This is a genomic window from Caballeronia sp. KNU42, assembly GCF_053760385.1.
Genome location: NZ_CM132390.1, coordinates 1432407 through 1545689, shown reverse-complemented (window position 1 = coordinate 1545689; position 113283 = coordinate 1432407). Strand labels below are relative to the sequence as shown.

At 60.9% G+C, this 113283-nt stretch carries 104 protein-coding genes and 1 pseudogene (2 of these 105 running past the window's edge); 46 read left to right on the top strand and 59 right to left on the bottom strand.

The features are described from left to right. The 8 genes from ahpF to ACSOSP_RS38170 form a co-directional block, all read left to right on the top strand. A protein-coding gene (gene ahpF / locus ACSOSP_RS38205; RefSeq protein ID WP_455314196.1) for an alkyl hydroperoxide reductase subunit F crosses the window boundary here: on the top strand, positions 1-831 show its 3' portion. It extends 759 nt beyond the left edge of the window; only the last 831 of its 1590 coding nucleotides appear in the window; its start codon lies beyond the left edge, outside the window; it ends in the stop codon at positions 829-831. A 292-nt stretch (positions 832-1123) separates the two neighbouring features. Beyond that, positions 1124-1600, top strand: a complete 477-nt coding sequence (locus tag ACSOSP_RS38200) for a hypothetical protein (protein ID WP_455314195.1) — start codon at positions 1124-1126, stop codon at positions 1598-1600. A 292-nt stretch (positions 1601-1892) separates the two neighbouring features. After that, positions 1893-2969: an LLM class flavin-dependent oxidoreductase gene (locus ACSOSP_RS38195; RefSeq protein ID WP_455314194.1), complete on the top strand. Its 1077-nt coding sequence runs from the start codon at positions 1893-1895 to the stop codon at positions 2967-2969. 15 nt (positions 2970-2984) lie between these two features. Continuing rightward, positions 2985-3578, top strand: a complete 594-nt coding sequence (locus ACSOSP_RS38190; protein ID WP_455314193.1) for a cysteine dioxygenase — start codon at positions 2985-2987, stop codon at positions 3576-3578. Beyond that, the gene (locus tag ACSOSP_RS38185) at positions 3575-5164 is read left to right on the top strand and encodes a rhodanese homology domain-containing protein (RefSeq protein ID WP_455314192.1); all 1590 of its coding nucleotides are present in this window, start codon (positions 3575-3577) and stop codon (positions 5162-5164) included. Before ACSOSP_RS38190 ends, ACSOSP_RS38185 begins: the two co-directional genes overlap by 4 nt. Positions 5165-5290: 126 nt before the next feature. After that, complete coding sequence (locus ACSOSP_RS38180; RefSeq protein WP_455314191.1) at positions 5291-6226, top strand: ABC transporter substrate-binding protein; 936 nt, start codon at positions 5291-5293, stop codon at positions 6224-6226. 24 nt (positions 6227-6250) lie between these two features. Then, positions 6251-7483 (top strand): acyl-CoA dehydrogenase family protein, encoded by a 1233-nt coding sequence (locus ACSOSP_RS38175; protein WP_455314190.1) that lies wholly within the window; start codon positions 6251-6253, stop codon positions 7481-7483. Then, complete coding sequence (locus ACSOSP_RS38170; RefSeq protein ID WP_455314189.1) at positions 7480-8598, top strand: LLM class flavin-dependent oxidoreductase; 1119 nt, start codon at positions 7480-7482, stop codon at positions 8596-8598. Before ACSOSP_RS38175 ends, ACSOSP_RS38170 begins: the two co-directional genes overlap by 4 nt. A gap of 6 nt (positions 8599-8604) precedes the next feature. Here ACSOSP_RS38170 and ACSOSP_RS38165 read toward each other — a convergent pair whose 3' ends face one another. Together ACSOSP_RS38165 and ACSOSP_RS38160 are read right to left on the bottom strand one after the other, a co-directional pair. Then, complete coding sequence (locus tag ACSOSP_RS38165; RefSeq protein WP_455315368.1) at positions 8605-9615, bottom strand: CobW family GTP-binding protein; 1011 nt, start codon at positions 9613-9615, stop codon at positions 8605-8607. Positions 9616-9617: 2 nt separating this feature from the next. Then, the gene (locus ACSOSP_RS38160) at positions 9618-11225 is read right to left on the bottom strand and encodes an amidohydrolase family protein (RefSeq protein ID WP_455314188.1); all 1608 of its coding nucleotides are present in this window, start codon (positions 11223-11225) and stop codon (positions 9618-9620) included. A gap of 335 nt (positions 11226-11560) precedes the next feature. Here ACSOSP_RS38160 and ACSOSP_RS38155 point away from each other — a divergent pair, with 335 nt between their 5' ends. The 3 genes from ACSOSP_RS38155 to ACSOSP_RS38145 all read left to right on the top strand — a co-directional run bounded on the left by ACSOSP_RS38155 (position 11561) and on the right by ACSOSP_RS38145 (position 15995). Further along, positions 11561-12877 (top strand): MFS transporter, encoded by a 1317-nt coding sequence (locus ACSOSP_RS38155; RefSeq protein WP_455314187.1) that lies wholly within the window; start codon positions 11561-11563, stop codon positions 12875-12877. A 27-nt stretch (positions 12878-12904) separates the two neighbouring features. Beyond that, positions 12905-14473, top strand: a complete 1569-nt coding sequence (locus tag ACSOSP_RS38150; RefSeq protein ID WP_455314186.1) for a PucR family transcriptional regulator — start codon at positions 12905-12907, stop codon at positions 14471-14473. A 127-nt stretch (positions 14474-14600) separates the two neighbouring features. Then, complete coding sequence (locus tag ACSOSP_RS38145) at positions 14601-15995, top strand: aminotransferase class III-fold pyridoxal phosphate-dependent enzyme (RefSeq protein ID WP_455314185.1); 1395 nt, start codon at positions 14601-14603, stop codon at positions 15993-15995. A gap of 39 nt (positions 15996-16034) precedes the next feature. Here ACSOSP_RS38145 and ACSOSP_RS38140 read toward each other — a convergent pair whose 3' ends face one another. From ACSOSP_RS38140 to ACSOSP_RS38130, 3 genes are all read right to left on the bottom strand, one after another. Further along, positions 16035-16529 carry an Lrp/AsnC family transcriptional regulator gene (locus tag ACSOSP_RS38140; protein WP_455314184.1) on the bottom strand — a complete coding sequence of 165 codons (495 nt, stop codon included), beginning with the start codon at positions 16527-16529 and terminating at the stop codon, positions 16035-16037. 44 nt (positions 16530-16573) lie between these two features. Next, complete coding sequence (locus ACSOSP_RS38135; protein ID WP_455314183.1) at positions 16574-17299, bottom strand: haloacid dehalogenase type II; 726 nt, start codon at positions 17297-17299, stop codon at positions 16574-16576. Positions 17300-17403: 104 nt separating this feature from the next. Next, positions 17404-18129: a haloacid dehalogenase type II gene (locus ACSOSP_RS38130; protein WP_455314182.1), complete on the bottom strand. Its 726-nt coding sequence runs from the start codon at positions 18127-18129 to the stop codon at positions 17404-17406. A gap of 289 nt (positions 18130-18418) precedes the next feature. Here ACSOSP_RS38130 and ACSOSP_RS38125 point away from each other — a divergent pair, with 289 nt between their 5' ends. Both ACSOSP_RS38125 and ACSOSP_RS38120 read left to right on the top strand, forming a co-directional pair. Next, positions 18419-19303: a DMT family transporter gene (locus ACSOSP_RS38125; protein WP_455314181.1), complete on the top strand. Its 885-nt coding sequence runs from the start codon at positions 18419-18421 to the stop codon at positions 19301-19303. A gap of 104 nt (positions 19304-19407) precedes the next feature. Next, positions 19408-20040, top strand: coding sequence for a VC0807 family protein (locus ACSOSP_RS38120; protein WP_455314180.1), 633 nt, complete (start codon positions 19408-19410; stop codon positions 20038-20040). A gap of 124 nt (positions 20041-20164) precedes the next feature. On the opposite strand, the gene ACSOSP_RS38115 is transcribed toward ACSOSP_RS38120, so the two are convergent. Continuing rightward, positions 20165-21898 carry a methyl-accepting chemotaxis protein gene (locus ACSOSP_RS38115; protein WP_455314179.1) on the bottom strand — a complete coding sequence of 578 codons (1734 nt, stop codon included), beginning with the start codon at positions 21896-21898 and terminating at the stop codon, positions 20165-20167. A 205-nt stretch (positions 21899-22103) separates the two neighbouring features. Here ACSOSP_RS38115 and ACSOSP_RS38110 point away from each other — a divergent pair, with 205 nt between their 5' ends. The 4 genes from ACSOSP_RS38110 (at position 22104) to ACSOSP_RS38095 (ending at position 24995) form a co-directional block, all read left to right on the top strand. Next, positions 22104-22427, top strand: a complete 324-nt coding sequence (locus tag ACSOSP_RS38110; protein WP_455314178.1) for an ArsR/SmtB family transcription factor — start codon at positions 22104-22106, stop codon at positions 22425-22427. A 51-nt stretch (positions 22428-22478) separates the two neighbouring features. Next, complete coding sequence (gene arsC / locus ACSOSP_RS38105) at positions 22479-22901, top strand: arsenate reductase (glutaredoxin) (RefSeq protein ID WP_455314177.1); 423 nt, start codon at positions 22479-22481, stop codon at positions 22899-22901. Further along, positions 22901-23653, top strand: a complete 753-nt coding sequence (gene arsH / locus ACSOSP_RS38100; protein WP_455314176.1) for an arsenical resistance protein ArsH — start codon at positions 22901-22903, stop codon at positions 23651-23653. The genes arsC and arsH overlap by 1 nt, the downstream gene beginning before the upstream one ends. A gap of 172 nt (positions 23654-23825) precedes the next feature. Then, positions 23826-24995 (top strand): ABC transporter substrate-binding protein, encoded by a 1170-nt coding sequence (locus ACSOSP_RS38095; protein WP_455315367.1) that lies wholly within the window; start codon positions 23826-23828, stop codon positions 24993-24995. Between the two features lie 38 nt (positions 24996-25033). Here ACSOSP_RS38095 and ACSOSP_RS38090 read toward each other — a convergent pair whose 3' ends face one another. The 3 genes from ACSOSP_RS38090 to speB all read right to left on the bottom strand — a co-directional run bounded on the left by ACSOSP_RS38090 (position 25034) and on the right by speB (position 27795). After that, positions 25034-25957, bottom strand: coding sequence for a 2-hydroxyacid dehydrogenase (locus ACSOSP_RS38090; RefSeq protein ID WP_455314175.1), 924 nt, complete (start codon positions 25955-25957; stop codon positions 25034-25036). A gap of 67 nt (positions 25958-26024) precedes the next feature. After that, positions 26025-26795 carry a class II aldolase/adducin family protein gene (locus ACSOSP_RS38085; RefSeq protein ID WP_455314174.1) on the bottom strand — a complete coding sequence of 257 codons (771 nt, stop codon included), beginning with the start codon at positions 26793-26795 and terminating at the stop codon, positions 26025-26027. Between the two features lie 49 nt (positions 26796-26844). Next, positions 26845-27795: an agmatinase gene (gene speB / locus ACSOSP_RS38080; protein WP_031363762.1), complete on the bottom strand. Its 951-nt coding sequence runs from the start codon at positions 27793-27795 to the stop codon at positions 26845-26847. Positions 27796-28006: 211 nt separating this feature from the next. Between speB and ACSOSP_RS38075 the strand changes: the two genes are divergently transcribed. After that, positions 28007-28897 (top strand): LysR family transcriptional regulator, encoded by an 891-nt coding sequence (locus ACSOSP_RS38075; protein WP_455314173.1) that lies wholly within the window; start codon positions 28007-28009, stop codon positions 28895-28897. Positions 28898-28911: 14 nt separating this feature from the next. Here the strand turns inward: ACSOSP_RS38075 and ACSOSP_RS38070 are convergent, their stop codons facing one another. The 4 genes from ACSOSP_RS38070 to ACSOSP_RS38055 form a co-directional block, all read right to left on the bottom strand. After that, complete coding sequence (locus tag ACSOSP_RS38070) at positions 28912-30486, bottom strand: amino acid ABC transporter permease/ATP-binding protein (protein ID WP_455314172.1); 1575 nt, start codon at positions 30484-30486, stop codon at positions 28912-28914. Between the two features lie 62 nt (positions 30487-30548). Further along, a complete protein-coding gene (locus ACSOSP_RS38065; RefSeq protein WP_455314171.1) occupies positions 30549-31397 on the bottom strand; it encodes an ABC transporter substrate-binding protein in 849 nt (282 codons plus the stop codon). 63 nt (positions 31398-31460) lie between these two features. After that, on the bottom strand, positions 31461-32522 hold the full coding sequence (locus tag ACSOSP_RS38060) for an isopenicillin N synthase family dioxygenase (protein ID WP_455314170.1): 1062 nt from the start codon (positions 32520-32522) through the stop codon (positions 31461-31463). 19 nt (positions 32523-32541) lie between these two features. Continuing rightward, the gene (locus tag ACSOSP_RS38055; RefSeq protein ID WP_455314169.1) at positions 32542-33417 is read right to left on the bottom strand and encodes a sugar phosphate isomerase/epimerase family protein; all 876 of its coding nucleotides are present in this window, start codon (positions 33415-33417) and stop codon (positions 32542-32544) included. Between the two features lie 418 nt (positions 33418-33835). Between ACSOSP_RS38055 and ACSOSP_RS38050 the strand changes: the two genes are divergently transcribed. The 4 genes from ACSOSP_RS38050 to ACSOSP_RS38035 all read left to right on the top strand — a co-directional run bounded on the left by ACSOSP_RS38050 (position 33836) and on the right by ACSOSP_RS38035 (position 36655). Further along, complete coding sequence (locus ACSOSP_RS38050) at positions 33836-33973, top strand: hypothetical protein (protein WP_455314168.1); 138 nt, start codon at positions 33836-33838, stop codon at positions 33971-33973. Positions 33974-34083: 110 nt separating this feature from the next. Then, positions 34084-35631 carry an FAD-binding oxidoreductase gene (locus tag ACSOSP_RS38045; RefSeq protein ID WP_455315366.1) on the top strand — a complete coding sequence of 516 codons (1548 nt, stop codon included), beginning with the start codon at positions 34084-34086 and terminating at the stop codon, positions 35629-35631. Continuing rightward, positions 35631-36053 (top strand): hypothetical protein, encoded by a 423-nt coding sequence (locus ACSOSP_RS38040; protein ID WP_455314167.1) that lies wholly within the window; start codon positions 35631-35633, stop codon positions 36051-36053. Before ACSOSP_RS38045 ends, ACSOSP_RS38040 begins: the two co-directional genes overlap by 1 nt. Before the next feature lie 314 nt (positions 36054-36367). Beyond that, on the top strand, positions 36368-36655 hold the full coding sequence (locus ACSOSP_RS38035) for a hypothetical protein (RefSeq protein ID WP_455314166.1): 288 nt from the start codon (positions 36368-36370) through the stop codon (positions 36653-36655). A 158-nt stretch (positions 36656-36813) separates the two neighbouring features. Here the strand turns inward: ACSOSP_RS38035 and ACSOSP_RS38030 are convergent, their stop codons facing one another. From ACSOSP_RS38030 to ACSOSP_RS38000, 7 genes are all read right to left on the bottom strand, one after another. Then, positions 36814-37611, bottom strand: a complete 798-nt coding sequence (locus ACSOSP_RS38030) for a TenA family transcriptional regulator (protein ID WP_455314165.1) — start codon at positions 37609-37611, stop codon at positions 36814-36816. 391 nt (positions 37612-38002) lie between these two features. Continuing rightward, on the bottom strand, positions 38003-38275 hold the full coding sequence (locus ACSOSP_RS38025; RefSeq protein WP_455314164.1) for a hypothetical protein: 273 nt from the start codon (positions 38273-38275) through the stop codon (positions 38003-38005). A 122-nt stretch (positions 38276-38397) separates the two neighbouring features. Continuing rightward, positions 38398-39042: a response regulator gene (locus ACSOSP_RS38020; RefSeq protein WP_455314163.1), complete on the bottom strand. Its 645-nt coding sequence runs from the start codon at positions 39040-39042 to the stop codon at positions 38398-38400. Continuing rightward, positions 39039-41072, bottom strand: coding sequence for a response regulator (locus tag ACSOSP_RS38015; protein ID WP_455314162.1), 2034 nt, complete (start codon positions 41070-41072; stop codon positions 39039-39041). Before ACSOSP_RS38015 ends, ACSOSP_RS38020 begins: the two co-directional genes overlap by 4 nt. After that, positions 41069-43222, bottom strand: coding sequence for an ATP-binding protein (locus tag ACSOSP_RS38010; RefSeq protein ID WP_455314161.1), 2154 nt, complete (start codon positions 43220-43222; stop codon positions 41069-41071). Before ACSOSP_RS38010 ends, ACSOSP_RS38015 begins: the two co-directional genes overlap by 4 nt. A 220-nt stretch (positions 43223-43442) precedes the next feature. After that, positions 43443-43751 (bottom strand): hypothetical protein, encoded by a 309-nt coding sequence (locus ACSOSP_RS38005; protein ID WP_455314160.1) that lies wholly within the window; start codon positions 43749-43751, stop codon positions 43443-43445. Positions 43752-44020: 269 nt separating this feature from the next. Beyond that, complete coding sequence (locus tag ACSOSP_RS38000; RefSeq protein WP_455314159.1) at positions 44021-45358, bottom strand: MFS transporter; 1338 nt, start codon at positions 45356-45358, stop codon at positions 44021-44023. Positions 45359-45762: 404 nt separating this feature from the next. Here ACSOSP_RS38000 and ACSOSP_RS37995 point away from each other — a divergent pair, with 404 nt between their 5' ends. Next, entirely contained in the window at positions 45763-46725 is a 963-nt protein-coding gene (locus ACSOSP_RS37995; RefSeq protein ID WP_455314158.1) for a hypothetical protein, read from the top strand. Between the two features lie 11 nt (positions 46726-46736). On the opposite strand, the gene ACSOSP_RS37990 is transcribed toward ACSOSP_RS37995, so the two are convergent. Further along, a complete protein-coding gene (locus tag ACSOSP_RS37990; RefSeq protein WP_455315365.1) occupies positions 46737-47471 on the bottom strand; it encodes an OmpW/AlkL family protein in 735 nt (244 codons plus the stop codon). Between the two features lie 509 nt (positions 47472-47980). Here ACSOSP_RS37990 and ACSOSP_RS37985 point away from each other — a divergent pair. Next, positions 47981-48835 (top strand): helix-turn-helix domain-containing protein, encoded by an 855-nt coding sequence (locus ACSOSP_RS37985; RefSeq protein WP_031363745.1) that lies wholly within the window; start codon positions 47981-47983, stop codon positions 48833-48835. Positions 48836-48871: 36 nt separating this feature from the next. Here ACSOSP_RS37985 and ACSOSP_RS37980 read toward each other — a convergent pair whose 3' ends face one another. From ACSOSP_RS37980 to ACSOSP_RS37965, 4 genes are all read right to left on the bottom strand, one after another. Further along, complete coding sequence (locus tag ACSOSP_RS37980; protein ID WP_455315364.1) at positions 48872-50677, bottom strand: ATP-binding response regulator; 1806 nt, start codon at positions 50675-50677, stop codon at positions 48872-48874. After that, positions 50677-51186 carry a molybdopterin-dependent oxidoreductase gene (locus ACSOSP_RS37975; protein ID WP_455314157.1) on the bottom strand — a complete coding sequence of 170 codons (510 nt, stop codon included), beginning with the start codon at positions 51184-51186 and terminating at the stop codon, positions 50677-50679. The genes ACSOSP_RS37980 and ACSOSP_RS37975 overlap by 1 nt, the downstream gene beginning before the upstream one ends. Before the next feature lie 8 nt (positions 51187-51194). Continuing rightward, positions 51195-52832, bottom strand: a complete 1638-nt coding sequence (locus tag ACSOSP_RS37970) for an ATP-binding domain-containing protein (RefSeq protein WP_455314156.1) — start codon at positions 52830-52832, stop codon at positions 51195-51197. A 117-nt stretch (positions 52833-52949) separates the two neighbouring features. Continuing rightward, the gene (locus ACSOSP_RS37965) at positions 52950-53621 is read right to left on the bottom strand and encodes a glutathione S-transferase family protein (protein WP_455314155.1); all 672 of its coding nucleotides are present in this window, start codon (positions 53619-53621) and stop codon (positions 52950-52952) included. A gap of 241 nt (positions 53622-53862) precedes the next feature. Between ACSOSP_RS37965 and ACSOSP_RS37960 the strand changes: the two genes are divergently transcribed. After that, positions 53863-54033, top strand: coding sequence for a hypothetical protein (locus ACSOSP_RS37960; RefSeq protein WP_455314154.1), 171 nt, complete (start codon positions 53863-53865; stop codon positions 54031-54033). Between the two features lie 67 nt (positions 54034-54100). Here ACSOSP_RS37960 and ACSOSP_RS37955 read toward each other — a convergent pair whose 3' ends face one another. The 3 genes from ACSOSP_RS37955 to ACSOSP_RS37945 all read right to left on the bottom strand — a co-directional run bounded on the left by ACSOSP_RS37955 (position 54101) and on the right by ACSOSP_RS37945 (position 56946). Then, positions 54101-54514 carry a response regulator gene (locus ACSOSP_RS37955; protein ID WP_455314153.1) on the bottom strand — a complete coding sequence of 138 codons (414 nt, stop codon included), beginning with the start codon at positions 54512-54514 and terminating at the stop codon, positions 54101-54103. A gap of 395 nt (positions 54515-54909) precedes the next feature. Then, the gene (locus tag ACSOSP_RS37950) at positions 54910-55665 is read right to left on the bottom strand and encodes a helix-turn-helix domain-containing protein (RefSeq protein ID WP_455315363.1); all 756 of its coding nucleotides are present in this window, start codon (positions 55663-55665) and stop codon (positions 54910-54912) included. A 327-nt stretch (positions 55666-55992) separates the two neighbouring features. Then, positions 55993-56946 carry a 4-hydroxyproline epimerase gene (locus ACSOSP_RS37945; RefSeq protein ID WP_455314152.1) on the bottom strand — a complete coding sequence of 318 codons (954 nt, stop codon included), beginning with the start codon at positions 56944-56946 and terminating at the stop codon, positions 55993-55995. Positions 56947-57210: 264 nt separating this feature from the next. Between ACSOSP_RS37945 and ACSOSP_RS37940 the strand changes: the two genes are divergently transcribed. The 3 genes from ACSOSP_RS37940 to ACSOSP_RS37930 all read left to right on the top strand — a co-directional run bounded on the left by ACSOSP_RS37940 (position 57211) and on the right by ACSOSP_RS37930 (position 60538). Continuing rightward, a complete protein-coding gene (locus tag ACSOSP_RS37940; protein ID WP_455314151.1) occupies positions 57211-58116 on the top strand; it encodes a dihydrodipicolinate synthase family protein in 906 nt (301 codons plus the stop codon). 353 nt (positions 58117-58469) lie between these two features. Then, positions 58470-58973, top strand: a complete 504-nt coding sequence (locus ACSOSP_RS37935) for a hypothetical protein (protein ID WP_455314150.1) — start codon at positions 58470-58472, stop codon at positions 58971-58973. 185 nt (positions 58974-59158) lie between these two features. Further along, a complete protein-coding gene (locus ACSOSP_RS37930) occupies positions 59159-60538 on the top strand; it encodes a DUF2325 domain-containing protein (protein ID WP_455314149.1) in 1380 nt (459 codons plus the stop codon). A gap of 28 nt (positions 60539-60566) precedes the next feature. Here ACSOSP_RS37930 and ACSOSP_RS37925 read toward each other — a convergent pair whose 3' ends face one another. The 3 genes from ACSOSP_RS37925 to ACSOSP_RS37915 all read right to left on the bottom strand — a co-directional run bounded on the left by ACSOSP_RS37925 (position 60567) and on the right by ACSOSP_RS37915 (position 62224). Next, positions 60567-60890: a winged helix-turn-helix domain-containing protein gene (locus tag ACSOSP_RS37925; RefSeq protein ID WP_455314148.1), complete on the bottom strand. Its 324-nt coding sequence runs from the start codon at positions 60888-60890 to the stop codon at positions 60567-60569. A 138-nt stretch (positions 60891-61028) separates the two neighbouring features. After that, positions 61029-61592, bottom strand: a complete 564-nt coding sequence (locus tag ACSOSP_RS37920) for a nitrogen fixation protein NifQ (RefSeq protein ID WP_455314147.1) — start codon at positions 61590-61592, stop codon at positions 61029-61031. A gap of 140 nt (positions 61593-61732) precedes the next feature. Then, positions 61733-62224, bottom strand: coding sequence for a molybdopterin-dependent oxidoreductase (locus ACSOSP_RS37915; protein ID WP_455314146.1), 492 nt, complete (start codon positions 62222-62224; stop codon positions 61733-61735). A gap of 225 nt (positions 62225-62449) precedes the next feature. Between ACSOSP_RS37915 and ACSOSP_RS37910 the strand changes: the two genes are divergently transcribed. Beyond that, entirely contained in the window at positions 62450-63376 is a 927-nt protein-coding gene (locus tag ACSOSP_RS37910; RefSeq protein ID WP_455314145.1) for a hypothetical protein, read from the top strand. A gap of 37 nt (positions 63377-63413) precedes the next feature. Here ACSOSP_RS37910 and ACSOSP_RS37905 read toward each other — a convergent pair whose 3' ends face one another. Next, on the bottom strand, positions 63414-63842 hold the full coding sequence (locus tag ACSOSP_RS37905) for a TOBE domain-containing protein (protein ID WP_455314144.1): 429 nt from the start codon (positions 63840-63842) through the stop codon (positions 63414-63416). 247 nt (positions 63843-64089) lie between these two features. Here ACSOSP_RS37905 and ACSOSP_RS37900 point away from each other — a divergent pair, with 247 nt between their 5' ends. Next, positions 64090-64965 (top strand): extracellular solute-binding protein, encoded by an 876-nt coding sequence (locus ACSOSP_RS37900; protein ID WP_455314143.1) that lies wholly within the window; start codon positions 64090-64092, stop codon positions 64963-64965. Positions 64966-64973: 8 nt separating this feature from the next. Continuing rightward, on the top strand, positions 64974-66803 hold the full coding sequence (locus tag ACSOSP_RS37895) for an ABC transporter ATP-binding protein/permease (RefSeq protein ID WP_455314142.1): 1830 nt from the start codon (positions 64974-64976) through the stop codon (positions 66801-66803). 72 nt (positions 66804-66875) lie between these two features. On the opposite strand, the gene ACSOSP_RS37890 is transcribed toward ACSOSP_RS37895, so the two are convergent. Beyond that, a complete protein-coding gene (locus tag ACSOSP_RS37890) occupies positions 66876-67604 on the bottom strand; it encodes a response regulator transcription factor (RefSeq protein ID WP_455314141.1) in 729 nt (242 codons plus the stop codon). Positions 67605-67985: 381 nt separating this feature from the next. On the opposite strand from ACSOSP_RS37890, the gene ACSOSP_RS37885 reads away from it, so the two are divergent. Together ACSOSP_RS37885 and ACSOSP_RS37880 are read left to right on the top strand one after the other, a co-directional pair. Then, complete coding sequence (locus ACSOSP_RS37885; RefSeq protein ID WP_455314140.1) at positions 67986-69452, top strand: MFS transporter; 1467 nt, start codon at positions 67986-67988, stop codon at positions 69450-69452. Between the two features lie 108 nt (positions 69453-69560). Next, positions 69561-69731 (top strand): hypothetical protein, encoded by a 171-nt coding sequence (locus ACSOSP_RS37880; protein ID WP_455314139.1) that lies wholly within the window; start codon positions 69561-69563, stop codon positions 69729-69731. A gap of 114 nt (positions 69732-69845) precedes the next feature. On the opposite strand, the gene ACSOSP_RS37875 is transcribed toward ACSOSP_RS37880, so the two are convergent. Next, positions 69846-70118 (bottom strand): hypothetical protein, encoded by a 273-nt coding sequence (locus tag ACSOSP_RS37875; protein ID WP_455314138.1) that lies wholly within the window; start codon positions 70116-70118, stop codon positions 69846-69848. 338 nt (positions 70119-70456) lie between these two features. Here ACSOSP_RS37875 and motA point away from each other — a divergent pair, with 338 nt between their 5' ends. Both motA and motB read left to right on the top strand, forming a co-directional pair. Next, on the top strand, positions 70457-71326 hold the full coding sequence (motA, locus tag ACSOSP_RS37870; RefSeq protein ID WP_455314137.1) for a flagellar motor stator protein MotA: 870 nt from the start codon (positions 70457-70459) through the stop codon (positions 71324-71326). Positions 71327-71386: 60 nt separating this feature from the next. Beyond that, a pseudogene (gene motB / locus ACSOSP_RS37865) lies at positions 71387-72340 on the top strand (flagellar motor protein MotB); the annotation flags it as partial. Between the two features lie 207 nt (positions 72341-72547). On the opposite strand, the gene ACSOSP_RS37860 reads toward motB, so the two are convergent. Continuing rightward, entirely contained in the window at positions 72548-72916 is a 369-nt protein-coding gene (locus ACSOSP_RS37860; protein ID WP_455314136.1) for a nuclear transport factor 2 family protein, read from the bottom strand. A 367-nt stretch (positions 72917-73283) separates the two neighbouring features. On the opposite strand from ACSOSP_RS37860, the gene ACSOSP_RS37855 reads away from it, so the two are divergent. Beyond that, positions 73284-74459, top strand: coding sequence for a porin (locus tag ACSOSP_RS37855; RefSeq protein ID WP_455314135.1), 1176 nt, complete (start codon positions 73284-73286; stop codon positions 74457-74459). 97 nt (positions 74460-74556) lie between these two features. Here the strand turns inward: ACSOSP_RS37855 and ACSOSP_RS37850 are convergent, their stop codons facing one another. After that, on the bottom strand, positions 74557-76212 hold the full coding sequence (locus tag ACSOSP_RS37850) for a bifunctional aspartate transaminase/aspartate 4-decarboxylase (protein ID WP_455314134.1): 1656 nt from the start codon (positions 76210-76212) through the stop codon (positions 74557-74559). A 190-nt stretch (positions 76213-76402) separates the two neighbouring features. Continuing rightward, positions 76403-76582, bottom strand: coding sequence for a hypothetical protein (locus tag ACSOSP_RS37845; protein ID WP_455314133.1), 180 nt, complete (start codon positions 76580-76582; stop codon positions 76403-76405). Between the two features lie 375 nt (positions 76583-76957). On the opposite strand from ACSOSP_RS37845, the gene ACSOSP_RS37840 reads away from it, so the two are divergent. Next, complete coding sequence (locus ACSOSP_RS37840) at positions 76958-79642, top strand: excinuclease ABC subunit A (protein WP_455314132.1); 2685 nt, start codon at positions 76958-76960, stop codon at positions 79640-79642. 85 nt (positions 79643-79727) lie between these two features. On the opposite strand, the gene ACSOSP_RS37835 is transcribed toward ACSOSP_RS37840, so the two are convergent. The 5 genes from ACSOSP_RS37835 to ACSOSP_RS37815 form a co-directional block, all read right to left on the bottom strand. Continuing rightward, positions 79728-80789: an alkene reductase gene (locus tag ACSOSP_RS37835; RefSeq protein ID WP_455314131.1), complete on the bottom strand. Its 1062-nt coding sequence runs from the start codon at positions 80787-80789 to the stop codon at positions 79728-79730. An 88-nt stretch (positions 80790-80877) separates the two neighbouring features. Beyond that, positions 80878-81174 (bottom strand): ArsR/SmtB family transcription factor, encoded by a 297-nt coding sequence (locus ACSOSP_RS37830; RefSeq protein ID WP_455314130.1) that lies wholly within the window; start codon positions 81172-81174, stop codon positions 80878-80880. Positions 81175-81294: 120 nt separating this feature from the next. Beyond that, complete coding sequence (locus tag ACSOSP_RS37825) at positions 81295-81978, bottom strand: dihydrofolate reductase family protein (protein WP_455315362.1); 684 nt, start codon at positions 81976-81978, stop codon at positions 81295-81297. A gap of 188 nt (positions 81979-82166) precedes the next feature. Continuing rightward, a complete protein-coding gene (locus ACSOSP_RS37820) occupies positions 82167-82559 on the bottom strand; it encodes a VOC family protein (protein WP_455314129.1) in 393 nt (130 codons plus the stop codon). A 35-nt stretch (positions 82560-82594) separates the two neighbouring features. After that, on the bottom strand, positions 82595-82969 hold the full coding sequence (locus ACSOSP_RS37815) for a YciI family protein (protein ID WP_455314128.1): 375 nt from the start codon (positions 82967-82969) through the stop codon (positions 82595-82597). 221 nt (positions 82970-83190) lie between these two features. Here ACSOSP_RS37815 and ACSOSP_RS37810 point away from each other — a divergent pair, with 221 nt between their 5' ends. Together ACSOSP_RS37810 and ACSOSP_RS37805 are read left to right on the top strand one after the other, a co-directional pair. Beyond that, the gene (locus tag ACSOSP_RS37810; protein WP_455314127.1) at positions 83191-83607 is read left to right on the top strand and encodes a DUF6232 family protein; all 417 of its coding nucleotides are present in this window, start codon (positions 83191-83193) and stop codon (positions 83605-83607) included. A 106-nt stretch (positions 83608-83713) separates the two neighbouring features. Beyond that, positions 83714-84043 (top strand): hypothetical protein, encoded by a 330-nt coding sequence (locus ACSOSP_RS37805; RefSeq protein WP_455314126.1) that lies wholly within the window; start codon positions 83714-83716, stop codon positions 84041-84043. Positions 84044-84124: 81 nt separating this feature from the next. On the opposite strand, the gene ACSOSP_RS37800 is transcribed toward ACSOSP_RS37805, so the two are convergent. The 8 genes from ACSOSP_RS37800 to phnS all read right to left on the bottom strand — a co-directional run bounded on the left by ACSOSP_RS37800 (position 84125) and on the right by phnS (position 94244). Beyond that, a complete protein-coding gene (locus ACSOSP_RS37800) occupies positions 84125-86575 on the bottom strand; it encodes a glycogen/starch/alpha-glucan phosphorylase (RefSeq protein ID WP_455314125.1) in 2451 nt (816 codons plus the stop codon). A 262-nt stretch (positions 86576-86837) separates the two neighbouring features. Continuing rightward, a complete protein-coding gene (locus ACSOSP_RS37795; protein WP_455314123.1) occupies positions 86838-87401 on the bottom strand; it encodes a phosphonate degradation HD-domain oxygenase in 564 nt (187 codons plus the stop codon). A gap of 3 nt (positions 87402-87404) precedes the next feature. Continuing rightward, positions 87405-88859 (bottom strand): phosphonoacetaldehyde dehydrogenase, encoded by a 1455-nt coding sequence (phnY, locus tag ACSOSP_RS37790; RefSeq protein WP_455314122.1) that lies wholly within the window; start codon positions 88857-88859, stop codon positions 87405-87407. Further along, positions 88856-90124, bottom strand: a complete 1269-nt coding sequence (phnA, locus tag ACSOSP_RS37785) for a phosphonoacetate hydrolase (protein ID WP_455314121.1) — start codon at positions 90122-90124, stop codon at positions 88856-88858. The genes phnY and phnA overlap by 4 nt, the downstream gene beginning before the upstream one ends. A 161-nt stretch (positions 90125-90285) precedes the next feature. Next, entirely contained in the window at positions 90286-91050 is a 765-nt protein-coding gene (gene phnV / locus ACSOSP_RS37780) for a 2-aminoethylphosphonate ABC transport system, membrane component PhnV (protein ID WP_455315361.1), read from the bottom strand. A 64-nt stretch (positions 91051-91114) separates the two neighbouring features. Further along, positions 91115-92026 (bottom strand): 2-aminoethylphosphonate ABC transporter permease subunit, encoded by a 912-nt coding sequence (locus tag ACSOSP_RS37775; protein WP_455314120.1) that lies wholly within the window; start codon positions 92024-92026, stop codon positions 91115-91117. Then, positions 92004-93092, bottom strand: coding sequence for a 2-aminoethylphosphonate ABC transport system ATP-binding subunit PhnT (gene phnT / locus ACSOSP_RS37770; RefSeq protein ID WP_455314119.1), 1089 nt, complete (start codon positions 93090-93092; stop codon positions 92004-92006). Before phnT ends, ACSOSP_RS37775 begins: the two co-directional genes overlap by 23 nt. Positions 93093-93155: 63 nt before the next feature. After that, positions 93156-94244 carry a 2-aminoethylphosphonate ABC transporter substrate-binding protein gene (phnS, locus tag ACSOSP_RS37765; protein ID WP_455314118.1) on the bottom strand — a complete coding sequence of 363 codons (1089 nt, stop codon included), beginning with the start codon at positions 94242-94244 and terminating at the stop codon, positions 93156-93158. Between the two features lie 306 nt (positions 94245-94550). Between phnS and ACSOSP_RS37760 the strand changes: the two genes are divergently transcribed. Next, positions 94551-95678: a 2-aminoethylphosphonate--pyruvate transaminase gene (locus ACSOSP_RS37760; RefSeq protein ID WP_455314117.1), complete on the top strand. Its 1128-nt coding sequence runs from the start codon at positions 94551-94553 to the stop codon at positions 95676-95678. A gap of 21 nt (positions 95679-95699) precedes the next feature. Here the strand turns inward: ACSOSP_RS37760 and ACSOSP_RS37755 are convergent, their stop codons facing one another. Beyond that, positions 95700-96455 carry a DeoR/GlpR family DNA-binding transcription regulator gene (locus ACSOSP_RS37755; protein ID WP_455314116.1) on the bottom strand — a complete coding sequence of 252 codons (756 nt, stop codon included), beginning with the start codon at positions 96453-96455 and terminating at the stop codon, positions 95700-95702. Positions 96456-96578: 123 nt separating this feature from the next. Here ACSOSP_RS37755 and ACSOSP_RS37750 point away from each other — a divergent pair, with 123 nt between their 5' ends. Beyond that, positions 96579-97760 carry a TIGR03364 family FAD-dependent oxidoreductase gene (locus ACSOSP_RS37750; protein WP_455314115.1) on the top strand — a complete coding sequence of 394 codons (1182 nt, stop codon included), beginning with the start codon at positions 96579-96581 and terminating at the stop codon, positions 97758-97760. 179 nt (positions 97761-97939) lie between these two features. Continuing rightward, the gene (locus ACSOSP_RS37745) at positions 97940-98128 is read left to right on the top strand and encodes a hypothetical protein (protein ID WP_455314114.1); all 189 of its coding nucleotides are present in this window, start codon (positions 97940-97942) and stop codon (positions 98126-98128) included. 51 nt (positions 98129-98179) lie between these two features. Here ACSOSP_RS37745 and ACSOSP_RS37740 read toward each other — a convergent pair whose 3' ends face one another. Together ACSOSP_RS37740 and ACSOSP_RS37735 are read right to left on the bottom strand one after the other, a co-directional pair. After that, a complete protein-coding gene (locus tag ACSOSP_RS37740) occupies positions 98180-98695 on the bottom strand; it encodes a hypothetical protein (protein ID WP_455314113.1) in 516 nt (171 codons plus the stop codon). 165 nt (positions 98696-98860) lie between these two features. Beyond that, positions 98861-102454, bottom strand: coding sequence for an ATP-binding protein (locus tag ACSOSP_RS37735; RefSeq protein WP_455314112.1), 3594 nt, complete (start codon positions 102452-102454; stop codon positions 98861-98863). Between the two features lie 397 nt (positions 102455-102851). On the opposite strand from ACSOSP_RS37735, the gene ACSOSP_RS37730 reads away from it, so the two are divergent. Both ACSOSP_RS37730 and ACSOSP_RS37725 read left to right on the top strand, forming a co-directional pair. After that, complete coding sequence (locus tag ACSOSP_RS37730) at positions 102852-103172, top strand: DUF4148 domain-containing protein (RefSeq protein ID WP_455314111.1); 321 nt, start codon at positions 102852-102854, stop codon at positions 103170-103172. Positions 103173-103782: 610 nt separating this feature from the next. Continuing rightward, complete coding sequence (locus ACSOSP_RS37725) at positions 103783-104220, top strand: PRC-barrel domain-containing protein (protein ID WP_455314110.1); 438 nt, start codon at positions 103783-103785, stop codon at positions 104218-104220. 91 nt (positions 104221-104311) lie between these two features. Here the strand turns inward: ACSOSP_RS37725 and ACSOSP_RS37720 are convergent, their stop codons facing one another. The 6 genes from ACSOSP_RS37720 to ACSOSP_RS37695 all read right to left on the bottom strand — a co-directional run bounded on the left by ACSOSP_RS37720 (position 104312) and on the right by ACSOSP_RS37695 (position 111487). Beyond that, entirely contained in the window at positions 104312-104614 is a 303-nt protein-coding gene (locus ACSOSP_RS37720; protein WP_455314109.1) for a putative quinol monooxygenase, read from the bottom strand. A gap of 35 nt (positions 104615-104649) precedes the next feature. Next, positions 104650-106800, bottom strand: coding sequence for a catalase HPII (katE, locus tag ACSOSP_RS37715; protein ID WP_455314108.1), 2151 nt, complete (start codon positions 106798-106800; stop codon positions 104650-104652). Between the two features lie 97 nt (positions 106801-106897). Next, positions 106898-108544: a S10 family peptidase gene (locus ACSOSP_RS37710; protein ID WP_455314107.1), complete on the bottom strand. Its 1647-nt coding sequence runs from the start codon at positions 108542-108544 to the stop codon at positions 106898-106900. Between the two features lie 128 nt (positions 108545-108672). Further along, complete coding sequence (locus ACSOSP_RS37705) at positions 108673-110238, bottom strand: S53 family peptidase (protein ID WP_455314106.1); 1566 nt, start codon at positions 110236-110238, stop codon at positions 108673-108675. Between the two features lie 220 nt (positions 110239-110458). Then, positions 110459-111019, bottom strand: coding sequence for a DUF488 domain-containing protein (locus tag ACSOSP_RS37700; protein ID WP_455314105.1), 561 nt, complete (start codon positions 111017-111019; stop codon positions 110459-110461). Between the two features lie 48 nt (positions 111020-111067). Then, the gene (locus ACSOSP_RS37695) at positions 111068-111487 is read right to left on the bottom strand and encodes a GFA family protein (RefSeq protein WP_455314104.1); all 420 of its coding nucleotides are present in this window, start codon (positions 111485-111487) and stop codon (positions 111068-111070) included. A gap of 202 nt (positions 111488-111689) precedes the next feature. On the opposite strand from ACSOSP_RS37695, the gene ACSOSP_RS37690 reads away from it, so the two are divergent. Beyond that, complete coding sequence (locus tag ACSOSP_RS37690; protein WP_455314103.1) at positions 111690-113012, top strand: GNAT family N-acetyltransferase; 1323 nt, start codon at positions 111690-111692, stop codon at positions 113010-113012. Beyond that, positions 113002-113283, top strand: the 5' portion of a protein-coding gene (locus tag ACSOSP_RS37685) for an isochorismatase family protein (RefSeq protein ID WP_455314102.1). Its footprint extends 243 nt past the window's final position; the window shows 282 of its 525 coding nt (coding positions 1-282); its start codon is at positions 113002-113004; the stop codon falls past the right edge of the window. The genes ACSOSP_RS37690 and ACSOSP_RS37685 overlap by 11 nt, the downstream gene beginning before the upstream one ends.

The following is a 113283-nucleotide window of genomic DNA, read 5'->3' as shown; positions in this document are numbered from 1 at the left end:
GCCATCGAAAACTTCGTCTCGGTGAAAGAGACTGAAGGACCGCAGTTCGCCACAGCGCTCGAGCAGCACGTGAAGAGCTATGACGTCGACATCATGGACGTACAGCGTGCCGAAGCGCTCGTGCCGGGCAAGATTCATGAAGTGCGTCTCGCCAACGGCGCGGTGCTGAAAGCGAAGACGATCGTGCTTGCCACGGGTGCTCGCTGGCGCGAAATCAACGTGCCTGGTGAGAAGCAATATCGCAATCACGGCGTGGCGTATTGCCCGCATTGCGATGGCCCGCTGTTCAAGGGCAAGCGTGTTGCGGTGATTGGCGGCGGCAATTCCGGCGTTGAAGCGGCAATCGATCTGGCCGGACTGGTCAGCGCGGTGACGTTGCTGGAATTCGGTTCGGAGTTGCGTGCCGATGCCGTGCTGCAACGCAAGCTGCGCAGCCTCAGGAACGTGACCATCATCACGCAGGCGCAGACCACGGAAGTCACCGGCGACGGCAAGAAGGTCAACGGTCTTGACTACAAGGACCTGAGTTCGGGCGAAGCGAAGCACATCGAGCTGGAAGGCGTGTTCGTGCAGATCGGGCTCGTGCCGAATACCGAATGGCTCAAGGGCACGGTCGAGCTGTCGCGTCACGGCGAGATCGTGGTCGATGCACGCGGCGCGACGTCGGTGCCGGGTGTGTTCGCGGCAGGAGACGTCACCACCGTGCCGTTCAAGCAGATCGTGATCGCCGTTGGCGAGGGCGCCAAAGCGTCGCTCAGCGCGTTCGATTACCTGATCCGGAATTCGGAGACGGACACGGTTGAGGCCGAAGCGGAGGAAGCGGTGGCCTGATAAGGCCGCACAAAGCATTTCACCTTACGGATAGCTGCTTAAGCCTGTTCCGGTTGCTGCAGTCAAACGCCCGATAATCACCTACCATGTTGATTATCGGGCGTTTTTTCATTTTCGCCCGAGCTTTCATCGTGTAAAAAATGCCGCAAATCGGATGATTTATAAATTGTCTAAAGAATTGCCTTGAGCTGCCGTAGATACCGGGGTGAGACTCTGTTCTCGCATCGGGTTCACACCTGCGGCCATCGGACAGCACTTGCCGATGCACACATCATTTCGAGGTCATAGCGGTATGGGAATTCTCGCAAACACCTTCAGCACGCTCTTCCGCAGCCACGGGCGATCGCACCCCGGCTTGGCGCAGAAGCTTGAACGCGCGCTTCGGCGCGAAGGCGACTTGAAACGCGAGCTGACGCAATTGCAGCTCAGGATGTCATCGGTTGAGCCGGGCATCGACGTCAAGATGGACCTGATGAAATTCGACGTCGCGCAGGAAAAAGCCGCGGTTGCGAGTTTGACAGCGGCGTTGCTCAGCGCGCAGGAAGACCTGGAACTCGAGAAGGCAAACCGGTCGGCCGCGGTTCATTTGCTGAAGAAACATGGCGTGATCGATGGTGTTGCTTACGCGAGTTTTACGCGCGAGCAACGGGTCGAGCTGATCGCCGTGGCAATGGACGAGGTTGCGGGGAAAGAGACGACTAGCCGGTGGCGGGCAAGGTCGCCGGCGAGTGCGAAGTCGGGGTCGTCGGGGAAGAGCAAGGGGTCGTAAGAACTGCGTGGCGCTCGGCTAGAAGATGGCAGCGGTCGAACAAGCGCGCGCGGCGCCTGCACTCAATCTCATGTTGTCTCAGCGCTCGGCTCGACCGGGCGCGCTGCTTGATGAAGAAGTCCGCGCATGGGCCTCCACACATGACGGCAAGCACCCCGCCCCATATCCTTAGCTCGTTTTGATATTTAAGATCTGCGTCAGCCGATGTTAGCCTTTAAAGCTATCGGCAGCGCCCTGAAGCGTCTCTTCACGCACTGCCCAACAGTGCGCAATCAAACGAGGAGCGTCTTCCGTGAGCGTCGAATTCATTGGCATGATCCAGCAGCAAAAAGTGTCGGAGACGCATCTGGCGCGTGGTCCGGCAATCGATATCGACTACCTCCGCGACTTCGCCCAGGCGCACGAGAAAGCCTGCTTCGACCGCGTTCTCGTGCCCTATCAGTCGACCAGCCCCGACGCCATGCTGACCGTCGCTTACGCGGCCGGCGTCACGCAGCGCATCCACTTCATGCTCGCGCACCGCCCCGGCTTCGTCGCGCCAACGCTGGCCGCACGCCAGCTCGCGACGCTCGATCAGCTGAGCGGCGGCCGCCTCGCGGTCCACTTCATCTCGGGCGGCAGCGATGTCGAGCAACGCCGCGACGGCGACTTTCTCTCGCACGATGAACGCTACGCCCGCACCGACGAATATCTGCAGATCCTGCGGCGCGTGTGGACCGAATCCGAACCCTTCGATCACGAAGGCCGCTATTACCGCTTCGAAAAAGCTTTCTCCGAAGTAAAGCCCAAGCAAGCCCCGTATGTGCCGATCTATTTCGGCGGCGCATCGGCACCGGCTATCGAAGTCGCGGGCAAGCATGCTGACGTCTACGCGCTGTGGGGCGAATCGAAGGAACAGGTGCGCGAACAGGTCACCCGCGTTCGCGCCGAAGCGGCAAAACATGGGCGCAACGTGCGCTTCTCCGTATCGTTCCGCCCAATTCTTGCAGCAACCGAAAAAGCCGCTTGGGAACGCGCTGAACATATCCTTGCTGAAACGCGTAGGCTGCGTGCCGAGCAGGGTCTCGGTGAAGCGACGCCCCAGCAAAGCGAAGGCGCGCGTCGGCTCCTGGCCGCAGCGGGTGACGGCATACGTGCAGACGATCGACTGTGGACGGGCGTGGCGAAGGAGATTGGCGGTCGCTCGAATTCGACAGCGCTCGTCGGCACGCCGTCGCAAGTGGCTGAGACATTGGCCGAATATCACGCGCTCGGCGTGACCACCTTCCTGATTCGCGGCTTCGATCCGCTGGAAGACGCGCTCGATTACGGCCGCGAGTTGATCCCGGCCACGCGTGAACTGACCTCGCAAATAGCGCACGCGGCGTGACGCTGGAATCAAGCGATGAGCCATGAAAAACTGCGCGGATTCATCAGCGAGATTGCGCAACTCGTCGATCAAAATTTTCCCGAAACTCACCTGCTCGAACAAGGTGCGGTTGCGCTAGGCAAGCTGATAGCCGAAGACGACTGGCTGCCCGATGCCTACGCGCAACCGTCGCCTGATCGCTACCAACAATTCCTGCTTTACGCCGATGCACGTCAACGCTTTTCAGTCGTCAGCTTCGTGTGGGGACCGGGTCAGCAAACGCCCGTTCACGATCACACGGTGTGGGGTCTCGTCGGCGTATTGCGCGGCGCGGAAATCGCGCGCTCGTATGGTCGCGACGACGGAGCGCTCGTTACATCGGGCGAAGACCAGTTGCTCGAACGGGGCGCGGTGGCGGCGGTGTCGCCGACCATTGGCGATATCCATCGCGTGAGCAACGCATTCGACGACCGCGTCTCCATCAGCATTCACGTGTACGGCGCGAACATCGGCGGCGTCTCGCGGCACGTGTATCCCCTCGACGGTCCGCCGAAGCCATTCGTCTCCGGCTATACGAACGACACGCTCCCCAACCTCTGGAACCTCTCGAAGGAACGACTCGACTCATGAGCGCCATCTCCCAGCGCAGCTTCAACGAAGTGCGCGACGCCCTGCTTTCAAAGCGCGAAATTGCATTCCTCGATGTCCGCGAAGAAGATCCGCACGCGCAACGTCACCCCTTGTTTGCAGCGAACCTGCCGTTATCGAAGATCGAACTCGACGCCTTGACGAAGCTGCCGCGCAAGAGCGTGCCGATCGTTTTGCTCGATGACGGCGAAGGTTTAGCGCAACGCGCTGCACGACGTTTCGCAGAACTCGGCTATACCGATGTTGCGTTGTTCGAAGGCGGCCTGAAAGACTGGGAACGTGCAGGCGGCGAAGTGTTCCGCGATGTGAACGTGCCCAGCAAGGCGTTCGGCGAGTTCGTGGAAGCGAAGCGGCATACGCCGGCGTTATCGGCTGAAGCAGTCGATGCGTTGCTGAAGAGCGGCGAGGACGTGGTCGTGCTGGACGCGCGCCGCTACGACGAATATCAGACGATGAACATCCCCGGCAGCATCAGCGTGCCGGGCGCTGAACTCGTGCTGCGTGCCCGTGCACTCGCGCCCGATCCCAAGACCCGCGTGATCGTGAATTGCGCGGGGCGCACGCGCAGCATCATCGGCACGCAGTCGCTGGTGAATGCCGGCATTCCGAACCCGGTGGCGGCGTTGCGTAACGGCACGATCGGCTGGCTGCTCGCGGGCCAATCGCTTGCTCATGGCAGCGCGCGGCAGTTCGCCAGCGACGACGGCCGCGCCGACGCCGCTTCGCGTGAATCAGCCCGGGCCGTCGCCGATCGCGCGGGCGTGAAACGCACGACGCTAGCGGACGCGCAACGCTGGGCGGACGACGCGGACCGCACGACGTATCGCTTCGATGTCCGCACGCCGGCCGAATACGAACACGCGCATGCAGCAGGTTTTCAAGGCGCGCCGGGCGGTCAGCTCGTACAGGAAACGGAGATGTTCGCGCCGGTCCGAAGCGCTCGCGTGGTCCTCTTCGATGACGACGGCGTACGCGCCAACATGACGGCGTCATGGCTCGCGCAGATGAACATCGACGTATATGTAATCGATGATGCGACGAGCGCAGACCTCACCGAACGAGGCCCGTGGCGCGCCGCAAAACCGCTGCCCGCAGCCACCCCCAAGATCACCGCGAACGACCTCGCCGCCCTGCTCGATGATCCCGCGAACCAGACCATCGTGCTCGACTTCACGGCAAGCGCCAACCATGTGAAGGGCCACATTCCCGGCGCATGGTGGACCGTGCGCTCGCGGCTTGCGCTCGACCTGCCTGCGCTGCCGGACGCGAAGCAATACGTGGTCACGTGCGGATCAAGCGCGCTTGCCGCGTTCGCCGGACCAGAAGTGGCGGCGCTCACATCGAAGCCTGTCCTGTTGCTGGAAGGCGGCACCGCTGCGTGGGCCGCGGCAGGCTTGCCGCTTGCCAAGGGCGAGACGCACCTGGCTTCGCCGAGGATCGATCGGTATCGGCGTCCGTATGAAGGCACCGACGCGCCGCACGAAGCAATGAACGCATACCTCGAGTGGGAGTACGGCCTCGTCGCGCAACTCGAACGTGACGGCACGCATGGTTTCTTCGTGATCTGAAGCCAAAGCTTTGACGCGGACCCCTCCGCGTCATTCCAACTCCGGCGATTAGCAAAGCAGAACAACGCGTTTGTCTAATGCCGCGGCGAATCGTATCGTGAATGTCTTTTCCTGCATGGATGATTCATGAAACGACGCAGCCTCCTGTTGATCGCCGCGCTGACTGCATTCACCGCGCTGCGTCCTCTTGCTTCGGTCGCCGAAACCGTTCTGAAAGTCGGCGACCAGCAGTTGCAGACACGCGGCATTCTCGAAGCATCCGGTCAGTTGAAAGACGTGCCGTACCAGATCGAGTGGTTCAACTTCCCCGCTGCGCAACCGCTCGGCGAGGCCTTGAATGCAGGCGCAATCGATATAGGCGGTCTCGGCGACGCCCCGCTGATCTTTGCTTACGCCGCCGGAGCGCGCGTGCGTGCAGTGGCGGCAACGCGCTCGCAACCGGTCGATCTCGCGATCCTCGTGCCGGCCGGATCTCCCATCAAAAGCGCAGCCGACCTGAAAGGCAAACGCATAGCGACTACGCGCGGTTCCATCGGCCATTTTCTGGCCATCGCGACGCTGGAGCGTGCCGGCATCAAGCTCTCCGATGTGACGCTCGAGTTCATGCAACCCGCCGATGCCAAGTCAGCGCTCGAGTCGGGCAACGTCGATGCATGGTCTACATGGGACCCGTATGTCGCGCTCGGTGAATTGCGCGATAACAATCGCAGCGTGGCGAATGGTGTGGGACTTTCATCGGGGCTCAGCTTCCAGGCCGCGACCGATGAGTCGCTCAAGGCGAAGCGCGCGCAAATCGATGACTTCGTGCGTCGCGTAGCGGCCGGTCAACAGTGGGCGCTGTCGCATCCCGACGAGGTCGCGGCGATCCAGTCACGCGTCACGCACCTGCCCGCCGATGTGCTGAAGGTCGTCTATCAGCGGGCGCAGTTGAAGCCCATCACGATCGACAGCAAGGTGATCGCCGAGCAGCAACGCACCGCCGACCTCTACGTTCGCGCGGGCGTGATCAAGACGACGCTCGACGTGACACCGAGTTTCGACGCCCAGTTCACCGCGCATTAACACTCGTAGATAACGGACCTTCCGATGACCGTACGGCATCCGCCCACTGCCTTGCAGGACCCGATTGCGCTCGCTGCCCTCGCCGATCTCGACAGCGCTGCCGCCGGTCAATGGCTCGCCGCGCTCACCCAGGATTTCTCGGCGAGCGCCGCAGCGCTGGATCGTGATGCGATCTTTCCCCACGATAACCTCGCGCGCTTGAGAAGCGCCGGCTTGCTCGCGTTGACGGTACCGCAAGCGCTCGGCGGCCGGCAAGCGACCCTCCCTCAAGTGCTCAACGTAGTGCGCGCGGTTGCACGCGGCGAACCGTCGACGGCACTGATCCTCGTGATGCAATGTCTTTATCATCTGCGCCTGCAGGCCAATCCAAACTGGCCTCAAGCGTTGAAGGAACACGTAGCGCGCGATGCCGTGGAAAATGGCGCGCTCATCAACTCGCTGCGTGTTGAGCCGGAGCTGGGTTCGCCCTCGCGTGGCGGTTTGCCCGGCACGATCGGGCGTCTGACCGATAGCGGCGACGCGTGGATTCTCAATGGCAGCAAGATCTATTCGAGCGGCAGTCCTGGCCTGACATGGTTCGCTGTCTGGGGCCGCACGGACGAGATTTCGCCGCGGGTCGGGACGTTCCTCGTGCACCGCGACACACCCGGCATCCGGTTCGGCGAGCCGTGGAACCACCTCGGCATGCGTGCAACCGGCAGTCACGAAGTGATCTTCGAGAACGTACGTGTTCCTGCCGCTCATGCCGTCGACTTGAATCCGCCCGAGATCGCTGCGAGCGGCATGGACCCGCTCACTACGCTCTGGATGAACGTGCTGCTTTCGTCGATCTACGACGCCGTCGCCCGGTCTGCGCGCGACTGGTTTGCAGCATGGGCCACGGATCGCAAACCCGCCAACCTGGGTGCGCCGCTCTCCAGCCTGGGCAGTTTCCAGCAGACGCTTGGCCGTATCGATGCATTGCTGCTCAACAACCGTGTGCTGCTGGACGACGGCTCGCACGGCAACATTGCGCTGCATGAAGCACCGGCCATCAAATACCTCGTGACGCAGAACGCGATCACCGCCGTTGAACTCGCGGTCGAGGCAAGCGGCAATCCGGGGCTGAGCCGAAACAACGCACTCGAACGGCATCACCGCGACGTGCTGTGCTCGCGCATTCATACGCCGCAAAACGATGCGCTGCTCAGCGCGTTCGGACGCGCAGGATTCGCCTCGCACCAAGCCAAATCTTCTCTTAACGGAGCATCACTATGAGCGTTGAATTCATCGGCTATGTGAGCCATCAGGAATCAAGCGAAATCCACTTGCCGCAAGGACCCGCGGTCAATCCACCGTATATTGCCGCGGTCGCGCAAGCGCATGAATACGGTGGTTTCGATCGCGTGCTGATCGCGCATTCAAGCGCGTCACCGGACGGCTTCCAGATCGCGTCGTTCGTCGCGCAACAGACGAAGCGTCTGGGCATCCTGCTCGCGCATCGCCCGGGCTTTGTCGCGCCCACGCTCGCCGCCCGTCAACTCGCCACGCTCGATCACTTCAGCGCGGGCCGCACCGCCGTGCACATCATTTCCGGCGGCGACGATACCGAGCAACAACGTGACGGCGACTTCCTCGAGCACGACGACCGCTACAAGCGCACCGATGAATATCTCGATGTCGTGAAGCGCTCGTGGACAAGCGAAACACCGTTCGATCATGAAGGCGCGTTTTATCGGGTGAAGGGTCACCGGTCCCTGGTTCGTCCGGTACAGAAGCCGCATCTGCCGGTGTATTTCGGCGGTTCGTCGGAAGCGGCAATCCAGGTCGCCGGCAAGCATGCGGACGTTTTTGCGCTCTGGGGCGAGTCGCTTGAGCAGGTCGCCGAGACCATCGCACGGGTGCGCGCCGCCGCCAAACCGTATGGCCGTGAGAACGCAATCCGCTTCAGCCTGTCGCTGCGGCCCATCATCGCTTCAACGGAAGATGCAGCATGGGCACGCGCAGAATCGATTCTCGCGCGTGCGACAGAGGTAGTGAAAAGCAATCCTAACTTTACCCGTCGACCGACCGAACCCAAGAACGTGGGTGCGCAGCGTCTGCTTGCCGAAGCGGCAAAGGGTACCGTGGTGGACAAGCGCCTGTGGACGGGCATCACCGCGCTGACCAAAGCGGCGGGCAACTCCACGTCGCTGGTCGGCACGCCCGGACAAGTGACGGAAGCTTTGATCGAGTATTACCGTCTGGGCATCTCGACGTTCCTGATCCGAGGTTTCGATCCGCTGGAAGACGCATTGGGTTATGGCCGCGATCTGTTGCCGCTAGTGCACGCGGCAGTGGCGCTTGAAGACAGCAAAGCGAACTCGAAGGAACTCGAAGGGGTCCACGCCTGAAGAAAATCAGGCGACGTGAATGGCGCTGACATCGGGCAACTCCCGTTGCAGCGCCGTCCACATTACGCCCAAAGCGCCTTCGACCTGCTGCAATTCCACCATCGCGCAATCGCGAACAATAAAGACCGCGGCAAGCTCGCCAGACGACGTCGTCGCGAGACGTCTGGGAGCGGCAAAGGTTGTTCCTACGCTCTGAAGCAAAACGCGCCCGGAGCCATGAGGGCCGGCGACAATCGCCTTCATGCGCAGCAGCCGATCACCGGTCATGCCGGCAATATTTTCAAGCCACTCAAGAACGTCTTCCCAGTTTGGTTCCTGCGCAAACCGGGCGCGGAACACGCGAACCCGAGGATGGAGCAAGGTCTCCCCGACGCGCGTTGGTTCGCTGCCCACTGACTGCTGCGCCATCGAAGTGTCCACCTCCGCAAAGGCCTCACGCGCGCGGATCGATGAAGAAAACTCATCGACAATACGCGCCATCGGGTTGACGCCCGCAACCATACTGCGTGCCTGCGCGCGCCGCTCAGCACTGACAAGATCGATCTTGGTCAGCACCACCGTATGCGCGGCGGTAAGCTGCGCGCAGGCATCTTCGAAATCGCTGTCGAGCGGCGGGCGGCTACAGTCGTAAGTGGCCACGATATGCAGCCGAAAGCGTAATCTTGCGAGTTGTTCCAGCGACCGCATGACGGCCCCAGGCCGCGACAACCCGCTACATTCCAGAACCATGCGCTCAAAGGGCTCTTTGCCCGCCTCCGAGCGCAAGGCAACCAGCTCTTCAACTGTCGTCACCAGATCATCAGTCAGCGAACAACATACGCAACCGTTGCTGAGGGTCGCCATCGTCATGCCACGGGCAGACTCCGAAAGCACGGCCCCATCGATGTTGATCGCACCCACCTCGTTCACGATGACGGCTGTCGATGCACCACCGCCCGAATCCAGCAATGCTTCGAGCAACGATGTCTTGCCACTCCCCAGAACACCGGCGAGGATGACAAATTGCGTGCAGGCCATATTCATGCCTTTCGTCCGAACGGTGTCTCATCATCAGGCCACGTGGCCGATACCATCGCGCGTACATCTGCCAATAGCGCCTCGGCCGCAAACACCACACCGCCCTTGACGGTCAGTTCGATCGAGCGCTTTTGTTCCAGGGAGCGCGACTCGTCGTTCAGCCGCAAGGCGCCGGTTCCGTAAAGCAGCTTGAAATCGGTCAAAGGGTTCTGGCCATGCACGAGAATGTCCGCACAGCGACCGACTTCGAGCGCACCGGTCTCGTCTTCTATGCCCAGCAGTTCGGCAGATTGCGACGTAGCCGCGCGCAAGACTTCCAGCGGCGAGAATCCTGCCTCCTGAAACAGTTCGAGTTCCCGGACATAACCGAACCCGTAGATCTGGAACATGAATCCTGAGTCGCTGCCCGGACATACGCGGCCGCCCCTGTTCTTGTACTCGTTGAGGAACTGCATCAGGAGGCGAAAGCTCTCGCGCCACTCGACTTCGTTCGTGACCGACCATCGATAGAAATAAGCGCCATGACCGCCGCGCTGCGGCTGAAAATATTTCCACGTGGTGTTATCGGTGTACGCGTCATGCCATTCAGCCCTGCGCGCACGCATGAGATCCCGGTTGCCGTCATACACGTTCATCGTGGGGACGAAGGTATGGCCGGCGGCCAGAAATGCATCCAGCACGTCATTCCACTTCTGACTGCCCGGCTTCGCCGCCTGGAGGAACGTCTGGCCGGCCGTCGAGAATCTCAGGTACTCGTCGTTATAGTTGTAGTCATCTCCAATCGTTTGCAGCGTCCTGCCTTCGAACAGCGCCTCCGGTAAGCCATACGCGTGCTCGGTGCTTGTCAGCCCCCATTGCGCGGTCTTGAGCGCGTTCATACGGCCTACCGAGAGCTGCGCATGATGGCAGCACGTACGCAGCCCGAGCAGCTTGCACTCGTCGAGCGCCGCTTGCATGATTGCCGGCGGCGCGCCGAAAAACTTCACGCCCTTTGCCCCTCGCTCACTGACTCTTCTCAGCCATTGCCGCCCTTCTTCGGGACTGTAGATTGTCTTGAGGTAGTCGTTGACCGCCGGAAAATAGACGTACGGGTACAGGTGCGGCGCCGCAATGCGGTTCGCGTCGGCCGCAGCCTGCTGCTCACGGGTCCATGCGAGGCCGTTCATGCAGCCCGCCTCGCGCACCGACGTCACACCATGGGCAAGCCAAAGCTTGTACACGTAATCCGCCGGCATCATCTCGCCGTTTTCCGCATGAAACGGGGTGCCGATATGTGCGTGACAGTCAATGAATCCAGGCGTCACGAACTTGCCCGTGCAGTCGATCTCATGGTCGCCCACGGCAGGCCGGCGTTGGCCGTTAATGGGAAGTCCGGGCACGCCTACGGCTGCAATTTCCGTAATCCGGTCGCCTTCAACGACGATATCGGCGGGTCCCCAAGGGGGCGCGCCGGTGCCGTCAATAACCGTTGCGCCGCGCAAGACCAGCCTGCGAAACGGGCCGTCGCCTCGGTCTCGCGACGAGGACGGACGAACCTGGCCGAGCCCCTTCCTTGCGAAGCCCGCGACCATTTCTTCGCCGACTTCAACGGTGATGCCTGGCGTCGTCATTGTTCCTCCCGGTTATGGCCACCCACGCAAGCAGTCAGACCCTGATCGCGGCGAGCGGCTGATTTTCGAATGCTATGTCAGAAGACTTTCTGCCCGCACATAGGGTAGGAATTCAAAAAGACAGGCGATACCTATCAAACATACGAAACACACAAGAAAGTTTCCTTTTTCCAGGCGCTTATTCTATGTTTGATACAAATCCGACCGGGTTCATTGCGTTGTTTTGAGGGTAGTTGTGCGAATTGTGGCTGAGTCCAATGAGTAGCAGGGAGCGCACGGACATTCCGCGCGTTCGACCTCATGGACGAATTCACACGCATGCATCAGGAGTGGAGATGAACACGGCAGATCTGACGGCAACCTACGACGAGGCCCGGGCAATCCGGCGACGCGCCATTGTTGCGACCGTACTGGGCAATGGCTTCGAATGGTTCGACTTCATGGTGTACGGCTTTTTTGCCATTACTATCGCCAAGCTTTTTTTCCCTACCGGGAACGACCTGAGCTCGTTGATGCTGTCGGTTGCGACCTTCGGCGTCGGCTTTCTGGTCCGCCCTTTCGGCGGCATTCTGATCGGCATTTACGCGGATCGGGCCGGCCGCAAGGCAGCCCTCTCATTGACTATTCTATTGATGTGCGCGGGCACCGCGCTGATCGGCCTTGCCCCGACCTATTCGCAGATTGGCGTCGCCGCGCCTTGCCTGATTGTGATTGCGCGGCTGCTTCAGGGGTTTTCCGCCGGCGGGGAAATGGGCACGGCGACCGCGTTCCTGACCGAACACGCTCCGAAGGGAAAGAAAGCCTATTACTCCAGCTGGATCCAGACGAGCATCGGCTTCGCCGTGCTGCTCGGGGCATGTTTCGGCACCGGTATCACGCTCGGACTGTCGGCGCAGGATGTCGAAAGCTGGGGATGGAGAATTCCGTTTCTCTCCGGTTTGCTGATTGGACCGATAGGGTTTTTCATCCGTCGCAATCTTGAGGAAACACCGGTCTTTCTCAACGCCACCGATAAATCCAAGACGCCGCTTGCCGACGTGCTGCGCGACTATCCGCGACAGACGTTCGCGAGCTTCGCAATGGTCGTGCTGTGGACCGTGTGCATCTATGTGATCCTCTTCTACATGCCGACGTTCTCGGTCAAGGTGCTCAAGCTGCAGCAGTCGGCCTCGTTCATTGCAGCCATGGTAGGTGGCGTGGTGATTACGGTTTGCTCGCCAATCACGGGCTGGTGGTCCGACAAGATCGGCCGCAAATGGCTCCTGGCGTGTTCAGCGGCAGCCATGCTCCTGCTCGTATGGCCGATGTTCGCCATGATCGTGTCGTCTCCGTCGCTTGCCACGCTATGCATCTTTCAGGCCGTATTTGGCGTCCTGATTGCGATCTACACGGGTCCGATTCTCGCCGCGCTCTCCGAAACGTTTCCGACGAAAGTATTGTCGACGGGCTTGTCGGTGGCATACAACCTCGCGGTCATGACGTTCGGCGGCTTCGCCTCGCTGATTCTGACCTGGCTGATCGCCAGGACCGGCACGGCAATGGCGCCGGCGTTCTATGTGATGTTCGCGGCCGCTTTCAGCCTGCTCGGCGTATTGTTGGGCTACCGGCAACCGGTCGCCAGCAGATCATCCGACATCGCGGTGCCCTGCTAGCGCATCACGCTGCATTTACGGAAAAAAATGAAACTCGATACCGCGATCAGGGAGACGATATTACGCGACGCCGAAGTGGTGGCGGGTTCGCAAATGCTGGACCGGGAGATCACGTGGGTTCACATGGTCGACCATCCCGACATAGCCCAATGGGTGAAGCCCGGCGAACTGTTGCTGACGACCGGGTACAACTGGCCAAGCGAAGAGCTTGCCTCGAGAGAGCTGGTCAGGAACCTCAGCAAGGTAGGGCTTGCGGGCGTCGTCCTCGCCGTGCCCCACTTCCGCGAGCACTTCCCGCCAGAAGCGCTTGAGGAGGCCAACCGGGTCGGCCTGCCGCTTCTCGAACTGCCCTGGGATGTTCCCTTCAGCGAGGTCACTCACGAGATACTCGCGAAGATCATCAACTTCCAGGGCGACATAATCCAGCGGTCCGAAAAGCTGCACCGGGCGCTCACCAATGCGGCTGTCTCCGCGACAAACCTGTCCGATATCGCGGCCGCGCTGACCAGCCTGCTCGGGCGCTTCGTGACCTTCACCGATCCGGCCGGGGGCATCCTGGGTGGATCGGATACCGTTGAAGCGCTCGCACTGCTCGAACCTCAATTCGTCAGCGCGGTGCATGGTGGCTCGCTACCCGTCGATCTCGCGGGGATGCAACGGCCGCTCGTGGTGGCGTTCGCGACAGGGGCAGCGGCGCTGCATCGCATCGTCTTCCCCGTCCGTCTGCACGATAGCGTCGTCGCACTCATCTGGCTGGATCTTGCAGGCAACGAAACCGAGGAGCTCGATGCACGTGCGATCGAACATGCGAGCGTCGTGGCAGCGCTGCACATGATGCACCAGCGGCAACTTGCTCAACAGGAAGACCGCCTTGGGTATGCGCTCGTTGCCGGCCTTCTCGACGGCGAATTTTCAGCAACGGCCGGCGCCCTCGAACGCGCCCGGGTATGCGGCTGGAGCGATTCAAAAGCGTATCGCGTGTGCCTGGTTCTCCTCGATGAACCGATTCCGCTGACGCCGGAAGGGCTCGAACGACGCGAGCGCTGGATCGCTTCACTGAAGCGCCAGTTGCGTGCAAGAAAGCTCCCCGAACTCATCGCGATATGGCTGAACCAGATCAAGTTTATCGTCCCGGAAGACGCATCGGCGTCGTCATTGTGGGAAGCGCTGTCAGATAAACCCGCCGCCATGGCGATCAGCCGGATTCACACCGGCGTGAAAGGGATGGCCGTGGGAGCGCAGGACGTGGACGCGCTTGTAGCCACATTGCGCCCTGGACGCCTGCATGAATTCGACGAAATTCTTTTCCCTCGAGCGTTGATGGGTGATCCGAATGCTCGCGATCTCCTTGTCGAGCGACTGATCGGACCTCTCTCGGAGAAACGGCGCGGGGAATCGCTGCTGGAAACTTTGTGCACGCTGGCGGATGAGGGGTTCCAGCTCGCCAACACGGCGAAGGCGCTGGGCATTCATATCAGCACGCTGCGTTATCGCGTCGAGCGCATCGAAAGCATACTGAAGCTGTCACTCGAAGATCCAAAGATGCGATTTCAGTTGCAAGTTGCGGTGGCGCTGTCTCGTCTTCGAGAAGACTAACCCGTTTTTTTCATACGCTTCGTAGGATGACCGCCGTCACGTTTCACGCTTTAATCCGGGAAACCGGTTCAGCTATTTGCGTAGCATCGGCTCATCAATCAAGCACTTTCGAAACGAGGTCACCTCCATGTCGATCCAGTCGCTCACCGAAGCCGACCGCAAGCATCTGATTCACCCGGTCGTCAGTTATCGCGCACATGAAGCACGCGGCGTCACCATTCTCGAATCCGGCCGGGGCGCTTACCTGCGCGACGCCCACGGCAACGAACTGCTGGATGCCTTCGCCGGGTTGTGGTGCGTCAATGTGGGATACGGTCAGGACAGTATCGTCAAAGCCGCATCCGAACAGATGGCCCGCCTGCCCTACGCCACCGGCTATTTTCATTTCGGCTCGGAGCCGGCGATCGAACTTGCCGAGCAACTCGTCAGCAAGGCGCCCAGGTCCTTGCAACACGTCTATTTCACACTCGGCGGCTCCGATGCGGTGGACTCGGCAATCCGGTTCATCACGCACTACTACAACGCGACGAACCGTCCGTCGAAAAAGCACATCATCGCGCTGGAACGGGGGTATCACGGGTCATCGGCTATCGGCGCCGGCTTGACTGCTATCGGGAGCTTTCATCGCAACTTCGACGTACCGTTGCCTACCCAGCATCATATTCCATCACCCTACCCCTATCGAAGCGCGACGCCCGATGATCCGCAAGCGATCATCGCGGCTTCAGTCGCCGCACTCGAAGCGAAGGTTGCAGAACTTGGCGCCGAGAACGTCGCGGCATTCTTCTGCGAGCCGGTGCAAGGTTCGGGTGGCGTCATCGTGCCGCCTGCAGGATGGCTCAAGGCGATGAGCCTGGCCTGCCGCAAGCTGGACATCCTGTTCGTGGCCGACGAAGTGATCACCGCGTTCGGCCGCACAGGACCGCTCTTCGCGTGCGATACGGAAAGCGTTGAACCGGACCTGATGACCGTCGCCAAAGGCCTGACCGCCGGCTACGCGCCGATGGGCGCCGTGCTGATGTCCGACGCGGTTTATCAAGGCATAGCGGATGGCGCGGACAAGTCAGTGGCGATCGGCCACGGCCAGACGTATTCCGCGCACCCGGTCAGCGCCGCGATCGGACTCGAAGTCATGCGGCTCTATCACGAGGGCGGTTTGCTGGCGAACGGCATCGCACACGCGCCGCACTTCGCAAACGGGCTCGACGCGTTGCTGACCCATCCGCTCGTGGGCGACTCGCGTCATATCGGCTTGCTCGGCGCGCTCGAACTGGTGTCGGACAAAGATACCAAGAAGGGATTCGATGCGTCGCTCAAGCTGTCTGAACGTATCTTCGAAATCGCCTACAAGAACAAGATCATATTCCGCGCGTTCGGCGACAATATCCTCGGTTTTGCGCCCGCCCTCTGCTATACGCAGGACGATTTCGCGCTGATGTTCGAGCGTGTCACGAAGACGCTCGACGACCTGCTCGAACACGCCGATGTGCGAGCGGCATTGCGCAGCAAAGCCACCGCTTGAGAGCAGGAGCGCCGTGATTGATTGTCGACGTGACGGACTTCATTGTTCGTCCGTCAGCAGTCTGTCCAACGGCGCGGCGTGCTTCACGAATGGCGACCTGATGACGATGTAGCTGAAGTACTTCTCAATGCCGAGATTGAGATCCAGCAGCCTTTCCACCACCTCCTGATAGTGGCCGATATTGCCGACCAGAAACTTCAGCAGATAGTCGTAACCACCGCTGACCAGATGACATTCAATGATCTCGTCGATCTCGCGGACATTCGCTTCGAACCGGATGAAATCCTCACGTCGATGGTCTTGCAGCATCACCTCGGTAAACACTGTTACGGTAGTCGTCAGCTTGGCAAGATTAAGATGCACGCCGTACCCGGATATGACGCCCGACGATTCGAGCCGTTTGACGCGCTGAAGGCACGGACTCGGCGATAGCCCGACGGCATTGGCCAGGTTTGCATTCGTTATATTGCCGTTCTTCTGCAGTTCCGCCAGGATCTTGATGTCGATTCGATCCAGTTTCTGTCGAGTGGTCATATCGTGCTCTCGCGTCCGGTGATTTTTCAGGCGGGTCTATCAGGTCACCCTCTGCTTAGCTCTTCGTGGTGCGCCTTCACCAGTTGCGCCATGCTCGTGAACTTGAACTCGACCGACGGCTCACTGACCGTGCGCATGGTGGCGCCGAAGCCCCGTTGCTCGAACCGGCGGTAGATCCAGCAGGATTTTATGCCGAGCCTGGCCGCTGGTTCGTGATCGTGGAATATGCTGTCTGCAATGTGCAGCGTCTCTTCCTTGCGTACACCAAGCGAAGGAAGGATATCAAGCATGTAATCGAAGTTTCTATGAGACGGCTTATAGGAGCCGACATCTTCCGCCGTGATGACCGCGTCGAAGTCTACTTGTAGCATCGCGTTGCTGCCGGCGAAACTCTCGTTGTCAACGTTGGACAGGATGATCAGCTTGAAGTACTTCTTGAGATATTGAAGCGTACTCGCGGAGTCGGGGAACGCGGGCCACTGTCCCACTGAGCGTCCGTATGCAGAAGACTCTTCGATCGTATAGGGGACGCCCCATTCCTCTGCGAGCCGCTTGAAGACGACTGCGAGCAACTCCCTGTAGGGCATCTCCGGCGTGTAGCGCTGCTGAGATGACTCGTGACGCGCATGCGCCTCGAGCACCTCGTCACGCGTCAACGGCTTCTCAACGCGTTGGATCAGAGGCATGAGACCCGCCGTTATGCCGCGTTCCCAGTCGATCAGCGTGCCGTAACAATCGAAGGTGAGCGCCTTGAAATCAGTGAGTCGCACTTGAACCTCCTGGAAAATAAATCGCATTTGAATGCGCGGCCCGCGACCTGCCGCGCAACATCCTGCGAGTTCGAATCGCCCGGGCGGCAGGCACCATAAAGCCGTTACTTTTGCAGCAAGGCTTCCTGATGCGCTTTCACGAGGCCCGCCATGTTGTTGAAGCGGAAGTCCACCTTAGGCTGCCGACCCGGATTCATTGTCGCACCGAAGCCTTCTTGCTCGTGACGGCGATAAATCCAGCACGATGCCAGGCCACATTCGTTTGCCGGCTTGTGATCGTGAAACAGGCTCTCGGCGGTATGAAGGATTTTGTCCTTCCTGATCCCACGCTCACCAAGCTTGTCCAGCATGTATTCGAAATTGCGCGGTGATGGCTTGTACGAACCAACGTCTTCAGCCGTGATGATCGCGTCGAACTCGACCTGCAGTTTTGCATTGCTGTAGGTGAAGCTTTCGTTGTCGATGTTCGACAGGATAACGAGCTTGTAATGCTGCTTGAGGTAATGCAGGGCGTCTGCCGAATCTTCGAAAGCCGGCCAGTTCTGCACTGACTTTCCGTACGCCACGCAGTCGGCCAGCGTGAACGGCACCTGCCATTCTTCGGCCAGCCGTTTATAGACGATAGGCAGCAGGTCCTGGTACCGCTTGGCAGGTGTGTATTTCTGCTGCGAGGATTCGTGGCGTGCATGAGCCTCAAGGACCTGATCGCGTGTCAGCGGCTGCTTGACGCGCTCAAGAAGGGGATGCAGACCTTCGAAGATCCCCGTCTCCCAATCGATCAAGGTCCCATAGCAGTCAAACGTCAGCGTATCGAAGTCAGTGAGTTTCATAACAATTTGCCCTCAGTTGTTCACAGGATGAGACCACAGTGTATTGACTCGTGGCAGCAGCCGTTACTGATGTCGGGATCAGCATCAGCACGCGGTTTCGTGCGATAGCGGCCCGGCAGCAGATTCTGCCGCCGCCTTTGCTCCGGTCGATCGACGTGCCCGCCGCGCAGCGCTTATGTCCCTCTCTCCTACTTTACCGCCAAGATACCGCGTGCCCTCCCCTGCGCCACGCAGGATGACTCGAAGGAAGATGTACCGCAGAGTCAGACGCTTTTGGGGGATTCTGTCGATGGCGTTATTTGGAGTCGCGCTCACGGTGCTGATGTGGAGCACGCTTGCATCATGCGTTGTTGTAGTCGGTCATTTGCCGCCCCTATTCGTCAACGGCATCGCCCTGACGGTGGGCGGTTTGCTGGGACTGCCCTGGGCGCGCGACTGGCGGATGCCTCCGCTACTCGCTGTCGCCGGGTCTGCGGGCATGTTTGCATACCATGTCGTCTATTTTTACGCGCTCCAGCTTGGTGACCCGGTCGGGGTCAGCCTGATCCATTATCTGTGGCCGATACTGATCGTTATTCTTTCGCCAGTCTTCACACGCGACGTCCGCATCGGCCGTCGCCATCTCGTGCCCGCCGCCTTGGGATTCGCCGGCGCAATCCTCGCCTGCTTCGCGTCATGGAGCACTGCCTCCGCAAGCGCCGCAGGTCCGGCGGCGTCGGGGATAGGCCATGCCGGAATCGCGATGACGTGCGTCGCGTATGCGCTAGCCCTGTTATCTGCTTTCGCCTGGGCGGCTTACTCGCTGTTGGGCACGCGATATCGGCAAGTCCCCAGTCACTGCGTTGGGCTTTTCTGTTTGAGCGCCGGCCTCGGGTGCCTTGCCCTCTATTTTTTAAGGTCTTCGTGGCCGCACGTGACGATGACCGATGCCGGGGTTCTTATATACATGGGCTTGGGCCCTATGGGTGGAGCGTTTTACCTCTGGGATTTTGCAATGAAGCGAGGCGATCCACGCAAGACGGCCGTCCTGAGCTATGCGATCCCGGTCGTGTCGACGCTCTTCCTGTCGGCTTACCTGCGTGTCCCAATGACCGCAACGCTTTGGGCCGGCGCCCTTATGGTGACAGTGTCCGTGGCGATGGCATCGCGCAGCCACGGACTGCCTGGCGACTGACCACTTCGTCAAACGCCTGGGACACCTGAAACGTGCCGTGGTATTTTTGTTTGTCCCGCGCCGGCCATCCGGCAGCTTTGAACTTCGGCACTCAGGCGATTCGTATGAACATCCGGGCCCGATATTTATCCGCGATCTGCATCAACGTGCTCTTCCCGTGGCTCGCCTATCACCTTGCGTATCCGCGGTGGAGTCACCTCGGCGCACTGGGGGCCTCCACACTGCCCCTGATAGCCTGGATGAGCTGGGACCTTTTGCGCTTGCGCCACTTCGATGCGCTGAGCGCGAACGTACTCGTTGGCACGTTATTCTCACTGGCGGTTTCATCTGTTATTGACAACCCCCATACGCAGCTTTTCGAAGAGCCCGTCATCTCCGGATTGATCGGTATTGCATTTTTGATTTCACTCGCTTTTCCACGGCCGCTCGTGTTTTATCTCGGACGATCCACCGTCGCCCGCGAGCAGGACGGGGGAACGGCTCAGTTCGAGCAATGGTGGCGCGACGATCCTGAGCTCGTAGCGAGCATTCGAAAGATGACACTCGTGTGGGGACTGGGACTGACGGCGGAGAATGCGGTGCGGCTGTTGCTTGATATCGAGTGGGCAGACGCAACCTGGATCGCCGGCGTGTCCACATTTCTGCGGTACGCGACATACGGCGGATTGACGTTGTGGACCTTCCTGGAGAGAAGGCGCAGGAAACGGATGAGTCCGTCGGCATTGCCCGCGAAGTGAGCACTGACGATGCGAAGATCGCGGTCTTCTGCGCCAGGCGTTTTAGTACCGGAGAAGCCAATGCAACAGGGAGGCGCTGACTTTCAGCGCCTCCCTGTGACCGATAGCTTCAATACACCGCTCGTTAAAACGCTTCCCAATCAGCAGCGCCGGCCAATGCAACGGGCTTCGACTTCTCTTTGATCAGCGCCGGTGTCTTGAGCACTGCAGCCACGGCAACCGGGCTCAGCTTCGAACTCACAGCAATCGCGCGTTTCTTCGGCGCCGCCAACGCGCGATGCGCCGGTTTCGCGCTGAGCGCCGCCTTGCCAATTTCCAAACCGCCGTCATTCAACTGGAACACCGACACGGCCGCCTTCAACGCGCCCGCCTGATCCTCCAGCGATTGCGCCGCGGCCGCGGCTTCCTCCACCAGCGCCGCATTTTGCTGGGTGACTTCATCCATTTGCGTGACCGCGCGCGCCACCTGTTCAATCCCGCTGCTCTGCTCTTCGGAGGCCGCCGCGATCTCGCCCATGATGTCCGTCACCCGCTGCACCGCGCCGATGATTTCCGACATCGTGCGGCCGGCATCGCCCACCAGCGACGTGCCCGTCTGGACGCGCGAGACCGACGTGTTGATCAGTTCCTTGATCTCCTTGGCTGCCGCCGACGAGCGTTGCGCGAGACTGCGAACCTCTGCCGCCACGACCGCGAAACCTCGTCCTTGCTCGCCGGCACGCGCTGCTTCCACCGCTGCATTCAGCGCGAGGATGTTGGTCTGGAACGCGATGCCTTCGATGATCGTGATGATGTCGGCGATCTTCGTCGAACTCTGGTTGATGTCGCCCATGGTGGTGACCACTTGCGAGACGACCGTGCTGCCCTTGTTGGCGATCTCCGACGCATTGGCCGCGAGCGAACTTGCCTGCCGGGCGTTATCGGCATTCTGCTTCACGGTGCCGGTCAGCTCGTCCATGCTCGATGCCGTTTCCTGCAACGCCGACGCCTGCTCTTCCGTACGCGATGACAAATCGATATTGCCCGCCGCAATCTGCTTGGTCGCCGATGCAATGGACTCACTGCCCGAGCGCACCGTGCGTACCGTGCTGACGAGGCTGGCCTGCATCTTCGCAAGACCCGACAGCAGTTGCCCCATCTCGTCGCGCGAGGTGACGATCAGCTCGCGGCGAAGATCGCCCGCGGCGATTGCATCGAATTGCGCAAGCGCTTCGTCGAGCGGACGCCCGATCGCGCGGCGCAGCGACAGCCACGAGAACATGGCCGCTGCGAGGCCAATCAGAATGGACGCGATGCTGACCACGCGGAAGTCGCCGAATGCATCCTGCGAGGCGTCGTAGTCGCTTTTTGCAGAGTCGAACTGGTACTTGCGCAGCGCTTCGCCAAACGTGGCCAACTGGTTGAACGCAACCTGCATGGCTTCGGCGGAAGCGACAATCTTGTCTGCGTCGTTCGCCCTGATGTTGGCGTAGCCGTCGTCCATCAGCTTCTGGAGTTCAAGGCGCTTGGCCTGGAAGTCATCGGCCAGTTTGCGCTCGCCCGGACCCTGGGGCAGCGCGGCGTAGGTCGCCCACTCCTTGTCGGCACGCGTGCGCATCAATGCCCCGCGTCCAATGGCGGTTTCCGCGCTGGGCTTGCCGACCAGCAAGGCCGCGCGATCGAAGCTGAGCCGCTCACGGGCGGTGAACATTTCCGCGTTGCCGGCCGCGACAGCGCTAGGCATCTCGTTCATGAAGAGGTCGCGAGTCGTGTCGTTACCGCGGCTCATTCCCCACAGCCCCAGTCCGCCGACCACGATCAGCAACAGACCCAGAAACGCCATGGCAATGCCCAGGCGGCCTTTAATCGTCGAAAACATTTTGGTCTCGCTTTTTAATTCTCACATCGATATCCAAGCGGTGGCGCACGTCGATGCCTGCGAACGCGACCGAGGCCGACAGCGTCATCCGGCCCATACCCTTTAACGGCAAACACCGGCGTCACTTGAGCAACTGCTTAAGTCGCTCAAGCTTACATTTCAATAATTATTGAAATGTAAAAGCGTTTGTTGTACGCTTTGGCGCATGAAATCGAATACCGTTGTTCGCGCGCTAGGCGCGCTCGCGCACGAGTCGCGGCTGGCAATCTTTCGGGCATTGGTCGTGGCGGGTCCTGAGGGTCTGGCGGCCGGTGACATTGCTCAGCAACTCGGGGTCTCACCATCGGGTCTTTCGTTTCATCTGAAAGACCTTTCACACGCCGGACTGGTCGACGCGCGCCAGGGCGGCCGCTTCATCTTCTACTCAGCGAACTTCAACGCCATGAGCGGACTCATTGGCTTCCTCACCGAAAATTGCTGCGAAGGCCGCACGTGTTCGGCGAACGCGGCGTCGAAACGCTCCCGCTAAGCGGCGTTGGTGAAGTACACCCCTCTTTAACGATTCATGGAGACGCAAGGCATGACCATCACCATTTACCATAACCCCGCTTGCGGCACGTCGCGCAATACCCTGGCGCTGATCCGCAATGCGGGCGTTGAACCGGAAGTGGTCGAGTACCTCAAGACGCCGCCCAGCCGCGCCACGCTGGCCAAAATGATCGAGGACGCGGGCTTAAGCGTCCGGCAAGCGATCAGGGAGAAAGAGAAGCTATTCGCGGAACTCGGTCTCGCCGATGCAACGCTCACGGACGAACAATTGCTGGACGCCATGCTGGCGCACCCCGTCCTCATCAATCGCCCGTTCGTGGTCACGCCCGCAGGCACGCGTTTGTGCAGGCCCTCCGAACTGCTTCTGGAGATTCTCACCGAGGCGCAGAAAGGACCGTTCAGCAAGGAAGACGGTGAGGTCGTGATCGACGGCAAAGGAAATCGGGTTCGTTAATGTCATCAGGAATGCCTAATATCAGCCACGCGCACATCGACATTCCGAGTCTCGACAAGCTGGCGCCCAAGTCCGTTGCAACCCATCCGCCGCGGATCCTGCTGCTGTATGGTTCACTGCGCCCCACGTCATACAGCCGCCTCCTGACGCTCGAGGCCGAACGCATCCTTAACCATTTCGGCGCCGAGACAAAGGTCTTCGATCCGCACGGCCTGCCGATCACCGACAGCGTTCCAGCCGATCATCCGAAGGTAGCGGAGCTGCGCGCGTTGTCCGCGTGGTCGGAAGGACAAGTCTGGTGCAGCCCGGAACGGCATGGAACGCTAACCTCGGTATTCAAGAACCAGATCGACTGGATTCCGCTGGAAATCGGCGCAGTGAGGCCCACGCAAGGCCGCACGCTCGCGGTCATGCAGGTCAGCGGCGGATCGCAGTCGTTCAATGCCGTGAACGCGTTGCGCGTCCTCGGCCGATGGATGCGGATGGTGACTATTCCGAACCAGTCATCGGTAGCCATGGCGTACAAGGAGTTCGATGCCAGCGGGCGGATGAAACCGTCCGCGTACTATGACCGGGTAGTGGATGTCATGGAGGAGCTCGTCAAGTTCACCCTGCTTGTACGCGATCGTTCGTCCTACCTGACTGATCGCTATAGCGAGCGCAGGCAAGCGTCGCCGGTCGAGGCTACAGCGCTCGCAAACGCCGCAATGACCCATGAGACCGTTGCACCGGATGATGACGACGTCGAGTAGCGTCGCAACATCATTGCTGTAAGCCTTGACTTCATTCGTCCCAAGCGGATATTTTCGACCCTGATGGACTGCTCGCACGAGCCGCCCGTCAGGCATATCGAGCATATACAGCGAACCAATGGAGACACGAATGAACAACACACTCGCCCGACGCTCTACGTGCGGCCTCGTTATGGCAGCCATCCTGAGCTTCACCGCGAGCGCGGCGCATGCAGCGGCCGACTCAGTCAAGCTCGGCTTCATTACAGACCTTTCAGGGCTCTACTCCGACTCCGATGGCCAGGGAGGCCTCGAAGCCATCCGCATGGCGATCGACGACTTCGGCGGCAAGGTGAACGGCAAGCCCATCGAACTGCTGTATGGCGATCACCAGAACAAGGCGGACATTGCGGCATCGAAAGCGCGCGAGTGGATCGACCGCGACGGTGTCAACGGGATCATCGGCGGCACGAATTCGGCGACCGCGCTCGCGACCAACCAGATTGCCGCTGAAAAGAAGATTCCGTACATCAACGTAGGGGCCGGTGTCGATGCATTGACCAATGAGCAATGCACGCCCTACACGGTCCATTACGCCTACGATACCGTCGCGCTTGCCAACGGCACCGGCCAGGCCGTGACGAAGCAAGGCGGCAAGACCTGGTACTTCCTGACAGCCGACTATGCGTTTGGCAAGGCACTTGAAAAGAACACGTCGGAGGTCGTGAAGGCGAATGGCGGGCAGGTACTCGGCGCGGTGCGGCATCCGTTATCGGCAGCGGATTTCTCATCGTTCCTGTTGCAAGCGCAGGCATCGAAAGCACAGGTCCTGGGTCTGGCAAACGCGGGCGGCGACACGATCAACTCGATCAAGGCCGCGAAGGAATTCGGCCTGACCAAGTCGATGAAAATTGCCGCCCTGCTGATCTTTCTCACCGACATCCACAGCCTCGGGCTGGAGACCGCCCAAGGTCTTCTCGCGACCGATAGCTGGTACTGGAACAAGGACGCCGATACCCGCAAATGGGCGCAGCGCTACTTCGCCAAGATGAAGAAGATGCCCACCAGCTTGCAAGCCGCGGACTATTCGGCTGCGACCACTTACCTGAAGGCGGTGCAGGCGGCAGGAACGACCGACAGCACGAAGGTGATGGAGCAACTGCACAAGATGAAGATCGACGACATGTACGCCAAGGGTTATATCCGGCCCGACGGCACCATGATTCACGACATGTACCTGATGCAAGTGAAGAAACCCTCGGAGTCCAGGGAGCCATGGGATTTCTACACGATCACCGCGACCATACCCGGCGAGCAGGCGTTCGGGACCAAGGCCATATCGCGTTGCGCGTTGTGGAAGTGAACGACAGCGCACGACAGCACTGGGCGTGACGGCGTTCGCTAACGCTGACCGACGTCGACCTGATTGTTAAGCGGCTCGCCACGCACCAGACGCCGCACGTTCTGGGCGATCTGAAAGCCAATGGTTTCGAGGCTTGCGATTGCCGCCATATGCGGCGTGACGATGAGCTTCGGATGGCGCCAAAGCGGGTCATCGGGCGGCAGCGGTTCGTTGGGAAAAACATCGACGATCGCGCCGCCCATGTGTCCGCCGGACAATGCCGCAAGCAATGCGTCCATCACCAGATGTTCACCCCGGCCGACATGAATCAGTTTCGCACCCGGGTTCAATTGCCCCAGCACATCGGCGTTCAATAGACCGCGTGTCTCGCTGGTCAGCGGCAATAGACACACGAGGATATCGACGCCCGACAGGAACGCAGGCAACGCGTCCCGGCCGCTGAAAGACTGGATACCCGGCAGCGTCCTGCCACTGCGCGCCCAGCCCTTCACCGTAAAACCTGCATGCAGCAAGTCAGTGGCGACCCGCGCTCCAATTTCACCGAGCCCCATCACGCCGATGGTGCAATCGCTTGCGAGTTTTTGCGGGGGCACCTGCCATAGTCCGGCTCGCTGATTGGCAAGCACCTGGTCGAAGTGTCGATGAAAATGCAGCGCACCCCACATGACAAATTCGCTCATGGCGCGTGCCTGATAAGGATCGACCACGCGGCATACTGGCACTGCAGGCAGATGGGGATCGCACAAGATGTTGTCGACGCCGGCGGCAATGCCATGCACGAGTCGAAGCTCAGGCAGCGAGCGCAACGCGCCCGCCGGTGGATTCCAGCACACGGCGACTTGAGCATCGCCGGTGTCGGGAGCGCCGAACAACCGGACCTGCAGTTCGGGGGCCGCTGCTTCGATCACGGGCGCCAGCGCCGACATGTCATGATCTCGGCTGATGAGTACGAGCTTGGTCATATGCGGCTCGGGAAACGATCAAGGGACACCGGCGCACGACGTGACGATCATGCAGCCGGATGGCGGATCAGGACCGGTAGTCGGGAAGGTTGTCGGCTATCAGGCGCAACGCCGCTTGCCATGCCAGTTCGATGATCGGGTCCGCACCTTCAGCGTCGAACTGCCGCGCGGTGAGTTCACGGACATGAACCGGCGGTATCCGCAGTTGCGCCCCTCCGGCCAGCGCCTGCACCTGCGCCTGGCATGCGCGCTCGAGAAAGTAGATCTCGTGAAACGCATGCGCAGCGGTCGCACCGCCGGCGAGCAAGCCGTGGTTGCGCAGGATCATCGCCTTGTGTGGGCCGAGATCGGCAACCAGGCGCTCACGCTCGCCCAGGTCAAGCGCAATGCCTTCATAGTCGTGGTAACCCAGCTTGCCGTAGAACTTCAGCGCGTGCTGGCTGATAGGCAACAGCCCCTGCTCTTGCGCCGACACAGCGGTGCCCGCCGCCGTATGCGTATGCACGACGAAAGCGATGTCCTCGCGCGCCATGTGAATCGCCGAGTGGATCGTGAAACCGGCCTCGTTGACGATAAAGAGTTCGGGCGTATCGCGTGCACGCTCGTCGATCACCTTGCCCTCGTAGTCGATCTTGACCAGGTCCGAAGCACGCATTTCGTGGAACAACACGCCGTACCGGTTGATCAGGAACGCGGGTGTCGAACCCGGCAAGCGCGCGGTGATATGCGTGTCGATCATGTCCGTCATGCGGAAATGCGCCATCAGCCGATACAGCGCAGCCAAATCCTCGCGAACCTTTTGTTCGGCCGCCACAATCGGCGTAGTAGTCGTTTCCATGTCTTGATCCTTCCTCCTGATGTCACCGCTTGAGGCTTGAAGATAAAGCTTAGCGACGCTTCACGCCCGGTAGCACGCACAGCATTTCATAAAGCAGGTTCGCTCCCAGCAGCGACGTGTTCCCGCTCGTATCGTACGGTGGCGACACTTCGACCAGATCGCATCCGATCAGATCCAGCCCATGACAACCACGGATGATCTCGATGCCTTGAATCGTCGTCAGCCCGCCGATCTCTGGCGTGCCCGTGCCCGGCGCCCACGCCGGATCGATACCGTCGATGTCGAAGCTCAGGTATACCGGACCGCCCGCCACCTTGGCGCGGACTTCGGCCATCAGCGGGTCGAGCGACTTGTGCCAGCACTCTTCCGCCTGCACCACGCGAAAGCCTTGGCGGCGGCTCCAGTTGAAGTCGTCGGCGGTATAACCCTGCGCACGCAAGCCGATTTGCACCACGCGCTCGCAATCGAGCAGGCCCTCCTCCACCGCGCGCCGGAAGGTCGTGCCGTGGGCGATCTTCTCGCCGAACATGTGGTCGTTGACATCGGCGTGAGCATCGACATGCACAAGGCCGATCTTGCCATGCTTGCGATGCAGCGCGCGCAAGATGGGCAGCGTAATGGTGTGATCGCCGCCAAGCGTCAGCGGCACCACATTCTGCTCGACGATGCGCTCATACGACTCTTCGATGATCCGCACAGCGTCCAGCAGGTTAAAGGTATTGATGGCCACGTCGCCAATGTCGGCCACCGAAAGCGAGTCGAACGGGGCGGCGCCGGTCGCCATGTTGTAAGGCCGGATCATGACGGACTCGGCGCGAATGCCGCGCGGGCCGAAGCGTGTACCGGCGCGCAGCGATGCACCGATGTCCAGCGGCACGCCGATAAACGCAGCGTCCAGGCCGGCGGCCGAGGCGAGATGCGGCAAGCGCATCATCGTGGCGATGCCGCCAAAGCGCGGCATTTCATTACCGCCGAGCGGTTGATGAAAGATCTTTTCCATGGCACTTCCTCACGTTCATTCGTCCAGCTGTCTGGATTGAATTCTGGCTCTGATTCTGGCTCTTGCCGGCGCACCAACAAAGTGCTGGTGTGAAATATTTAGTTCAGTTATTTCTAAAGTATCGGCACGTCCGGGCCGGCGGCATTGCTTGAGCCTCGCCGGCGACGGGCAGTTCGCTTGCCGGCATTTACCCTATTCGATGGAGTTTGATGTGGCCACTGTATTGCCTGAAGCACGCCTGTTGCGCATTTTTACTTGCGTGATCCGACACCAGGGTTTTGCCGCGGCACAGCAGGAACTCAACCTGTCCACGTCGGCCATCAGCACCTACATGAGCCAGTTGGAGTCGCTGGTGGGCGTGGTGTTGTGTCATCGCGGGCGCGGTGGTTTCAGTCTGACACCGAAGGGCGAGGAGTTCCATCAGGAAGCGTTGCGGCTGCTTGGCGAGGTGGACGGTTTCGAGCGTTACGCCGCCGGACTGCGCGGAGAATTGCGCGGCAGTATCAAGCTTGGCGTACTGGATTCCACGGTCAGCGACAAGGCGTTGCCGCTCTCCGAGATCATTGGTGCATTTACGCGCGCGCATCCGGCGCTGCATTTGCATTTGCATGTGCAAAGTCCTTATGAATTGCAGCTTAGCGTGCTGGGCAATCGGCTTGATCTCGCGATCGGCGCGTTTCAGTTGCGCATGAACGGGCTGATCTACCATTCGCTTTATCGCGAGCAGCACTGGTTGTATTGCAGCGACAGCCATCCGCTTTTCAATGAACATCAAATCCCGCAGGAAACGATCAGTCAGCAGCGGATGGTCGGGCGCGCCTACTGGAGTCAGACGGAGCTGGCGCGGCATGGGTTCAAGCGTAGCGAGGCGACGGTGGACAGTATGGAAGGGCAACTGATCCTGATCTTGTCCGGCGCGTTTATTGGCTTCCTGCCGGAGCATTACGCTCAAGGATGGGTCGACACGGGGCGTTTGCGTGCTCTCGCACCGGCCGCGTTCGGCTATCAGGCGCCGTTTGCATTGATTGTCCGGCGGGGGCGTTCGAAGGAGCCACTGATCCAGAAATTCCGCGATACGTTGAAGGAGCATCTTGGGCGGTAGCGGATTGAGTTTCCTCAAGACCCCAGCGCAACCGAAAGCACCTGGTCCGCGTGCGCCCCTTCCCCTTCGTTTGTGACGCCAATAAACCGCCGCACCCGTTCAGCGCCATCCTGATGCCTGATCGCGTCGGGCGCCGCATCGAGCTCGATTACACCATTCTCCATAAACACGATCCGGTCGGAAATCGACATCGCAAAGTCCATTTCATGAGTGACGATAATCATCGTCATCCCTTCCTTGGCAAGCTCGCCGATCACATTAAGCACGTCGCCGACAAGCTCAGGATCAAGCGCCGACGTAGGCTCGTCAAACAGCATGACGGCCGGCTCCATCGCAAGCGCCCGCGCAATCGCCACGCGCTGCTGCTGCCCTCCCGAAAGCTGATGCGGATACTTGTACGCGTGCGCAAGCAGACCCACCTTGTCCAGCAGCGCCAGTGAGCGCGCGGTCACATCCGCCCGCTTGCCGCATCCGTGATAATGCGGCGCGAGCGTCACGTTCTCCAGGATGGTCCGGTGCGGAAATAAATTGAAGCTCTGGAACACCATGCCAATGTGCCGCACACCATCGCGTACACGCCGGATATTGGCTTTGTCAGCGGCGGAGATGAAGGTCTTGCCAAACAGGACGATCTCGCCCTGATCAATCGGCTCAAGCGCATTGATCGTGCGGATCAACGAAGTCTTCCCCGAACCTGACGGTCCGATGACCGCAATCACTTCCCCTGCCTTGACTTCCAGATCGATGCCCTTGAGCACTTCATGTTCGCCGTAACGCTTATGCAGGTTCTTGAGCAACAACGCATGCGGCGCGCCCTTGCCGTCCGGTCCGGCATTACCCGCGGCAACCGTTGCAACCGGTACAAGCCGCTTGCGCAGCGCCGCTATTTGCTCGGCCACAAGCGTTTCAGGTTTGCGCTTTGAAAGGTCAAGACGACGCTCGACATACTGCAACAACCAGCCGAAGACGGTGACGATCAGCACGTAATAGATCGCGATGGCCGACAAGGTTTCCATCACCAGGAAGTTCTGCGAATACAGCCGCTGCCCGACCAGCAGTAACTCGCTCAGCGATATCACCGAGATCAGCGACGTCAGTTTCACACAGGTGATGTACTCGTTGATCAGCGTCGGCAATGCAATGCGCAGCGCCTGCGGAATCACGATCAACCGCTGCAGGCCAATAGGGCTGATGCCTAGCGCCGCGCCCGCCTCATGCTGTCCTTTAGCCACGGATAGCAATCCGCCCCGATGAATCTCCGCCATGTATGCGGTTTCCGTGAGCGCCAGAGCGACGAAACCGGAGAAGAACGGATGCGACAACGCCACGCCGCTCGCGGGGAAAAGCTGCGGCAGGTTGTAGACGAACACGACCAGGACCAGCAGCGGAACACTGCGGAAAAACCAGATGTACACAGCGGCCGGTAACGATAGCCAGCGCGAGCGGGACAGCTTGGCTGAGGCCAGCAAGAAGCCCAGCACGAGGCCTGTCAGCCATGAAAGCGCGCTGAGCTCTACCACGGTCGCGCAGGCCTGCCAGAAGGCCGGCAACGCGAATAGCGACAGCAGGTAGGGGAAATCGTAGTGCATGAGTGCCTCTCGCCAGACGCGGTGCTCGGTGATCGGATCAGGTACGCCCTATCGTCCTGAATTCAGGACGACTTGGCGGGCGGCAGGGACAGGTTGTATTTCTTGAGCAAGGTTTCGTACTCGCCGTTTTTCTTCAACGCGTCGAATGCCTTGGTGAGGGTGTCGTAGAGCGCCGTATCATCCTTTCTCACATAGATGCCCAGCGTCTGCGGATAGATCAGTTGAGGCGACTGCACCACCACCACTCGGCCCGACGATTTGGCGGCCAGCGCATGAGCCGCCCCGGCAATTTCCATCTGCGCCTGCACGTTATTCGAAAGCAGCGCCTGCAACACTTCCGGGGCCGACGGATACTCGTTGACCGTGATCTCGCCCTTGCCGTTCGCCTTGCAATAGTCCTTCGACAACGCCTGCAATTGGGCGACCCACGTTGTCCCCTGCTCGAGGCCCACATGCAGTCCGCACAGTTCTTCGGGTGTCTTGGGTTTGATCGTGCTGCTGGCGGCCACCATGATCGCCGCCGAGGTCTGCGCGTAAGGAATCGCCTGGGCCTGTGCAACCCGCTCGGGCGTGACATACATGCCGGAAATGACCGCGTCGTAATGACGTGCGTTCAGGCCGAGGATAAGGCCGGAGAAACGCGTGTCGACGAAGCTCGCGCTAGCGCCGAATTGCTTGGCGAGCGCCCGTGAAAAGTCGGGATCGGAACCGATCACCTTGTCGCCATCGTAAGACTCGAACGGCGGATAGGTGATCTCCATGCCGACCTTGAACTGGCCGGGCGCGAGCGTAACGGCATTGGCCGGCGTCTGCGCAAACGCACCGGTCATGACAAATGCGCCGGCAAAGGCGGCAATCGCGGCAGTCGCGGCGGCGATCAGGAAATGCTTGGTGTCCGGCTTGAAAATCATCGTGTGACTCCGCTCGAAGAAAGGTGGTGTGTTGATGAACTTGCTCAGTCGCCCGGCCCGCGATCAGCCCGGCTGCCCGGCCTTTTTCAAATGCCCGAAACTGGACGGTTTGCGTGCCCGCGAGGGCAGCGTCGCGCGGCCTTCCGCCACGCGCTGGCGCAGGTATGTATAGGTTTGCAGCGCCTGCCCATACATGTGTTCGCCAATCGCGATTTCCTCGTACTCGTCGCCCTCCTTCGCAAAGGCCGGCAGCGGTTTGATCAGCGTGTGGTAGTCGCATGCATAGAACAGCGGGAACGAGTAGCGCTCCTCACGCACGGTGCGCACGCGGTGGGCCGTGGCAACAAATGCGCCGGAGGTCATCACTTCCAGCATGTCGCCAATGTTCACAACGAACGTCCCGGGCAGCGGCGGCGTATCGATCCATTCGCCAAGGCCGTTCATCACCTCGAGACCGGGTGCGTCGGCTTGCAGGATCGTGAAGCACTCGTAGTCGGTATGCGCGCCGATGCCGGGCGCATCCTGCGCCGCACCGTCGAACGGATAATGAATCAGGCGCAGCTTCGAGGGCGGCCGCGTGACCAGATCATCGAAGTGGTCCTCAGGCAGGCCCAACGCCAGCGCGAAGCCATGGAACAGCACGCGTCCGAGCGCAAACACCTGCTGGTAGTAGCGTTGCACGGCGGGCTTGAAACCGTCGAGCGCAGGCCAGTGGTTCGGTCCGAGCAGCGGAGTTCCGGCGAGCACCAGGGGATCGTCGGCGGGAACTTCGAAGCCAACGTCGAACGCCTCCTTATGATCGGGCTTGCCCTTCGCGTAGACCTCTTCACCCTCGGGCACGAATCCCTTGTGGGTATCGGACGCACCTATGTAATGCTCCATCTTCTTTTCGATCGGCTGCCTGAAATAGTCCTTGGCCGCCTGTCTCAGAGCGTCAATCACCGCGGGTTCTATCCCGTGACCGGAGATATAAAGGAACCCGACGTTGCGAGCGGCTCGTCCAAGCTCGCCGGCGACCGCCTGGCGATCCGCCAGCTTGTCGCTGAACAGGCCGGAGATGTCGATCACCGGAATCGATGTGAAATTTTTTTCCGGCGCAGCTTCGCCGGCGTGATTCGCTTGCATCGCGTATTGCTCCTGGGGGTCAGTGCGGGTCCGTGATCTTGCTGAAATCAATCTGGCTGAAATCGATCTGGCTAAAATGCGTGCGCTCCGCGTCCACCATCCACTCGTTGAGCTGGGACAGGTCGGCGACTGGCACATCGGTGAACGGCAGATGGTGCAGGTAGCCGTCTCGTCCGAACTCGGGGGTGAGGGTCGTGCTCTGATAGCCGCGCGCTGCTTGCGAGCGCCAGACAGAAGCCCAGTGGTCCTGATGAAAAGCGAGCGGCAATGCATACTCGGCGGCGGCGGGATGCGGCACCTGCGGGCCCTGGTCATAGCCTACCCGCGCCTGGATGTGATGCACGCGTTCAACGAACGGCGTGAGGTCGTCCTCGGCGTCATCGAGCAAGCGTTCACATACAACGACCCAATGGCTGATGTCGCTGGTGAAACGCAAGGCAGGCACCTGCCGTATCACGTCCAGCGTGACCCACGGGCTATACAGGGATCGCGCTCTATGCGTTTCGAAACTGCAAAACTGGTCGTGTTTTCGTGCAAGCTCCAGCGCCTTGCCGAAGAACTCCACTTGCTGCGCAAGCGGCCATCGGTCATTGCCGGCCAGCACGTTGATAAAACGCGGCGACAAATCAGCGGCCGACCCGAGCTTGCGATCCAGGTCCTCCAGATGTTGCGCCGGCGTGGCGCGCTGGTCGGGCAATACCGCGTTATCGGTGAAGACAATCGCGATGTAGTCGAGTTCGTGCTCCTTCAGGTCCCGCAACAGCGCAGTACGTTCGTCCGCCGTCAGCGGCAGGCGGGCTTCTATACCCGCCAGGCCCGCGTCGCGGACGTCACCGAAAATACTGCGCCGGTCGCCGAGATGGCCCCAGAGCGAGCGAAAGATGTCCAGTTGCATGGGCAGAGTCTTGTACGTGGAGCGCGATCGCGCCGTTCTTGTGAAAGCAATGTCGCATACAGCGTGGGCCGTGAAAAATCATGGAAACAAAACAATTAGTTTTGAAGTTTCTAAACTAAGTTCTGCCGCCGCGCGGCTTTCAACAAAGCCGGCCTGTCACCACCGTAGCTCGCTGGATCAACCCCGGCGTGGTTGCAACCCCACTCCGTCACCCTGTTTCCCCATATGATTGAGTGCTCTCGAACATCGCGCGACGCGTGCAACCGCCACCGTCGACCGTCCCGACGGGTGCGCTGCCTTCGCTTCACCGATGTCAAAAAATAAGGGAATAATTTGCCGCGCCGGTTCGTTTAACTCATGAGTGCCGCACATCGCGCGGGCGGTTAGCGGGCTCGTCCAAATTCCATGGGGAAAACAAATGAAGCTCAAACGCATTGCATCGACGTTGCTGGCTATCCTGACCGTCTCACTCGCCGTCTCCCTTGCCGGATGCCAAACCGACAGCCCAGCCTCAGGGTCGAGTTCGGGCGGAAGCTCCAGCAGCGGCGGATACTAAGCCAACCCCAGCTCACCCGGTTGAAAGCGATTGAAGCCGATTGAAAGCATCGCGTCGATGAACGTGTTTCGAATGCAGGGAACGTGAGCGATCTGCCGCGTCCTCCCGGAATGCAGGAGCCTGATTTCCAGCAGGCACTGGCAGCATTCAGGGCGATCGTGGGTCAACACGCCGTACTCGTTGGAGACGGTGCGGCGCAGCCGTATCTGGATCCGTTCGCGCCTGGTGACGCACACGCTCATGAAGCCTCGGCCATCGTGCTGGTGTCGAATGCCGGGCAGCTTCGCGCCGTGCTCGGCGTGGCGAACCGGTACGGCGTACCTTTGTGGAGCGTATCGACCGGACGCAACTTTGCTTACGGTGGCGCCGCTCCGCGACTTAAAGGCTGTGTCGTGCTGGACTTGCAGCACATGAACCGCATCGTCGAGATCAATGAGACGCTCGGTTATGCGCTGGTCGAACCGGGTGTCAGCTACTACGATCTTTATCAGGCACTTCAGGCGCGAGGCGCCGCGTTGTGGCTCGACCCACCGGCTGCCGGCTGGGGCAGCGTGATCGGCAATACTCTCGAGCGTGGCTTCGGCACGACCCCTTACGGCGATCACGCGGCCATGCAGTGCGGAATGGAAGTGATGCTGGCGAACGGTGAGACCGTACGCACCGGCATGGGCGCAATGAACGGCAATCACGACTGGCAGGTATTCAAGGCAGGTTTCGGTCCTTCCTACGACGCCATGTTCACGCAGTCGAATTTTGGCATTGTCACCAAGCTCGGCATCTGGTTGATGCCGAAGCCCGAAGGCTACATGCTATGCACTTATAAGTTCCGGCACGACACCGATCTTGAGAGCATTGTCGAGACGCTGCGTCCCTTGAAACTCGATGACACCATGCAAAGCAATGCGGTCATCGAAAGCGCGGTGCGATGGGCTGCCGGCGTATCCACACGCAAGCAATGGTACGACGGCCCGGGTGCGATACCTGATGCGGCAATCGAGACCATGACGCGCAAGCTCGGCATAGGCCGCTGGAATCTTCGCTTCTGCCTCTATGGTCCCGAAGCGCTGGTGATGGCGCGTCGCGATGTGATACACCGGCGCTTCTCGTCCATCACCGATGCGGAGCTGATCGAGTCACCCTATACGCTTGCCAACGTCGAACCTAAAGGCGGCGGCGATCGCAGCCATGTCGGCATTCCCAATCTCGACGCATTCAACTTGCTGAACTGGCGCGGCGGCGCCGGCGCGCACATTGATTTCTCGCCCGTCTGCGCGCCGCTCGGCCGCGACGCTGTCCGGCAATACCGGATGATCAGGGACCGCGCAGCGCATTATGGCTTCGACTATTACGGCGGTTTTACAGCCGGGCCGCGCAGCATGCATCACATCTTTGCGGCAATCTTCAATCGTGACGATCCGGCGCAGGCGCGCGACGCGGGTGAGCTGCTCAAGACGTTGATCACCGACTTCGGCGCCGCGGGCTATGGTCAATACAGAACCCACCTCGCCTTCATGGATCTTGCCGCATCCCAGTATGATTTCAACAATCATGCGTTGATGCGCATGAGCGAGAGCATCAAGGAGGCGCTCGATCCGAACGGCATTTTGTCGCCGGGAAAACAAGGTATCTGGCCTAAGAAGATCAAGGAGCGCGACTGATGAAAACCGGCCGGCGTGGGTTCCTTGCGAGCGCTTCGCTGGCGGCCGCAAGCATGCGCGTGTCATGGCCCGCGCAGACCATGCTGCGCTCCGCGCGGCTATCAAGCGGGCAAGTGGCGCCCGGCCACACGCTCACCATCGTCTTCGATGCACACCTCGCGGACAGCCGCGCTTTTGCGCTCAGGTCACGCACGATGGGCGCACGCATCGTGCCGCTCGGAAACGATATCGGCATGCTGTGGTTTGAGCACTTGATGCCTCTAGCCATCTCGCCCGGAAACACGATCGCGGGACTGACGACACACGCGAACGCGTTCTTGCTGACCCGCCTGGCCCAAGGCATCGGAATGCGGGTCGAGCAACGTACGGCCGAGGCGCATGCGGGGTCCGATACGCTGGTGATGTGGCAAATGGTTGCCTGAGTGCGGCCATCATTCTGCGCCCTATTCGCCGAGCTGACGCGATGAGCCGAATCCAATCCGGCACAAGCGCGCAATCGGCAAGAAAGAGCGTAAGCACCCGGTAGAGGAAGCAAGACTCACTGCCCTATGTTAAAGAAGTATGACCAAAACGGCATTTCCGGCGACATTGTGGCGCCGTTTCATGTGTGCTGACGCACCCCGTTTCAGCAGCATGCTTATGGTTGTGATGTAGCGCACACATCCAAAGGTTTTCTCGTTGGTCCCCGTATTCGTCGCCGATACACTCTGGCTAAATCGTAAAACCGGGGAAGGCGATGCAACCCATGACGGGCTTCGTGACATACGGCATCTGCGCGGCAATAGTCGCCGCGATTGCCGGCAAGAGAGGTCTCAGCTGGAGCGCGTATCTTCTTGTGATGCTGCCCTTGGGGCCGGCAATCGCGATCATCGTGCCGCTCTTCACGCAAGGCGCGCCGAATAGCCTCATGACAACAGCACTCGTTTTCTGCGTACCGCTTGCGGCGCTGCTGGTAGCGCTATTCAGCAAGGGATCGACGCCATTAACGTCAGGCGCCGCATCACGCGAACGCAAAGGCGCTTGAGCACCAGAGGCGCCCACCTCCAGAACAACGCACGTCCACACGCCGGCGACATCCGGTTGCTCGCACGGCAATCGCAACGGATTTCAGCCTGAATAAAAAATATCGGCGCCTGTTATCGAATAACAGGCGCCTTTGTCCGGCATTTCAAACCCGCTTGCTCAAGCCGCCACCGGCTCTTCCTCCACTTCACGTACCGTCACCGTCAACGGATCGAGACGCGTACCGTACGCGTAATCGAGCGTCATGCGCAGATAGTCGTAGCTCTTGCGAATGGCGGCGCGGATCTTGTTGACCGACTCCACCGGCGGATTCGTACCCAGCAACGTGGCCACGATATCCAGCGCCATCCACGGGTGTTCGTCGTCGTAATGGGCGTGCACCTTGAGCCAGCGCATGGCCGACTTGCGTATCGGTTCCGGAAAGGTCAGCGCATAGGTGTCGTCAGAGCAGACGAAGCACGAGAACTCACCCGTCGCACCTTCCACCGCATAGTTCGTTGCCGCCACCGCTACCGCCAGCTCGTCAGTGAGGCTGACATGCCCGCACCAGTGCGCGAGCGCATGCATTTCGCTTGGCACCTCTTGCGACAACAGCGCGTCGAGGTCGAGGCCGCTCGCCCCTGCCCATTGCAGCCAGTGCTTGGCATGCATGTTCTCAACCCGGATATTCTGGATGAGGTAGGAGCGCGCCATCCCTTCGCCATGCGAGTGGCCGAAGCGTGCTTTCATCAGGTTCGACGCCATGAACTGCGGAAACTGCTCGATGACAGGGAAAAAACCAATCAGGAAGCGATGCGTACTTTCAATGTCGAGCGTTGCTTCCTTCATGGCCACGCACAGCGGATGATAAACAATCCGGGTCTTCGCTTCTTCGCAATCCTTGACTACGTCTTGGAGCCATTTCGGATAGCTGGCGATGTTCTTGAGTTCGCCGGTACGGATGAAGTCTGTTGTCATCGGATGATGTCTCACAGGAATGGGTTTCAGGTGTTGGGCGCGGCATCCTCATGAGGGCAAGCCGGTTCTCGACTCGCCGTCGTGGTGCACCCAGAGCTTCGGGGAAGCCAAGGATTTCCTATATGCAGATGCGCACATTTCGCGGAACATTTAATCCAATCCAGTGATTCAGACAGCACCGCACCGAAGGTCCCTTTTGTGACGCGCAGCGATATCCGGTCCCGGGACCCGGGACCGGTAAAACAGTTGAGAGATCAAGGACCTGCGGAGAATTGATGCAGCCCGTTCGAGGTGTTCTGCGGCGCGGCGAATTGAAGTGCGCCCGTGCGGATCACTCGCCGGGGCGTGCGTCGTGGCTGGATTTTGGCGGAGAGGGACTATTGGATGCCGTTCAGGCGGCCAGCCGGACGAGACCCATGGCAGGGCGAACCGCCTCTGCCGGATAGACATGCCAGGCGCCGTCGTTGTGACGGAAAAAGAAGAGGGTGAAAGCGCTGGATGCCGAGCAGGATGCCGAGCCGGATGCCCGTTCCACTTCAATGCAGACGCAGCGGTGGCGCCCTGCACGGATACGATGAATGGAGTGCACGTGCAGATGCCCGGCAACGACCGCGCCCAGCCACTTTTCAACCAGCACGCGCAAAGACTGCTCCGACGCAACCATAAGATTCTCCGTGGTTTGCTTTTTCACCCCATGAGACCATGGTATGAGCGTCGTCAGCGCTTGTCCGTCGGGAGAGGTCGATTATGGCCTCAGGCGTGGCTGGTTTTATTGTCGGAATATCCTTACGAGCGATCGCGCTCGGAAGTCAAACCGTGTTTGATTGCGTAGCGGATCAGTTCGGCGTTGTTTTCAATCCCGAGCTTTTGCATGAGCCGCATCTTGTGCGTGCTGATGGTCTTGGCGCTCAGCACAAGCACTTCGGCTATGGCATTGATGCTCTTGCCCGCCGCCAGCAGGTGCAGCACCTGGAACTCGCGATCCGAGAGGATCTCGTGCGGTGCGGCGTCGCTTGAATGGGTATCGAAGACCATGACATCGACCAGCTTCGGATCAATGAACCGCCCGCCGCCGGCAAGCTTGCGAATGGCCGCGAGCAGGATGTCAGGATCGCTGTCCTTCGTGACATAGCCGGTTGCGCCGGCACGCACCGCGCGCGCAACGACCTGCGCTTCATTGTGGATGCTGAGCACGAGGACCGGCAGCACCGGGTATTCAGCGCGTACACGCCGGATCAGGTCGACGCCGCTGATGCCGGGCATCGTCATGTCCAGGAGCAGGAGGTCCACGCGCCAGGTGCGCAGTTTCTCGATCACCTCGGCGCCCTGCGCAGCTTCGCCTGCAACTTCAATGTCCGCTGTCGTCGCGATGATCTGCTTCAATCCGCTACGCACGATGGCGTGATCGTCGGCTATCAGGATACTGATCATGGCCGTTCGCCTCCGCCCAATGGGACGTGAATGGACACCACGGTGCCCGTTTCAGGCGAGCTGTCAATTCGCAACGATCCGCCGATCAGCCGGGCGCGCTCGCTCATGCCAAGCAGCCCGTATGAATATCCCTTGCGGGCCGCCGCCGGATCGAAACCGCAGCCGTCGTCGCTGACGTAGAGATCGAGCGTCGTCTCGGTGTTGGTCAGGGTGACGTCTACACGAGACGCGCCCGCATGGAGCGCCACGTTGGTCAGCGACGCCTGCACGATACGAAACACCGCAGTGGCATGGGCATCGTCAAGCACCGGCTCGGGGCCATTGATCCAGAGCTGGCAGGAAAGGCCTTTGCGGCGGCCGAAGTCCTCCACCAGCCACTCCAGCGCCGACACTATGCCGAAATTGAGCGCGGCCGGCCTCAGGTGACTCGCAACGTTGCGCACCATCCAGATCGTCTTTTCAACCAGCTCGCGCATGTCGTCGACTTTCCTTGCCGCATCCGCGTCCTGAGCCAGGCGCATCTTGAGCAATGAAACGTCCATCTTCAATGCAGTCAACAGCTGCCCGAGTTCGTCGTGAATTTCCATCGCGATACGTTTCCTCTCTTCTTCGCGAATCGCTTCCATGTAGGCAGACAACTCCCGCAATTGCTCGCGCGACTCCAGGAGTGCGTGCTCGATGCTCTTGCGCTCGGTAATGTCCTGGATCGTACCGACCAGCTTTAACGGCTGCTCAGCGCCGGCGCCGGCATGCATGGCCTCGGCCTGGAACTGGACGATCCGCACCACACCGTCGGCTCCCGTTACGCGGCAATCAAGACCGTATGGGCGCCGCTCGTCCAGCAGCACGCGTACGGCGTGACGGACCAGCGGCCGGTCCTCGCGATGCACCGCTGCAAGAAAAGTGCGATAGCCTGGCCGCGAAAGCCGCGGCGCCAACCCGAGGATCCGATACATCTCGTCCGACCAATGGATCACGTCGGCCGTCGTGTCCCACTCCCAGTCACCGAGCCGCGCAAGCCGTTGCGCGTTCGCGAGGCTCGCTTCGCTCGCCCGCAATTTTCCCTCGGCCAACTTGCGCGCCGTTACATCGTTCAGGCCTACGTAGATGGCCGGCGCATCGTCGAAGCTCGCGACCCGGGCGGTCAGCATTGCCCAGAACGTGCTGCCGTCCGGCCGTTTGAAATTGACTTCAGTGTTGCGAAAGCCGCCGGACATGCGAAGCTGGCGCACCAGCGTGTCCCGCGTCCCGGGGTCCACATAGAAGTCGATGACACTAATGACCGTGTCGGTCGGCGCGCCGAGGCCGAACAGCTTGCGAAACGGCTCGTTCATGTAGAGCAGCGCCCCTTGCGGCATCGACGTGATGCAAAACGGTAGCGGACTGGTCTCCACGATGTTGCGGAACCGCGCCTCGCTCGACAGCAGCTTCGTTTCGGCCCTCCTGCGCTCCTCTATCTCCTGCCGCAGGCTTGCATTCGCCTGTGCGAGTTCCACGGTGCGTTGCGCGACTCGCACCTCGAGTTCGTCGCGCGCACGCGCCAGCGCCGCTTCCGCTTGCTGGCGCTCGTTCACTTCGTTCGACAACTGCCGGTTCTGTGCGACCAGTTGCTTGTGCATGGCGCGTAGCGCCAGATGCGTGCTGATGCGCGCCATCATTTCGTCGATCCGGACAGGCTTCGTCACATAGTCCGCGCCGCCGGCGCCAAAGCCTTCGACCAGATCCCCGATGCCGGTTAGCGACGACATGAAGATCACCGGGATATCCCGTGTGTGCTCGTTCACCTTGAGCCGGCGGCAAGTTTCAAAGCCGTCGATGCCAGGCATCTTCACGTCGAGCAGGATCAGGTCCGGCCGCGAAAACTGCGCGCGTTCGAGCGCCTCCTCGCCGTCGAGCGCCACCAGGACGCGAAAGCCCTGGTCGGAGAGACTGTCGACCACGAGCCCGAGATTGGCCGGCGTGTCATCGACAATCAGGATTGCCGGCGGCTCGCTGCCACTGCCGCTCAGGTTGGCGCTTATCTCGCTCATGGCGCCGGCCTCGCTTCAAGATGGTGTTCCACGAGCAGGAGGATCGCCTTCGACTGATAGCCTTTCGCCAGCCCACGCAGATGCGCAGCAAATGGTTCGTACTGCGGATCGATCGATGACACCCGGTCCGCCCATGCAATGATGTCTCGCATGTTGCCAATTCGCGCAAGCCGATGCAGTTCATCCAATTCCGCCGGTGGCACGGCGGCCAGCACATCGGGCAATGCGGAATGCGGGGAAGGCGCTCTCACGGCATAGGTCCACTGAAGGTTCAGCAACGCACCTATCTCAGCCAGCAAGCGGCCGAAATCGACCGGCTTGGCGAGGAATGCATTCACACCGGCCGCAAGACTTCTTTCCTGGTCGCGCCCGGAAGGGCTGGCGGTCACCACGATGATCGGCACGTCAGTCAGTCCCGGTGTCTGACGCAACCGGCGCGTGAGCTCGAGGCCGTCCATGCCGGGCATCACGATGTCCGTGACGATCAGCGCCGGCCACGTGCTTTGCGCCCTGTCCAGGCCCTCGGCGCCGCTCGCCGCCTCGATGATTTCAAAACCGAGCCGGCTCAGCAATTCCGTGATGACGGTGCGATTGACCGCCACGTCGTCGATGATCAGCACCTTCTTGCGCGGCCCCTCGTAGCCGGTCGCAACGCATGCATCCGGTTCCCCGGATGTGCCTGGGCGCACTGTGGTGGCAGGGGCCAGTTCGAACCAGAAGGAACTGCCTTGTCCGAGCCCGCTCTCGACGTGGATCTCGCTGTCCATCGCCAGCACGAACTCCCGGCTGATGGCGAGCCCCAGCCCGGTGCCCTCGGAACGCCGCTCGGGATTACCGACCTGTTCGAATGGTTCGAAAACCGTTCTCAACTGGTCCGGGGGAATGCCGATCCCGGTGTCGCGTACCTCGAACCGTACCGCCCCTGAAGCGGTCTGCGTAACAAGCAGGCTCACCCTGCCCCGATCCGTGAATTTGACGGCGTTCGCGAGCAGGTTGAGCAGCACCTGGCGCAAGCGCCGCGCGTCGGCGCGCACGCCGCCGGGCACGTCGGGCGCAATGACGCAGGCATACTCGAGCTGCTTCTCCTCCGCCTTCACTCCGATGATCTCTCGAATCGCATCCACGAGACCGGACAAGGCTACATCGACGATCTCAAGCCGCAGCTTGCCCGCCTCTATCCTCGCGAAGTCGAGCGTATCGTCGATCAGCGTCAGCAGGTGTTCGCCGCTGCGCTGGATGACGGCCACGCCGGTACGTTGCCGCTCGCTCAGCCCGCTGTCGCGCTGCAGGATCTGCGCGTAACCCAGGATGCCGTTAAGCGGCGTGCGTAGTTCATGGCTCATGTTGGCCAGGAATTCGCCCTTGGCCCGGTTCGCCGCTTCTGCCGAACGAAGCGCTTCACGTTGCTTGGCGGCGTTACGTTCGTCGAGGTAGGCGACATGCAGGCGTACGCTCATCGCATGAAATGCAGCGACCACGCGATCGAGTTCGTCGGGCCGTCGGGGCTGGCGGCGCTGCAAGCTGAAGGGTTGCGGCGCCTCGCGAAAGTCGTAGCGGCCGACAAGCCGCGCGATTGTCGCGAGGTGCCGCGTGACGAGCCGCCAGAAGATATAGATGATGAAAAGCGCAACCAGGAACGTGTTGGCTGCCTGGCTCACCAGGATCAGGAGCGCGGTTTGCGCCAGTTCGCGATAGAGACCGGAGAGCGTCGCCTCGACGTACAAGGTGCCGAGCACGCGTTCCGTTCCGCGGACGCGGTAAGAGATGGAAAATTTGCGCCAGATGACCGCGTCGTTCGTGCGCTGGCCGGCACGCACCACCAGGGGCGCGGCGACCGGGCCAGCCTCGCGAACCTCGGCGGCACGAATGTCGGCAAGACGCAGCATGCCGTCCAGCTCGAGTTGAAGCTGCTGCCGGTCGAGCCGCCATAAACCCTCGCCGAGGCTGTCGCGATAACTCCGGTCGATATCCGACAGCCGGTTTTCGATGAGCGCGATGCCGCGCTCATAGTCGCCGTAGAGTTGAAGCGCGGTCAGCAGCAGCGTAACCACGCAGCTGAACAGGAGGACGGTCGCGATAAGCCGCATGACCACGCTGTGGCGAAAGCGGCTCAGCGAACTCCACAGCGCGCTGAACATGTTGAGAACCATATCCCCCCGCGAGTGCCCTGAGCCTCGTTTTCGTTAATCTGCACTCGTTGCCGAATGACGGTTATCGTGAGTTCATTGGGCGGACGGCACGCGGTGGCGCCTGCCGTCGGTACTGAAATGGTTTAGGTGAGCAGACTGGCGTTGCGCCTCGCATGCGCCCTCTGCGCTTCATCCAGCTTTCAAATTCATTTGCATTCGCCTGAAAGAAACTGACGCGACCCTAGCCGTTTGCGGCCATATTGAACGGGCCGTACGAGTTCCCCAAAATCTCGTCGATGCAATCGGCCAGGTCGCACAGCACACCCGATTCATCGACATCGAGCGTTTCCGCATGGAATTTGCGCAGCTCCCACATGGTGTCCGCAAGGCGCCTGATCGGTATGGGTCCGCTATTGATCAACGGCCAGCAATGCATCAGGTACGCGAGCGGAATCACGTTCCTGTTCTCGCACCATGCATCGAACAAGCGCAGGCAGATAGTGTGGATATGCTCCACCGCATTTTCACGCTCGGACAGATACGGAATCATGGCGGATGACCGGTTAAACCCATTTTGATGCTTCAAAGTCTAGGCAGTTGATGGGTTTCACACAGTCAGGAAACGCGGAAAATGGGCAGAGGCGTATGCTGATTTTCCCGTCAGGAAATCCTTACGTGGACAAAAATGTGATGCGGGAACAGGCAATGACCGAGGCGACTGCCAGCAAGGCAGTGCCCCGGGTGGATGCGAAAGGAGCCCATCTTTACGGTCCCCTTTCGCGGCGCAAGCCAAGCCTGGGTCAGAGCCCTCGGACGAGCTTACGCGTGCCTCGAGCCTTCTTCCGCAAGAGGCTCGGGTGCGTTTTCCAAGGCGCTATCGTGACGAAGCAGCAGCACCGCTGCCACGCCGATCAGACCGGCCCCGGAAAGACAGAGCAGGCCGGCAGCAAAACTGCCGGTACTGTCCTTGATCCACCCCATCGCATAGGGTCCAAAGAACCCGGCCAGGTTGCCGAGCGAGTTCACTGCGGCAATACCGCCCGCTGCGGCCGCCCCCGAGAGAAAAGCGGCCGGCAACGTCCAGATCACCGGCAGGCAGCCGAAGATGCCGAAGCCGGCAATGGAGAGCGCGATCATTTTCAGCACAGGATCATCCAGCGCCGTCGACGCCGCAATGCCACCCGCGGCCACCAGCAGCGGGATGGCCACATGCCACTTGCGCTCGAGCATGCGGTCGGAGCGGCGTCCCCACAGGATCATGCTGAACGCCCCGACAACGTACGGCAGCGACGTCACGAGCCCTGTCTGAACGTTGCCAAGGCCAAATCCCTTGACGATCTGCGGCAGGAAAAAACTCAGGCCGTAGTTGGTCGCGTTGGCGCCGAAGTAGATGAGCGCGACGGCAAGAACCCGCGGATTGAACAAGGCTTCGCGCACGCTGAATGAACGCACGGCCTCACGCTGCGCGCGTTCCTGGGCTTGCCGGGCCACGAGCCAGTCTCGCTCCTCGGGCGCAAGCCAGGTGGCGTCCGCCGGTTTGTCGGTGAGATAAAGCAGGACCCCGAACGATAGGAACAGGGCTGGCAACGCTTCAATCAGATAGACCCATTGCCAGCCTGCGAGGCCGGCGAGTTTATCGAGGTTGAGCAGCGCACCGGAGATAGGAGCGCCTATTACAGTCGACAGCGGAATGGCCACCATGAAGGAGCCAACCACGCGAGCCCGGTACGTCGCCGGAAACCACAGCGTCAGGAAAAAGATGATGCCCGGGAAGAATCCCGCTTCGGCAATCCCGAGCAACACACGCAACGTGTAGAACACGTGTGCGGCCGAGAGTCCCGTCATCCGCGAGATCTGCGGGATGAACGCCATGGCGCCGGCGAGGATGCCCCAGGTGAACATGATCCGGGCGATCCATCGGCGCGCACCGAACTTCTCCAGCAGGAGGTTGGACGGGACTTCGAAAAAGAAATAAGCGATGAAGAAAATCCCCGCGCCGAAGCCGAAGGCGCTTGAGGAAAACCCGAGGTCTTTGTTCATCTGCAACGCGGCGAAACCTACATTGACGCGGTCCAGGTACGCTATGAAATAACAGAGAATCAGGAACGGGACGAGTCGCTTCGTCACGCGTCCCAAAGTGCGGGTTTCGAGTTCCACTAGCCTTCCCCCAAGTTAGAGTTTTAAACGTCCATCGTCATCGCGTGCGCAATGTTCATATCTCCTTGCCGTTGAAAGCATAGTGCTCCCAGGACGAAGCGGGAAGTAGTATGTGCCCGTGAGACCCAGGTTCATGATGAAATAATGCGAAGCCGGCTATCGGCAGAATTGGCCGAATCAGACGCGGTGTGCTCTGAACTCGGAAGAATTGTCTGCGGGTAATAACGTATGAGCGCCTGCGACGAGGTCTCCGCGGTATCGGCCCTCGGCCCTCGCTCCAGCGCCATCCGTCTTTTGACCCCGCCCGGTGCGATGTCCTCTTGCGCAAGCCATCTCGATCGCGGCCCCTTGCACAGAAGCATGCAGCGCTTCAACCCGATTGGAGGCTCCCCATGAGAAGAGACATGCGAAGCGATTGGACAGCAGGCATTCGCGTCCTGGCCTGCGCCGTCTTGATGACGGGCGTGGCCAGCCTCGTGGCCGGCCTGTCAATGACCGGCATTACCCGCGCCCAGACCGCCAATCCGGCGCTTGCCGCGCCGGCTGCGCCCATGCATATCCGCATCCTTCGCGTGCCGGAGGAAGTCGTTCGGGAAAGACGTTGGGATTTCCTGATCGCGGCGCTCGACCATACGACGTCCACGTACGGACCCTACGTGATCGATGCATACGCCTTGCCGATGTCAACACAGCGCGAGGTCGAGGAGGCCATATCCGGTCGCCTGGTCAATGTGATTGCGAGCGATCCCGGTCACCCCGACCTGAACGCGCAGACCATTCCGATCGCCATTCCTATCGACAAAGGCCTCCTCGGTTATCGGGTCGCGCTGATCCGGCGCGATCAGCAAACGCGTATCGATGAAGTCAACGACATCCAGGGCCTGCGTCTGCTCAACGTAGGCCAGGGTCAGGACTGGGGCGACGTGCCCGTGTACCGGTACAACCGGATCCCCCTCGTCACGGCGAGCCACTACGATCAACTGTTCCCGATGCTGGTTCATCGCCGTTTCGACCTGTTCCCGCGCGGCGTGCTCGAGATCACGCCTGAGCTCATTTCATTTCGGACCCTGTACCCCGAGATGGCGATAGACACTCATCTGCTGATCCGCTATCCCTATGCGCAGTTCTTCTACGTCAACAAGTCGGAGCCGCTGATCGCGCAACGAATCAAGGATGGCCTGGAGGCCATGCGAAAGGATGGGAGTTTTGACGCGCTCTTCCAGAAGAATTTTGGCCAGGCCGTTGCCGCCCTGCATCTGGAACGGCGGGTCGTGATCGAGCTGGCCAATCCATTTCTTCCGTCATGGGTGCCGGTCGAGCGCAAGGGACTCTGGCTCGATCCGGTCACGGGCGGCAGCTCCGGTTGAGGCGGAGAAGATCAGAACCGATACCCGACTGACACAAACGAGATGATCGGATTGAGTTTGATCTTGGTGCTGCTGGTCACGGTGCCCAGTTTCGACTGGGTTGTCAGCGTGGCGCGCGTTGACAGCCACATATAAGAGAGCGAGGCATCGACCGACCAATGCTTGTCGATGTTATAAGAAAGCCCCGCGTTGATGACCGGTGCAAACGAGCTGCTCAGCTTGGCTGTCGTCGACCCTTCCAGTGCCGTCCCATAGCTTGAGGAATACAGGAAACTGCCGCTGGACATGGCAGAACTCAACTTCACCCCGCTATACCAGACATACGAGCCCCCGGCGCCAAGATAAGGCCGAAGCCGGCTCTGCGCGTCATTGAAGTAATACTTCAGCAACAGGGTCGGGCTCCATTCATAAGCCGTTCCCATCTGCCCGAGCGACGAGAGCGTTCCGCTGCCGGACAGCGTGAACTTGGGCGGCACACCAAGCACGGCAGTAGCCGCGATGTGATCGGTAATGAAATACGTCGCCGTCAGGCCGAACGTGTCCGCGCCGTCGACCGATGCTCCCGTACCGGTTTCGGTCGTGCTCGTGCCAAGGGCGCTCACCGTCAACGGCTTGCTCGAATCCTGCGGCGCCAGATGAAACCAGCCGAGGTTCGCCACGATGTCACCGGCGCTCTGCGCATGCGCGGCCGTACTGACCAACAACGCGGCCATCACGTTCATCACGCCCAACGCTCGTATCTGCATGCTCATGTCTCCTCCGTTTTATCCGATCCTGTCAGTGGATCTGGAGAAGATTCTATGCGAACGATCGTACGAATAATTCGCTCTGCGCTGGAGAAATACTTCTGGAATCTGGTAAGAATTCGAAACTCGATTTGCTGCGTGCTCGCCTGCCGAACTCATCGCGGCAGCCACCTTCGATCAAAAGCGCGGGACGGCTGTAGTCCAAAGAACGCATGTCATCGAATGATGATTTGTGCGATCGGTCAAACGACCCGAATACCCGTTCGATCGTTTAATATTGCTTCAGGCGGTTTCATGTCGTTATCTGATGGCAAGTAACGTTTGCCAGGCACGAACCTGCCAGCGGCTCAAATGCATTTCGTGGATTCACAACCGGTAACAAGGTCCTGTCCCCGTCAAGACAGGCGTTTATCTTCGCAAGAGTTTTTCGAACTCACCCGCTCTTACGCCTACAATACCCCCCGATCCATCCCGAACCCGCCACGCGCTTCAACTGGTCCACAGGCAGCATGGTCACTGAAACCTCATCCACCGATTCCCTCGCAGTCGCCCAGCGCGTTCGCGACCTGATGAATCGCCACGGCATTGGCAAGCGGCAGCAGACAGCCGAGCTTTGCCGCATCCTCGACCTCAGCTTCTCGCAGGGACATCGAAAACTCCGTGGCAACAGCCCCTGGACGCTCGCTCAGATCCGCCGCGTGGCCGACGCGTTCGACGAGCCTGCCTTGCAGCTCTTCGACGCGAAGAACGCCGACGTGGACGACACCGAAGGCGCCGCCCAGGATGCCGTGCTGATGCTTGGCGCTATCGAAGTTCCCTGCGTTGCATGGATTGGCGAAGCGCTCGAACCGGGCAGCCGCCCGGATTTCATTGCGCAAAACATGAACGGCCGGTGGCTTGTGACAACGCACGAAGGCGTGCTGCTGCACGCCGCTCACGATGTCCACAAGATCGAGATCCAGCCGCGCCGCACCGACATGGACAAACCGCTGATCGCGGTCGTGGACGACGATCAGACCTCGGCCGACAACCTGCACGATTATCTGGAGCGCAGCGGTTTCACCGCGGTCGCTCTGTATGGTCTGGAAGGCTTCTCGCAAGCGCTGCAGACGCAGGTGTTCGATGCGGTGGTGATCGACTGGCTGTTCGGGGCACATACGTCCGCCGACGCTATCCGCGCCGTGCGCAACTCCGACAACCCGGATGCGCCCATCTTCGTATTGACGGGCGAACTGACGACCGGCAAGGCAAGCGAGTCGGAAATCAGCGACATCATCCAGCGCTACAACGTCACGTGCTTCGAGAAACCGGCGCGCATGGCGATCCTTGTGGCCGACCTGTCGAAGCGTTTGCAGCGGACCTGATTCCCGGCGCCACGCAACACCCGCCACGCTCACCGCTCAATGTATTCGCCGTGTCGCCGATAACGCCCGCGCCAAGGCGCTTTTCAGCACCTCGTAGCGCACGGGCTTGAGCAGGTAATCGAAGAACAGGATGGCGGCGCTGGGGTCGACCAGGTCCGGTGCGTAGGCACTCACCGCGATCACCGGCAAACTCGCGCCCGCCGCCCGCCTTGCCCGGTATTCATTCACGAACGAATACCCGTCCTTGCCGGGCATGTGCAGGTCCGCGAGGATCACATCAGCCTGATTGTCCTCGAGCCACTCGAGCGCGCTGTCCACGTCGGGCATGGCCACGCTCGCATACCCCAGGTGCGCCAGCATTTCAGTGAGCGACTCGCGGATGGAATCGTGGTCGTCGATCACCAGTACGCGTGCTTTCTTCAACGGCGGCAAGTCCGCGGGCGCACGCTCGCGCTCGGGCATTCGCGCCACCGGCGCGGCGGGCAAACTCACGCGGAACGCCGCACCCTGACCGACGTCACTCGACACGTTGACCACGCCCCCCAGCAATTCGACCAGTCCGCGCACGACCGCGAGGCCCATGCCGGCGCCATCGAAACGCCGGGTGGTCGATGAATCGAGTTGCGTGAATTCCTTGAAGATCAGCGGCAACTGCTCGCGCGCAATCCCGGGACCGGTGTCGACCACGGAGATATCGAGCCGTTCGAGCGAGCGTTCGAAACGTACATCGACCGAACCGGCGTCGGTGTACTTGATCGCGTTGGTCACCAGGTTGGTCACGATCTGACGCAGCCGGTGCTGGTCCGATTCCACCAGGCCCGCCTCGCCCGCGAATTGCCCGCGCAATGCCAGACCCTTCGCCACGGCCGCGGGCGTATTTGCGTCCACGATGGAGTCGAGCAGTTCCATGGGATCGAAAACTGTCAGCCGCAATTCAAGCTTGCCGGCGCCGAGCCGCGCGAAGTCCGTCAGGTCGCGCATCTGGGCCTCAAGATGACGGGCGCCGGTCTCGAGCCGCTGGATGATCTTGCGATCGCTTTCGCTATGCAGGTTCAGTTCGAGCAGTTCCACCGACGACACAATGGCATGCAACGGCGTGCGCAGCTCGTGGCTGATCATGCCGAGGAACGCGTCCTTCGCCTGCGACGCTTCGCGCGCCGCGCGGGTTGCCTGATGCTGTGCTTCAAGCGCCGCGCGTTGCTGGTGAATGAGCTTCGAACGGCGGTAGCCGTTGAGCAGCAGCATGGCGGTGGCGACCATGGAGAGCAGCGCGAGCAGCATGCCCGCTGCGAACAGGTAGCGCCGCTTCGACATGAAATCACGCGCAATGTAGTCACGCTCCAGCACGTCGACCACGCGGCGTCCGTTCGCCAGCTCGTTCACTGCATCCTGGTTCTGCCGCAACACGCCAATGATCTTCAGCGTGCGCGTGCGGTCCCTTTTCAACGCATCAATATCGGGTTCGACAGACTCGAGCGCCGCGTCCAGCTGCCGCAGGATTTCCTGTTGGCGGTTTCGCAGGGAGCCGCGATCGGAGAGCATCGCGGTGGAAGCTGTGACAACGGCGAGCTTCGATTCAAGCACTTCGAAGCGGAGCTGGATCTCGTCGGTATCGGCGTCGATTCCGCTGCGATACAACAGGATCTGGTTCGCAAAGCGGCCGTACGCAATCTGGAACTGCGCACCGTCCCAGTAGAAGCCGTCGTACGGCAGGGTAAGCTGCTGCGTGCTCTGGTTCGCCAGCAGGACGGAATACAGCACATAGCCCACGCCGCCAAGCGGCGGCGCGATAGCTGCCGCAACCAGCATCGCAACCTTGAACCGGCCAAGCGCCGCACGCATCATTTCACGACCATCCCTTTGATCTGCCACACGAACTTCGCCTCCGCGGCTGAACCCGTCAGCTCGGACGGATACGCGTCGCGCGGGTAGATCAGGAACAACGGACCGAAGTTGCTGACGGTGAGGCGCACACCGTTCATGCTGTACGCGAGAATCGCACCGTAACGCTCGGCTTCCCTCGCGCTCACCGTGTAGGAATAGTCGTCGATCGTGCGCATTTCGATGTCGTCGGCGCGCGCGTCCACGAGCTTCAGCACGTCACCCAGCAGCGGGCCCGTGAAGGTGGATTTCGGCGTCCAGGTGGTCGAGGTCGTAATCGTATGCACGGGCAGCTTCAGCAGTTCGGCTTCGCTGACGTGATAGACGCTATGGTCCACGTCGTTGGTACGCCCGATCATTCCCTGCACGTCCAGCGTCAACGGAGCAGCGCTCGCCGCAAGGGATGACAGAGCGAGCAGCAGAGCAGGCAGCGAAGCCCCCAGCGTTCTCAAGACGCGCGGCTGTGTCATGGCGGCGCTCAATGCTGTTCGTCGAACGCGAGCGCCGCACGTTCGGACGCCACCACGATCAGTTTCATGGTGGCGCGCGTCGCGCCGACAAAGAACTTGCGCGCGACCTGTTCGTCGAACGTATCGAAGTCGACTTCGGTCAGGATCACGCAGGGCGCCGATTGCCCCTTGAACCGGTAGATCGATTCGAGCAGTACGTCACCCTCCCGATATTCCGGATTCCCGAACAAATCGTAACTACCCGTGAAACTGCGCAAGCGATGCGGCCCGAGCTGGTCGACCGATGTCAGCACCGAGCCTTCGCGTCCGCGAAAGGACAACACCGCGATGTCCTGCTTCCGGTAGCCGAGCGCCAGCGCCTGGGTGATCGCTCGCTTGGTCGCCTCGATCACTTCGTCGGGATGGCCGTTTTCATAGGTGGAGAGACTGACCTCCGATCCATCGAACGGACTGCCCGCATCGAGCCGCACGTCGCGCCCAACGATCCGTCGGATGTACGCCAGCAAGTCGCGCGGACTGCGATAGTTCGTGGTCTCGCGCAACGTGGTCCAGCCGGGCAGCGGCACGGGGTCGCGGAAATACAGGTTCTGCATCGGGTCTTCGAGCCACCACCATGCGCCATCGGGCTTGAGCAAGCGCGCGAGCGCATCGACCCAGGCCGCCTGGAAGTCCTGGCCTTCATCGACAATCAATACGTCGAACTTCCAGTGCTGCGCAATCTCGACGTTGGCGAAACGCTCCTCCAGTGTGGCGAATACGTTCGGCTGGCTGAAGTCCGGCGGGATGCCGGCATCGCGCGTGACGCTTGCGCTGAGCTGGTGATAATTGGCAATGCGTGCTTCGGGCGGCGCGACCAGGCGGATGTGATCCGCGAGCGGCCGGTTGAAGCACACGTACAGCACGCTATGGCCCTTCGCCACCGCATCACGCATCACCTGCACCGCCAGTTGCGTCTTGCCCGAGCCCGCGGTGCCGATCACGCGCAGCCTGAACGGCTGGAATTCGAGCCGCCGTGCCCAGGTGGCGAGGCCTCCCGAGAGCCGGGTGACGAGCATGTCGGCCTGACCGACCAGCGCGTTGGTATCGGGCGTGAGGGCGAGCTCGTCGGAGAGAAAGTGGTGGATCCGCGCGGACGCCTCGAAACGCGGCTCGTTGGGCGGCAAAATATCCAGCACGATCGATGGCAGCTTCGACTTGCGGCTGGCATCGACAATGCGCGCTTCGGGCACGCCTGCAATGGACGCGTCCTTCACCGTGTAATCGGGGCAATACAGCAGCTCTTCAATCCGGTAGGTGCCCGCGCCAAAGGCGGCGGTGAAACGCCGGTGCAGGTTCTCGAGCGTGCGTGCAAGCTGGATGGCGACGTTACGCTCTTTCTGCATGTAGACCTTCATCAGGCCCGCGGGGGTCTCGCGCAGGAACCCCGCCTTCTGTTCGATGATCAGCACCCGGCCCGACGGCGCGACCACCACGAAGTCCGCTTCGCCGAACACCGAAAAACCTTCGTTGATGCGGGTCCAGTGAACACCGTGATACACGGTGTAGTCGTCGGGGAGTTTTGCAAGCAGCGCCAGCGTGTCGAGTTCACGCACGGCAGCGCCGGTCGCTGCCATATTCTTCCAGTCGTCGGGGACGATTCGAGCCATGCTTCGCCTTCGTGCCTAAGTGCGTATGAGTGCCGGAAAGTGCATGAATAACGCCTGATTCATGCCGGATCCGGGAAACCAGCGGCCATTGTACGCAAGCCGCGCGGCCGTCCCGGGTCAATCCGCAAAATCGTATTTTCCGCCACGCTGCAACGCTCTCTGATAGGCCGGCCGCTCGTGAATCCGCTTGATGAAAGCCGCCACGTGAGGAAGCTTCTTCGCGCCCGCACGCTGGGTTCCGGCTTCGAGCGGGAAGCTCATTTGCACGTCGGCGGCGCTGAAGGAGTCGCCCGCGAACCAAACGGACTTCGACAGCTCGCTCTCGATGAAGCCGAAGTGCAGTTTCAATTGCGGGTCGATGAAACTGTCCTGCATGGTCTGCGCGATCCGGCGCGCGATAGGCTTGACGAAAAACGGCATGGGCGCGCTGCCGATCCGCAGCGCCACCAGCTTGAGCAACAGCGGCGGCATGGCGGAGCCCTCGGCGTAGTGCATCCAGTAGTTGTAGCGAATGCGTTCAGGCGTGGTCCCGTGTGGGGGAGCGAAGCGTCCTTGCCCATAACGCTCGTTCAGGTACTCGATGATTGCGCCCGACTCGGCGATTGTCTGGCCGTCGTCGGTTATGACCGGCGACTTGCCGAGCGGATGCACGGCGCGCAACTCGGGCGGCGCAAGCATGGTGTTGGGGTCTCGCTGATAACGCTTGATTTCATAGTCGACGCCCAATTCTTCCAGCATCCAGAGCACACGTTGTGAACGGGAATTGTTGAGGTGATGAACAATGAGCATGGAGGATTGCCGTAGGGGTTTAAATCGAGGATTGAAGTCCGGGCACAAACGCGCCAAGAATACAACATGGCTGCGTACGGGCGTTCGCGGGAAGGCCACATCCGCACCGAGCATTTCCTCGGTTTAGTGTCGAATTCATGAGGCGAGGCCCGCTTTGTGCGACGGGCATGATCGGACGAGGGCTGCCGTTGCCTGCTTTTCCCTCTTTTTCCAGATCAAGACAACGCAAAAGGACAATTCAATGACCCTGGTTATTTATCTGTTGGGCTGGCTGATCCTGATCGGCGGCGTGTCATGGGCGCTGGTCGCCATGCATGTGTCGCAGCACACCATCTTGATCGTCGATGTGATCCTGCTGGGCATTGCCGTGATCACCGGCGCCACTCGCGCGCGCAGCCGCGACCGGTCATAAGAGCGTCATCGCGTGAGCAGCCCGCACTCGGCCTGCGAGTGCGGACCAGCCGCGTGCCGATGAAACGCTAGGAGTGCACGCGCGAACCAAGAGACTGCTGGATCAGTGTCACGAGCGCATCGGGGTGCGCGGGTTTTGTCATGAAGTGCTGAAACCCTTCGCCGATACTTCGCAAGCGGTATTCCTCGCCGTCGTGGCCTGTCAGGGCAATCGCTATCGACGGCGTCAGGTTGCCTCGAATCTCATGGTCTCGCAGGCGCTGGATCAGGTAAAAACCATCCATCATGGGCAGGTCGATGTCGCAGATGACAGCGTCGGGCAACACGCGGATGACAGTCTCGGCGCCCTCTTCAGCGTCCGCGACGGCAACGACTTCCGCACCTTCCTCTTCCAGCAGCATTCGCAGTGATTCGCGGCTCTCAAGGTCATCTTCGATCAGCACAATCCTGGTATGTCCCAGTCTCGCTACATCATTCATCATTATCTTTTCTGACAGCCCAAACTGGATTCCGGCGCCGATGTCGCGGCCCTCGCGTCTCACTCACTGCGGACCTTGCGGCACGACGGCATGCGATCCATGCGGCACCGTGTGATCTGCCGCGCGCGCCGGTGTCGAACGTCGCGCGGATTAAGAATTTCAACGGGCGCAGTATGCCTCATTGCGTGGTCTAGGCAGCATGCAGCAAAAAACAGACCGAGCGCAGAAACTGCATGAGCAAGCACGGCGAAAGCCCGGCTGCGCGGGGCTTTGCGCAAACCCTAATAGGTTAGCGGCGGCGCTGCGTGCAAGCGTGTAGCGAACGCGGGTCGGCCCACCGTAGGTAATTTTTTACCCGCCATGACGTTTTGAAAGTTCAGACTTATCGATGCGGATATTCACAGTGAAAGCCTGGCTGCGGCATGCGTCGGGGAATGCGCGACCACATGATGCGAGCGCAACAGCGCGCGATATTCGGTGGGCGTCAGGCCTACCGTCGCTTTGAACTGCCGCGTGAACGCACTGTGGTCGGTGTAGCCGCATAACGCCGCCACGTCGGTGACCTTGTCGTGCGTGACAAGCAGCGCGGTCGCCGCATCGAGCCGCGTCTTGAGCAACACCTGACGCGGCGTCAGATGAAAGACCTTGTGGAAATAACGCTCGAGCTGGGCAATCGACATGTTCGCCATCGACGCCAGATGCGGCATGTTCAGCGGCTGCACGAAGTTGCTCTGGATATGCTGGACGACGGCGGCGAGCCGGCTGTAAGCCGGATGCGTCCCTTCGTCCGCCTGCAGGTCGCGCGAGATGCCGGCCAGGCCGACGACCGTGCCGTGTGCATCGTGGAGCGGCTGCTTGGACGTCATGCACCAGCCCGGTTGGCGCGCCGGGTACAGATGCAGTTCGAGCTGGTCGATCATCGGGTTGCCCTGCGCAATGATCGATTGGTCCTGCGCCGTATAAATGCGGCCAAAGCGTTGCGGAAATACTTCTTCCGCCCTCTTGCCAAGGAGGCCCTGCTTGTCCTTCAGGCCGCAGCGCGAAGCCAGCGCACGGTTCACGAGGGCGTAACGCGCCTGCGCGTCCTTCACGAAGAAAACGATATCGGGCATCGCGTCGAAGACCGGTTCGAGCAGCCTGAAATGCTGCAGCATGGCCTCGAGCGTAGCCGCGCCCGCAGGGGCCGCAAGCGTCGCGTGCAAGCCGGGTGGCGCGGCGCCGTGTTCGGGTTCAGCATGCGCCGGACGGTCCGTCGTAATGGTCATTCGCGTCTCGCTGGCGTCGTCGGGGTCCGCAAGTACCGCCCATGCCGCGCATGCCGCGTGGATGGAGCGCGCACCGCGCTGCGCCCGATTATAGAGGCGAGAAGCGTCCGTCAAAATTGGTGTTGACGACAGGAAGGTTTGGGCAAGCAGGACAAGGAGAAAGCAAGGAGAAAGCGTTGCCCGGCCCGGGACCGACAACTTCCTTTTGTCCTGCCCTCAGGCCGCCGGAATACCCCAGGCGAACGGGTCTGTGCTGTCGAAGTAGAGCCGGCCTTCGGCCATGATGTGCGCGTGTCCGGTGATGGTCGGGATTACCGCCTCGCCCGCGAGTTCGCCCGGGCGCCGGTAGCTTGCCTCGAACACGCTGCCAATGATGCTTTCCTGCCGCCACACCTCGCCTTCGGCCAGTTTATTGTCGGCGGCAAGACACGCGACTTTCGCGCTTGTGCCGGTGCCGCACGGCGAACGGTCGTAGGCGCTGCCGGGACACAGGACGAAATTGCGGCTGTCGATACCCGCACGCGGCGAGTCCGCGAACAGTTCAATGTGGTCGATCATCGCGGCGTCCGCGCCGGTAATGCCTTGCGCCTGCAATGCCTCACGAATGGCGTCGGTGAATGCCGTCAGCCGGGCAAGGTTCGTTGCAACGAGATCCTGGCCATGATCGGCGACGAGAAAAAACCAGTTGCCGCCCCAGGCGATATCGCCCGTCAGTGGCCCGTAGCCGTCCACATTCACGCGAACCGCTTGCCGGTATCGATACGCCGGCACGTTGCGCACGCTCACGCCGCCGTCCTGATGCAGCGTAGCCTCGACAACACCCGCAGGCGTCTGGATCCGATGTAAACCCGGCTGGACCTTCCCCATGTGGGCAAGAGACACGATCAGCCCGATCGTGCCGTGGCCGCACATGCCGAGATACCCGACGTTATTGAAGAAAATGACTGCCGCAGCGCAAGCGGGTTCATCCGGCTCGCACAACAACGCCCCCACGACCACGTCGGAACCGCGTGGTTCGGTGACCACGCCCGCGCGCCAGTCGTCGTGTTTCGTGCGAAGGTTGTCCAGGCGCTCGGCCAGGCTGCCGCCGCCCAGATCCGGTCCGCCCGACGTAACGAGACGTGTGGGTTCGCCGCCCGTGTGGGAATCGATGAAGTGTAGGATTTTCATGCTGTCATAGTAGAAATTCGGACGCGACGCGTCTTGGCGGCGCTCAGCGGATTTGATGCCGATTTCGGCATAGATCCCAGTGTTTTCATGAGCCGCCAGGCCGCGGGATGACGCAGGCCCATGGCGCAATTTCGCTACAAACAAGCGAACCTCGAGCGAGCGCACTTGTGCCGAAATCGGCATCGTAACTGCGCGCAACATGCAAGACGGCCCATTCTGCAATGCTTAGACTGCACTCAACCGATCACTTTTAGGAGAGCCGCCATGGCGCATATCTGGGAAGGCGTAATGCCCGCCGTCACAACCAAGTTCAATGCGGATTTCAGCATAGACCGCGCCTGGACCAGGAAGAATATCGAGGCACAGATCGCGGCGGGGGTCGACGGCATCATCGTTTGCGGATCGCTTGGCGAGGCGTCGACGCTCTCGCTCGACGAGAAGCTCGAGGTGCTGGATATCGGCGTCGATGCCGCCCAGGGACGCGTGCCCGTGTTGCTGACGATTGCGGAAAACAGCACGCTCGACGGTTGCCGGCAGGCCGAACTCGGCGCCAAGCACGGCGCAGCCGGTTACATGGTGCTGCCGGGTCTGCGTTATTTATCGGACCGGCGCGAGACGCTCAACCACTTCCGCGTGGTCGCCAGTGCTAGTCCGCTGCCAATCATGGTCTACAACAACCCGCTCGCGTACGGCGTTGATGTGACACCGGACATGTTCGCCGAACTCGCCGATGAAAAGAAGCTCGTTGCGATCAAGGAATCGGCCGGCGATGTACGCCGCTTCACGGATCTCATCAACGCGGTCGGGGACCGCTACGCACTCTTTTGCGGCGTCGATAACCTCGCGATGGAAGCCTGCCTGATGGGCGCGCACGGCTGGGTTGCCGGCCTGGTTTGCGCGTTTCCCGACGAGACCGTGGCGATCTTCAAGCTGCTCAAGGCGGGCCGCCTGGAAGAAGCCCGTACGATCTACCGCTGGTTTGCGCCGCTGCTGGCGCTCGACGTCTCGGCGAAGCTGGTGCAGAACATCAAGCTGGCCGAGGCAATGGTGGGCCTTGGCACCGAACCGGTCCGGCCGCCGCGCTTGCCGCTGGCAGGCGACGAACGTCTCGCGGTGGAAGCGTTGATCAAACGCTCGATTGAAACCCGGCCGGTTTTGCCGGCGTTATAAGTCGCTAAGTTGGGTTTGCCCGCGGCGGCTGCGGACTTGTTCTCGTTGAAACAAGTCTGCAGCCGCTGCGGCTTTGTTCCTGATCAATACCGGTTTTTCATCCTCCAGCCGCATTAACGAGCCTCTTCCGGCTCCGCTCACCTCGCCCAGCGCTCTACCGCCCGAGCCTGCAAGCAGCCCGCCTGCACACGCTCCAAAGCCTCAAAACCGGCCAAATTCCATCCGCCCCCCAAGGCAAAAAACGGGCATCCGCTATATTCTACGGAATATCACGATATCATTCTTTTGCTGCCGATAATTCATCTTGCCGGCGCACAGAAACCGATCCAGTCATGCATCTCGAGGATTTACCCATGTCCGGGCAAAAGGCATCCACACCCAGCGCTCCCGCCAGCATCCCGCTGCGCCGCGACCTGTCGGTCGCGGTCACGCCGCTCAACTCGGCGCGCGATCCCGAGCGCACGGAAGCGATCAGGGAAGTGGTCGATGCATTCCGGAACCTGCGTGCAAGCGTCGCCCGATTTGTCCTCATGCTCGAAGACATCCGCGGTAATGCCCGCACCCTCGAATCCACGACCGGCCAGCCGCTCGGCGAGCTTTTGTCTGCCCTTGAAGATCACGCTCGCGCGCTCGGCTTCGGCCGCCTCGACGACCTGACGTTTGCCATCGAGACTGCCCGCACAGCTGAGCAGCAGCGCGATCAGGTACTCCTGGCCGCGCCCGGCAGCGGCACGATCGGTCTTCAGCAGGTTGCGCGAAGCCTCGAACGCCTGGACGCCACGTTTGTCGGCTTATGCGTAGAGCACGTGCTCGAGCGGCACTATCGAGACCGTGCGAGCAGCGGCGTGCCAGTCTGAACACCGGCGTCCCGTACGCCAGGACCACCGGCTGCGATTTCGTCGAAACAGCCGTCCGGATTCGCACCGTTATATTCAATGGTATATTTCGATATCCGTTCATCGAGCAGGCTAATGGCCGTTGTCTGTTCAGCCGCTTTCAGCCGTTTACAGCCGTTTGACATCCCGATCGATTCGAGGTGAATGTGCAATCCGTTCCCCCCTTCCGCCTTGCCCGCACGCCGTCCACTGAATCGAGCAGCGCCGTGGGTGCCGCCGTGGGTGCTTACACCGGCACTCAGACCGGCGCGGCGGATGCCTGCTGTACGCCTACCGACGCACAGCTTCGCAGTCCGCATCGCCGGGCGCGGCTGTCGGATCTGGATTCGCATTTGCATTGCTCGGTGATCGGTACATGCCTGAGCACGAACGAGCTTAGAAAACTCGTGCCGAAGTTCACGGATCTCGACCGGCAACTCGCGACGGATCTTGAGATTCATCACGCCGCAGTGGAACTTGCCATAGACGGCGGCGCGGGCGCCAAGGCGTTGCAGAAAGCGCTGGATGCGCGCTACTCGGGCGCCGTGCGCCGCTTCGACTCGGCCAAGGATCCTGAAGCCCTGCTGGCGCTCTGGAAAGACGCGCTCAAGAGCGGTGACATTCCGTCGGCGTACTGGGCGTTGATGACCCATCCGGAAGCGGTCGTGAGCGTGCGCCAGGCTGCATTCGGCGACCTGCATATGCTGTCTCATCTGGTGGGTGCGGCCAACCGGGCCGACATCCGCCGCCTGGTTGCGCTCGAAGAAGAAAATGCGGTGCTCAAGGACAAGATCGAGCGGCAGCAAGACAAGTTGCACGAATTGACTACGGAGCGCGACGCGTCCCTGCGCCAATTGAGCGCGCAAGTGGCCGAGTTGTCGGCCAGGGCGGAGCGCAAGCCCGATGTGTCGGAAGCAGGTCTGGAAGCTGAAGTCCAGGCGCTGCGCGAGACGCTGCTTGCCCGCGACGAACGTCTGGCGATTCACACGAGCCGCCGGGAAACTGCCGAGCAACGCGCGCTCGATGAGCAGCGCCACGCGCAAAGCTTGAGCCAGCGGCTGGACGACACCATTGCCATGCTCAACGTGGTCCAGGCCGAATGCAACGCACTGGAACAGGCGCTGGTGGTTCAGGGTCAGGGCAGCGAAGCCGGTTCGAAGGCCGATGACCTCGCCAGCCTGAGCGGCAAGCGCGTGGTCTACGTGGGCGGCCGGCCCGGTTCGAACGCCGCGCTCAGGCAACTGGTTGAATCGGCGGGTGGCGATTTTGTTGTCCACGATGGCGGCATAGAAGACCGCAAGGGCATGTTCGCCGCCGCGCTCCCGCGGGCGGACATCGTCGTGTTTCCGGTCGACTGTATCGACCATGACTCCATGAACCTGCTCAAGCGCGTATGCGATCGGCATCAGGTCGACTATCACCCGCTGCGAACCGCGAGCGTGGCGAGCTTTGTGGAATTGATGACGCGGCTTGGCCGCGCCTCATCGCAAGCCGGAAAGTCCGGCAATACGCCGCCGGCGTCCCGGTTTTGCCTGCGGCACGGGTAAGCCCTGGAGCCCTGGCCTTTCAATACGCTCAGCGTTTCATGAGCTTGATCAGCGAGGAGATCTGCGGCGCGCAGGTCCTGGCGGCTTCCGCTTCAATCTCGCGATAAAGCCGCACGATCTTTTCACCGACAGGTGTGAGCACGCAACCGCCGCCCGCTGAGCCACCGGTTTCCGAAGAGGTTGCGGGCGCCTTGAGCGTGCGGTTCAGTTCGTCGATGAGCAACCACGCCCGCCGGTACGACATGCCCAGGCTGCGCGCGGCAGCCGAGATCGAGCCATGCTCATGCACGGCCTCCAGCAGATCAATTTTCCCGGGCCCGATTGCCACGGCATCGGCCTGGCGAATTCGCATGCGAAAACGCACCTCGGGCTGACGGGATAAGGAAGGAGTCGTTGGATCTTTCACGGATTTGGCCATGCGCGAAAGCATACACGACCCCGACAGGCCCATGCATCCACGGCATTGCTGCGCATCGTGAAGCCGCAGTGCTCAGGCGCGGTGCTCAGATTGATCGCCGAAACAAAAGCCGAAATCTTCACAGCCCGGACACCCTGGCGCCGGCTGCGGCGCTCGCCCGAGCGACAGCGCAAGTTCTCGCGCGAGGAATTTTTTCCAGCGCATTGCGTCGACATTGCGCATCACCAGTGCCGGGAAATACCGGCTGAGCATGTCGGTGACGTCGTCGCGCCCGCCTAGTCCGAGATCGCGCCACAGATGGTCCGGCCGCAAGCACGCATGGGCGATGATCGATGCAAGGCACTCCGCGTCGGCCATGTCGGCGGCGCCGCTCTCCCGGACATGATTTAGCAGGAAGGCCGCAAGCGCGCTGACGAACCCGGCCTGTTCTTCCGAACGGATAACCAGGCTCGCTTTTGGCGGTTGCATTGAGCCAAAGTGCCGACCGTACAACAAGACGAATTGTTCCGCCGATAACCCCAGCAGAGAAGGGTCATCGTGCGCGGCAAGCAAGGTTGCGAACAAAGCGGTGCCGGCGGCATCGGGCGTGGCCGAGGCGGCCAGCAACTGGGCGCGCGTCACGAGCGAATGTGTCATTGCCGGGTAGCGGGAATAGTACTCGAGCGTATAGCCGATTGCGGGGTGTCACGGGAAGGATCAGCTCAAAACCAGTATGCCACGCGCAGCCCGGAGTCAAGTCTGTGTGTTGTGACACCTTACAAATAGCCCGTATCAAGTCAGGGCGTCAAGACCCGCGCCACGATTCGCACAAGCCGCTTCACATGACGGGGAGCCGGAAGAATATCCGCGCCTGAAAACAAAATGGGGACGCCATCCTCGGTGCTAAGCGCCCGGCCTCCGCATTCGTGCGCGACGATGACACGCTCACCCACGGGCGTATTGAACAACTCGTGCCATGAGAAAGTGACCGCGTAGCCATCGTGCGCGACCGCGATAAACACGGTGCGCTTGAACTCGCCCTTAGGCTCGGGCCGCAGTCCGGCTTTCATGATCAAATCCTTCAGCAACACCCCACGATAGGTGTCGACACTCCGGATGAACCGGTTCGTCGTATAGCAACGCAGATCGAACGGATCGGCAACGACGTTCGGTTGCTCCCTGAATTCCGCGAGATCGACGCTCAACGGTCGCAGGAAATCCCCTTCGAGCGATATGACGGCTTTCGCAGGGGTTTCGAGCGCGACTGCGGGGGAATAGGCATCACTCATTTCTCATCCTCCAGGGGCCGGTTTCAGGCGGCTTGTCCGGCATTATATCCACGCGAATATTACGCTGCAGCCGCTGCGGCCAAGTCAGTGGGCGGACTATAGGCAACATACAAATTCGCGCATATGCGCTTCAGGTAAGCCTGAAGGCAGCCCTAAGTACGAACCCTGATCGCTTAAAGCGATATATTGGTGGCCTTGAACCCATGCATGGTTAAGGAAAATACGATGCCCCAGCGTCTCTCTCGTTACGCGCTAACGCTCGCCGCCACCTTGACTGCCGCGGCTGTCATCGTGCTATCCGGTTGCAGCCCGGCGCAAATCGTAAGCGCGCCACAACGCGTCACGCTGGATGCACGGGCAAATGGCATTGCTATCCGTCCGGACGATGGCACGATCTTCATCACCGACGATAAAACCAATAGCGTGCTTTCATCGGTTGACGGCAAGACATTCAAACCGCTCGCCACCATTGCGCCGGTCGGAGACCAAGCAAATGCGCTGAGCCAGGTGAGCATCGCGGATGGCGGTTCATTACTGGTCGGACGATTCGGATTCGGCACGGCAGGCGCCGTATTCGACATTGGCGCGGACCGTTCCGTCTCCGCCCTGTCGGGCACCGACCCAATGCGGCGAAGACTGGGACTTGCCGTCATAGGCACGGGAAAAATACTCTCGACCTGGTTCGTCAAGAACGGCAACAGCCCGGCAACGGGCGGCCTCAGCCTGATCACATACGATGTTTCAAGCCACGCCGCGTCCGAACACAACCTGTTGACCGGACTGGCGAAACCCGTCGGCATAGCCGTGCAAGGCGACAGCGTCTTTATATCGGATCAGACCGACAACATGATCCTGAAGACCAGCCTGTCCGGACTAATCGATCATGCCCAGTCCGGCGGCCTGGGCACAACGGTCATCAAGATCAACGGACCCGACCTGTTGAGCATCGACTCGAACGGCACGCTCTATACAAAATGCAACTCGACGGCAGTCTGCAAGATAAACCCCGATGAATCGGTTGCCGTTATCGCAAACGATTTCGAGGATGCGCGCGGCACCGCTATCGACCGGACGCATCACGTGTTGTACGTCATAGACCGGCCGAAATCCGCTGACAGCGGCAGTACCCTACGCGCTATTCCACTGAACTGACGAACTGAGGAATTGACGCAGCGCGAGCACGAGAAGACTAATCGTCCACGCCGATAATCACGCTCGACGCCTTGAAGATCGCCGTGGCCGCTTTCCCGCTGGCGAGCCCCAAGCGTTGCGCGCTTTCGTTCGTGACAATGGCGGCGACCTGCGCGCCGCCCGCGACAGTAATAATGATTTCGCTATTGACGGCGCCCGGGGTCACGGCCGATACGGTCCCGGCAAAGCAGTTCCTCGCCGATACCTGGCTATCCGCCACATCGACCATCACGATGACCGACGATGCCTTGACCAGCGCAAACGCAGCCTTGCCGGGAGCGAGCCCAAGTGATGTTGCGCTGCCATGCGTGATCACCGCGACAATCTCTAGGCCGTCATTGGCGCGCAGCAGGATCTCGTCATTGACGGCGCCGTGCTTGACGTCCACCACTTCACCGACAAATTGATTTCGGGCGCTTGTTCGCATGTTCATCTCCGGTTGCGGCGTCCTTCGAAGGCGTTGATCACCCCGATCCACCCTGATCTCAGGACGCGCGTTGCTATGGTCACCTGCATTGCAGGCAGGCCACAAGTGTAACCGCACCATGCGGCCCTCTCGATACGAATAGTCGCGCAAAACATGCCGATGGCGTTAGCGGACACGTTGAGTCTCAGCGTAATATAGCGGCCTTTATTACGCCCTTTATCAATGTGGAATCAAAGTGGAGAATCAGATGATCCGTAAGGTGATGGTATCGGTTGCGGTCATGGCCAGCGCGCTCTTGAGCCATGCCGCCATGGCGGATGAAAATGCGGTCAACGTGCTATATGCCGGGTCGCTCGTCAATTTGATGGAGCGCAACGTTGGCCCCGCTTTTGAAAAAGAAACCGGCCTGCACTTCCAGGGCTATGCGGCGGGTTCGAACAAGATCGCCAACGAGATCAAGGGCAAGCTGCGTCGCGGCGACGTGTTCATCAGCGCGAGCCCGAAGGTCAACACGAGCCTGATGGGTGCGGCCAATGGCGAGCACGTGTCGTGGTACGTGACGTTCGCCGAATCGCCGTTGATGATCGGCTATAACCCGCGCAGTAAATTTGCCAACGACTTCAAGACGAAGCGCTGGGACAAGGTCTTGCAGGAACCGGGCATTCGCATTGGCCGGACCGATCCGAAACTGGACCCCAAAGGCGCATTCACGGTCGAGATGGTGACCAAGGCCGCCGATCTTTATCACCAGCCTGATCTGGTCGAGAAGACGCTGGGCGCAGCGGACAATCCCGATCAGGTCCTGCCAGAAGAAACCTTGGTCGGCCGTTTGCAATCCGGGCAACTCGACGGCGGTTTCTTCTATTCAACCGAGACTTCGGACCTGAAGATCCCGTCCATTCGTCCCGCACCCGAATTGCAAGCCAAGGCAAGCTATACGCTCACCATTCTTGGCGATGCACCGAACTCGGCGGGCGCGACCCGCTTCGTCGACTTCCTGCTCAGCGCGAAGGGCCGCGAGTTGCTCAAGGAACATGGTGTCGATGTGATCAAACCCGCGATCACCGGTAACACCCAGGCCATGCCGCCATCCGTCCAGGCGGTGATCGACGCTGCCCAGTGAAGCACGCCGTGAAACGCACCGCCGCGCGACCGCTGTGGTGGCTGGCGGCACTGCTCGCCGTCTATTTGTGCGCGCCTTTCCTTGCGAGCATCCCGCAAGTAGGCGCCGCGGACTGGCACGGCGTGGACTGGCCGAGCACGCTGTCGGCGGTGGCTGTATCGGCGGGCAGCGCGAGCGTCGCGTCGCTCGTCATTCTGTTGGGCGGCGTGCCGCTGGGTTATCTGCTTGCCCGGTCAAATTCGCGCAAGGCGGCGCTGCTCGGTTTTATCGTGCAATTGCCGCTCGCCCTGCCGCCGCTCACGAGCGGCGTCCTGCTGCTGTTTCTTCTCGGTCCCTATAGCTGGGTCGGACAACTGACGGGCGGCGCGCTGACCGACTCGTTCACCGGCATCGTGCTGGCTGAAACGTTTGTCGCGGCGCCATTCCTGATCATCGCGGCGCGTTCCGCATTTGCAGCGGTGGACCCCATGTTCGAGGACGTGGCCGCCACGCTGGGACATCGTGCCGGCAGCCGCTTCTTTCGCGTCACGCTGCCGGTTGCATGGCCTGCAATCAGCGCCGGGCTGGCGCTGGCGTGGCTGCGCGCATTCGGTGAATTCGGCGCGACCGTGATGGTCGCGTATCACCCGTATTCGCTGCCGGTTTATACGTATGTCGTGTTCGGCGGCCAGGGCTTGCCGGCCATGATGCCCTTGCTGCTGCCTACGCTTGCAATTGCCGTTGCATGTGCAGCGTTGTCCATCTATAGCCGCCAAGGCCGCGCTTCGTTGAGCCCGGAACTCATCAATGGCGATGATGCGGAGGACAACGTCCCCGTGCATCCGCTGCTGGATGACGACGATCGCCGCCTGAGCATCGTGCTGAAAAAACGGCTAGGCAGCTTCGATCTCGACATCGAATGGGCGCCGCGGACACGGCGCCTGGCGATCATCGGCACGTCGGGGTCGGGCAAGTCGATGACGTTGCGCCTGATCGCGGGCCTGGAAGCCGGGCAGACGGCTACCGTGACGCTTGGTACGACTCTTCTCGATGCCCTGCCGCCCGAAGAGCGCAGGATCGGTTATATGCCGCAGGACTACGGTCTTTTCCCGCACATGACGGTCGCGCAGCAACTGGCGTTTCCGCTCAGCGCGGATGCGGCAAGCGCGCGGCAATGGGTCGATCAGCTCGGCCTCTCGACGCTGCTGGCCCGCTTGCCCCATGAACTTTCATTCGGTCAGCGGCAGCGCGTGGCGCTGGCTCGGGCGCTCACGCAGCATAGCCAGCTGCTGCTCTTCGACGAACCGTTCGCCGCACTCGATACCCCGCGCCGCCGCCGTCTGCAGCAATCGTTGCGCGCATTGCAACGGGAGATATCGGCGGTCACGGTGATCGTCACCCATGATCCCGATGAAGCCGCACTGCTCGCCGACGAAGTCTTGCTGATCGAGCACGGCCGTGTGCTTCAGGCAGGACCGGTAAGCGATGTCTTCGAGCGCCCCGCTTCATTGCGCGTGGCGCAATTGCTCGGGCTCCACAATGTCGGGCAAGGCCGCCTGATTGAAGCAAACCGGATCGAGCTTGGCGGCGAGTTACGCGTGGACATGGCGGGTAATACTGCAATCCCTGCGGGACACACTGTCATGTGGCGGCTGCCTGCGCTTGCCATCACGCTGTCTGATGAAGGCGCGTTCCAGGGCACGGTTGACGGTATCGAATTGCGGCGCGGAGATCGATACGCACGGCTAATAATCTCCGGTGTCACATTCGATATTCCCAGCGATGACGCGCGCCTCACGACCGGCACATCACATCGGTTCTCGGTGGACATCGGCAAGATAACCATCTGGCTGATTTGACGGGATCGGCTTGCGGTGCACATAAAAAAACCGTCTTGCGACGGTTTTTTTAAGCTGGACACCACGCATGCCTCACACCGTGGTTTCCTCACATGCGCGCGATTCCTCGACGGGGTCGCCATAAAGATGCAGCAGCCGATAGCCGCTCTTGTACACCGGCTGCAAGCGGAAGTGATTGATCGGCTCGATCATCAGTGCAAGCCTCAAGCGCGAAACATGGCTGTCGATGGTCCGCGTGGACTCGCGAAACTCGCGTCCCCAGACCATGGCGAAAATATGATCGCGAGACAACACCCGCCCGATGTTCGAGAAGAACAGCAACGCCAGCCGGAATTGCGTGCCGCTCAGTTGCACGGGTTTGCCCCATACGGTGACGCTCTGCTGGCGCGAATCGAAGCGATACGGGCCCACCTCCGTGATAGCGGCAGTGTTCGCCGGATAGGCGCGCCGCAGCAGCGCTTGTACGCGTGCGCCGAACTCGGCGGAACGCACGGGATGCGTGACGAAGTCGTCCGCACCCGCGGTCAGCGCACGCACCACGTTGCTCTCGCCGCCATCCGCCGTGGCGAACATCACGGGCACGCGCTCGCCGATGCCCGAGCGCATCGATTTCAGCAAATCGAGCCCGGACAAGCCGGTGGAGCGCCAGTCGAGAATCAGCATGTCGACCGTGGAACGGGAGAGCGCTTTCGACATCGACAAACCGTCGCTGAAGGGAACGCAGACATGATTGAGCCGTTCGATGATTGCGCAGACGACGTAGCGGTGCTGGGGATCGGATTGAAGAACTGCGATGCGCATGATGACAGGACCGGTGAACCTGCAAACGGTGACTTCGGCACGTGCTGAAACGACGTCATTGAAGCCACCAAAGAAGGTCTCATGACGCTCCACGAGACCGCTTTAGATGCGCGAATTCTGCGCAGCGGTAACGGGTTGATCTATCGGAAAACTCTTAATTGCTGCGACAAGTCAGTCACAAATGCTTTCAATATGTCTTGCGAAGTCACTGTTTGTGCCGATAGGTAACAGCGTCCGGCCTTTCAAAGCAGGTGCTGCCTGAACGCTATGTCGGGTGGTTTTGAATGGCTTCGCAAGGACGCGCACGGCCGCGAAAAGTCGTGCTGCATATTTCACGAACCACGGAAACGTCGGGCGCTGCGGGCCGATAAGCTGGTCTTCATGAACTCGAACCTTTCCTCCGCACGCGCCGGGCTGAGCACTCGCCAGGCGCTGATCGTCACCACGGCCAGCATGGGTTTCGTGGTCTCTCAACTCGATGTCACGATCGTCAATGTGGCGCTCGCCAGCATTGGACGCGACCTGCACGCGAGCGTGGCGGGCCTGCAGTGGACCGTCGACGCTTACGCGCTCGCCTTCGCCGCGCTGATGCTCTCGGCAGGCGTGCTGGGCGACCGTTTCGGCGCACGCCGTTTGTTCGTCGCGGGCCTGATGCTGTTCGGGGTGGCGTCGGCTGCTTGCGGGTTTGCGATGGACGCGACCCAACTGGTTGCTGCACGCGCATTGCAGGGCATAGGGGCCGCCGCGATGCTGCCCAACTCCCTGGTACTGCTAAACCAGGCTTGCGGTCACGAAGACGGCTTGCGGGCGCGTGCCGTGGGCTTGTGGACGGCAGCGGGCGCAGTCTCGATTGCTGCTGGGCCGATCGTAGGCGGCCTGCTGATTGCGGCGTTCGGCTGGCGCAGCATTTTCTGGGTCAACGTGCCGCTATGCGTAGCAGGGATCGTGGCGACCTATGCGTGGATCGCCGATAAGAAACCGGAGCAACAGGCACAAGCGCGCGGTATCGACTTGCCCGGGCAAATCTTGGCGACCGTTGCGCTGACCGGTTTCGTCGGCGCGATGATCGAACTGCGGCCATTGGGCCTGACGCACCCGCTGGTGATCGGCGGAATTGCCGTGGCGCTGCTCGCGGCCGTGGCGCTTGTGCTGGTCGAACGGCGGGCATCGGCACCCATGCTGCCTCCCGCGTTGTTTCGCAACCGCACGTTCAATTCGGCCACGGTGTTCGGCATCTGCGTGAACCTCACGTATTACGGCATGGTGTTCGTGCTGAGCCTGTACCTGCAGCGCGTGCTTGGCCATACCCCTTTGGAAACCGGGCTCGCGTTCCTGCCGCTCACCGGGGGGTTCCTGTTGTCGAATCTCGCGAGCGGCGTAGTCGTCGCGCGCTTCGGCTCGCGCTTGCCGATGATCGTTGGCGCATTGATCGATGCAACCGGTTTTGCCGCGCTTCTTTTCGTCAATGCGTCCACGCCCGTGGTTGCATTGCTGCTGCCTTTCCTGCTGATTCCGACGGGCATGGGACTCGCCGTTCCCGCGATGACAACCGCCGTGTTGGGCACGGTTGCGCCGGATCGGGCAGGCACGGCGTCGGCTGTGCTGAACACCGCGCGGCAAGCAGGCGGCGCGATAGGCGTCGCCGCGTTTGGCGCGTTGGCGAGTCACTCGGGCATGGCGGAAAGCGCGCAGATCGTGACAGGTGTCAAGGCGTCGGCGGGGGCATCGGTGGCGTTGTTGTTATTCGCCGCCGTCCTCGCGTGGCGGGCGCTCGATAGCAAGCGTGCAAAGGACGATAAAGCACCGCAGGCGATATCGGTTAAATGTGGCTCGGGGGCGCGCCACTGAGCGTGACGCAAGCACGCCAAGGGCGCCGGGAACGCTCGTTGCGTCCGGTTTGTTACACGCACTTCCCGTGCAACGCGCGGTCCGCCGACCGCTAGTGAGGAACAGGACATGTCCACGCCGCCGCCGGACCCCACCTACCTGCCGATCGAACCCGATCCCGATGAATTGCTCGACCCCGATTCACCGCCGCCTCCGGACGATCCCGACTCACCCGATGGTCCGGATTCAGCAACGCCGCTGGTACCTGCGGATCCGAACAACGGTACACCGCGTCTTTGATTTTGCAGTCCCGGATCAGCAGAAAAATGCCCGCCTGTGTTTAACCGGCGGACATTTTTTCGGCTGGGCTTTGTGGTCTTTTATGGCCTTTTTTTGGGGCCGATGACGCGCAAATCAAAGGGTCGTTGTCAGGATTTCGCCCGATGCGAGCGCTCGTTCGATCAACCCTTCCTGCTGTGCCTTGCGCACGGCTTCAGCGACGAACGTTTCCGGCGCTTCGACCTCGGCCTTGATCGCGCCGATGATCCCTGAAGCCTCGACAATCACCAGCGACTTCGCCGAATCCGCCCGGCTGATGATGACGCGTTGCGGGCTGCCGCCGTCTGCGATGGTTGCACAGAATTGCTCCGGCTTGCCATCGATGGTTTGTTCGAAAGTTTGAATCATCGCGAGGGTTCGCCTGTAGTAATGGAGGTCGAGCCAGGGCACGCATAAAACGTTCCGCACCCTGTTCGTTTATTGTTAATCATCTGATGATTAACCAACGCGTCTGTCTTCAGCGTTATTCCGAAGACCGTTGAACCTCCAATTTCTCGTAGCCTCGTTCAACAAATCACATCGCTTCGGTCCTCGCAACACGCTCTGTCAAAGTAACTTTTGCCGTGTTAATTAAGCCCCGGGAGAAAAGATACCTTCGTCCTACCCTAAATCTGCCGCCTCGCTTGCCGTTAAGGTCTAGGACAGCTTTATTCAAACGAAGCCCAACAAAATCAAGCGGAGAGAGCATGTTTGTTGTCATTGGCTGGGTCGTGGTCATCGGGTCGGTGATCGGCAGTTTCCTGGGCGTAGGCGGTCATCTGGCCGCACTGTTCCAACCCTTCGAGTTGCTGTGCATCTTTGGCGCAGCAATAGGTGCGTTCGTCGTTTCGAATCCTGTGGCGACGCTCAAGAAGACGCTCAAGGCCATCCCCACTGCGTTCAAAGCGGGCGGCTACTCGAAGGAAAAGTACGTGCAGCTCATCGCGCTGCTGTACGAGCTGCTTCAGAAGGCGCGCAAGGAAGGGATGATGGCGCTAGAGGTCGACGTGGAAGCGCCGGAGAATAGCCCTACGTTCAAGAAGTACGAACACGTGCTGAACGATCATCATCTGCTGGAATTCATCGTCGACTACCTGCGCATGATGTCGAGCGGCAACATCAACGCGCTCGAGATGCAGGACCTGATGGACGAAGAACTCGAGACGCATCACACGGAGACAGCGCTGGCAGGCGGCGCCATCCAGAAGATGGCCGACGGCCTGCCCGCGTTCGGTATTGTCGCGGCCGTGATGGGCGTCGTGCATACCATGGGTTCGGTGGGCGCGGCGCCCGCGATTCTTGGCGAAATGATCGCAGGCGCGCTGGTCGGCACCTTCCTCGGCATCCTGCTCGCTTATGGTTTCTTCGGGCCGCTCGCCGATCTGCTGGCTGCAAAAGGACAGGCCGAAGCCAAGCCATTCCAGTGCGTGAAGTCCGTGCTGCTCGCGTCGATGAACGGCTATGCACCGGCGATCGCTGTTGAGTTCGGGCGCAAGGTATTGTTCACCGTGGATCGCCCGACCTTCAAGGAACTCGACGAAGCCGTCCGCGCCACCAAGCAGACGAAGTCAGCATGACGAGCCTGTCCCGCCCGGCGCGCATCCCCCGCATAGCGCACATGACCCAAAGGTTCGCTCATGGCTGACAACTCCTCTCGCGACCCCATGCAGTCGGTGCTTTCGCCGACCGTGGTAGTGAAACGCAAGAAGAAATCCGGACACGGCGGCCATCATGGCGGCGCATGGAAGATCGCCTACGCGGACTTCGTCACGGCCATGATGGCGTTCTTCCTGCTCATGTGGCTGCTCGGCTCGACCTCGAAGTACGACAAGCAGGGGATTGAAGACTATTTCAACGCGCCACTGTCGACGGTATTCGGCGGCAAGGACGGCAGCGGCGCCGCACGCTCGAGCGTGATCCAGGGCGGCGGGCGCGATCTCTCCAGTTCGCGTCCGGGAGAGGCGACCAAGAGCCAGACACAGCCGTTGCCGAAGACGACCGTGCGCGCGGCCGCGGAAGCGGCCGCGAAGGAAGACGCGCAGCGCCTGAAGCAACTCAAGCAGAAGCTCAGCGCGTTGATCGAACGCACGCCGGCGCTTGCCGCGTACAAGGATCAGATCCGCATCGACATCACGAGCGAAGGCTTGCGCATCGAGATCGTCGACTCACTCAAGCGGCCGATGTTCCCTTCAGGCAGCGCGAAGCTGGAATCGTACGTGGTGACCATCCTCGGGCAGATCGGCTCCTCGCTCAACGACGTGGACAACCGCGTGTCGATCGCCGGACACACGGACGCCGTGCCGTACTCGGGCGGTCAGGCAGGTTATTCGAACTGGGAGTTGTCGAGCGAACGGGCAAACGCTGCACGCCGCGCGTTGATTGCAGGGGGGATGAACGAAGGCAAGATCCTGCAAGTGCGCGGACTCGCCGATGTATTGCCGCTCAACAAGGCCGTCGCCGACGAACCGACCAACCGGCGCATCAGCATCCTGGTGCTGAACAAGGCGGCTGAACAGACCTTCTTCGCGGACGGCGGGCGCACTGCCGTGGATGAATCGCAACCGGCCAGCTCAACGATTCCAGCGGCCGCTGGGTCGAAGGTGGCAAGTTCAATCATTCCTGCGGCTGCCGGATCGAAGGCGGCAAGCAGCGTGATCCCTGCGGCCATGCTGTCGAAGCCCGCAAGCGCCGCGTCTTTGGCGGCCGTCAGGTCCCAGATCACAGATGCCGTGACTTCGGCGCAAGCGGCCGAGCACCCGGCGAAGCCGCTTGCTGCGCCGGCAACCGCCACGGCCGCCTTAAAAGGCTAGCACGCTGCAGTGAGCGGCGGCGATCCGCCAGCCGCTCTGCGTCTCCACCCACATGCGCGTGTAGCGCAAGTCGGCCGAGAGCGGCACCCCGCCAAATTGGCCGGCGAGCGCCGCATGCGTGAGCGTCACCGCGCTCTTGTCGTACACGCGCACCGTCTGTTCCTTGATCTCCAGCCGCTCGATCCGCTGTATCCCATGGCGATGCGCGTTCAGGTCGTCGGCCTTACTCCACACCCTGCCTGTTGCATCGACGAACGTGAGGTCGTCGGCTAGCAGCGCATCGAGCACATCCACGTCCGATGCAAGCATGGCATCCCGCAATCGCCCTTCCAGTTCCGCAATCACGCTCTCTGTCATCGCTTCGTTCCTGGCTTGAAGGTGAGCCGCCAGCATAGCGCAATGACTTGCTGAAGCATGCTCCCGCGCCCTCCCCGCATAGCGTCCGAAGCCCATCGACGAGCGGCATTGTCAGGGTCGATACGTCAGCCAATTAGTCGTCGTGCAACCGCTCCAGAACCTTACCGGAAGTATTTTTTCTGTAGTCGTTGCTTAAAAACAACTGTCATCTACCTTACACACGGCTTAGCTAAAGTCCGCCCGTCGCCAGCTACGGACCGTCAGAGTCCGATGCCGCGCATCACTTGTTTGCACGAACTTAGTTGCGTCATTCATTCGCGTCAATCATTTGTATCGCTTACTCACACCCACGCTCAGGGAGAACGTTTTGAACCGTAAAACACTGCTCGCCACTGCTGCAACGGCGGCATTCGCTGCATTTGCTACTTCCGCTCAAGCTCAAAGCAGCGTCACGCTCTACGGCCTCATCGACGCCGGTATCAGCTATGTGAACCACAGCGCTGCGGGCACGGGCAGCTCGAAGAATTTCAAGTATGACGATGGCGTGTCGCAAGGCAGCCGTTGGGGCCTGCGCGGTGCTGAAGACCTGGGCGGCGGCCTGAAGGCGATCTTCACGTTGGAGAGCGGCTTCAATAGCGGCAACGGCACGCTCGGCCAGGGCGGCGCGGAATTCGGCCGCCAAGCGTTTGTCGGGATTTCGAAGTCGGATATCGGCTCGGTGACCCTCGGCCGGCAATACACGTTCTCGACCGATTACCTCGGCGGTTCGTATTCCATCGGCGGCCAGACGGTTGCAGGCAACTACGCGTATCACATCAACGACGTCGACCAGCTCACGTCGAGCCGCATCAACAACTCGATCAAGTTCAGCAGCGCGAACTTCCACGGCGTGACGTTCGGCGGCTTGTACGGTTTCTCGAACCAGGCCGGCGCATTCGAAGGCTCGCCCACGACCACGACCGCAGGCGTCACGACGCAAGGTTCGTCGCGCGCATACAGCTTCGGCGTGAACTACGCCGGCGGCCCGTTCGGTATTGGCGCGGCTTACACGGACATCCACTACCCGGGCTCGTCGACGCCGGCGTTCAGCACGAGCATTGCGAACGTGGCGACGGGCGGTTCGAAGGATCTGCGCACATACGGTATTGGCGCGAGCTACAAGTTCGCTGCTGCAACGGTGTTCGGCCTCTGGACCAACACGCGCTTTGAATCCATCACGGGCGCGACGTCGAAGTTCAACGCGTATGAAATCGGCGGCAAGTATGCGTTCACGCCGGCTCTCACGGGCGGCCTCGGCTACACGTACATGAAGCTCACCGACGCCGCGAAGGGCAAGTGGAACCAGGTCGACGCAAGCGTGGACTACGCGCTGAGCAAGCGTACCGATGTCTACGTGCTGGGTATCTATCAACATGCGTCGGGTTCGAATGGCAACACGCCGGTGCAAGCGCAGATCGGTTCGAGCACGAGTTACTTCGGCACGTCGGGTGGCGGTTCGAACGAACAGATCGCTGCACGCGTGGGTATTCGCCACAAGTTCTAAAGCAGCTTTTAGATGTTGAAACGGGCCACTGGGATGGATTCATTCCCAGTGGCCCGTTTTCCATTCGGCGCCTGAAACACCAGGCGTCCAAAAACTATCAGAGCACCTTGTTTTTATCGAGCGACTTGCCCGTTGCCGCGTTATAGCGCTCGACGTATTCCTCCATCAGCTTGCGCATCGCGCGGCCGATTGCCTTGTAGTCGCTCTCGTTAAGGTTTGCGAGCGATACGCGTCCCGACGGATGCTGCGTGCCAAAGCCGCGCCCCGGCAAGAGCACCACGCGTGCTTCCTTCGCAAGCCGGAACAGCAGCTCTGAGGGCTCGGTGTTCTCGAAGAGCCATGTGACGAACTCCGGCCCATACGCACGATTGCCGAGGAATTCGAGGTCGATGATGGTGTAGTAATCGACCTGGTTCACGTCGCTGTCGTCAAACGAAATCCCGATCTCCTTGTACAACGCCTCCTTGCGGCCGCGAATCAGGCGCTTGAGCGCGTTCTTGTAGGCCTCGGGGGTATCCATCAGCGCGAAGAGCGAGAACAGCACCATCTGCACTTGCTGAGGCGTGGAGAGCCCGGCCGTGTGGTTCAGCGCGACGGTGCGGCTGTCGGCCACCAGGCGGTCGATGAACTTCAGGTTCTCCGGCTCGGTGGTGATCGACTCATAGCGCTCATGCAATTCCTTGCGCTGTTCCTTCGGCAGCTTGCGGATCAGTTCATCGATCACGTTCTCGCGATGCATCGCGATCGTGCCGAGCCGCCAGCCCGTCGCGCCGAAGTACTTCGAATACGAATACACGAGGATGGTGTTCTTCGGACACAGCGCGAACAGCGAGACGAAGTCATCGGCGAAGGTGCCATATACGTCGTCGGTCAGCAGGATCAGGTCCGGCCGTTCCTTCACGATCTGCGCGATGTATTCCAGGCTTTCGGTATTCATCTTGACGGAGGGCGGATTGCTCGGATTCACGAGGAAGAACGCCTTCACCTTCGGATCGCGCAGCTTGTCGAGCTCCTTCTTCGAGTACTGCCAGCCGAGCTCCACGTCGGCATCCAGATTGACTACGTTCAACTGGTAATCGTTGAGCGTCGGGATCTCTATGTAGGGCGTAAAGATGGGCGAGCCGAGCGCGATGGTGTCGCCGGGTTTGATCAGGTGATTCTCGCGCATCGTGTTGAAAATGTAGGTCATGGCGGCGGTCCCGCCTTCAGTCGCGAAGATATCGAAGTCGCCAACGAACGGGTGTTTGCCGATCATTTCCTTCTTGAGGTAGTGCGCCACAATCACCTCCGACAACTTCAGCATCCGGTCCGGCACCGGATAGTTCGACGCAAGAATCCCCTCGCACATTTCGTACAGGAATTCGCTGCCGTTAAGACCGAGCTGGTCGCGCACATATGACAGCACGCCACGCAGGAAGTCGATGCCGGGAACGCCCTTGTTGTCGCGCGCAAAGATTTCAAAGCGCTCTTCCAGCCCTTCGCGCTTCGGAAAGCCGCCCAGCCCTTCGGGCATGTGGGCGAACGAGCGCTCCGACTCTCGCATGGCGAAAAGGCCGAGTTGCCAGAAGCCGTGGCGTGGAATGGTGGCGAGGAAGTTGGGGTTGCCCCGGCCTGCGTTGAGCATGGCCGCGTTGGCCGGACGCTCGACCGCGCCGCCGCCGGCAGCCTTGATCAATTCGTCCTTGAGTTCGAACGGGCTGAGCGCCGCGATCTTGGATTGTTCCTGCGAGCCCGCCTTTGTAGATTTTGCCATCCAACACCTCCAGAAATGATCGACTGCTTGAAAGAGCGACGTTCCCGGGGAAACGTCAGTCCCTTTGGGATAAAAGCGGCAATGAATTTTCAGGTTATGCGTCTTTGATTGCAGATGCTTATCAGGATACTAAACCGCACCTCGTGAACTGATATTCGCAACCGGGCTGGAAGTCAATGCACGACTTGGCTTATGCATTATGAGCAGGATAATTTTGAGCAATGAAATAATCCAGGCTTCCTCCGCCAAGCCTGCGAGTTAATAGTCCGGGGGAGAAAACGTCAGGCGTAATCGGTGGATCTTTTGTGACGGGGCTTGCCGCTGCAGCTTTTTTGCTGGCATCGGCAGCGAGCGATTTCATCACAAGCATTTAAATAGCCGCGATCCTTCATCCGTGTTGCCGAACGCAATAAAATATCAGAGCCGCACGTGATTTTCACTTCAAGAACAGAAACATAACAGACTTGCTACTCAATTCAATCCAGGTCACCGGGGTTTCTTTAACCATTCGACAAACCCGGGTAAATATCCAGCCTGTCAGTGCACTGAATATGCTGGCATGTGCCATGCGGGATCAATAGCCGCTCTTGAGCTACTCGCTTACCACTTGCAGGCCGCCAAGCTGCGCAAGCCACTTAAACTGTCCATAATCTGCCCGGCAAAGCGGCAGGCGGTTTCCTCATGGTGTCCGGACATACGCTGGATGCCACGCTCGCAAACTGAACCACACAACGGCTTAATGCGCATGCCAACTCGAAACAAGAAGTCCGAAGACTCATCACCTCATCCTTCCCTGAGCGGTTTCGTACGAGTCAGGGGCGCCCGTGAGCACAACCTGCGCAACATCGATGTCGACATCCCGCGCGACGCGCTCGTCGTCTTTACCGGCGTCTCGGGATCGGGCAAGTCGTCATTGGCGTTCGGCACGCTCTATGCCGAAGCGCAGCGCCGTTATTTCGAATCGGTCGCGCCCTATGCGCGTCGCCTCATCGATCAGGTCGGGGTTCCGGAAGTGGATTCCATCGAGGGCTTGCCGCCCGCTGTCGCTCTGCAGCAGCAACGCGGTACGCCCAACGCACGCTCGTCGGTGGGCAGCGTGACCACGCTGTCCAGCCTCGTGCGCATGCTGTACTCGCGCACCGGCGCCTACCCGGCGAAACAGCCCATGCTGTTCGCCGAGGATTTCTCGCCGAACACCGTGCAAGGAGCGTGTCCCACGTGTCACGGTCTGGGACGCGTCTACGAGGTGACCGAGCAATCGATGGTGCCCGACGACTCGCTGACTATCCGTGAGCGCGCAGTCGCTGCGTGGCCGCCGGCATGGCATGGTCAGAACCTGCGCGACATCCTGGTCACGCTGGGGTTCGACGTCGACAAACCATGGCGCGACTTGCCGAAGAAAGACCGCGACTGGATCCTGTTCACGGACGAGACGCCAAGCGCTCCCGTGTATGCCGGCATGACGCCGCAAGAGACACGCGCGGCGCTCAAGCGCCACGCGGAACCGAGCTACCAGGGCACGTTTACAGGCGCACGACGCTATGTGCTGCACACATTCGCCAACACGCAAAGCGCGTTGATGAAGAAACGCGTGTCGCGTTTCATGGTGAGCAGCGCATGCCCGTCGTGCCATGGCAAGCGATTGAAGCCCGAGGCATTGTCCGTGACGTTCGCGGGACTGGATATAGGCGAGTTATCGCAGATGCCGCTCGCCCGTGTCGCCGATGTCTTGCGGCCTGTTGCTCGCGGCGAAGCACCAGAGGGCGCAAACATGTCGATATCGGCAGCGGCAGCGCCATCGGCCGGCGAGATATTGAGCAAAGACGAGATGCGGGCAGCCGTCGCGCGACGGGTCGCGTCCGGCGGCTCGGAACACAAGGCATCTCCCGATATCAGACGGACTACGAATCAATCCAGGGAGAAGCAGGTTGCGGCCCAGCGGATTGCAAACGAGTTGCTCGAACGCCTGAGCACGCTGATCGATCTCGGCCTGGGGTATCTGGCGCTGGACCGGGGCACGCCGACCTTGTCTTCGGGCGAGTTGCAGCGGCTTCGGCTTGCGACGCAACTCGCCTCGCAGTTGTTCGGGGTGATCTATGTCCTCGATGAACCCTCCGCCGGTCTTCACCCCGCCGATGGCGAAGCGTTGTTCAGCGCGTTGCGGCGCCTGAAGGCCGCAGGCAATTCCCTGTTCGTGGTCGAGCATGACCTGGAGATGATGCGCCGGGCGGACTGGCTGGTGGATGTGGGTCCGGCCGCGGGCACGGCGGGCGGAGAGATTGTATATAGCGGACCGCCGGCCGGTCTGGCGGACATCGAGGAATCGCAAACGCGGCTGCATCTGTTTGGAGATTACCGGCCGACACCGCGTTCAAAGCGCACGCCGGTGGACTGGCTGCGGCTCGAGAAGGTGACGCGTAATAACTTGCACGATCTCGACGTCGCTTTCCCGCTCGGCTGCTTCACGACGGTCACGGGGGTTTCGGGCTCGGGCAAATCCAGCCTCGTCAGCCAGGCGCTGCCCGAGTTGGTCGCGCAACGGCTTGGCCGGCCGATCGCAGCAGAAACGGATGAAGAGCGCGATCCGCTGCTGGATGTCGAGGACATCCCGACCGGCGGCGAGATAACGGCGGGGATGGAGAGAATCCGGCGGCTGGTTCGTGTCGATCAGAAGCCTATAGGACGCACGCCGCGTTCGAATCTTGCGACCTACACCGGCCTCTTCGATCACGTGCGCAAGTTGTTCGCCCAGACGCCCGCGGCGCATCGTCGCCGTTATGATGCGGGCCGGTTCTCGTTCAATGTGGCGAAGGGCCGGTGCCCGACCTGCGAGGGCGAGGGATTCGTGAGCGTCGAACTGCTGTTCATGCCGAGCGTGTATGCACCGTGTTCAACGTGCGCAGGAACGCGCTACAACCCGGAGACGCTGGAGATCGAGTGGCAAGGGAAGAATATTTCGGACGTACTGCAGATGACCGTGGATACGGCATACACGTTCTTTGTCGATGAGCCGCAGATCATGCGCGCGTTGACCGTGCTCAAGGACATTGGACTGGGTTATTTGCGCCTGGGCCAACCGGCGACTGAATTGTCCGGCGGCGAGGCGCAGCGCATCAAGCTCGCGACCGAACTTCAGCGAGCGCAGCGGGGCGAGACGCTTTACATCCTGGATGAACCCACGACGGGACTGCATTCCACGGACAGCGACCGCTTGCTGATTCAATTGCAAGGGCTGGTCGATGCAGGTAACACCGTGATTGTCGTCGAGCACGACATGCGGGTGGCGGCCCAAAGTGACTGGGTCATCGACATTGGCCCCGGCGCGGGCGAGGAAGGCGGAAAGGTGGTCGTCAGCGGCACGCCGGAACACGTGGTGAAGCGCGGCAAAACCGGCCATACGTCGAGGTATCTGAAGGCCTGCCTGTCCTGAGCGCTTGTTCAAGGGCGAAACCAATAAAAAAACAGCCGGCGACTCCATAAGAGCCACCGGCTGCCGCAAGCCAAAACCGGAACGCTTAGTCCATGGTCTCGAGTGTCGGATAGTCCGTGTACCCTTCGGTACCGCGAGCGTAGAACGTCTCTGGGATCGGCGCATTCAACGCTGCATCGCTTTCGAAGCGTTTCACGAGATCGGGGTTGGCGATGAACAACTGTCCCCACGCGACGGCATCGGCGTCACCACGGTCGAGCGCCGCCTGGGCGCTTTCCTTGGTGAACTTCTCGTTAGCGATATAAACGCCGCCGAAGTCGCGCTTCAACTGCGGTCCGATCGAGTCTTCGCCCACGCGTTCACGTGCGGCAATGAAGGCGATCTTGCGTTTGCCCAGCTCACGTGCAACGTAGCCGAAGGTCGCAGCGCGATCGCTGTCGCCCATGCTGTGCGAATCGGCGCGCGGCGCGAGGTGCATGCCAACCCGGTCAGCGCCCCACACGTCAATAGCTGCGTCGACCACTTCGAGCATCAGGCGTGCGCGATTTTCGATCGAGCCGCCGTAGATGTCCGTGCGTTGGTTCGTGCTGTCCTGGAGGAATTGGTCAAGCAAATAACCGTTCGCGCCGTGCACTTCAACGCCATCGAAACCGGCAAGCTTTGCGTTCTCGGCACCCTTGCGGAAAGCTGCAACCACCCCTTTGATCTCGTCGAGTTCGAGTGCGCGCGGCGTCACGAATGCGCGCTGCGGCCGCACCAGGCTCACATTGCCTTGCGCCGCAATTGCGCTCGGCGCGACAGGCAAGTCGCCGTTGAGGAAGATCGGGTCCGAGATCCGGCCGACGTGCCACAGTTGCAGCAGGATCGTGCCGCCTGCGTCGTGGACCGCTTTCGTCACGAGCTTCCAGCCTTCGACCTGCTCGTCCGACCAGATGCCCGGCGTTTCAGCGTAACCCACGCCCTGGGGCGTGACTGAAGTCGCTTCACTCAGGATCATGCCGGCTGCGGCGCGTTCGGCGTAATACTGCGCCATCAACGCGTTGGGCACACGTTCAACACCTGCGCGCTGACGCGTAAGCGGCGCCATGATGACGCGGTTACGAAGATTGAAGGCACCAACTTTGAGCGGGTCGAAAAGATTTGGCATTTTTAAAGTATTCCTAAATAGGTTGTAGTGACAATCAGCAACCGGAACAAGGTGAACAAGCTGAAGCGTCAGAGGCCGTTGGAGGCCGTTAAAGCCCGTTATGAAGCTGATCCAGAAACGCCTGAATGACCGCTTCGTCGCGCCTGAAAAATATCCACTGCCCAACCCGCTTGGAGGTCACCAAACCCGCTTTGTGAAGCGTGGCCAGGTGAGCCGACACAGTGGATTGAGACATATCGCAACGCGCGTCGATCTGACCCGCGCATACGCCATTCACGAGCGGAAACTGCTGCTCCGGGAAGTAGATCTCTGGCTCCTTGAGCCACGCGAGAATCTCGCGGCGCACAGGATTGGCCAGGGCCTTGTGAATGGCGTCGATATCCATGAAAAACGGCTTTAAGTAGAATCGCGATGAACCGAAGTATATTTCGTAAAAATACGATATGCAAGCAACCCACTCCGCCGATAGGGGTAATCCCGAGTCCCAACGCTTGCCCTTTCCTCTTCAGGCCGTTTTGCGCTTATACCGCAGCCAGACCGCGTCAGGAGCGACCTGCTCGACCGATGCAAGCGTCAGATACGCCGGACCTTTCCATGCATCCATCGCGACCTCGAATGACGACGGATGCTCGCTGCGGCCATCCACGAGCGGCAGGATCAGCACGCTCACCTCATCCACCAGACCGGCATTCACGAATGCGCCGCTTACGTGCGAGCCGCCTTCCACGATCAGCTTCTTCACGCCCAGCTCGCGTTCAAGCGTATTGACTACCTCAGCCAGGTCGATCTCCGTCTTGCCGCCCAAAACATAGGACACGTCAATCGACTGAAGATAAGCGAGGAAGTCATCGCAGACCTGCTCCGTCACCACTTCGATCACGTGCGACTTCAAGGCGGTATTCGACTTCCATTCAACCAGTCCTTTCGGATCAATGGAAATGGCGTACTGATCCGCGCCGCGTTGGGCGAAGTGGTTTGTGCGAGGAACAGCCTGCTTCGCGAGGCCCTTCGGATAACCTTCTCCGTGCGCGATTTCCTGCATCGTGACGCGGCCGCAAATCCAGCCATCGGCTTCAAAGGTGCCGGCGGTGTTCTCGTAGAGATCGGACGCAAAGTCCAGATGCCATCCGTCGGTAAGACTGCGGCCATCGATGGAAGACATCATGTGGCAAACAATATAGGGCTTCATCGGCGTCGGTCCGGGCGTTGGGGAAACCGAGCGATGCAGCAAGTAGTGTTCCGCGCCGCTAGCCGAGGGGAGCAGCACCGAACCTTCCGGAACGCCGGAACGCGACGGCATCGAAGGGACGCGCGTGGTCTCGTTCGTCCCCTGGATCGCGCGGCACGGCTCGAACGCAGCCAGTAACCCTTATCTCCTTACCGCTCTTCGAGCACCGAGAAAATATTGCCCGCCGGGTCCTTGAACCAGGCAATCACCGGGCCTTCGGAGCCACGGCAGATCCCCTTGGCATCGGTCTTGAGACTCGGCATGTCGTAGTGTTCGAAATTCACGCCGCGTGCGCTCAGCGTGTCGACTGCCTGGTCCACGCTATCGACCGGGAAGTTCAGCACCGTGTACGTCGCCGGCACATGATCGTGCTTGGGATAGACCAGTACGTTGTTGCCCCCGGCCAGATGCAGTTTGAGTATGCCCATGGGCTCGCTCGTCACCTCGAGCCCGAGGGTCTCGCTGTAAAACGCCTTCGCTTCAGCAAGATCCTTCACTGCGAAGCCGCTGAACGCGGGGCTGTCCTTCAATAGTGTTTGCATCGTTTGCTCCTTCAAGCAGGCGCTCAAATGGGCGCTCAAATGGCAGTGTCCGACCACGACGCGCGCAATTCCTTGACCGGCCGCACTTCAACACCGCCCAGGCGCGCGCCGGGAAAGCCGGAAGCCACGCGCATGGCTTCATTCATGTCGCGTGCCTCGATCAGAAGAAAGCCGCCCACCTGCTCCTTGGTCTCGGCGAATGGGCCGTCGGTGATCGAGACATGTTCGCCGCGGACCCGCAACGTGACCGCTTCCTTCGCGGACTGAAGCGCCTGCGCCGCGATGAAATGATTGCCCTCTCGAAGGCGTTCGTCGTATGCCAGGGATTCGTCGACCAGCGCGTCGTACTGTCGTTTCGACAGGTCGTCGAGCACACGTTCGTCAAAGAAAATGAGGCACAGGAATTTCATCGATGTCTCCGGTCAGGGGTGGCTTCACCCGATAGACGCGCGAGCGGGATCGAAATCGACAGAAAACGGCTGCGAAAAAGTATCGAAATGTAACGGACGGGACAAGGGCGCCCGGCCGGCTCTGCGCCAGGCTGAATTCTTATGCGACGATCGGCGGGATGCCCGGGGCTCGGCGGGTCTGTTAATCTGCGCCTTTCTTTCCGCCGACAAGACTTCGAACCATGCAACAGGATCTCCCTTTCAACGAACGAGGTATTACGTTTGCCCGCGCCGGCCTGAGCGCGTCGGGGCAGTTGTTTCCGTTACGCGATTTGCGCGGCGCAACGGTGGTGATGGTGCCGCGGCAGAAGCCCTTGCCCATTGCGCTGGGTGTGATCGGTCTGATCGTGGCGGTGACGGGAGGAATTCTTGGCTCGGGACCGGCGTTGCTGCTGGGCGTGATGATCGCGGTGGTGGGATATCTGTCGTGGATTACGCAGGACGTGATCTACAGGATGTATGTGACAACACCGGCAGGCGAGCGTGAGGTGTTCACGACGAAGGACGAGGAGTTCGCGCAGCGCGTGGCGAAGCTGGTGCGCGAAAGTATTCCTGCGGCGCCGACGTCTGCGCCCCCAGCTGCGCCCGCATCTATTTAACGCTTTCTTTACACGGACCGCAGCGATCGATGCCCGTTGTTAATGCGGCGCTGGCTAAAGTGGTGTTGTTCCCACCACCGCCCGTCGCGAGACGGCGCACCATCCGATGCTTCAGGCAAGCGTTGCTTCCCCGGTCCGATCCCATTCTGTCCCTGCCGCCCAGCCGTTCGTGCGGCCCACGCGAAAACTTCACACGGTAGTTGCGTTCGATCTCATCCTGCCGGGGCTTGACTCCAGCGGGCCGCGCCGCGTCTTGCAGAAGGCGCTGGGGGGTGAGGCCCGCATGCAGGTGGTCGCGACAGATCGCCGGCATGAATGCGTCACGCTGCACGTTGAAGTGCCTTCGCGGACGCTGAGTGATGTGATCGGGGTGGTGACTTCCCGGTTCGAGCGGGCCACCTTGGGCCACGCGACCACGTTCACGCTGCGGCGTTAATTTGAGTTTTGGTTTAATTTGCTCGCGCCGGCGGCCGTCCGACATCCCGTGCACTGGCGCGAGCCAAAACCTGATCAAACGCTAGACAATCAAAGGCTCGACATGCCAGATATGCCTGGCGTACTCCGCAATCGTCCGGTCTGACGAAAAAATCCCCATCCCCGCGACGTTTTCAATCGCACTGCGCGTCCACGCTTCCTTGTCGAGGAACTTCGCGTCGACGTCGGCCTGAGCTTTGTCGAAACTGTCGAAGTCAGCGAGCACCATGTAATGGTCGCCCCAATCCACCAGCGTATGGAAGATGTCGTAGAACCGATGCGGCTGGTCCGGCGAAAAATGCCCAAGCCGAATCTGGTCCAGCGCCATCTTCAGTTCCGGGTTCTCTTCGTAGATATGCCGCGGCCTGTATCCGGTCGCCCGCAGCGCATCGATCTCTTCAGTCGAGTGCCCAAAGATGAACATGTTCTCGCGCCCGACAGCATCGCAGATCTCGATGTTCGCGCCATCCAGCGTCCCGATAGTCAACGCCCCGTTCAACGCGAGCTTCATATTGCCCGTGCCCGACGCTTCAGTTCCGGCCATCGAAATCTGCTGCGATAAATCCGCCGCCGGAATGATCAGTTCGGCCACGCTCACGCCGTAGTTCGGGATGAAGCCGACCTTCAGCCGGTCACCAATCAACGGGTCGTTGTTGACCTTCTCCGACACGTCGTTGATCAACTTGATGATCGTCTTGGCCATCTTGTACGCCGACGCCGCCTTGCCGGCGAACATCACCACGCGCGGTGTCCACGCCTTCTCCGGCTGCTCGCGGATCCGGTTGTACCGCACGATCACGTGCAGGATGTTAAGCAGCTGCCGCTTGTATTCGTGGATGCGCTTCACCTGCAAATCGAACAGCGCGTTCGGGTCGATGATCGCCCCCGTCTCAAGCTTCGCGCGCGCGGCCAGCCGGACCTTGCTGGCGAACTTCGCGTCATGGAAAGCTTTGGTGAACTCGGGATCATCGCGCCATTCACGCAGCCGGGCCAGCTCGAACAAATCGGTTCGCCAGCGCGGTCCAAGCCGTTCATCGATTAACGACGACAGCTTCGGACTCGCCTGCGACAACCACCGGCGCGGCGTGATGCCGTTCGTCACGTTAGTGAAACGCTCGGGGTACATGCGCGCGAAATCGGCGAAGATGTTTTGCGTCATCAACTGCGAATGCAGCTTCGACACACCATTCACCGTGTGGCTCGCAACAATCGCCAGATGCGCCATGCGCACACGCCGCTGACCATATTCATCCACCAGCGAAATGCGGCGGATCAGGTCGACGTCGCGCCCGAACTTCTCACCCACCTGCTTGAGAAAATCCGCGTTGATGTCGAAGATGATCTCGAGGTGGCGCGGCAACAGCCGCGCCAGCATTTCCACGTCCCAGGTTTCCAGCGCCTCGGGCATCAGCGTGTGGTTCGTGTACGAGAACATCTGTTGCACGAGCTTCCAGGCCTTCTCCCACGGCAAATGATGGATATCGACCAGCAAACGCATCAGTTCGGGAATGGCCAGCACCGGATGAGTGTCGTTCAGATGCACCGCGACCTTCTCCGCCAGCCGCCCAAAATGCGTGTGCGTGCGTTGATAGCGGCGGATCAGATCCTGCATCGTCGCGGACACAAAGAAGTATTCCTGACGCAAACGCAGTTCGCGGCCGGCCTGCGTGGAGTCGTCCGGATACAGCAGGCGTGATACGTGTTCCGAGGTGTTCTTGGCTTCCACCGAGCGGCGGTAATCGCCCTGGTTGAACGCGGACAGGTCGAATTCATCGGTCGCCCGCGCCGACCAGAGCCGCAATGTATTGGTCGCGGTCGTGGCGAAACCGGGGATCACGGTGTCGTACGCCATGGCGTTCACGTGTTCCGTGTCGATCCATTCGGTGCGGTCGCCGTGACGTACCGTACTGCCGCCGAAATGGATCACGTAATTCACTTCCGGGCGCGGAAACTCCCACGCATTGCCCGCACGCAGCCAGTAATCGGGCGTCTCGACCTGATTTCCGTCCACGATCGTCTGCCGGAACATGCCGTATTCATAACGGATGCCGTAACCAAAACCGGGAATGCCGACAGTCGCCATGGAGTCGAGAAAACACGCGGCAAGGCGGCCCAGGCCGCCGTTGCCGAGCGCGGCATCGGGCTCCAGGTTCTCGAGGGTGTTCAAGTCGATGCCAAGGCCGGCAAGGGCGTCACGGACTTCGTCGTGGATGCCGAGCGCAAGCAAAGCATTGGTAAAAGTCCGGCCGATGAGGAACTCCATCGACAGGTAATAAACACGCTTGACGTCCTGCTCGTACTGCTGGCGCGTGGTTTTCATCCAGCGCGCCACCAGCCGGTCGCGGACCGCCAGTTCAGCGGCATGAAGCCAGTCGCGCGGCTGCGCGGTGACGGCATCCTTGCCGACTCCGTACATGAGACGGTTGGAAATGGAGCGCCTGAGCGCATCGACGGTGCTGTTCAGCTGTTCGAATTCCAGGTCGACGGATGTCATCGAACTCTCCAGAAATGCATTGCTGGACAACGCGCTAGGTGCGAGCCGCGTTCTGTCAAGCGGGACGGGGCCGGGTGAACAGGCAGGTTACGCTATTTTTATTTTTTTGGTAATGGCCCCGGCCGCCGTGGAATTGGCACGACATCCGCTGGCGCTCCGTCCATTTGTCGCATTTCCGTCATCGGGAACAACCAGGCTGCCCCATGACCAGAATTGTCAAATTACTTTGGTTTCCTGATCATAATTCGGTGCGAACCTGGATTTACGCCGCCGTGCGGTGGCCTTCCGCCAGCCTTTCGATTAGCTGAATATAGTGGTCGAGCTCAGGCGTAACACGCTCCGGGCGCTTGGCAAGATCATCCCAGCGGCGTAGTGAAAGCGCGTCCTGCGCGAAAGGCTTGCTCATGAAATCGTCCGCTTCCTCCTTGCTGAAAATGCCTCCTTGCAGTTTCAGGCTACGGACCGAATCCGCGGATAGTGTTGAAAAATAATTGTCATCAATCGCACATAGACAGCGCTTCGCATCCACATGCAGGCGGATCGGCTCGAGTACGGCGTTGCCGAACAGCGGCCGCAGGAACGGCAGCGCGAAATACTGGTGCAGGTCGTCAATACCCCGTTCGCTCGGCGTCTCGCCCTGGAGATTGAGCAGGTGACCCAGGTCGTGCAGGAACGCCGCGCCAACGAGTGTTTCGTCAGCGCCCGCTTCCTCGGCCAGTGCCGCCGTCTGCAACGCATGCTGGAGTTGCGTGACCGGTTCGCCGCTATAGGCAATGGCGCCGTAGGTATTGAAAAGATGCCGGATGTCAGTCAGCGTAAGCGCCATGATTTAAGCCCAGGGTAAAGAAAAGGTCTTGAGGTTCGTGAAGCTTTTCATCGCTTCCTGCACGCCTTCCTTGTAACCCAGGCCCGAATCCTTGATGCCGCCAAACGGTGTCAGCTCGATCCGGTAACCCGGCACTTCCCACACATTCACGGTACCCACGCGCAGTTCGTTCACGAAACGCGTGATCAGGTCCGCCCTGTCCGTACACAGGCCGGACGACAACCCGAAGGCCGTGCCGTTGCTGATACGAATGGCGTCGTCGATGCTATCGAATTCGATGATCGGGGACACGGGCCCGAAGGTTTCTTCACGCACCAGCGTCATGGAAGGATTGACACGATCCAGCACTGTGGGCGAATACAACGCCCCATGGCGGTGATTGCCGCACAGCAACCGTGCACCTTTCGATACCGCTTCGTTCACGCGTGCCTCGAACAATTTGGCCGCCGCCTCGTCGATGACCGTGCCCATCTCGTTGGCGGGATCGAAGGGATCGCCATGACGCCATGCGAGCGTCTTTTCCACGACGAGTTCCGTGAACCGTGCAGCCACGCCCTTCTGCACGAGCATCCGCTTGACCGCCGTGCAGCGTTGCCCGGAATTCTTGTACGAGCCTTGCACGGCCAGCGTTGCCGCGCGCTCCAGGTCGGCGTCGTCGAGCACGATCAGCGGATCGTTGCCGCCAAGTTCCAGCACTACGCGCCGATACCCCGCCCTCGCCGCAATTTCCTTGCCGATGGCTACACCACCGGTAAAAGTGACGAGATCGGCGTGCGGGTTCGTGACGAGTTCGTCAGCAATCTCGCGCGGGTCGCCCGTTAAAACCTGCAGCATGGGTGCGGGCAATCCGGCTTCGACCAACACGTCGGCCAGGTAATAAGCCGATAGCGGCACCTTCTCCGACGGCTTCAGGATGACGCGATTATTCGTCGCGATAGCCGGTGCAAGCTTGTGCGCAACCTGATTCATCGGATGATTGAACGGCGTGATGGCGACAATCACACCGGCCAGCGGCTCACGTTGCGAGAACACGCGGCGCGCCTTGCCGTGCGGAGTCAGGTCACAGGAAAAACTCTGGCCGTCGTCGCGCAACGCTTCCATTGCGGCAAATTTGAAGACGTCCGCCACGCGGCCGATTTCATAGCGCGAGTCCTGCTTCGACAAACCCGATTCAAGCGAAATCAGATCCGACGCTTCTTCCGTGCGCTCACGCAGCAACGCAGCAGCACGCTCGAGAATCTGCGAGCGTTCATAACGCGTCAGCGTCGAGCGGTAGTTCGCCGCGTACTCGAATGCATCGCGCACATCGTCGACGCTTGCCATTGGCACGGTGCCAACGAGGGTGTTCGTGTAAGGATCGAAAACATCGATAGTGCGTGAACGCGCCACACGCTCGCCCTTCAGGCGCAGCTTTTCAACCCGCAGCGCATGCTGCTCAACCGCAAGAACGGCGCTCATGATGCAAGCTCCAGATGGTTCAACGCGATGTTGAAAACGTCGAAGTTGCGCAGGCGCTTTCCTTCTTGCCTTGCTTCAAAACCATCGGTTGGACGATTGAACAGCAAGGGCACTTCCTGCTCGGACACGCCGCCATGCGAGCGCAACGGTACGTTCAATCCCGACAGGTCATGCTCCGCGCGGCGAGTACCGAGTACCGTGTTGCGTCCGCTCACGACCACGAGATCCCCCACGCGATCGTTCGGCAGCTCGAAGCGCTCGCAAGCCGCCGCGTTGTCGAGCACGATATCCACGCCCGGCAGTGCAGCAATGCGCGCCGCCAATGCTTTTGCATCGACGGAAGCAGGCAGGTAGATGGTCGCGAACGAACCCAGCGCTCCGTGGTGAACCACGTAGGGATCAGTGATCGGCAGGATCACACGCGCATTCGGAACATCGAGCGTTTCGTCCAGCCAGTCTTGCAAATACACCACGTTCGGCTCGCCCGTTGCGACGTCGTGCTTCGCGTTCATGCCATGGTCGGCAGTCAGGCCGATCACCGCGCCGAGTTCGTTCAGGCGCGCGAGATAACCGTCCATCATCGCGTAGAACGCGTTCGCGCCGTCCGTGCCAGGCGCGCATTTGTGCTGCACGTAGTCCGTGGTCGACAGATACATGATGTCAAGCTTGCGAGTCTCGGCAAGCCGTACGCCCGCCGCGAACACGAACTCGGAAAGGTCTGCGCTATAGACGTCCGGTACGGGCTTGCCGACCAGTTCCAGCACGTTCTCGATGCCGTTCTCAGCAAGCGTCACCGCGTCCGCTTTCTCCGCCGAGAAACAGATGCCGTCGAGTTGCCAGCCAAGCAGACGGCGCAACTTGTCCTTTGCGGTAACCACGGCCACCTTCTCGCCGCGTTGCGCTGCGGCGGCGAGGATCGTGCTGGCGCGAAGGTAGGCCGGGTCGTTCATCATCACTTCGGCGCCCTTGCCGCCGTTCGCTTGCGGGTCGAAGAAATAGTTGCCGCAAATGCCATGCACAGAAGGCGGTACGCCCGTCACGATCGACAGGTTGTTCGGGTTGGTGAACGACGGAATCACGCAGTCGGCGCGAAAGGCGGACCCGCCACGCAGCATCGTGCCGATAAACGGTGCGACGCCCGCCGCAACGGCCGCTTCCAGGTAATCGTATTCGCAGCCGTCGACGCAGACGACCACGGTCAGCGCGCGCGCCGGACCATAAGCGCGGCCATTAACTTCCATGAGCATTTCGGTGGACGTGGACATAAGGTTCCTTTCCGTGATGAACCAGCGTTCTGCCAGCCGCTGCGGCTAGCGTTGTGGTTAAATTTGCGATTCCATATTTTGATGCACAACGCCAATATTTGCCACATTTTTCGACGTAAAAAAGTCCCGAAGAGTGGGACTTTCTACGGCAACGCGCCGGATCAGGCCATTCGCCGCCGTGGCACTTTTGCTGCGATCAGCAACAACGCGGCGAGTGAAACGGCCAGCAAGATCAGCGACAGCGCCGACGCCGGCAAGTAATAACCGCGATTCACCTGTCCGACCACCACGATCGGCACGGTCGCAAAACCCGGGGGATAGACGGTCAGCGTCGCGCCCAGTTCGCCGAGCGACAGGGCAAATCCGAGCGCGAGACTCGCGCGTATGGCGGGCACAAGTTGCGGGAGAACCACGCGTGAGAGGACCATCGAAGGCGGCGCGCCAAGACTGGCTGCCGCTTCGCGCAGGATCGTGAGTTCGGGGCGAAGCGCGGCGGCGGCGCATCGATAACAAAATGGCAGCACGAGTGCGAGCTGCACCAGCACGACGATTGCCGCCGAACCCGAGATATCCAGCGGTTTCTTGTGATACGCGATCAGCACGGACAGCCCGAGCACGACGCTCGGCACGCCATTGGGCATCATCGCGATGGTGTCCACCCATGCGCCCACGCCGCGGCGGTCACGCCCTTCGAGCGCCAGCGCAAGCCATAAGCCGAGCACAGTGCCCAGCACCGCGACGCCGAAGCCGACTTCAAGGCTCGTGGTCAATGCATCGAAGTCGCTTCCACCCAGGCGTTCGAACCAGCGCATGCTGAAACCATCGGGGAAGATGGTTCCCGACCAGTGCGACGCCACGCTCGAAAGCGCCACCACGATCACCGGCAACACGAACAGCCAAAAGCACAACAGCGCGGCAAACCCCATGAATACCCACGCGCCGATCCGCTTAAGAGAATGCGGCTTGGAAGTCGTTGCGGGCAGCGTGAACTCAGTTGCCATTGCGGCCTCCGGTGCGTCGATTGACTCGCCTGTAAAGCGCATACAACGAGAGCGACATGGCTAGCATCACGACAGCGCCAGCGGCGGCTGTCGGCAAGTCGAGGTCTACGGTCGCGGAGCTGTAGATCGCCATCGGCAACGTGATCAGATGCGCGCTGCCAAGCACCAGCAGAATGCCGAACTCATTGAGCGTCAGCAGGAAACACAGGATCGTGCCCGCGGCAATACCGGGCCAGGCGAGCGGCAGAATGACCTTGAACGCGACCATCCAGCCGTTCGCGCCAAGGCTCTTGGCGGCTTCGATCAGGCGCATGTCGAGCGTGGCGAATGACGCGAGCGTAGGCCGCACGACGAACGGCGCGTAGAACACGACCTCCGCGAGAATCACGCCGCCGATACCGAACAAGAAGTTGAGCGGCGGGTCCTGCAGGTTGAAAAGCCGCTGCAAGGCAATGCTCACCGACCCCTGCGAGCCATACAAAAAGATCAGCGTGAAGGCGACCAGGAACGATGGGAAGGCGACGAACAATTCGAGGAACCGGGTGACTAGCTTCGCCCCGGGGAATGGCTTGAAAAACAGCATTGCCGCGAGCAGCACGCCCAACACCGAAGCGAGCGACGCGCTGGCGAACAGGATGCCGAGCGTCGTGCCGACCACGCCGCTCGTCTCCGAATTGCCGAAGAATGCGGTATAGGCATGAAAGCTCAGGCCATGCGCACCGCTCACGCTGAGAATCAGGAGTTGCAGCAGCGGATAGATAACCAGCGGACCCAGCACGACAACCAAAATGAACCACAAATGCCACTGCGCCAGCCGTTCGCGACGCCGCTTGGCAGCGGTATGCGCGACGTCGTCGACTACGTGCTTAGTCGCGGCTTCACTCACTGATAAGGACGACATCGTCAACCTCATGGCGTAGGGAAACGCGCGCGCCCTTCACGGGCATCGGGCCGTGGGCACGCTGCATGGTGACGAGCACGGGTTGATCGGGCAACGCATCAAGCATCACCGATACCGACAGCGCCGCGCCATACCATTCCACCGAGGCAATCGTGCCATGCAGTTGCGCATCGCCCAGCGGCACGATCGACAGGCACTCGGGACGCACGCACGCCACATGGTCGCGGTCATCGTGACGGGCATCGCCGATGGGGAACATGATCGACGGCGGCAACAGGTTGGCCGCGCCAAGATAGCGCGCGACGAATGCGTCCTTCGGGTTGTCGTACAGTTCGCGCGGCGTGCCGAGCTGCGCAATGCGGCCATCGCGCATCAGCAAGGTGCGGTCGGAGAGCACGAGCGCGTCGTCCTGATCGTGCGTGACACACACAATGGTCAGGTTCGGCAAACGCTCATGCAACGCCTTGAGTTCGGTACGAACGGATGCGCGCAGGTTGGCATCGAGTGCGGACAGCGGCTCGTCCAGCAGCAGCACATCCGGCTCGATCACCAGCGCCCGCGCCAACGCCACGCGCTGCTGCATGCCGCCCGACAACTGCGCGGGCATCACGTGCCCCGCGTCGCCGAGTTGCACGAGCTTGAGCGCATCGGCTACGCGCCGTGCGATCTCCCCTGCTTTCAAGCGCCGCGCCCGCAAACCGAACGCGACGTTGTCATACACCGACAGATGCGGAAACAGTGCATAACTTTGAAACAGCAAGCCGAGATTGCGCTTGAACGGCGGCACGTGCGTGAGATCACGCCCCGCCACCGTCAACGTCCCTGCGAGCCCGTCCGCTTCAATGAAGCCCGCGATAAACCGCAGCAACGTGGTCTTGCCACAGCCGCTGCGGCCGAGCACGGTCAGCAGCTCGCCACGCTCGATGGTCAGCGACAGGTCATCGAGCACGGTGCGTGTGCCGAAGCGCACGCTCAAGCGGTCGATACGCACGCCGCCGTGCGCGTGCTCATCTGCATCCACGGCGGCGGCTTCGCCAGCGGCCGGAGCCAGCGTCAAAGTGTTCACGGTTCGCATCCTTGATAGCTTGGAGAAAACAGGACGAGCGCGAAGGTCAAAGAAGACAGACGCTTACGACTTCGGCTTCACGACTTCCAGCTGTTTGTCCGAATTGCCGATCACTTCGTTTTTCCAGCGTGTGGTCCATGCAGCCTTCTTATCCATTACCTGGTTCCAGTCCACCGGAATCAGCTTCACGCCCGCAATGGCCTGCTTGACCGTCTCGCCGTTCTTGCCGGCCAGCGGAACATCCGTACGGCCCGGGATGCCATAGATATCCGGCACCTTCGCCTGCACTTCCTTCGACATCAGGTAGTCCACCAGCTTCTTGCCTTCAGCCTGGTTCGGGCCGCCCTTGATCAGGCCGATTGCGTAGGGCAACTGGAACGTGGTCGGAGCTTCGCCGGGCTTGGCCGAGAGGAAGATCGGCTTGAGCGACAGGCCGCCGTTGGTCGAGTCGTCCAGGTCCATCTGCAGGTCGCCGTTGGCGAACGCGATCTCGTTGCGCGAGAGCAGGACGTCGAGATAACCCGTGCCCTTGGTGTGGAATTTTGCGCTCTTTTCCAGATTCTTGAGGTAGTCGAACGCCTTGTCTTCGCCCATCAGCGCGCTCGTCAGGATGATCACGGCCATGCCGTCGCCGGCCGTGGCGGGATTCGAATAAGCCACCTTGCCGCTGAAGTCGGGTTGCAGCAGATCAGCAAAGGTCTTTGGTGCGGTCTTCGTGATTTCCGGGTTGATCGCGAACGAGAAATAGTTGTTCACGAAGGTGGCCCAGGCGCCATCCGAAGCTTTGGCGATTGCCGGCACGTTCGCGTAGTTGACGCTCTGGTACGGCTGCAGCAAGCCGCCTTGCGACGCTTGCTGAATGAACGGCGGCAGCGTGACGATCACGTCGGCTTTCGGCGAGTCCTTCTCCACCGTCGCGCGATTCACGACTTCCCCGCTACCCGCAATCACGATATTGACCTTCACGCCTTCCTTCTTTTCAAAGGCCGGCAAGACGTCCTTGTACAGGTTTTCCAGACCGTCGGCGCTGTACAGCACGACTGCGTCGGCAGCAAAAGCCGGCACCGTCACAACGCTCGCGAAAGCGGCCGCGGCCAGGGCCGGCAACACGCGCTTTGCAAAACGGGATGCGGGAAAGCGATTTTTCGTCATGGTGCTTGTTTCTCCGGGATAGCGGATACAGCCAGGTGGCGTGAAGTTAGATGTACGTTTGGCACGTTTTTCTAAGCATCGGCTCGATTCTTTTAAGTCCGATGATTCATTGGTTCGGCGCCCCGGATTTCAGTGCGCCAGCAACCCGAACGAAGAATCACAGAACTTCATGACAGCGACGTGACGATGCCACATTTTTCCAACAAAGAACACATTTCGCCAAAATTACGACGTAGACTATTTCACGCCTGCCGCGCGATGCCTGACCGACTATCAAGCCATCGGAACGGCGCTTGAAAGCTATGAATGGAGAAAAACGTGATCAACGGAAGTGACCCGATTTTGCTGACCCCTGGCCCCCTGACCACATCGCCTGCCACCCGTCAGGCGATGCTGCGCGACTGGGGTTCCTGGGACGCGGCTTTCAACCGGATGACAAGCGAGATCTGCCGCGACCTGCTTGCGATCGTGTCCGGCCAAAAAGACTTTGTGTGTGTACCCATGCAGGGCAGCGGGACGTTTTCCGTGGAAGCGGCGCTCGGCTCGCTCGTGCCGCGCGATGCGGTCGTGCTCGTGCCGAACAACGGCGCGTATTGCACACGCTTACTGAAGATACTTGAGCGCCTGGGGGTGGCGTCGATTGAACTGAAGTTTCGCGATGACGAGCCGGCCAGCGTCGAACGGATCGAAGAGATGTTTCGCCGCGAGCCGCGCATCACGCATGTGGCGCAGGTGCATCTGGAGACGAGCGCGGGCTTGCTGAACCCGCTCGACGAGATTGCAGCGCTGTGCAAGCAGCATGGCAAGAGCCTGATCGTCGATGCAATGAGTTCGTTCGGTGCGTTGCCAATCGATGTATCGAAGGGTGGCATTGATGCGGTGATTTCCGCCAGCGGCAAGTGTCTCGAAGGCGTGCCGGGGATGGGCTTCGTGATCGTAAAGCGCGCGTTGCTGGAAGCGTCAGCGGGTAATTCGCGCTCGCTCGCGCTCGACCTTCACGATCAATACGCGTACATGGTGAAAACCACGCAATGGCGGTTCACACCGCCTACGCATGTGGTCGCGGCGTTGCGTTCGGCGCTCGATCAGTTCATCGCGGAAGGGGGGCAGCCGGCGCGCGGCGCGCGGTATCGAAGCAATTGCGCGGCGTTGATCGACGGCATGGCGTCGCTGGGTTTCAAGCCGTTCCTGGATGCCGCGGTGCAGGCGCCGGTGATCGTCACGTTCCATGCGCCGAACGATCCGGCCTACGATTTCAAGCGCTTTTATGAAGCCGTCCGCGATGCGGGTTATGTGCTCTATCCGGGCAAGCTGACGGAAGTGGAGACGTTCCGCGTGGGCTGCATCGGCGCGATTGACGCGAACGAAATATATAACGCGGTAGCGGCCATTGGACGGGCGCTAGGCTCGCTGCATGTGCGTCTGGCAGCTTGAGCGCAAGTGCGACGTCCGCACTCAGGCGATCAGCAGCTCCGGCCCGCGCGCGGCAATCGCGCGGCGCATGGCTTTGTCGGGCGCGACTTCGGTGATCAGGTAACGCGCCTTCTCGAAGTCGCGGATACGCACGGGCGTGACGTTGCCGAACTTCGAGTTGTCCGCGACGATAGCCGCCGCGCTCGCCGCCAGGATCATGCGGCTGCGCACTTCGGCGGCGAGGCGCGAGTAGTCGGTCAGGAAACCTTCGGTGGTGATCGCGCCCGCGCCCACGAATGCGAAGTCCACGTGATATTGCGAAAGTTGCTGCACGGTGTCGAGACCAAATACCGCGTCCTCGTTGTCCGAGAGCTCGCCGCCGAAGAGGGTGACCTTGTTGTCGTTGCGGCGGCCGAGCAGCAGCGCGATGCGCCAGTCGTTGGTGTAGACCATCAAGCGGTGCCGGTCGCCCAGCGCGCGCGCCACCGCTTGCGTCGTGCTGCCCGAGTCGATGATCACCGACGCGCCGTCGGGCACCAGTTGCGCGGCACGCTCGCCGATCGCACGCTTGGCGACGGCGTTCGCAGCCTCCCGCACGTCGAGGTCCGGCTCCCGGCGATCATTGGACAGCGCGCCGCCGTGGGTGGTCGCGATCAGGCCGCGTTCGGCCAAGGCGTTGAGGTCGCGCCGGATGGTCTCGCGCGACACGTCGAGCGCGCGCACGAGTTCGGCGACCGACAACGCGCCGTTCTTCGACAACTCCGACAGGATGTATTGATGACGTTGTTCGGCGAGCATCGGGTGCGGCCGGACATGCCGGCAATGGATGAACAAGCTAAGGGACAAGCAGGATAACCCGGAGGATAACCCCGGACCGCGCGTATTGTAGTACGCGATAGTACGCGACGGCCCGCCACACGGATGACCATGACAACAACGACACCCACTCCCCTTCGCACCGATGTCGCGATTATCGGCGCGGGCATTCTCGGGCTGGCGCATGCCTATGCATTCGCCAAACGCGGTTTGCGCGTGACCGTATTCGAGCGCAGCGGCACGCCGGTCGGCGCGTCCGTCAGAAATTTTGGCATGGTGCTGGTGACCGGCCAGCCGCCGGGCGCGATGCATGCGCTTGCGCAGGCATCGCGGAAAATATGGCTCGACTGGGCAGCCGGCGCGGCGCTGCATGTGCGGCGTTCAGGCTCGCTGATGTTCGCCCGCAGCGCGGCCGAAGCCCAGGTAATGGAGGCGTTCGCAGCAACGCGCGCCGAGGCGGCGGGCTACGACGCCGCGTTGCTTTCGCGCGCCGCGCTCGACGATCTCTACGATGGCCGCTTTCGCAAGCATCGCGCCGCACTGCATGGGCGTGCCGATTTGCAGGTGTTTTCGCGTCAGGCGGTGCCTGCGCTCATCGACTATTTGCGGTTTGTGTTCAACGTGGATTTTCGCTTCGGGACGCTCGTGCAGGATGTGGATGACGGGCGGGTCGAGACGACTGCGGGGCATTGGCGCGCGGAGCATGTGGTGGTTTGCGCGGGACACGATTATCTGTCGCTGCTCGCGCCGCAACTCGCTGTACTGGAACCGCGGGTGTGCCGGTTGCAGATGCTGCGCGTGCGGCCGACCACGCCTTTCGCCCTCGATCATGCCGTGCTGACCGGACTGAGCTGCCTGCATTACGGCGCGTTCTCGGACCTTCCCGAAGCCGCTGCGCTGCAAGCGGAAGTGGCCGCGCAAGAACCCCCGTTGCTCGAGCACGGTATCCATCTGCTGGCGAGCCCGACGCCTGGAGGGGACCTCATCGTGGGTGACTCGCATGATTATGGCGATGATCCGTCACCGTTCAATGCGCAGGCTATCGATGAAATCCTGCTCGGCCTGGCTGAGGACACGCTCGGCAGCACGGTGCGGGTCGTCGAGCGGTGGCAAGGCGTGTATGGGGCGCGCACCGCTACCTCGGGCGCACCGTTTTCTGTCCTGCGGGCCGCGCCGAATGTGACCGGTGTGTACATGCATAGCGGCGTGGGCATGAGCGTCGGGCCGGCCCTGGGTGAGCGTGTAGTCAGTCATCTGCTTGACGGGGCAGCGCTGCCCATAGAGTGACAACTTGTCGCAGATGCGGTCCTTTAACGGCGCGGCCAGATGTCATGAGGGGTGCAGAACCACGCGGCATCATTCAGCCACCGGCAAGAATCTATTTCCTCGCCGCGGGGCAATGAAGGCGCCCTCGCCCGGTAAACTCGTCGCCTGTTCTTTTGTGCGATTGCGCCGGGTATCGATCGATGAGCTACAAGAAAGGCATTGTGCTGGAGATCCAGTTTCCGCCCGAACGTCTGAACGACGGCGCGGGAGACCCATACTGGATCGACCTGACACTCGATGAAGCCCGCCGCCTCCACGAGCAACTGGCGAGGCGCTTCGCCGGCGAGGCCCAGGCGAATCAGCCGCTCGATACGTTCACGATCGAATAAGGGGTCGTTCACTCGATCCGTGCCGATGGCCCCGGGCGAACGACCCTGTCCTCACCCTCCGCTGCAGGTGGGACTCGACAGGTTGCTGAAACGGCTCGGCCAGTCCCCCGAGATCGCCGCCTGTGCCGCCGCCAGCGGCATATCGCCCGTACACACGCAGCGCTTCAGGAACACCGCCAGCCGTTCCTTGCGGCGCTGCCCGGCACGCCCATCCCAGCGGCGGATGTCAAGGTTTGCCGCCGCGGTCGGCGAACCGCCCAGCAGGATCGGCATGCGGTGGTCGAGCGCGTAGTCCGAAGCGCTCTTCGGGTCCACATGGCGTTGAGTCAGCAGTTGCTCCTTCTGGCGCTGCAAGGTGTCGAAGGGAGGCAGGACGTCGTCGGCGTAACCCGGGCGGCAGATCGTGTCCACAATGGTCGACTGGGTCACGCGCGGATCAAGCAGCTCGGCTTTTTGCGCGTGAACCGGCACACCGCCGGCCGAAAGCGCAAGCAGCAACCACACAATGGCAACACGCCGGCGACTTTGGCGGTGGTGACGATGATGCGAAAGAAACCTTCTATTCATTCGGCGATCGGGCCGCGCCGGAAACGCAACGGCCAAGTGTCGGAGCGAGAGGAGGGGCTAATTAAAACACATGCGCGTCCCCGGAACGGGATCGGGCATTAATCACGACGGCGCCATGACCCGCGTCGATCAACGCCAATCGAAAAGCAAAGCACCCTTGAGCCCTCAGGCGGGGTGCCGCTCGAGCGCCGCATTGAGCGCTATTGCTTCGTCGTGGAAACGGGCATACGCCGCGCGAATCGCCGCGGTGTCGTAGCCATGTCCTGGCGCTGTCACGCATGCACGCTGAAGGCTCAGGCAGGCATCGGAGAAAGACGTGGCGCCGATCACGAACGCCGCTCCCTTCATCCGGTGCACGAGTTCGAGCAGACGGCGAAAGTCCGCCGATGCAAACGCCCGGCGCGCCTCCTCGAGATCCTGCTGGTTTGCCGACTTCAATGCATCGACCAGCGCGGCGGCCTGGTCCCCGAAACCGTTGAGCTGCTCCACGTTGAAACGCGGGATCGTGGCTGCGAGAGCGAGCGTGCCTGGTTGCGCAGCGGCGTGATCGACAGGTTGAGCCGTTTCGGACGCTGTATCCGACTCTGTATCCGAGGGGTCGTCGAACGCGCTCGTCAGGTTCCCGGGATCGGCAACGGACACATTGAGTGCAGCCGAAACGGCGCTGCCGACGGCCCTGTTCGCAGGGAAGGTTTGAGTGGGACCGTAGGTATCGGCATGCGCCGCGCCTGGCGTCGCGGAACTAATCGATGCGGTCGACATATGCATGGGTGCAACACCCAATACGCGATCGAAGAAGGATCTGGAATCCGATGGCGGCGCCGGATCTTTGGCGCGAGTGGCAACGGGTAAGACGACCTTCTGCCCGAGCTCATCGCGCATGGCAAGTACCAGAGCGCGGTGCAGCGCGTCGAGCCCAAGCGGCTTGACAAGGCACAACGTCATGCCTGCGCCGAGCGCTTGCGTAAGCGCCTCGGGCTGCGCGTTCGCGGTCATGCCTATGATGGGCGTCGGCTTCATACGGGCGTTCGTACGCGCCAGCGCCAGTTCGCGCGCGCGAATGGCACGCGCGAGATCCTCGCCGCTCATCGTGGGCATCGAACAATCAGTCAGGATCAAGTCGAACGGGGCGCCTTCTCGCCGCTGCCGCTCCCAACGCGCAAAAGCAGCGTCGCCGTCGTTAGCAGTTTCAAGCACGCAGCCGAGCGTATTCAACTGGCTCGCAAGCAGGATGCGATTGGCCGGATGATCGTCGACAACGAGTACATGCAAACCGGCCAAGTCATGCGTATCGGGCTCTGACGTGCGCACGGGTGTTTCCAACGGCTGACGGGCTACAGGCAAGCGTACCCGCGCGGTAAAGCGGCTGCCCTGCCCGGCCTTGCTCGACAACCGGATCGTGCCGCCCATCATGGTCATCAGGCGGCGGCAGATAGTGAGGCCGAGACCGGTGCCGCCAAAGCGGCCGGGCCGCTCTTGTCGCGCCTGCGCGAACGGCGCGAACAGCAACGCTTGCTGATCCGCTGCGATACCGATGCCGGTGTCCGAGACTGCCAGCAACAGTTCGCGATGCGCGATATGCGCATCGGTAACGAGAGCGTTATGGGCGTGGCCTTTCCTCGCTGCCCCGATCGCATACTCGAGCGTCACCTGTCCCGCATCCGTGAACTTGATCGCATTCGACAACAGATTGCCCAGCACTTGCCGCAGGCGCAGCCCGTCGGCCATCACCCACACGCGCTCATGCTCCCGATGCCCACGCATGCGCACAACAAGCTCGACGCCTTTGCTGCGCGCCGCCGGCTCATAGATCGCCACCACGCTTTGCACCCACACGCCCAATTCCAGCGGCGCAGGCGTGAGCACGAGCCGCCCGGCTTCGATCTTCGCCATGTCGAGGATATCGTCGATCATGCCAAGCAGGTCATGTGCCGCGTGATGCGCCGTACCCAGCGCCCGCTCAGTCGCTGCACGGTCTCCCGGGCTGCGCAATTCAAGTTCGAGAAGCCCGAGCACAGCGTTCATCGGCGTACGGATTTCGTGGCTCATGGTGGCAAGGAACGTCGACTTCGCGCGGTTCGCGGTTTCGGCTTCTTCCTTGGCTGCGCGCATCGCCTGTTCGGCCGCCCGCCGGCGCGCAATCTGCGCTTTCAACGACACCGCCCAGCCGATCAGCAGCGCCAGCACGGCCGCACCCAGCAGCGCGCCGGCAATAACCTGCGGACGCCGCCGCTGCCACTGGCTTTCCGGGTGTTCGATGAGCATCCAGCGGCGGCGAATAGCGTCGAGTTCCGTCGGCTGCATGTGTTCGATCGCGCGGTTCATGATCGCGAGCAGCATGGGCTGATTGCGCGCGATGAGAAAGCCGTGCTGCACGGGCTGATCCGAGAACGCGCCCGTGATGACGAGCTTGTTGCGATACGGATTGCCAACCGCATAGTTGGCGAAGGTCAGGTCGATGATGGTGGCGTCGGCCTGGCCGTTTACCACGGCATCGAACTGGCCATTGATCGGCGATGCCTCGACGATATGCACCGACGGCACGCGCTCCCGCAATTCGCTCATAAGCGCATGATTGGGCCAAAGCGCAACGCGTTTGCCCGCCAGCGCTTGCGCGTCTCGCAACGGCTGCGCTCCCGCCCGCGTCAGGATCACCAGCACGCCTTCGCCATAAGGTCTGGTCGGCGCGAACTGCGGCGGGATTTGCCCTGCGCTCAGTCCGTAGGCGATCATGCTCGCGCGGCCGTCGCCCAGGTCATCGGTCACCTGCCCTGTGGAACCGTGCAGGCGGCCTTCGAAGCTCAGACCCGTGAGCGCGCCAATAGCCGCGAGCATATCGATTGCCAGACCTGCGGGCTTTCCGCTTGAATCGCGGAATGTCATGGGCGCGGCGTCCGCATACATGGAATAGTCGATCACCGGATGCGCGCTTATCCAGGCACGTTGCGCATCGCTCAACGTAAGCGGCCGGGTGAACGTCACGGCGGCGGCAGCCGCCCATCGCGCACGCACTTCCTGCAGAAAACGGGGCGGCAGCGCGGCGAGCGCCGCATCCACGCGCTGACGCTGGATGTCGCCTGCGGCGTCGGCGGCGAACGCGAAGCTGTAGCCGGCTTCATCGAAGGCTGCAAAGCCGGAGATGGTGAGGCTTACCAAGTCAAGGTGATCGATCGTGTAACCCGCCGTGGCCAGGTCGCCCACGAACGCGTCCGCGTCTCCCAGCGACACAGCCAGCAGCGCACTCAGCGTATCGCGATAGCCCACGGCGTGCAGCGCGGGATAAGCATCGTGCAACTGCCGCACCGACGTTTGTTGCTCGACATAAGCAATCCGTCCTGTGCGACGGCCCGCCACGCGCCGTTCAACGAAGACTTGCTTGGTCGCAACATAAGGCCGGCTGTAACGCAGCGCCGGTCCTGCGTCATTGCCGGTTGCACTGGTCGCCGCATCAATCCGATGGTGACGCAACGCATCCAACATGGCAGAACGCTCAGGAAAGGTCCGCCATTCGAGCGGCCTCTGCAACGCGATAGCCACACGTTGCGCGAAATCAGCCGAGACGCCACGAACTGGCGAACCGGAGTCATCCGGATCATTCATTTCCATTGGCGGCAATGCGCCCGGGACTGCTCCCACGATAAACGGCCTGGGCGTTGCTGCATTGACTGCAATGGAAAGCGCCAGCAGACAGGTGAACACCATTGCCTGACGCAACGTCCTGATGCTTTGTATCGCGACGTGTGTCCTGAGCAAACTCATTGGGTGATTGCCTGCGCACGGCGCGAGACACGCGCTCTTGAAGGGAGCGCCAGTGTCGCAAATAGAAGCGCCCACGCCAATTGGAGAAGTTGAAACGATCAGTCTGCCTAAATGACACAGTTACATAGACCATGCAGGAAGCGACACCGCGTCCGACCGATCCTGGCTAACAAGAACGTAAGCAAAAACGTAAGCCTGGTCATTAACCGTACAGTTAACCTGTCACCATTTGCACTCATCCAGTGCAAGCATTATTGCGAGACACACAATACTATTTCGACAGATTCACGGCTAATGCAACAACACTTGCTTGCCTACACTTCAGTGATGAGTTTGTTCAGCATGACTTCATTGGTCTTGGAACACACTCATCACATATCAGAGAGGAGATTCCGTCATGTTCAAGTCACTGGTTCCCGCAATCGTGCTTGCTTCCGCGCTCGGCGCACCGGCATTCGCTTATGCGCAAGACGCGGACACGATAAGCCGCCCTGCAGTCAAGGCCGATCTGCTTCAGATGGAACAATCCGGCTATAACGTCGAAGGCGATCACACGACCTACCCCGCGCAGGCCCAGGCGGCAGAGCAACGCTTGCAAGCGAATCGCGGCGTCACCGCAACCTCCTACGGCTCGCCGACAGATGGTTCGTCCGCTGCCGGCATGCGCGTCCCGATGGCGCAACCCGATGAAACACGTTCGGTGTACTTCGGGCACTAAGCGCGAGATTTATGACCGGACTGCCATCCGGTAAAAATTAACGCGTTAGTTAAATTGAGAGAGTGAAGGGAGCCGCCACGTAGCGGCTCCCTTCGTTTCAAGCTTGCGTGCAGCATCATCCATGCTTCAGGAATAGACCGGCATGCAACCGCGTCTATTTCATCCCGCCCCTTGTTTAGCCCCGCCTTGTTTAGCCCCGGTTAGTCGGTCTCTGACAGAAATTGATTTCGCGGCTAACATTCAGCCAGGTTCTGTTGCCCTATCCAATCAGCCCGTTTATTGCGAATACATGACACATCGCTGTCACATCGCCATAACGAGCCATCCGGGCCGAGCAATATGCAACCTACCGTGCAATCGCCGGGATTTCATTGCCGGCGCGAGCATGCTCGTTCGCTTTTACCAATGTGTTTCGTGTCACTCGCAGCAAGCCGTCCGTTTCGCGTAGTCGTCGCTTAGTTGTATCGCGCTCCGTCCATGACCATCAGCTATCACGCTTAGCCATGGTTTTTCCGGCGGTCGGTTGCCAAACGTGTCTCCGGTTTCCCAACCCGAAGCCGTGCATGTGCGCGCCGTCTGCCTGCTCATTCACTCGCGCAAGAGGACACACATGAAGACGAAACTCATCGCAGCGCTACTTGCAGCAGCGCTGGCTCAAGTCGCCCTTCCTTCGCAAGCGCAAGTCGCCGGCTCGCAGACGCTCGGCATCAGCGTGGAGGAATCCACAGCCATTCTGGGCGGCTGGAGTATCAAGAAATCCATCCTCAACAAGCCTGTCGTCAATGAGAACGGCGACCGGGTCGGTGTGATTCACGACATCATCGTGGCGCCGGACAAGTCGGTATCGTTTGCGATTGTCGCGGCGAGCCAGTTCGCGGGCGTGTCGCATCACGACGTCGCGATTCCTATCGAGCAACTCGATATAGTCGGCGGCAAGATCGTCCTGGCAGGCGCGACGAAAGCGGCCATCAAGGCGCTGCCGGAGTTCGAATACGCGAAGATGCCCGCGTCGCCGAAACCCCGTGCGGAGTTCAACGACCATCATTGAGATGATGTGAGGGTTGCTGCGGCGTTTGTTGCGGCGTTTGTTGCAACTCCAGGCTCAACGCCGCAGCAAGTGATCCACGTGCCGCGAACGTTCAGCCCGGCAGCTTCGCCGCCAGCACATCGATCTTCATGATCTGCGGCGGCGAGGCGAACAGTTCGGCTGCCTGCGCCATCAGCGCCTCGGCGACCTTGCCGGAAAGATGCGCGTCGCGACCGGCTTCGTCGGGGAAGGCATCGAAGATTCCGAACGTGCTCGCGTTCAACTGCAACGCGAACCATGCGGTCGTGGCAGGCTCCTGCTCGACCAGCGCGAGGCCGCCCAGCAAGAACGCTTCGACATCCTTCTCCTTGCCGGGTTTTGCTTCCAGCCGGACCCACAATGCTGTCTTGACCATGTCGTCCTCCGTTCACATATAGTGGCCAGCGCCCATTACGCCGGCACGCTTTCCGCCTTGTCGGCCCGCGCCCATACGCGATGTTTCGACAACGCCGCAATAAACGCCTTCATCACCTTCTTCGCGTCGCTGCCTACGCTGACGCCTTCGTCACCGGTCGGCAGATGCGCGGCAGCCAGCACATCCTCGCCATCGCCCACCGCGCCAATCGCCTTGAGATGCTTGAACGATTCGAGTACGAAGTGGCGGGCATCGCCGGATTCCGACAGGAGCTTCGCGCTTGCCGCGCCGCCGGCTACCACCACGCCGTCGAACATGATCGATGGCAAGGCGAGAATGGTTGCATCGACTTCCACGCCATCGCCCAATGTGCCCAGTTGCGGCGCAATCACCTTCGCATGCGCACCCTCTGCGGTCAGCGCGTCCTTGATCGCCTTGATGGTGGCGACATCCGCACCCTTCGCGGCGAGAATCGCAACCTTGCGTGTCTTCACCGACGGCTTCGCCTTCGCGACAAGGCTCAACGCCGGTGACTCAGTCAGCGACGACTTGCCCAGTTCCGCTGCGCTTGCGCTCGCTTTCGGCGCCGACAGGCCGAGATTATCGGCAACACGTGCACACAATTCACTGTCGATATTCGCCAGGATCCCGAGTTGCCGTTCGCGAATGAACTTGCGCTCGACCTTGCTCAGCTCGAACGAATACGCACCCACGATGTGATCCTTCTCCGGCTTCGTCATGCTATTCCAGAACAGCGTGGCCTGCGAATAATGATCGGCAAACGACTCGCTGCGCTGGCGGATCTTTACAGCATCCACGCGTTCCGGATAGGTCTCGAAACCACCGCCAATCGCTGCCGGTTCGGTTTCCTTCGGCCAGCCGCTATCGATGGAATTGGGTTCGTACGACGCTTGCCCGCGATTCACCGTCATCCGGTGTTTTGCATCGCGCTGGTTGTTGTGCATCGGCGCGATCGTACGGTTGATGGGGATCTCGTGAAAATTCGGGCCGCCTAGCCGGCTGATCTGCGTGTCCGTATACGAGAACAAGCGGCCTTGCAGCAGCGGATCGTTCGAGAAATCGATGCCCGGCACAATGTGCCCGGGACAAAACGCCACCTGTTCCGTTTCCGCAAAAAAATTATCCGGATTGCGGTTCAGCGTGAGTTTGCCGAGCATGGTGATCGGCACGATTTCCTCCGGAATGATCTTGGTCGGATCGAGCAGATCGAAGTCGAACGAATGCTCGTCGTCCTCTTCCACAATCTGCACGCCCAGCTCCCATTCAGGATAGTCGCCCATGTCGATCGCTTCCCACAAATCGCGCCGATGAAAATCCGCATCCTTGCCGGCCAGCTTCTGCGCTTCGTCCCACAAGAGCGAAGCCGAGCCAATGGTCGGACGCCAGTGGAATTTAACGAAGCGGCCGTGGCCCTCGGCATTCACCAGACGAAACGTATGGATACCGAATCCTTCCATGGTGCGCAAGCTGCGCGGGATTGCGCGGTCTGACATGGTCCACAACACCATGTGCGCGGACTCCGGTACGAGCGAGACGAAGTCCCAGAAGGTATCGTGGGCCGAACCACCTTGCGGCATTTCGTTGTGCGGTTCGGGTTTCACTGCATGGACGAAGTCCGGAAACTTGATCGCATCCTGAATGAAGAAGACAGGCATGTTGTTGCCGACCAGGTCGAAGTTGCCTTCCTCGGTATAGAACTTGACGGCGAAACCCCGCACGTCGCGCACGGTGTCGGCAGAACCGCGTGAACCCTGCACCGTCGAGAATCGTACGTACACCGGCGTTTCCTTGTTCGGGTCCAGCAGGAATGCCGCTTTCGTCAGGTCCGTGTGCGCCTTGTATGGCTTGAACACACCATGCGCGGCTGAACCGCGTGCGTGCACGATGCGCTCCGGAATCCGCTCGTGATCGAAGTGCGTGATTTTTTCACGCATGATGAAATCTTCGAGCAGCGAAGGTCCGCGAGGACCGGCTTTCAAGGTGTTCTGGTTATCGGAAACCTTGACGCCCTGGTTGGTCGTCAGCGCCTGATTCGTCGCGTCCGAGCGGAACTGCTCGAGACTGTCGAGCTTGGGATTGGTGTTGCTTTGTGAGGGTGTGCGCGCAACTGCGCTGGTGTTTTTTGAGGGCGCGGGCGCGCCTGCATTCTTCTTCGAGGTGGGCATCGGGGGAACTCCAGGTTGCAGTTGAAGTGGCGCATTCGACATGCACTCGTTCATCCGTTCGCAACTTGTGTTCCCGCCGACGCCTTCTTACCGCCAGCTATTTCGCTGCAATCTTGCGTTGTTGCAGTGCGCGAATCCGGCCCATGGCCTGGTGATCGGTCGTCGCGGCCTGGTACATCTTCGCGAGGTCCGCCTTCAATTGCGTGCGCGAACCATCGTCGAGATAGATCATGTGCCCCGACGGATAGAACGTCGCCGATAAATTCTCCCGCACGGTTTTATCGATAAGCGGCATTTCCTGCAGGTCGATCACCGTCTGGTAGAACGGCGTCACGAAGTCGTAGAAACCATTCGCCGACAACACCTTCAAGTCGATGTTCAGCGCCATCACCGCAGCCAGATCCCCCGCCGTGTAGAGAATGATGTTGCCCTTCGCGTCCACGCCCTTCTGCGCACCCGTCGGGTCCGTGTGGTGAAAGTCCCAGTTGGCGAAAGCCTGGTCGTTGAGGTCCGTGAACGACGACGTGGACGTGAACTTCAACTGTTCGTTCAGGTACTCGTTCCACATCGCCGTATAAACCCCGGTCACCGCCGTCATGGTCGGGTCGTTGCCGCCGGAGTTCGGATCGATCTTGCCCGCTATACCCGTCTCGATACCGGTCACGCGGCCGTCATAGGACCCCAGCGCCATGCCCTTGGACTTGAGCAGCGTGGTGAGAAAGAGCGAGTTGCCGCGGCTGTCGTAGGAAGCCACGTCGAGACTCCACGCAATCAGCGTGGCTTTGTCGATGCCCGTGTATTCGGACAGCTTCTCCACCGTGTCGTTGTCGGTCTGCGGGAATTTACGCAGCGCCGCAATGTAATCCGTACGTGAGAACTGCGCGACTTCCTCGGCGAACGTCAGCAGGTCGGTCGGCCGCGGATGCACCCCCAGCTTGCGATGAAACCAGGCATCGGCGGCGGCCGTCGGCAATGCACCCACCGGATTGCCGGATTGGGTGTAGTCGAGAATCGACGACTGCAGCGTGATGCCGTTCAGGTCCACGCCGTCCTCGTGCAAGAGATACGCAAGCACGCAACTGCGCGCCGTGCCGTACGACTCGCCATATAGAAACTTCGGCGAATTCCAGCGATTGTTTTTCGTCAGGAAGCGCTTGATGAATTGCTTGAGGGAATTCGCGTCCTGGTCGACGCCCCAGAAATTGATGTTCTTGTTCGGCGCAATAGCGGCTGAATAACCCGTGCCCACCGGGTTGATGAACACGAGATCGCTTTTGTCCAGCAAGCTGTCCGGGTTGTCCTCCATCTGGTAGGGCGCGGGTGGCGTGAAGCCGGGCATCGAGGTCTTGATGCGTTGCGGTGCGAAGGACCCGAGCAGCACGAACACCGACGACGATCCCGGTCCGCCGTTATAGAAAAACGTCACCGGGCGTGATTCTTCAGTCTGGTTATCCTGCGTGAACGCAACGTAGAACAGCTTGGCTTCCGGCTTCGAACTGCTCGGATCGACGATCACGAGATGCCCGGCGGTGGCCGTGTAGTCGATCGTCTTGCCGCCTATGACAGCCGAGTGATGCGTGATCGCGGCGTTTTCGTCGGTCTGGGTGGCGTCGATGGAATCGTCGGGGCCATTGCCATACGGGGTGGGATCGAAATAAGGCTGATCCGGCGCTGTTGAAGCCCCCGATGAAGAGCCGTTTGAAGATGCGCTTGATGAATTTGCCGCTGAACTGGAGTTCGTCATGATTGCTCCCTTGCCGGTGTTGTTGGAGTTCTTGCCTGGCCCATCGTCACTACTTGCTTAACTTCAACCTGGTAACTTCAACCTGGTAACTTCAACTTATCTGATCTCGACCTGCAACCGCTACTCCGCTATTTCAAAGCAGCCGCGACTTTCGCGCCGTCCGGGCTGCCGAGCCCCGTACAGGCGTCCCATCCCTGGGTCGCCTCGAAGCTGCCATTGTTTCCCTGCGTGATGTCGTGGCCCGCAGTCTTCGCAGCGTACAGCTTCGGGTTGAGGAAACCTACCGGCTTGCCCGCCGCCGCGTTGATCCGGGCGACTAGCCCCGCCCATAGCGGCGCGACCGCGCTCGTGCCGCCCACTACCGTCTGCGTCCCGTCGATGATCACATCGTAGCCCGTGAGCGGCGACGCGTCGCCTGCGACATCGGGCACGCCGCGTTTGGTCAACGCCGATTTGCCGCCGCTGACCCGCGTGACGCTCAAGCCTTTCTGCCAGGCCGGCAGCGCAAACACGGCGCTCACGCCGCCACCGCTCGCGCCGCCCTGGTCGCCGTCGTTCCACACCACTTCGCTGCTGATCCCTTGCCCCGATGCCCGCAGTTGCGTCCCGCCACACGCGAGCACATAAGGGCTGGAAGCCGGGAAGTCGACGTGATTCTTGCCGTCCGTGACGCCGTCTCCGGAACCGCTGTCGCCGGAGGCCGCGCACACGGTCACGCCCAGTGCCGCGGCGGATTGGAGGACTTCATCGAAGGCGTTTTGCGATTGCGACGTCCAGTTGCTTTCCGGTCCGCCCCAACTGATCGAGATGACCGATGGCCTGTTGGTATCGTCGTGGATCGCGCGGTTCACGGCGTCGATAAAACCCGCGTCACTGTTGGTCGTGAAATACACCGCGATGCGCGCGCCAGGGACAATCGCACCGATAATTTCCATGTCCAGCGTCACCTCGCCGTCAGGCCCGTTCGGGTTGCCCGACGGCGCGTTCCTGGCCTGGTCGACGCCAACCGCGACCACATCCGGCTTGCCCACGCCCAGTTGCGAAAAATAGGCGCTCAGGTCGCTTTCGTTATACCCCCCGCCCAGTTCGATGATGCCCACGCACTGGCCGCTGCCGTCGCCGCTCGGGAAGTCGTAGAGCCGCGCCAGATCGAGCGGCGTGTATGACGTGCTGGATTCGCTGCGCGCTGTCTTGAACGGCGGCCGGAAGCGCAAATGCGGGCGCGCCTGCGGGCGGCTGTCCAGACCCAGCACGGCGGTCACCACGTCCTGCATGTCCTGCGGCACGTTCACCGGTCCCGTGCGCCCGCGAAACTCGCCGATCGCTTGATGATCGAAGCGCTCCAGCTTGACGCCGAAGGCCGCGCTGAACTGGGCGATCGTGCCCGAGAGCACCACGCTGCGCGCGCTCGCATCGGCGCGGACTACGCTCAGGCCATGCGCTTTCGCGAAGGCTTGCGTCCTGGCGACATCCGACGCGGAGGCCCCAAAGCGTTGGGCGAACTCCTCGCGAGAAACCGGTGCGGCGTCGGCGGCGCCCGTATTGATCTTTTGCATCAACTGGTCGAATGCGTCCTCGTTCTGCCGCCGAAGCATCACGACTACCTCGATTTTTTCGTCCGGATTGCATGCGCCGAGGCAACGTGCGCCTTCGGGTTGCGACTTGTCGCTGCCGGCTATCGGATGCTTGCTCATCGCTTGTGGCTCCTGGCTGGTACGGAAATATTCGTGTCGCGCGGATTCGGAGTTCGAGATGACTTGCCAGCTACCAGGTCGACGCAAAGGTCGACAGCAATCACCTCGATTCCAGGTGGTCTCTGCTTGCTTCAGCCTGTTATCCGACACGGCGCGACGGGCGCAGTTCCAGCATAGGCAAACGATTGCCTTCTGCTTATGCGTCGGCGCAAGGAAACTGTCAATTCGGCGTCGCCCCGGGTTGCACGCTTGATTCGGGGTAGATCACGGCGCCGTCCGGCTGCGGCAAGGCTTGCGGCGTAAGCGTCGCGGGCCTCACCTGGTGAGGGCCCATGATGTGCAGCACGGTCTCGCCTCGCGCGAGCAGATAATCCGCCACGATCCGCCGATGACACCGCCACCATACGGCTTCCGAACACATGATCGCGCAGCGCCGCGCGTGGCCGAGCGCTCGCAGTTCTTCCAGCGCTTCGCTGAAAGAAGAGCCCAGCGCGTAGTCGGCGTAATTGCGGAACGCCGGATGCGTCCAGTAGGTATTCGGTGACGGCTGGTCCGCGTTGCGCTTGCTGCGCCGCCCGCCCAACGCCGCGATATGCACGTAGGCAACGCCCACCGCACTCAGCGAATCCGGCAGTGTCTCCCGGTTGAACTGCGGATTGGTCCGCGATCTCGGAATGCTGCGGACATCGACCAGCATGTCGATCTCGCTTTCTTTCAGCAAACCGATAAATTCCGCCAGCGGACGCGTCGAATGACCAATGGTGAAAAAAGGCGCGTTCATCTGGCGATCCATGAGTCCGGCAATCCGGTGCGCTTACAGTACCCTTCTTCAGGACCGGTCTTCGGGATATTCACGCCGTCCGGCGCCGGCCAGCCACGGCTCGCGGCGGATGCACCAGAGTTCATACGATGGGTCGAGGAAACCTGTTTCGTCGAACGCGCCGATGGGCAAGTCGATCTCGTCACTGTTGACATACGCCATATACGCGACCGACCCGCATACCGGGCAGAAGTGACGGCGGGCATCGGCGGAGCTTTGCCAGGCTCTGGTCGCGCCCGACATGGTGACCTGCTCCTCCGCATAAACCGCGTACGCGCCAAACGCCGAACCATGCACGCGGCGGCATGTCATGCAATGGCAAAGACCGACGCGGCCCGGCCCGCCCGTCGCGGTAAAGCGCCACGCACCGCACGCGCATCCCCCGTCATGCCGAACTTCCTGATCCGTGTTCTGAATCATGTCGTTCATCGCAGCCTCCCTATAATCTGGTATCTGTATCGACTGGCGTACAGGATCCTTGCAGATCCCTTTTACCCAGGCAGCAGCAGCCATGGCAACAATCTTAGTAGCAATCGGCGTGGTAGCAACCGGCGCGCCGCATCGGTTTTGTGACGTGCAAAAAAGCACGGTTTTGCTACGATGACACCCCTACGAGACGGAGATGGCACTCATGACGCACGTATCCCTGCTGGCTCTGCTCCCCTCCGGCGCGACGGCTACTGTCGCGACCGGGCCGTACGCGACACCGGCCGCTCCCGATCTCGCTGCGTACGTGCTGTCGCACGAACGCTATGACCCGGCCGGGAACGCCCCGTCTGCGCGCAAGGATTACAAAAACGTGCACGTCGCGGACGTCATGACCGACGAGTACGTGTTCCCGCTTGGAGAGTCGGGCAAGTCGATCGTGCTGTCCGGTTATCAGATTGCGGCGGGATTTCTCGCTGAACGGGCCGCCGACGAATGGCTCGAACTCGCGCGCCAACAACACGCGGCCAATGGCGGCTCGGACAACGATGGCACGCGGCACGTACCCGACCCCGTTGAAGCCGATCAATTGATGGACCGTGCGCTCGAGTCCGCGCAACGCATTCTTGAGCCGTTCGAAGCGGCGCCGGTCGTGACGTTGTTCGAGACGCACTATCGCGGCGCTCGCGAATTCTTACGCCTGAGCTGGGAAGGTTTGCCGGAAGACCTGGTGCCCAAGTCGCGGCGGCCCGCGGTGTTGTTGAAAGCGGCTGCGCATCTGGAGCAGGTATCGGCCACGAAGGACTACGACCCCTACGGGCTGGACGGCAAGAGCGATTACGACGTCGACAAGCCGTTGGCATATCGTGAAAAGACCGGGGAAAAGATCGGCCCGTTCCTGCTGACCATGACTTATCGGCATGAATATCCGCAGGTCGACGACGAACGGCTCGGCACCGCGTTCGCGGTATTTCACGAGGCGGCCACGGATATCGTCGCCGCGGCGCTCGAGTTGAAACTCGTGAAAGTGCCGCCCATCCAGAGCAGCGCGGACCTCGTTTATGTCCTCGACACCTACTCCGGCGAGATGCTGTCGCTCGCGCTCGCCGCCACCGAGGCGCTCGGGGCCGAGCGCCTGTGCAGCGTGTTCAATACGCATCGGGTGGTGTACATCAGCACGTGGGAAGTGAGGAAGCCGTGGCGCGGCCAGGGCCTGGGGGTTGCGTTGCTGCGTGAGGCGCTGGAACGCCTGCCGGCGGACCCCGATGGACGTCCCGATGCGTTATGCGTCGCGCCCGAGCCCTATCAAACCGAGATGCGTTATCTCAGCCAGTTGCCGCCCGCATTGCGCGACGAGATCGATGCGCCCGCGCACAGGCTCACCCGGCATCTGACGGAATGGCTGGATCGTGCAAACCTGCCGAACGTGAAGACGCATTTTTTTATCCCGATGGCCAAGCACGAAGGCATTGGATCGGCGGGGGAAAACGCGCGGCTGATCGACCGGATCATGGAAAGTGAAGCCTGATCCGCTGCTTGTCGTCATCGATATGCAGGCGAAACTGATGCCGCATATCGATAACGGCGCGGCTGTGCTGAGGCGTTGTTCAGCGCTGGTTAAAGCCGCCGGTTTGCTCGATATCCCGGTGCTTGTCACCGAGCAAAATCCGCAGGGGCTTGGCGCGAGCGCCGATGGCCTGATCGGCGAGCGGCATCGCGCGATCGAGAAGGATACGTTCGACGCGACGCTGTGCGCGGACTTCATGGCAGCGTTGCCGTCGAAGGACACGGTGTTGTTC

Bases quoted from the DNA above. Each gene is read 5' to 3' on its own strand.
- ACSOSP_RS38200 (WP_455314195.1), top strand. From the start codon at position 1,124: ATGGGAATTCTCGCAAACACCTTCAGCACGCTCTTCCGCAGCCACGGG.
- ACSOSP_RS38190 (WP_455314193.1), top strand. From the start codon at position 2,985: ATGAGCCATGAAAAACTGCGCGGATTCATCAGCGAGATTGCGCAACTC.
- ACSOSP_RS38185 (WP_455314192.1), top strand. From the start codon at position 3,575: ATGAGCGCCATCTCCCAGCGCAGCTTCAACGAAGTGCGCGACGCCCTG.
- ACSOSP_RS38180 (WP_455314191.1), top strand. From the start codon at position 5,291: ATGAAACGACGCAGCCTCCTGTTGATCGCCGCGCTGACTGCATTCACC.
- ACSOSP_RS38175 (WP_455314190.1), top strand. From the start codon at position 6,251: ATGACCGTACGGCATCCGCCCACTGCCTTGCAGGACCCGATTGCGCTC.
- ACSOSP_RS38170 (WP_455314189.1), top strand. From the start codon at position 7,480: ATGAGCGTTGAATTCATCGGCTATGTGAGCCATCAGGAATCAAGCGAA.
- ACSOSP_RS38165 (WP_455315368.1), bottom strand. From the start codon at position 9,615: ATGGCCTGCACGCAATTTGTCATCCTCGCCGGTGTTCTGGGGAGTGGC.
- ACSOSP_RS38160 (WP_455314188.1), bottom strand. From the start codon at position 11,225: ATGACGACGCCAGGCATCACCGTTGAAGTCGGCGAAGAAATGGTCGCG.
- ACSOSP_RS38155 (WP_455314187.1), top strand. From the start codon at position 11,561: ATGAACACGGCAGATCTGACGGCAACCTACGACGAGGCCCGGGCAATC.
- ACSOSP_RS38150 (WP_455314186.1), top strand. From the start codon at position 12,905: ATGAAACTCGATACCGCGATCAGGGAGACGATATTACGCGACGCCGAA.
- ACSOSP_RS38145 (WP_455314185.1), top strand. From the start codon at position 14,601: ATGTCGATCCAGTCGCTCACCGAAGCCGACCGCAAGCATCTGATTCAC.
- ACSOSP_RS38140 (WP_455314184.1), bottom strand. From the start codon at position 16,529: ATGACCACTCGACAGAAACTGGATCGAATCGACATCAAGATCCTGGCG.
- ACSOSP_RS38130 (WP_455314182.1), bottom strand. From the start codon at position 18,129: ATGAAACTCACTGACTTCGATACGCTGACGTTTGACTGCTATGGGACC.
- ACSOSP_RS38125 (WP_455314181.1), top strand. From the start codon at position 18,419: ATGGCGTTATTTGGAGTCGCGCTCACGGTGCTGATGTGGAGCACGCTT.
- ACSOSP_RS38120 (WP_455314180.1), top strand. From the start codon at position 19,408: ATGAACATCCGGGCCCGATATTTATCCGCGATCTGCATCAACGTGCTC.
- ACSOSP_RS38115 (WP_455314179.1), bottom strand. From the start codon at position 21,898: ATGTTTTCGACGATTAAAGGCCGCCTGGGCATTGCCATGGCGTTTCTG.
- ACSOSP_RS38110 (WP_455314178.1), top strand. From the start codon at position 22,104: ATGAAATCGAATACCGTTGTTCGCGCGCTAGGCGCGCTCGCGCACGAG.
- arsC (WP_455314177.1), top strand. From the start codon at position 22,479: ATGACCATCACCATTTACCATAACCCCGCTTGCGGCACGTCGCGCAAT.
- arsH (WP_455314176.1), top strand. From the start codon at position 22,901: ATGTCATCAGGAATGCCTAATATCAGCCACGCGCACATCGACATTCCG.
- ACSOSP_RS38095 (WP_455315367.1), top strand. From the start codon at position 23,826: ATGGCAGCCATCCTGAGCTTCACCGCGAGCGCGGCGCATGCAGCGGCC.
- ACSOSP_RS38090 (WP_455314175.1), bottom strand. From the start codon at position 25,957: ATGACCAAGCTCGTACTCATCAGCCGAGATCATGACATGTCGGCGCTG.
- ACSOSP_RS38085 (WP_455314174.1), bottom strand. From the start codon at position 26,795: ATGGAAACGACTACTACGCCGATTGTGGCGGCCGAACAAAAGGTTCGC.
- speB (WP_031363762.1), bottom strand. From the start codon at position 27,795: ATGGAAAAGATCTTTCATCAACCGCTCGGCGGTAATGAAATGCCGCGC.
- ACSOSP_RS38070 (WP_455314172.1), bottom strand. From the start codon at position 30,486: ATGCACTACGATTTCCCCTACCTGCTGTCGCTATTCGCGTTGCCGGCC.
- ACSOSP_RS38065 (WP_455314171.1), bottom strand. From the start codon at position 31,397: ATGATTTTCAAGCCGGACACCAAGCATTTCCTGATCGCCGCCGCGACT.
- ACSOSP_RS38060 (WP_455314170.1), bottom strand. From the start codon at position 32,522: ATGCAAGCGAATCACGCCGGCGAAGCTGCGCCGGAAAAAAATTTCACA.
- ACSOSP_RS38055 (WP_455314169.1), bottom strand. From the start codon at position 33,417: ATGCAACTGGACATCTTTCGCTCGCTCTGGGGCCATCTCGGCGACCGG.
- ACSOSP_RS38050 (WP_455314168.1), top strand. From the start codon at position 33,836: ATGAAGCTCAAACGCATTGCATCGACGTTGCTGGCTATCCTGACCGTC.
- ACSOSP_RS38045 (WP_455315366.1), top strand. From the start codon at position 34,084: ATGCAGGAGCCTGATTTCCAGCAGGCACTGGCAGCATTCAGGGCGATC.
- ACSOSP_RS38040 (WP_455314167.1), top strand. From the start codon at position 35,631: ATGAAAACCGGCCGGCGTGGGTTCCTTGCGAGCGCTTCGCTGGCGGCC.
- ACSOSP_RS38035 (WP_455314166.1), top strand. From the start codon at position 36,368: ATGCAACCCATGACGGGCTTCGTGACATACGGCATCTGCGCGGCAATA.
- ACSOSP_RS38030 (WP_455314165.1), bottom strand. From the start codon at position 37,611: ATGACAACAGACTTCATCCGTACCGGCGAACTCAAGAACATCGCCAGC.
- ACSOSP_RS38025 (WP_455314164.1), bottom strand. From the start codon at position 38,275: ATGGTTGCGTCGGAGCAGTCTTTGCGCGTGCTGGTTGAAAAGTGGCTG.
- ACSOSP_RS38020 (WP_455314163.1), bottom strand. From the start codon at position 39,042: ATGATCAGTATCCTGATAGCCGACGATCACGCCATCGTGCGTAGCGGA.
- ACSOSP_RS38015 (WP_455314162.1), bottom strand. From the start codon at position 41,072: ATGAGCGAGATAAGCGCCAACCTGAGCGGCAGTGGCAGCGAGCCGCCG.
- ACSOSP_RS38010 (WP_455314161.1), bottom strand. From the start codon at position 43,222: ATGGTTCTCAACATGTTCAGCGCGCTGTGGAGTTCGCTGAGCCGCTTT.
- ACSOSP_RS38005 (WP_455314160.1), bottom strand. From the start codon at position 43,751: ATGATTCCGTATCTGTCCGAGCGTGAAAATGCGGTGGAGCATATCCAC.
- ACSOSP_RS37995 (WP_455314158.1), top strand. From the start codon at position 45,763: ATGCGAAGCGATTGGACAGCAGGCATTCGCGTCCTGGCCTGCGCCGTC.
- ACSOSP_RS37990 (WP_455315365.1), bottom strand. From the start codon at position 47,471: ATGCAGATACGAGCGTTGGGCGTGATGAACGTGATGGCCGCGTTGTTG.
- ACSOSP_RS37985 (WP_031363745.1), top strand. From the start codon at position 47,981: ATGGTCACTGAAACCTCATCCACCGATTCCCTCGCAGTCGCCCAGCGC.
- ACSOSP_RS37980 (WP_455315364.1), bottom strand. From the start codon at position 50,677: ATGCGTGCGGCGCTTGGCCGGTTCAAGGTTGCGATGCTGGTTGCGGCA.
- ACSOSP_RS37975 (WP_455314157.1), bottom strand. From the start codon at position 51,186: ATGACACAGCCGCGCGTCTTGAGAACGCTGGGGGCTTCGCTGCCTGCT.
- ACSOSP_RS37970 (WP_455314156.1), bottom strand. From the start codon at position 52,832: ATGGCTCGAATCGTCCCCGACGACTGGAAGAATATGGCAGCGACCGGC.
- ACSOSP_RS37965 (WP_455314155.1), bottom strand. From the start codon at position 53,621: ATGCTCATTGTTCATCACCTCAACAATTCCCGTTCACAACGTGTGCTC.
- ACSOSP_RS37960 (WP_455314154.1), top strand. From the start codon at position 53,863: ATGACCCTGGTTATTTATCTGTTGGGCTGGCTGATCCTGATCGGCGGC.
- ACSOSP_RS37955 (WP_455314153.1), bottom strand. From the start codon at position 54,514: ATGATGAATGATGTAGCGAGACTGGGACATACCAGGATTGTGCTGATC.
- ACSOSP_RS37950 (WP_455315363.1), bottom strand. From the start codon at position 55,665: ATGCTGCAGCATTTCAGGCTGCTCGAACCGGTCTTCGACGCGATGCCC.
- ACSOSP_RS37945 (WP_455314152.1), bottom strand. From the start codon at position 56,946: ATGAAAATCCTACACTTCATCGATTCCCACACGGGCGGCGAACCCACA.
- ACSOSP_RS37940 (WP_455314151.1), top strand. From the start codon at position 57,211: ATGGCGCATATCTGGGAAGGCGTAATGCCCGCCGTCACAACCAAGTTC.
- ACSOSP_RS37935 (WP_455314150.1), top strand. From the start codon at position 58,470: ATGTCCGGGCAAAAGGCATCCACACCCAGCGCTCCCGCCAGCATCCCG.
- ACSOSP_RS37925 (WP_455314148.1), bottom strand. From the start codon at position 60,890: ATGCGAATTCGCCAGGCCGATGCCGTGGCAATCGGGCCCGGGAAAATT.
- ACSOSP_RS37920 (WP_455314147.1), bottom strand. From the start codon at position 61,592: ATGACACATTCGCTCGTGACGCGCGCCCAGTTGCTGGCCGCCTCGGCC.
- ACSOSP_RS37915 (WP_455314146.1), bottom strand. From the start codon at position 62,224: ATGAGTGATGCCTATTCCCCCGCAGTCGCGCTCGAAACCCCTGCGAAA.
- ACSOSP_RS37910 (WP_455314145.1), top strand. From the start codon at position 62,450: ATGCCCCAGCGTCTCTCTCGTTACGCGCTAACGCTCGCCGCCACCTTG.
- ACSOSP_RS37905 (WP_455314144.1), bottom strand. From the start codon at position 63,842: ATGCGAACAAGCGCCCGAAATCAATTTGTCGGTGAAGTGGTGGACGTC.
- ACSOSP_RS37900 (WP_455314143.1), top strand. From the start codon at position 64,090: ATGATCCGTAAGGTGATGGTATCGGTTGCGGTCATGGCCAGCGCGCTC.
- ACSOSP_RS37890 (WP_455314141.1), bottom strand. From the start codon at position 67,604: ATGCGCATCGCAGTTCTTCAATCCGATCCCCAGCACCGCTACGTCGTC.
- ACSOSP_RS37885 (WP_455314140.1), top strand. From the start codon at position 67,986: ATGAACTCGAACCTTTCCTCCGCACGCGCCGGGCTGAGCACTCGCCAG.
- ACSOSP_RS37880 (WP_455314139.1), top strand. From the start codon at position 69,561: ATGTCCACGCCGCCGCCGGACCCCACCTACCTGCCGATCGAACCCGAT.
- ACSOSP_RS37875 (WP_455314138.1), bottom strand. From the start codon at position 70,118: ATGATTCAAACTTTCGAACAAACCATCGATGGCAAGCCGGAGCAATTC.
- motA (WP_455314137.1), top strand. From the start codon at position 70,457: ATGTTTGTTGTCATTGGCTGGGTCGTGGTCATCGGGTCGGTGATCGGC.
- ACSOSP_RS37860 (WP_455314136.1), bottom strand. From the start codon at position 72,916: ATGACAGAGAGCGTGATTGCGGAACTGGAAGGGCGATTGCGGGATGCC.
- ACSOSP_RS37850 (WP_455314134.1), bottom strand. From the start codon at position 76,212: ATGGCAAAATCTACAAAGGCGGGCTCGCAGGAACAATCCAAGATCGCG.
- ACSOSP_RS37845 (WP_455314133.1), bottom strand. From the start codon at position 76,582: ATGCTTGTGATGAAATCGCTCGCTGCCGATGCCAGCAAAAAAGCTGCA.
- ACSOSP_RS37840 (WP_455314132.1), top strand. From the start codon at position 76,958: ATGCCAACTCGAAACAAGAAGTCCGAAGACTCATCACCTCATCCTTCC.
- ACSOSP_RS37835 (WP_455314131.1), bottom strand. From the start codon at position 80,789: ATGCCAAATCTTTTCGACCCGCTCAAAGTTGGTGCCTTCAATCTTCGT.
- ACSOSP_RS37830 (WP_455314130.1), bottom strand. From the start codon at position 81,174: ATGGATATCGACGCCATTCACAAGGCCCTGGCCAATCCTGTGCGCCGC.
- ACSOSP_RS37825 (WP_455315362.1), bottom strand. From the start codon at position 81,978: ATGAAGCCCTATATTGTTTGCCACATGATGTCTTCCATCGATGGCCGC.
- ACSOSP_RS37820 (WP_455314129.1), bottom strand. From the start codon at position 82,559: ATGCAAACACTATTGAAGGACAGCCCCGCGTTCAGCGGCTTCGCAGTG.
- ACSOSP_RS37815 (WP_455314128.1), bottom strand. From the start codon at position 82,969: ATGAAATTCCTGTGCCTCATTTTCTTTGACGAACGTGTGCTCGACGAC.
- ACSOSP_RS37810 (WP_455314127.1), top strand. From the start codon at position 83,191: ATGCAACAGGATCTCCCTTTCAACGAACGAGGTATTACGTTTGCCCGC.
- ACSOSP_RS37805 (WP_455314126.1), top strand. From the start codon at position 83,714: ATGCTTCAGGCAAGCGTTGCTTCCCCGGTCCGATCCCATTCTGTCCCT.
- ACSOSP_RS37800 (WP_455314125.1), bottom strand. From the start codon at position 86,575: ATGACATCCGTCGACCTGGAATTCGAACAGCTGAACAGCACCGTCGAT.
- ACSOSP_RS37795 (WP_455314123.1), bottom strand. From the start codon at position 87,401: ATGGCGCTTACGCTGACTGACATCCGGCATCTTTTCAATACCTACGGC.
- phnY (WP_455314122.1), bottom strand. From the start codon at position 88,859: ATGAGCGCCGTTCTTGCGGTTGAGCAGCATGCGCTGCGGGTTGAAAAG.
- phnA (WP_455314121.1), bottom strand. From the start codon at position 90,124: ATGTCCACGTCCACCGAAATGCTCATGGAAGTTAATGGCCGCGCTTAT.
- phnV (WP_455315361.1), bottom strand. From the start codon at position 91,050: ATGGGGTTTGCCGCGCTGTTGTGCTTTTGGCTGTTCGTGTTGCCGGTG.
- ACSOSP_RS37775 (WP_455314120.1), bottom strand. From the start codon at position 92,026: ATGTCGTCCTTATCAGTGAGTGAAGCCGCGACTAAGCACGTAGTCGAC.
- phnS (WP_455314118.1), bottom strand. From the start codon at position 94,244: ATGACGAAAAATCGCTTTCCCGCATCCCGTTTTGCAAAGCGCGTGTTG.
- ACSOSP_RS37760 (WP_455314117.1), top strand. From the start codon at position 94,551: ATGGAGAAAAACGTGATCAACGGAAGTGACCCGATTTTGCTGACCCCT.
- ACSOSP_RS37755 (WP_455314116.1), bottom strand. From the start codon at position 96,455: ATGCTCGCCGAACAACGTCATCAATACATCCTGTCGGAGTTGTCGAAG.
- ACSOSP_RS37750 (WP_455314115.1), top strand. From the start codon at position 96,579: ATGACCATGACAACAACGACACCCACTCCCCTTCGCACCGATGTCGCG.
- ACSOSP_RS37745 (WP_455314114.1), top strand. From the start codon at position 97,940: ATGAGCTACAAGAAAGGCATTGTGCTGGAGATCCAGTTTCCGCCCGAA.
- ACSOSP_RS37740 (WP_455314113.1), bottom strand. From the start codon at position 98,695: ATGAATAGAAGGTTTCTTTCGCATCATCGTCACCACCGCCAAAGTCGC.
- ACSOSP_RS37735 (WP_455314112.1), bottom strand. From the start codon at position 102,454: ATGAGTTTGCTCAGGACACACGTCGCGATACAAAGCATCAGGACGTTG.
- ACSOSP_RS37730 (WP_455314111.1), top strand. From the start codon at position 102,852: ATGTTCAAGTCACTGGTTCCCGCAATCGTGCTTGCTTCCGCGCTCGGC.
- ACSOSP_RS37725 (WP_455314110.1), top strand. From the start codon at position 103,783: ATGAAGACGAAACTCATCGCAGCGCTACTTGCAGCAGCGCTGGCTCAA.
- ACSOSP_RS37720 (WP_455314109.1), bottom strand. From the start codon at position 104,614: ATGGTCAAGACAGCATTGTGGGTCCGGCTGGAAGCAAAACCCGGCAAG.
- katE (WP_455314108.1), bottom strand. From the start codon at position 106,800: ATGCCCACCTCGAAGAAGAATGCAGGCGCGCCCGCGCCCTCAAAAAAC.
- ACSOSP_RS37710 (WP_455314107.1), bottom strand. From the start codon at position 108,544: ATGACGAACTCCAGTTCAGCGGCAAATTCATCAAGCGCATCTTCAAAC.
- ACSOSP_RS37705 (WP_455314106.1), bottom strand. From the start codon at position 110,238: ATGAGCAAGCATCCGATAGCCGGCAGCGACAAGTCGCAACCCGAAGGC.
- ACSOSP_RS37700 (WP_455314105.1), bottom strand. From the start codon at position 111,019: ATGAACGCGCCTTTTTTCACCATTGGTCATTCGACGCGTCCGCTGGCG.
- ACSOSP_RS37695 (WP_455314104.1), bottom strand. From the start codon at position 111,487: ATGAACGACATGATTCAGAACACGGATCAGGAAGTTCGGCATGACGGG.
- ACSOSP_RS37690 (WP_455314103.1), top strand. From the start codon at position 111,690: ATGACGCACGTATCCCTGCTGGCTCTGCTCCCCTCCGGCGCGACGGCT.